Genomic DNA, 114,169 nt, shown 5'->3' on the forward strand with positions numbered 1-114,169 from the left:
ACTGCTCGCCGAGGGGCATTTCGACAATGCGGCGGCTGCCGAAGGGCGTGCGCATCACCACCATGCCGGGGTGCTCTTCGGTGACCTTGCCGATGACGGCGGCCTCGCGTCCATGCTCGTGCAAGCGCATGGCGGCGAGCGCCGCGTCGGCTTCGGCGGCGGGAACGACAACGAGCATTTTGCCTTCGTTGGCAACGGCGAGCGGGTCGATGCCGAGCAGTTCGGCGGCTCCGCGCACCTCTTCGCGCACGGGGATTGTGGCTTCGTCGAGTTCGATGCCGACCGATGACGATAAGGCGAGTTCGTTGAGCGTGGCCGCCACGCCGCCGCGAGTGGGGTCGCGCATGGCGTGGAGGTTTGGCGCGGCGGCGAGCAGGTCGGCGATCATGCCGTTCAGGGCGGCGGAGTCGCTCTGGATGCGGCTCTGGAAAGAGAGGCCCTCGCGGGTGGTGAGGATCGCCATGCCGTGGTCGCCGATGGTGCCGGAAAGCAGCACCGCATCGCCGGGGCGGAGGTTGCGGCACGACACGTCGCGGCCCGGCGGGATGAAGCCGACGCCGGAGGTGTTGATGAAAATCCGGTCGCACTGCCCTTTCTGCACCACTTTGGTGTCGCCGCACGCGATGACCACCCCGGCCTTCCGCGCGGCGTCGGCCATGCTTTTGACGATCCGTTCGAGCTCCGAGAGCGGCAGCCCCTCTTCGAGCACGAACCCGGCGCTGAGGTAGCGCGGCACGGCGCCGCCGACGGCGAGGTCGTTCACCGTGCCGTTAACCGCGAGGTCACCGATGTTCCCGCCGGGAAAAAAGATCGGCGAGACGACGTAGGTGTCGGTGGTAAAGGCGATGCGCCCCGGCTCGGCCTCGAACCGCGCCTGGTCGTCGAGCTGGTCGAGCACCGGATTGCCGAGATGCGGCATGAACACCCGCGCCGTCAGCTCCTGCGACAAACGCCCGCCCGCACCATGAGCCATCTGGACGGTTTCATGCCGAAGAATCGGCGAAGGGCAGCTCAGTTGCATGGTCATTGGTGAATTGGAATGAAAGGACATATCGAAAGTGTTAGTATCCCAGTTCATTCAGCCTTCGGTAATTATCGCACCCCTTTTGATTCCCATTATCGCAAGCTTTCCCATACCACTCTTTTGCTGTGCGCTTGTCCTGCCGAACGCCTAGGCCGAGTTCGTACATCAAGCCAAGCATGCACTGTGCTTGAGCATCACCCTGTTCGGCCGCTTTTTTCAATTCAGAAAACTCTTTCTGCGATGGGGGCTGGCAATAGCTTGTCGCTGGTGCAAGCAATGCAAATGCTGTCAGTACGCAGAGAATCAGTTTTTTCATCGTTGTAGGGGGTAAATGATTTCAAGTGTTACTGTTGCGGTGATACCGATAATACGCGGCGCAGGCGCCTTCGCTGGAAACCATGGTTGCGCCGAACGGGGTTTGCGGGGTGCATTCTTTGCCGAAGGCCGGGCAGTCGGAGGGTTTGAGGTGGCCTTGCAGCACCTCGCCGCTCCTGCACAGGGGCGACTCCTGCGGGGCGATGTGGCCCACATCGAAGCGCTTTTCGGCGTCGAAACGCTTGTACTCCGGGCGCAGCACAAGCCCGCTTGCCGGAATGACGCCGATGCCGCGCCACGGACGGTCGGCGACCTCGAACACCTCCTGCATCACCCGCCGCGCCTCTGGATTGCCCTCGCGGCTCACCACGCGCCCGTAAGCGTTCACCACGCCCGACCGGCCAGCTTCGAGGAGCTCGACCGTCTTCAGAATCGCGTCGAGCAGATCGACCGGCTCGAACCCGGCGGGCACGATCGGCACGCCGAACTCCGCCGCCACCGGCTCGTACTCCTCGTACCCCATGATGGCGCAGACGTGCCCTGCGGCAAGGAACCCCTGCACGCGGTTGCCGGGCGACGACAGCATTGCGCGCATCGCCGGCGGCACCATCACCTGGCTCACCAGCTCGCTGAAATTCGTAAGCCCTTCCCGTGCCGCCTGATGCACGGCCATCGCGTTGGCCGGAGCCGTGGTCTCAAAACCGACGCCGAGAAACACCACCTCTTTCGACGGATTGTCGCGCGCGATTTGCAACGCTTCGAGCGGCGAAAAAACGACCCGCACATCCGCTCCCTCGCTCCGCGCCATGAACAGGTCTTTCGAGTTGCCCGGCACGCGCAGCATGTCGCCGAAGCTCGTCAGAATCGTATTCGGCCTGGCCGCAATCGCCAGCGCCCGCTCGATAGTCTCCAGCGGCGTCACGCACACCGGACACCCCGGCCCATGCACAAGCTGCACGTTCGGCGGCAAAAGCTGGTCGATGCCGTTGCGCAAAATCGAATGCGTCTGCCCGCCGCAGATTTCCATGATCGTCCAGTCATGACGCGCCACCTGCCGGATGCGGTCAAGCAAAGCGCGAGCGCGAGCGGGGTCGCGGTATTCGTCGATGAATTTCATGCTTCCGGCTTCTGGATGGGCGACGGCGGAAGTTCGCCGTCAACGTCAAATGCGCCGCTTTTGATGAGCTCGTCCCAAAGCTTGAGGCTCTCGGCAGCCTCCTTTTCATCGATGATCTTCAGCGCGAAACCCGCGTGGACAATGGTGTACTGGCCAATGGCGATCTCCGGTACATACTCAAGGCACGCTTTCGTGAGCGCGCCGCTGATGTCCACCGTGCCCATTTTCAGGCCGTTCTCTTCGCGGATTTCTATGACTTGTCCGGGTATTGCGAGGCACATGGTATCAGTTGATAATTGATAGTTGACAGTTGATAGTGTTTTCTTGCTCAACCGTTATCACGACGATTTTTTGTGGATTTGATCGACTCATATCCTTTCTTTTCAATGAGTTGCGACTGGTAGAGCAAATCGATCCAATACTCGGTTTCATGAGCTTCCTTCAGTGCAATTGACAGTTTGTGAATAAAATCGGCCCTGCTTTCGGCCTGCTGAGCTTCACGAATCAGAGCGCCGATGGCAGTGCCAGATTTGAGCAATTGCCTACTGAGCACATACTCTTTCTTCTCCTTCTCAAGAAACCGGCAAAGCTTGACAACCCGAAGCGCAAACCCAAATGAAAGCTCCTTCACTCCGTTCCCATTTATCTCGGCTTTCTGCTTCACGCTCTTCATCTTTTTAACTATCAACTGTCAACTGTCAACTGTCAACTATCAATTATCAACTCCTCGGTAGCTACCGCGCAAAAACTCCCGCCCAATAACCGCCTGCCCCAAGCTTATGCCGCCATCGCTGGTTGGCACTTGTGCGTGCATCAGCACTTGGTAGCCGTTGCTTTCGAGTTCGCGAGCAAGCGTTTCAGTCAGAAGCTGGTTCTGGAATACGCCACCGCTTAACACAACAGTTTTGAGACCGGTTTCAAGATAGGCCATGCGCGTAATTTCTGAAAAAATACCAACCAGTGTTCGGTGAAAGTGGCGAGAAATCTCCGTGGAGCTCGCGCCAGCGCGGACGGCGGCAGCGATGTCGCGGAGCATGGGCGAAATGAGCATCAGCCACCGGTTAGGCTTCCGCTCGAAGCCGAAACGGTAGCCTGCTTCAGCGATTCGGCCGCCTGCCGCCTGCATCAGCTCGATGGCGGCCTGGCCTTCGTAGCGGGCTTCGTGCCGCAATCCGCAGATCGAGGCGACGGCGTCGAAAAGGCGCCCGCAGCTTGAGCTTTCCGAAGTGCCAACTTCTTTGCGAAGCAGTTCAAGCACCTGCGCCGACTGCGGCTGCCGGAAGCACTCAAGGCCCTCTGGCGACACGCCGCTGCGGTGGAGCCAGCCGAGGGCTGTTCGCCAGACTTGCCGCACAGCCACGTCGCCGCCGGGCAGGGGCATCGGTTCCAGCGAGGCGAAGCGCATCGCTCTGGCGGCGTCGCCAATCAGCACTTCGCCGCCCCACACCGTGCCGTCCGTGCCGTAGCCAGCGCCGTCGAGCGTGAGACCGATGGCGGGGCCGCTGTGCTGGTGCTCGGCAAGACACGAAGCGAGGTGCGCATGGTGGTGCTGCACGCCAAGCGTCGGTTTACCCTGCTCCAGCGCCCAGCGCGTGGTCATGTAGGCGGGGTGCTGGTCGTGCACCAGCAGCTCGGCTTCCGTCTGAAAAATGCGTTGCAGGTGCGCGGCTACGTCGTCAAAGTGGCGGTACGCTTCGTAGTTTTTCATGTCGCCGATATGCTGACTCATGAACGCTTCGCCGCCCTTCACGAGGCAGAGCGCGCTCTTCAGCTCGCCCCCCGTGCCGAGCACCGGCGGACCGCTCTCGGCGAGCCTGACCGGTGCGGGCGCGTAGCCACGGCTGCGGCGAATCAGGCGCACCGCTCCGGCCATCGACATCACCACCGAGTCGTCGCAGCGCCGGGCGATTGGCCGGTCGTGCATCAAGAACGCATCGGCGATGCCAGCCAGCCGTTCAAGCGCCTCGGCGTTATCGGCGACGAGCGGCTCCTCGCTGAAGTTCGCGCTGGTCATCACGAGTACCTTCGGACCTTCCCGCAAGAGCAGCCAGTGCAGCGGCGAGTAGGGCAGCATCACGCCGAGCCGGTCGTTGCCGGGCGCGATGGACGGGGCGAGCGACAAACCTTGACGCGCGCGCAGCAGCACAATGGGCGCTTGCGGCGAGGCGAGCGCGGCCTTCTCTTCCGGGCTGATGTCGCACAGCGCGCGAGCGGCGGCGAGGTCGCGCACCATCACGGCAAACGGCTTTTCCTCGCGCCCCTTGCGGCTTCGGAGACGCCGGACAGCCGCCTCGTTCGAGGCATCGACGGCGAGATGAAAGCCGCCGATCCCCTTGATTGCCAGAATCTTCCCGCCCGCCAAAAGCTCGCCCGCCGCCGTAATCTCGTCGCCAACCGCCAGCCGGACGCCCACCGCATCGCACAGTTCGAGCTTTGGGCCGCACGCCGGGCAGGCATTGGGTTGGGCGTGGAAGCGGCGGTCGCCGGGGTCATTGTACTCTCTTTGGCAGTCGGGACAAAGCTCGAAGCGCTTCATCGTAGTAAAGGGGCGGTCGTAGGGAATGCGCTCGACGATGGTGTAGCGCGGACCGCAGTCGGTGCAGTTGGTGAAGGCGTAACGGTAGCGCCGCCCGGCGGGGTCAGCGATGTCGGCAAGGCAGGCCGGGCAGGTGGCGATGTCGGGCGAAATGAGCGTCTGCATCGCTTCGCCGCCGGAGGATTCCGGGATGATGAATCCCGGTTCACCGCAGACGGACGGGGGGATACTGTGGCGATCAATCGAATCGATGCGGGCCAAAGGCGGAGCTTCGCTGCGCAGGGCGGTCTCGAAGCGGTCGAGTGCGTCCGGCTTGCCCTCGACCTCGATCACCACGCCGGAACTTGCATTGCGGACAAATCCAGCCAGATCGAGCTGATGAGCAAGCCGCCAGACGAAGGGACGGAAGCCCACCCCCTGCACGATGCCGCGAACCTCGATCCGGCGGCGCTCACGTTGAGACAAACCGCTCAGAGCGCCGCGAGCTTCGTTTTCAGCCATGCAATCCACTGGTCGAAGCCCTCGCCGGTCTTGGCAGAAACCTCGATCCATTCGAGATGGTGATTGACCTGCATGGCGTACTCGCGGCATTTGGCCACGTCGAAATCGACGTACGGCAACAGGTCGGTCTTGTTGAGCAGGCAGATGTCCGCCTCGTGGAACATGGTGGGATATTTGAGCGGCTTGTCGTCCCCCTCGGTCACGCTGATGACCACCACCTTGGCCGCTTCACCGAGGTCGAAAAGCGCCGGGCAGACCAGGTTGCCGACGTTCTCGATGCAGACGAGCGAGCGCTCCGGCGGATCGAGTTCACGCACGGCGCGCTGCACCATCTGCGCGTCGAGGTGGCAGCCGGTGCCGGTGTTGACCTGGATCACCGGCACGCCGAGCGCGTCGATCCGGTCGGCGTCGTTGGTGCTCTGCTGGTCGCCCTCGATCACCGTCACGGGGCACTGCTCCAGCAGCGCCGGGATGGTTTTTTCGAGAATCGAGGTCTTGCCTGAGCCGGGCGAACTGAGAAAGTTCAGCGCCAGCACCCGCCGCGCCTCGAACCAGCCACGGTTGCGCTCGGCAAGCATGTTGTTTTGCAACAGCACATCCTGCTCCATCTGCACCTTGCGAGCCTCGCCATGGTGGTGATCGTGATGGTGCTCATGCGCATGATCGTGGCTGTGTCCGTGGTCATGACTGTGTTGGTGGTCGTGGTGATGGTGATGGCCGTCATCGCCGACGTGGACATGATAATCTTTGACGCCCGGCTTGCGCAGCACCGCTCCGCCATCGCCTGAACAACCGCAAGTATCGCACATAGTTGATTACTCCCAGAATGGTATAATTACAAGTATGGTTGAGCAGCCGTTTTCACTCAATCGTGAATGAACGCACCGCAAGCTCCCGGCCAGATTCGATCTTCACCCGGAACTGCCCGCACGCTGAACACTTCGCGTAAAAACTCGTAACAGGAAACTCCGCGCCGCACGCTTCGCAGCGGCCACGGCCCTCCGGCTCTTCGATCACCAGTTCGGCTCCTTCGGCCAGCGTGCCGCGCGCCGCCGCACCGAAGCAGAATTTCAGCGACTCGACCTCCACGCCAGCCAGCCGTCCGACAACCAAATCGATACCGGTAATTTTGCCGCCGCCCTCCTCGCGGGCCTTGTCAACCACGGCCTCGACGACCGACATGGCAATGGACATTTCGTGCATGGGCCTTCCGTCATTTTCAGATAAACGAACTTTCGACACCACGTACCCGAATCGGGCGAAAACAGTTCCTCTGCAACGATTGGGGGCAGTGATGAATGATCGCCAAAATTTTCTTAATTTCGCAAAACAGAACAGGGGCATCTCTAAAAAGTGTCATGAGCGACCCGAGTACAAGGCGGATGGAGCGCAGAAACCGGAGCGTACATGGAGTACGTGAGGATTTCGAGCACCACCCAACGCAGCAATCGAGGCGCGCAATAACTTTTTAGCTGTGCCCGCCAACACTTAACCTTTTCTGCACTCTTGAACCACCTCACGGGACTTTTCGGATTACCGGCAAGCACGCTGGTCGAACTGCTCGACCTTGCCACCGGTTACAGGGAGGGGCTCAACCGAGAGCCTGAAACCTTCGCCCCGCTGCTCTCGAACCGTCGAATCGCCCTTGTTTTCTTCGAGAATTCCACCCGCACCCGCTTTTCGTTCGAGCTCGCCGCACGGCACCTCGGCGCGGGGACACTGAGCTTCACGGCGGCGTCGAGCAGCGTCAGCAAAGGCGAAACGCTCTCGGACACCATCCGGAACCTCGAAGCGATGAAGGTTGATGCCTTCGTTTTGCGCCACCCGTCGTCGGGCGCGGCGGAGTTCGTAGCCTCGATCACCAAGCGGCCCGTCATCAACGCCGGAGACGGCACGCACGAGCATCCGACGCAGGCCTTGCTCGACCTCCTCACCCTCCGCGAATATTTCGGAAAGATCGAGGGCCTGAAGATCATGATCCTCGGCGACATTCTGCACAGCCGCGTTGCGCGGTCGAACATCATCGGCCTGAAAACGCTTGGCGCGGAAATCGCCGTCTGCGCCCCCACGACGCTTCTGCCGGGCCGCATCGACCAGCTCGGCGTGCGGGTCTTCACCGGCATCGACGAGGCGCTCGCCTGGGCCGACGCGGCCATCGTGCTGCGGCTTCAGCTCGAACGCGCCACCGGAGGCTACATTCCGTCGCTCGAAGAGTATTCGGCCTCGTACGGCCTGACCGACGAAAAGCTCGACCGCCTGAAACGGCTGATGCCGGTGCTCCATCCGGGGCCGATCAACCGCGAAATCGAAATCTCGAACCTGGTGGCCGACCGCATCCAGCCACCTGGCTATTCAAGCAGTATGCTGATGGAGCAGGTGACCAACGGCGTGGCCGTGCGCATGGCCGTGCTGCACCGGCTGCTGGCCAAGTGACGCGGCGCATCGCTCCGGAGCGATTGACTTTACACACAACGTTCTACACACAACAACATCCGATCAAGGATCACACACCATGAATAAAAGCACTTCACTTGTGAGCGCCGCGATGCTTGGTGCGCTTTGCGCCACAGCGCCGCTCTCAACAGCCTCGGCTGAATCGGCCATCAAGCCAACCTTCGATACGCTCTTCGAGCCGCTCTTGGCCGACCCGATGGAGCCGCGAATCGCCGTCATGCCCAAGCTCAACAAGAAGCAGCTCCAGCTCGATATCGGCACCTCGGCCGACCTGTACCAGAACAGCAGCAAAACCTTTGCCGTCGGCATCGACTTCGCCACCTGGTCACTCCTGAACAGAACCAGCAACTTCAAGTTCCCGGTGGACTGCATCGACTACATGTTCGGTATCAACACCACCTTCCGCCACCAGTTCAAGGACAAATTACTCTCGTTCGATGAAGCGAGCGTGCGGGTGCGTCTGAGCCACATCTCGGCCCATTTCGAGGATGGCCACACCGACGACCACGGCAACTGGCTCAACCCCGGCGACTCCCCCTTCGGCATTCCCTTTACCTACAGCCGCGAGTTCGTCAACGTCACGGGCGCACTCTCCGCGCCAGGTCGCAGGGTTTACCTGGGCTACCAGTACCTGTACCACACGTTGCCGGACGAGATCAGCCCCAGCTCGTTCCAGGCGGGCGTGGAGATCGGCCTTCCGGCCAACGCCTACGTGGCCGCCGACTTCAAACTGCTTCCCAAATGGGATTGGAACGAGGGCAAAACCGATGGCTACCGCGGCACCTGGAACCTGCAAGCCGGAATGCGCCTCACCTCGATCGGCCTGAAAAATGTGAGAGTGGCCGCCAACTACTTCTCCGGCATGAGCCGTCAGGGCATGTACTTCTACAAGCCCGAAAGCTACACGACGCTGGGAATGATTGTCGATTTGTAAGGTAAAGGACTCAAAGGACAGCAAAGACAGGAAGCCTCTCGACCGGATCGGGAGGCTTCCTGCATTTTACAGCGTCGAGTCGAAAAACTCCGGACAGAGGGCCTCGAAACCACGACGGAGACCCGAGTCGATAAAATCATAAAGGAAAGGGGGATAGAGACGATATTCTGCCAGCTCTGACAGCGGCAGCCAGCGGCTCTGCAAAATCATCTGCCGGTCGTCGGGAAGCTCCGGATCGCGGCCCGTGACGAGCCGGCCGCCGGTCACTTCGCAATGAAAGCCGAGCGACACCGAGTGGTGCCGCTCCCCCTGCCCCGGCAAACCCGGATGAGGCCAGAGCAGCTCCTTGACAAACACCATTCCGCCAACCTCGCACTCCAGTCCGGTCTCCTCCCGCACCTCTCGTCTCAGCGCCTCTTCGAGAGTTTCACCACGCTCAACGACCCCGCCCGGCAGAATCCAGTAGCTTTCTGGCATAGCCGGATCATCCGGCGCAAAGCTCCGGTGCTCGACAAACAGCGCATGGCCATCCTGAACACACAAGGCGCTGACTCTCAGGTTGACCGGCTTTCTCGAAGGATGATTCATAAACAGTTCACATTACAGTGAGCGATACGTCAGTACAGAAGCGAACAAAATAATTCGTCAGAGCCGAACCTCGCAGCGGGGGCTCTGACTTTTATTGAGCAAAAGACTCTGTGACAGATTTACTCCGTTTACTTCAACAGGTTGAAAACGTTGCAGGACAGTTTTTTTCATGATTGTTAAACACCGTAAACATCGGCTTAACGCATTGAATGGCAAGGCTTTGCAAACTGCTTGACCATATAAACAAAGTCTGCAGAGAGCCGGGCAACGCATCTTTTTTTTGGACTAATCAATACTATTTCCTTAATTTAGCGCTAACCATAACCATACCTGTTCTTTTTTTTCTGTGGTTGCCTTGCCTACTAAAAGGGCAACCGACCGTATCAGGCGGTCAAATTTTTGTCTTCAATACGCATCACACAACCTAACGGAGAACACACGATGAAAAAAATGCTATCTCTTGCTGCGATGTTCGCAGTACTGGCATACGCATCACCCGCTTCGGCCGAGCTGAAACTCAGCGGCGACGCCAGCGTCCGGCTGAGAGACGTATCCTATTTCGGCGACGCCGATCAGTTTTCTTTCACTGGTTCCGCCGACGATGACGTTGTCTACCAGTACAGAGTTCGCCTGAACGCTGCTGCCGATCTGGGCAACGGCTACTTCTTCAAGGCTCTCGTCATGAACGAGGACAGGAACTATGCCGGTGGCTGGCAGAGCGTCAGACATGGCAACACCGAAACGATCAGCCTTGACATATCAAACTTCTACTTCGGCCGCATGCTTGAGAACTCCCACTGGATGGTTGGCCGCCTGCCGTTGAACTCTTTCGACAACCCGATCTTCGACCTGACACTCTACCCGGCACAGCCGCTTGCCAACCCTGTATATAACATTAACTTCGACCGTGTCTTTGGCGGCAACTACGGCGTCAAGCTTGGTAACGGTATGCTGAATGCAACCCTCTGCGTGCTTGACAACGACTCTCACAACAACACCTCTGCCGACGGCGACGGCCTTTTCAACGACGGCTATGCACTGCACCTCGACTACAAGGTCAACGTTGGCAATGTCACCCTCGAGCCTCAGTTCCTGTCCGTGCTGACCAACTCGGATATTTGGTATCAGGATATCACAGGTCGTGTAACTACTCTCGCTTATAAAGTCACCCCATACACCTTCGGCGCTCTTGTTGGTGTTCCCGCTGGTAATGCAAAGCTGAGCTTTGGCGGCTTCTACACCACCTGTGACGACACCACTCCGAACGGAGGCCCTCATGTCAAATACGATGGCTACCTTCTCAGAGTGAAAGGCGAAATCGGTAACTTCATGGCCTGGTACGACTACAACCACACCACGGTCAAGCCTGGTGGCAACGACATCAAGCTCAACAACCACTTCGTGTGGGCGCAGTACAAGATTCCGGTGTACTCTTCGGCAATGGGCAGCGTTACGCTTCAGCCGACCCTCCGCTACCTTGCTTCGAAGCGCGACGATGGCTTTAATAACTACAGTGGCGAGCGTCTCCGCAGCGAGCTTTGGGCAACCGTTACCTTCTAAGGTTGTTCGGCAGCATTTCAAAAAAGCCGCAGGAAACTGCGGCTTTTTTATTGGCCTCTCTGACAGGTATGGACTGTGCGCCCGGTATCAATGAATAGTTGTCAATTCGGCACTATATTATGTATATTGCATCGTTTAATAATTGTGAAGCGGGCCAGGATATGCCACACCCTGGCCTGCTTCACCAGAGTAAAACCTGGCATCTAATCCCGGCGACCATCCGGGCGGAAATATTGGCATAGCGCATTGTCGCATTGTACAATACCATCGGTGCCGCCAGACAGGAATGACCACATCTCCGTCAAAGCTGCCCGACAGAACAGATTCAAAACACTCACGATTCAACTACTGTCTTTCAGGGATTTCATTTCCACCCTTGTTCTTCTGTCTGCAAGTAGTTCTCTAAAAGCACAAACCCACCAATACCATGGAAAAAGCAAAACTCCAGGAGTACTGGAAAATCAACCTCGGCTACCTCGTCGGCCTGCTGGTTGTATGGTTCGTCGTCTCCTACGGATTCGGCATTCTCCTTGCTGAACCACTGAACGCGATCCGGCTCGGCGGATTCAAGCTCGGCTTCTGGTTCGCCCAGCAAGGCTCCATCTATGTCTTCGTGGTGCTGATTTTCGTCTATGTCGCCCTGATGAACAGGCTCGACAAAAAATTCGACGTCCACGAAGACTGACCTGACCGTCAGGAAATCCAGAAAGTATTTTCCAAACCCTCAACTCTACCATCATGAGTGTTCAAGTATGRACCTACCTCATTGTTGGCCTGACCTTCGCGATCTACATCGGTATCGCGATCTGGGCAAAAGCAGGTTCAACGAAAGAATTTTACGTCGCCGGCGCAGGTGTGCATCCGATGATAAACGGCATGGCGACCGCCGCGGACTGGATGTCGGCAGCATCGTTTATTTCGATGGCCGGTCTGATCTCCTTCATGGGCTATGACGGCTCGGTTTATCTGATGGGCTGGACGGGCGGCTACGTGCTGCTGGCGCTCCTGCTCGCCCCCTACCTCCGGAAGTTCGGCAAGTTCACCGTTCCCGATTTCGTGGGCGACCGCTACTACTCCAACGCCGCACGTACCGTGGCCGTGATCTGCGCGATCTTCGTCTCCTTCACCTACGTCGCCGGCCAGATGCGCGGCGTCGGCGTGGTCTTCTCGCGCTTCCTCGAAGTCGATATCAACACCGGCATCATCATCGGCATGGCCATCGTTTTTTTCTACGCCGTGCTCGGCGGCATGAAGGGCATCACCTACACGCAGGTTGCCCAGTACTGGGTGCTGATCTTCGCCTACATGGTTCCGGCCATCTTCCTGTCGATCATGATTACCAACAACGCCATTCCGCAGCTTGGCCTCGGCGGCACCACTTCGGACGGCGTCTATTTGCTTGACAAGCTCGACAACCTTTCCAAAGAGCTCGGTTTCGGGGCCTACACAACCGGCTCCAAGCCGATGATCGACGTCTTCGCCATCACGCTCGCCCTGATGGTTGGCACCGCAGGTCTGCCCCACGTCATCGTGCGCTTCTTCACGGTGCCGAAGGTTCGTGACGCCCGCATCTCGGCTGGCTGGGCGCTCATCTTCATCGCGCTGCTCTACACCACGGCTCCGGCTATTGCCGCTTTCGCCCGCGTGAACCTCATCGACACGGTCAGCAACAAGGCTTACGCTGAATTGCCGGGCTGGTTCAAAAAGTGGGAAAAAACCGGTCTGCTTGCCTGGATGGACAAAAACGGCGACGGCAAAATCCAGTACCTCGGCAAAAAAGCCAACGGCGGCGATCCGTTCGAAGGCAAAAAACCTGAATTCACCAAAGAGATCGGCAAGAGCGGCGAACTCCTGATGTCGAACAAACCGACCGACAACGCCAACGAGCTTTACATCGACAAGGATATTATGGTGCTGGCCAACCCGGAGATCGGCCGTCTGCCGAACTGGGTGATCGCTCTCGTGGCGGCTGGCGGTCTTGCCGCCGCACTCTCAACGGCTGCTGGTCTTCTGCTGGTCATCTCGACCTCGATTTCGCATGACCTGATCAAAAAGCAGATCAACCCCAACATCAGCGAAAGCGCCGAGCTGATGTACGCCCGTATCGCGGTGGCCATCGCCATTCTTGTGGCGGGCTACTTCGGCATCAACCCGCCCGGCTTCGTGGCGGAGGTTGTGGCGTTCGCCTTCGGTCTGGCCGCCGCATCATTCTTCCCGATCATCATTCTCGGCATTTTCTCGAAGCGGATGAACAAAGAGGGCGCCATCGGCGGCATGATTACCGGCCTTGTCTTCACCGCGGCTTACATCGTGTACTTCAAGTTCATGAACCCGGCAATGAACAAGCCCGAGTTCTGGTTCCTCGGTATTTCGCCCGAAGGTATCGGTACCATCGGCATGCTGATCAACTTCGCGGTCAGCTTCGTGGTTTCGCGAATCACCCCTGCTCCTCCGGAACAGATTCAGGAGCTGGTGGACAGCCTTCGCTACCCGAAAGGCGCTGGCGAAGCTTCTGCTCACTAAGTCCGGAAACGGCACACAGCACAAAAAGGCGTGGAACAATCCACGCCTTTTTGCATTCCTCCCCCTTTGCAATAAAAAATGGCCTTGCAAAACAGACGGAGGCTGCCAGTTCGGTTAAAGCAAAAAACCTCTGACTTGCACTGTTTGTGTTTTTTGTCGCCGGAAACTATCATAGAAAAACCGCAACGCAGATTCTCCGATTTCTTCATGAGCGACACCGCAGCAGCACCAGACAAAACTGCAAAATCGGCTCTGGCCGAAAAACTCGCCACGCTGCCGACTTCGCCCGGCGTTTACCGCTTCAGCAACGCAGCGGGAACGGTGATCTACGTCGGCAAGGCGCGGAACCTGCGCAACCGGGTGCGTTCGTATTTCAACAGCCAGGGGCGCCAGCCGGGCAAGACCGCCGTGATGGTAAGCCACATCGCTGACCTGAACGTCATCATCACCAGCTCGGAAGTCGAAGCGCTGATCCTCGAAAACAACCTTATCAAGGAGCTGAAGCCACGCTACAACGTCAACCTCAAGGACGACAAGAGCTACCCGTGGCTGGTCATCACCAACGAGCGTTTTCCGCGAATTTTTCTCACCCGCCAGGTCAGGCGCGATGGTTCGCTCTATTTCGGCCCCTACACCGAAGCCTCGCAGCTCCGGCTCATTCTCGACCTGATCGGCTCGATTTTTCCGGTCAGGAGCTGCAAATACAAGCTCACCGAGGAGGCTGTCGCATCCGGCAGGTATCGGGTCTGCCTCGATTATCATATCCACAAGTGCAAAGGACCATGCGAAGGGTTGCAATCTGAGGAAGAGTACCAGGCGATGATCCGCGAAATCGTCACGTTGCTCAAGGGCAAAACTTCAGCTCTCTTGCGCGACCTCAGCGCCGAGATGCAGAAGAAGGCAAAGGAGCTGAAGTTCGAGGAGGCCGCAGCCCTGAAAGCGCAGATCGAGGGGCTGAAACGCTACGCGGAGCGCCAGAAGATCGTGAGCACCGAAGCGATCGACCGCGATGTCTTCGCCGTTGCTGCGGGCGAAGATGATGCGTGTGGTGTGGTCTTCCGCATCCGCGAAGGAAAGCTGATCGGCTCGCGCCACACCTACCTCTCCAACACGGGCAACACGCCGCTGCCGAACCTGCTGGCCTCTTTCGTGGAGCACTACTACCTCGAAACCCCCGACCTGATTCCACAGGAACTCATGCTCCAGGCGGAGCTGCCTGAAGAGGAACTCGAAGCCCTCCGGCAACTGCTCTCGTCGCGGCAGACCGAGCGGCGGCAGGTGCGTTTCACGGTGCCCCGCATCGGCGAAAAGGCTCATCTCATCGCCATGTGCCTCGACAACGCCAAGCACCACCTGCACGAGTTCATGGTGCAGAAAAAACTGCGCGGCGAAATCGCGCGCAAATCCCCGGCCCTCGAATCGCTCAAGCAGGTGCTCCATCTTGGCAAACTGCCCGAGCGGATCGAGTGCTTCGACAACTCGCATTTCCAGGGCACCGATTACGTCAGCTCGATGGTCACTTTCGTATCGGGAAAACCGAAAAAATCGGACTACCGCAAGTTCAGGCTCAAAAGTTTCGAAGGCTCGGACGACTACGCGGCCATGCGCGAAGCGGTCACCAGGCGCTACGGAGGCTCACTGGCGGGAGAGCTGCCCCTGCCCGACCTGGTGCTGATCGACGGCGGCAAGGGGCAAGTGAACGTCGCCTGGCAAGTCTTGCAGGAGCTTGGCCTTGACCTGCCTGTGGCGGGGCTGGCGAAACGGCTCGAAGAGATTTACGTGCCCAACGAGCCAGACCCGTACAACCTTCCGAAAACCTCACCAGCCCTCAAGCTTTTGCAACAATTGCGTGACGAAGCACACCGCTTCGCCATCACCTACCACCGCAAGCTCCGGAGCGACCGGACGATCCGAACGGAACTGACCGGCATCAAGGGAGTCGGCGAAAAAAGCGCCGAAAAGCTGCTGAAGCACTTCGGCTCGGTAGAAAGCGTCTCGAAAGCTTCTATTGACGAGCTTTCCGCCGTAGCCGGAAGAAAAACCGCAGAAAGCATTTACCGCTACTTCAACGCCGGAGACGCCCCCTGAAGCCTGAAAGAATGGCCCGGCCGGGCACTTTTTTTGAAAAAATCTGCTATATTGGTTTTGTTATTATGATCGTGAAATTTGCACGAAAGAGAGTGTATGAGTTTGCTTGATTTTTTTGATGACAACCTGAACCCATCGGAAGGTTTCTTCCCGGACAGGCCGGAAGGAGCTTCTGACCCTGATTCCATTCACGATCCAGAAGAACTTCTCGACCTTATCATCCAGCTCAACGAGGAAGGACTTCACGAAACATCGCTCGTTGCAGCCCGACGGCTCGAAGAGCTCGCCCCCTACAACGCGGAAACCTGGTTTCACCTCGGCAACAGCCTGACGTTGAACGGCCTTTTTGACGAGGCGCTCGAAGCGTTTCAGCGCGCCGTTCTGCTCAGCCCTGCCGATAATGAAATGGCCCTGAATCTCGCTTTGGCCTATTTCAATACCGGACGACTCGATGAAGCGCTCGAAGAGATCGAGCGTGTTGTCAGCGACTCCACCATAGCAAGAGATATCTGCTTCTACCGGGGACTCATTCTGCAACGACTCGAACGTTTCGAAGAGGCTGAAAAAAATTTCGAACAGACGCTGCAGCTCGATCCGGAGTTCGGAGAAGCCTGGTACGAGCTGGCCTACTCGCAGGACATTCTCGGCAAACTTGATAACAGTCTTGTCGCCTACGAGAAGGCCATCGACCTCGACCCGTACAATATCAACGCCTGGTACAACAAGGGACTCGTCCTGAGCAAGCTCAAGCGTTACCCGGAAGCGCTCGAAGCCTACGACATGGCGCTCGTCATTTCCGAGGATTTCAGCTCGGCCTGGTACAACCGTGCCAATGTGCTTGCCATCACCGGAAGAATCGAGGATGCTGCCGAAAGCTACACGAAAACGCTTGAAATCGAGCCCGACGACATCAATGCGCTCTACAACCTCGGCATAGCCAGGGAGGAACTCGAGCAGTACAGCGAAGCGATCGCCTGCTACAAACGCTGCATCGAACTGAATCCGGAGTTCGCCGACGCCTGGTTTGCGCTCGCCTGCTGCTTCGAGGCGCTCGAAAACTACGAGGCTTCGCTCGACGCCATCGGCCATGCCCTTGTTGAAATGCCGGAGTGCATCGAATACCTCCTGCTCAAGGCGGAGATCGAATACAATCTCGGCCGGCTCGACCAGTCGCTCAAAACCTACGAGAAAATTATCCCCCTGGATCCGGACAGCCCTCAAATCTGGCTGGACTATGCAATGGTGCTGCGCGAGGCCGGAGCAATGGATGCATCGATCCGGGCGCTCGAAGAGTCGATCTCGCTTCAGCCGCTCTCGGCAGAGGCGCACTTCGAGATCGCGGCAACCTATTTCGCCATGGGCGACAACCAGAGCACCCTCAAGGCGCTCAGCAAGGCATTCAAGATCGACCCCGACAAAAAGCAGCTGTTTCAGAGCGTCTTCCCCGAGCTGTACCAGCAAGATGCGGTACGCCGGCTGCTGGAAATTTCCTGAACCACCAGCGAAACAAACATCGTGTCAAACTCTCAGTCCAAAAAGATTTTCGGACTCATCGGCAAACACGTCGATTACTCCTGGTCGCCACTGATTCACAATACCGGATTCGAGGCACTCGGGCTTCCCTGCGTCTACACCATTTTCAACATCCCTTCGCCCGAAATGATCGGCGATGCACTCAAAGGAAGCCGTGCTCTCGGCATTGCGGGATTCAGCGTAACCATTCCGTACAAGAAAACCGTCGTGCCATTCCTTGACGAACTCTCACCTGAAGCGCTCTCCATCGGGGCGGTCAACACCATCGTCAACGACAACGGACGGCTGCTCGGCTACAATACGGACATCGACGGTTTCGCTGCTCCGCTCCTTCCGATGGCGGAGTCGATCCGGAACAGGCCGGTCTGCATCTTCGGCAACGGCGGAGCCGCGCTGGCCGCCGTCGAAGCTTTCAGGCTCCGCTTCAACCCTTCATCGGTGCTCCTCGTGGTGCGGGATACGCAGAAAGCCGAAGATATGCTCGAAGAGTACGCATACCGCGACCTCGTCACCATCCATGCGGGCCGGGAGATCGACCAGCCCGCGTGCAGCAAACTGATCCGCGATTGCCGCGTACTGGTCAACGCAACGCCGGTCGGCACTGCCGGAAGAAACGATCACATCCACAGCATCCTGCCGACCGGACACGGGCTCCTGCACGATGGCCAGATCGTTTACGACATGGTCTACAATCCGCCCGAAACACCCCTGCTCGCCGAAGCCCGCGCCGCAGGAGCAACTGTCATTGCGGGCATCGAGATGCTCATCGCCCAGGCCGCCCGTGCCTTCTCCATCTGGACAGGACAGGAACTTCCGGTCGATCTGGTCAGAAAAACCGTACTCGCTGCAATCGAAAAGAGCGAAGGCTGAGGCGGCGGTTTGAAAGAGGCCTGAATGGTATTACATTCTCTTCGACCTCTTTTGACCTCCTGACAACAACACTACTCTATGGCCCTTTTTTATCTGCTCGCGATAGCTGCTGCCCTGCTCGACCGGGTGACCAAACTTCTCGCCATCCACTACCTGCGCGACGGCGCGCAAAGCATCGTCATCATCCCTGACTGGCTCAAGCTGACCTACGCCGAAAACCTCGGCATCGCATTCAGCGTCCGGTTCCTCCCGCCGACGGGCCTGCTTTTTCTGACCCTCGCTATTTCTGCGGGCGTTGTCTGGTATGTCCACAAATCGAACAACCGGAGTCCGCTCTTCCTCACGGCTTTTGGACTCATTCTGGGCGGCGGGATCGGCAACCTGATCGACCGCGTCATGCTCGGCCATGTGGTGGATTTCATCTATTTCGATCTCTATCACGGCGCACTCTTTGGCATCCCGCTCGATCTGTGGCCGATTTTCAACGTCGCCGACTCCTGCATCACCATCGGCGCGTGCATGATCGTGCTGTTTCACGAAAAAATTTTCACCAGGAAACACGCATGAACACCCCGGGTTTCTGCGACATCCACTGCCATCTCTCCTTTCCCGATTTCGACGATGACCGTGACCGGGTGATCGGCGATCTCCGCGCGGCTGGCTTGCAGTGTGTCATCGATCCGGGCACCGGCGTCGAGACGAACCGCCGCTCCATCGAACTGGCAAACGGGTATGACTTCATCTATTCGAATGTCGGCCTGCACCCTCACGAAACAAACGTACCACTCTCGCCAGAGCTGTTCGACAAACTCGCTGGACAGGCTCGATCGGCAAAGGTGGTTGGCATCGGCGAGATCGGCCTCGATTACCACTGGCCCGATCACGATCCGGCGCATCAGCAGGCGGCGTTCCGCGAGATGCTGCGCATAGCGGTCGACCTCGACCTGCCGGTGGTGATCCACTGCCGCGACGCCTGGCCCGACATGCTGCGCATCCTCTCGGAGGAGCGCTCGTCGGCCCTGCGCGGCGCGATGCACTGCTTTTCAGGAGATCTCGACATGGCCTGCCGCTGCATCAGCCTCGGGCTGAAAATTTCGATTCCCGGCACCATCACCTACAAAAAGTCGCTGCTTCCGGAAGTGGCGGCCTCCGTCGGCCTCGGCGACCTGCTCTCCGAAACCGACGCGCCCTACCTTGCGCCAGTACCCAAACGCGGCAAACGCAACGAACCGGCCTTCGTCGTCCACACGGTGCGCAAGATCGCCGATCACCGCCAGGAACCGTTCGAAGAGGTAACGGAAGCGCTCGTGAGCAATGCAAGAACCCTGTTCGGCCTGCCGTAACCGGCGGCTGCCGCTGATTTTGAAATTCATGCGAACTTGCGTAGGTTGAGCCTCGGACTGACCGCCATCAGTGACGCGGAACGACTCAGGCGATCTCATTTCAAGAAACGACAGCACGAACCACATGAACACCACCCAGCCCCAGAAAATGCTTCCGGAAGCCACCTTCTCCGACCGGATGCTTGAAATCGGCATAAAGTATAAAAAGCAGCTCACCGCTCTTGTTGTCGTCATCTGCCTCGCTGCTGGCGGGACGCTTTTCTGGATGCAGAAAACCAAAGTCGACGAGGTTCAGGCCTCGCTCGCCCTTGCGAAGATCACTCCGTGGATCGAAATGGGAGACGTCAATAAAGCGGTCAATGGCGAAGGCTCGATAAAAGGGCTGAACAGTATCATTAAAACATGGGGCGGCACACCAAGCGGAAAAACTGCCAGGCTCTATATGGCCTATATCCTGCTGAACAGTGGAAAGCCGGACGATGCGCTTTCGATATACAAGGGATTCAGCAGTGATAACAAGGATCTTCAGGCATCGGCGCTCGCCGGAGCCGCCGCCTGCCATGTCCAGAAAAAGGCCTTCGCCGAAGCTGCGCCGGAGTACGAAAAGGCGTCCGAAACCGCCGAGAACGAGACGCTCAAATCGATGTACCTCACCAAAGCCGCCGAAAGCTACTCCGCCGCGGGACAGGCCGACAAGGCGGCAAAACTTTATGATCAGGTGATCAAAACCTGGCCAGCCACATCGTCAGCGGGAATGGCCCAGCGCGCGCTCTTGCGCCTTGCCGGCGCAGGCGTGCAGATACCGCAAATCTGACCGATTGTTTTTCGACACTCAACCACATTACCATGCCAGAAAAATTCATCATCAAGACCAGCATGGGTGATATTTCCATCGCCCTGTATGACGACACTCCCCGGCACCGCGATAACTTCGTCAAGCTCGTCGGCGAAGGCTACTACGACGGCATCCGTTTTCACAGGGTGATCGAAGGCTTCATGATCCAGTCCGGCGATCCGCTTTCGCGCTTCGACGAGAAGCGCATGATGCACGGCACCGGCGGCCCCGACTACCGTGTTCCGGCTGAAATCAAGCACCCGAACAAAAAGGGCACGATTGCCGCCGCGCGTGACAACAACCCGCAGAAGGCCTCGTCCGGCAGCCAGTTCTACATCAACCAGGCCGACAACGGCTTCCTCGACGGCGAATATACCGTGTTCGGCGTTGTCGAATCGGGCATCGACGTGGTTGACGCCATCGCCGCCGTCGAGACCGACATGCGCGACAACCCGCTCAAGCCGGTGACCATCGAAACCATCACTCCTGCAACCGCCTGATCGCCGAAAACATGGAAAGCATCTCATCGAACCTCACCGCCGTCAGGGAACAGATCGCCGAGGCCTGCCGCAAGGCGGGCCGCCGCGAGGATGAGGTAACGCTCATCGCTGTCTCTAAAACCAAAAGCGCCGCAGCCATACGCGAGGCGTGGGATGCGGGCCAGCGGGAGTTCGGCGAGAGTTACGTGCAGGAGTTTCTGGAAAAGGTTGAAGCACCCGAACTCTCGGGCCTGCCGGTTTCGTGGCACTTCATCGGCCACCTCCAGTCCAACAAGGTTCGTCAGATCGTCGACAAGGTGACGATGGTGCATGGCATCGACAAGGTTTCAACTGCCAAAGAGCTGTCGAAACGCGCCGGGCAGCACGATCTGACGGTCGATTACCTGCTTGAGGTGAACGTGTCGCGCGAAAGCACGAAGTACGGCTTCAGCCCCGACTCGGTGTTGCAGGCCGCCGAAGAGTGCTTCGCTCTGCCGAACGTGCGCCTGCGCGGACTGATGACCATCGCCTCGCCCGCCCCCTCCGAAGCCCGCCGCGAATTTGCGGAGCTTCGTCAGACACTCGACAAGCTCCGCCAGAACGCGCCTGAGCCGTCGCTTCTTACCGAGCTATCAATGGGCATGAGCGGCGATTTCGAGGAAGCCATCCTCGAAGGCGCCACCATGATCCGCATCGGCACCGCCATCTTCGGATGGCGATAAATGGATAATCTTGTTGCATTATCCACTGTCAACTGTCAATGATCAACGCCTCCCCGCCTTTCATCTCTCCCCGTCGCTACTTATATTTAATGTCTTTTTTTTGCATGCCGTTTTAAATCCATCAAAACCACAGGGAATATCATGACTGAACAAAGGCAGAAAATCCGGGAAGCCGTTGAATTCATCAGAAAAAAAACCACGGCTGAATATCCGGTAGGTATCGTGCTCGGAACCGGCCTTGGCGGACTGGTCAAGGAGATTGAAATCGATTTTTCGCTCGATTATGCCGATATTCCCTATTTTCCGATTTCGACGGTTGAAACCCATCACGGCAAGCTGATTTTCGGCACCCTCGCCGGCAAGAAAGTCGTTGCCATGCAGGGCCGTTTCCACTACTACGAAGGCTACTCGATGACGCAGATCGTCTTCCCGATCAGGGTCATGAAAGAGCTCGGCATGAAGACCCTCGGCATCACCAACGCCTGCGGCGGCATGAACCCCGGCTACAGCAAGGGCGACATCATGCTCATCGACGACCATATCAACCTGCTTGGCGCCAACCCGCTCATCGGCCCGAACGATCCTGAAATGGGCCCCCGCTTCCCCGATATGTGCGCCCCCTACTCGCCGAGGATTCTCGAGATCGCCGAAAAGGTCGCGCTCGAACACGGCATCAAGGTGCAGCGCGGCGTCTATGTCGCCGTCACCGGTCCGTGCCTCGAAACCCGCGCCGAGTACCGGATGCTGCGCGCCATCGGCGCTGACGTGGTCGGCATGTCCACCGTCCCGGAGGTGATCGCCGCCGTGCACCAGGGCACCGAAGTGTTCGGCATGTCCATCGTCACCGACGAGTGCTTCCCGGACTGCCTCGTGCCGGTCAGCATCGAAGAGATCATCGAAGTCTCCAGCCGCGCCGAGCCGAACATGACCACCATTTTCAGGAACGTCGTAGCCAATCTTTAATCCTTAACAAGGCAATACCTGTTCTCTCATGATAGACGCTATCTCATTTAAAAACGGAACGTTCCGTTACCTCGACCAGCGCTTTCTGCCCCTGCAGGAGATCCATGTTGAAACGAAGAATCACCAGGAAGCTATCGAGGCCATCAAAACCCTCGCCGTGCGCGGCGCTCCGCTTATCGGCGCTTCGGCGGGCTATACGGTCGTGCTCGGCATCAACGAATACACGGGCGACAAGGCAGGCTTCCCGGAATATTTCAAGAACCTGATCGCCGAGGTCAACGCTTCGCGCCCGACCGCCGTGAACCTGTTCTTCGCGACGAAGAAAATGCAGGAGGTTTATGACGCCAACTTCGAGAACGATTCGCTCGAAGCGCTCTTCGCGAAGATGACCGACATGGCCTACAAAATCCACAACGACGAAATCGACAACTGCGACAAGATCGCCCGCCACGGCGTCGAGCTCCTGAAACAGGATTTCGCCGACGTGCTCAAAACCCGCAAGCTCAATGTGCTGACTCACTGCAACACCGGCACGCTCGCCTGCTGCGGCATCGGCACGGCACTCGGCGTGATCCGCCTGGCGTATCAGGAGGGGCTGATCGAGCGCGTCATCACCTCCGAAAGCCGACCGCTCCTTCAGGGTCTGCGCCTCACTGCCTGGGAGCTGGAGCATGACGGGATTCCGTTCGCCTCGATCTCCGACTCTTCGTCGGCGATTCTGATGCAGCGCGGCATGATCGACTTCGCCATCACTGGCGCGGATCGCATCACGGCCAACGGCGACACGGCTAACAAAATCGGCACCTACGCCCACGCCATCAGCGCCAGGTATCACGGCCTGCCGTTCTACATCGCCGCACCGGTCTCGACTATCGACATCACAATGGCCGAAGGCTCGGAGATTCCGATCGAGGAGCGCAACCCCGACGAGCTGCGCAAAATCTTCGGCACGCAGGTCGCCACCCCGACCACGCCGGTGGTGAACTTCGCCTTCGACGTAACCCCAGGCACGCTCATCCGCGGCATCATCACCGAGAAAGGGGCCGTCGTTGGAAACTACAACGAAGGACTCGCCCGCGTAGTCAACGGCTGAACCGTTCACTTCTGACAGATCGATACACCAGAAAGGCTCCCTCGCCAGGGGGCCTTTCGCATTCCACCCGGCCCCGCAAAAACTACTCTTCGCCGATGCCACAGCGCTCGGTTTCTCTTTCCCGGCAATCGGCGGTTTCGTACATGTATCTCTAAACAATTGTGATTGACACTGTTCTTTGCATCGTTGCCGTTGCTCATCGACCAGGAGGGACACCCTGACCCCCGTCATTCGCGTTTCGTTCCACTGGAATCCAATGCTTCAGAACCCGGATCACGGTTGCTTCAGCGGTGCCCTTCCACACCATCTTTTTTATCAACCAGATTCAGGAGGAGGGCATGAACGATACCGGTTATGATTACTCCATTGTCAGGGGTTTCGCTTTTTCGGCGCTTTTCTGGCTTGTCGTAGGGCTCGTTATCGGCCTGTGGATCGCTTTCGAAATGTTCAACCCTGCGCTGAACCTGACCCACCAGCATATACACCCTTTACGCCTATAACAATTGTTAAAATAAAAGTTTACAGCTATTGGTGAATTTTTTGTGGGCGCACGCGGTTTTTTTCATCGTTGTCACAACCAACAACCATACATCAACCTTTCAACAATCGATAATGGATACCCTGTTTCTTGCGCGACTTCAATTCGCCCTGACGTCGGTGTTCCACTTTTTCTTTGTTCCCCTCACCCTCGGGCTCTCCATCTTCACGGCGATCATGGAAACTGCGTGGGTCAGGACGGGCAAGGAGAAGTACCGTCAGCTGGCCAAATTCTGGGGGCATCTGTTCCTCATCAACTTCGCCATCGGCGTCGTCACCGGCATCGTCATGGAGTTCCAGTTCGGCATGAACTGGTCGCAGTACTCCCGCTTCGTCGGCGACATCTTCGGCGTGCCGCTTGCCATCGAGGCGCTGCTCGCCTTCTTCCTTGAATCAACCTTCCTCGGCATCTGGGTCTTCGGCTGGGATCGTATCCCCAAAGGGCTGCACGCCGCCTCGATCTGGCTGGTGGCCATCGGCTCGAACCTCTCGGCACTCTGGATTCTGGTCGCCAACTCCTTCATGCAGTCGCCGGTGGGCTTCCACATGGCCGCCGACGGATCGCGCGCCGAGATGACCAGCTTCTCCGCGCTGCTCTTCAACCCCTACGTCTGGCTGCAATTCCCGCATGTCATCACCGCCGGCATCGCCACGGGTGGGTTCCTCGTCATCGCGGTCAGCGTGTGGCACCTTATGAAAAAAACCGCCGACGAGGAGCAGTTCCGAACCTCGCTCAAGTTCGGCGCGATCTACGCCTTCATCGGCTCGCTGCTCGTCACCCTCGCCGGTCACACCCAGATGCAGGAGATGGTGCACAACCAGCCGATGAAAGTCGCCGCCGCCGAAGCGCTCTGGCACAGCGAAAATCCGGCCAGCTTCTCGCTCTTCACCGTCGGTGACGAAGAGAATCTGAAGGATGTCTTCTCCATCCGCGTGCCCGGAATGCTCTCGTTCCTGGCCTACAACAAGTTCTCTGGCGAGGTGAAGGGCATCAGCGAATTGCAGCAGGAGGCGGTCGCCAAATACGGCCCAGGGAACTACATTCCGTCGGTCATCACCGCCTACTGGAGTTTCCGCTTCATGGTGGGCGCGGGCACGCTGATGCTCCTGGCCGCCGTGGTGGCGCTCTTCAAGGTGATCCGCGAAGATTACAATTTCGGCAAGCTCACGGGGGCGCTCCTGCTCTCGGCATTCATTCTGCCCTTCGTGGCCAACTCGGCGGGGTGGCTCCTGACCGAGACGGGCCGTCAGCCATGGATCGTGGTCGGGCTGCTCAAAACCGAACAGGCCGTCACGCCCGCATCGGTAGTAAGCAGCGCTGAATTGCTGACCTCGGTCGTGGTGTTCACCCTCATCTACAGCGTGCTGACGCTCGTCGATGTGTTCCTCTTGAAAAAATATGCAACGGCTGGCCTTCACGGCGCCGAATAAACCGAAAAGGAGACAACAATGGATTTGCAGACATTGCAGATAATCTGGTTCATCCTGGTCGCCGTGCTGTTTACCGGATACTTCATTCTCGAAGGATTCGATTTCGGCGTCGGCATTTTGCTGCCCTTCATGGGCAAGGATGACCTCGAACGCCGCGCGGTCATCAACACCATCGGCCCCTTCTGGGACGGCAACGAAGTGTGGCTCATCACGGCTGGCGGCGCGATTTTCGCCGCGTTCCCGCACTGGTACGCCACGCTCTTCAGCGGCTTCTACCTGGCACTGTTGCTCATGCTGGTGGCGCTGATCTTTCGCGGCATCGCGTTCGAGTACCGCAGCAAGCGCGACAGCGCGGCATGGCGCAGTTTCTGGGACTGGAGCATTTTCCTCGGCAGCGCGATTCCCGCCCTGCTCTGGGGCGTAGCGATGGCCAACTTCATCCGCGGCGTGCCAATCGACGCCTCGATGAACTACACCGGCGGCTTCTTCAACCTGCTCAACCCCTACGCGCTGGCCTGCGGCCTGGCGTCGCTCAGCGTCTTCACGCTGCACGGCGCGGTGTTCCTGACGCTCAAAACCACCGACGAGCTGCACGAACGTGCGATGGGAATGGCCAAAAAGCTCTGGATTCCGGCCACCGTGCTCTCGCTGGTTTTCGGAGTGTACACCTATTTCGAAACCGACATTTCAACCAGACTCGGCGTCAACCCCGGCGCAATCCCGATCTTCAGCGTGCTCTCGCTGCTCTCGGTGATCGTGCTGCTCAACAAGGACGCATCTGGCTGGGCGTTCGTCATGACCGCCATTTCGATCGCTTTCTCGACCATCACCATCTTTATGGGCCTCTTCCCGCGAGTGCTGGTATCGAGCACCAACCCCGACTGGAGCCTGACGATCTACAATGCCTCGTCGTCGCAGTACACGCTTGGCATCATGACCACGGTTGCCGCGATCTTCGTGCCGATCGTGCTTCTCTACCAGGGCTGGAGCTACTGGGTCTTCCGTCAGCGCATTTCGAAAGACTCGAAAATGGAGTATTGAACTGACAGCGCCGATTTGACGACGCATTCGGTAAGGGCGGGCCTCTGAGTGCCCGCCCTCTTTTTTCCCCCTCGCCAGTCAAAATCAATTTCTCCTTTCCATCCGGATAAACAGACCTCGCTCCCTGTTGCACGGTGTGGAGGAATTCTTTACCATTATGAGCGGGTTGATTTCACAAAAATCGCCCACATGACCGATTATCACTATCCTTCTCAGGCCTTACCGTTTGTACGATGAATATTGACCGGAACCTCATGCGGCTGCTTGCTGAACAGAAGCGGCCTTTCATATTCTCGGGCATTTCGGGCGCAGCAGGGGCGCTCATGCTTGTCGCGCAGGCGTGGGTTCTGAGCGGGATTATCGAGACAGTGTTCCGGCAAGCTCCAGCTTGGCAGACGATTCTGCCGCTGGTCGGGCTGTTCGCGCTCTTCAGCACCTTGCGAGTGCTCTTCGGCTGGGCGGGCCATCACGAGGCCAAAAAGGGCACGCTCGCCATCCGGAAAACGCTGACCGAACGTCTCTCCGGCACGGTAGCGGCGCTCGGCCCCTCCTACACCCGCTCAGGGCAAAGCGGACGCATCGTCACCACGCTGCTCAAGGGTGTTGAGTCGGTCGATGCGTGGTTCAGCCAGTACATCCCGCAACTGTTCCTGTCGCTCATCATTCCGGTGGTGATCCTCGCGGCGGTCTTCCCGGCGGACTGGCTCTCCGGCCTGATTCTCGTGCTGACCGCGCCGCTCATCCCGGTCTTCATGATTTTGATCGGCAAACGCGCCAGCGCGGCCACCGAAAAGCAGTGGAACACCATGAGCCGCATGAGCGGCCACTTCCTCGACATGTTGCAGGGTCTCTCGACGCTCAAGCTCTTCGCGCAGGCCAAAACGCGGCGCGACGGCATTGCCGAGGCGAGCGAAAACTTCCGCCATTCGACGATGCAGGTGCTCAAGATCGCCTTTCTCTCGTCGCTGACGCTCGAACTGGTCGGCACGCTCGGCACGGCGGTGGTGGCGGTGAGCATCGGCGTGCGGATGCTCGGCGGCCACCTCCCCTTCCGCCCCGGCTTTTTCGCGCTCCTGCTCGTGCCGGATTTTTATCTGACGCTCCGCCAGCTCGGCACAAAATTCCACGCAGGCATGGAGGGCGTGACCGCCTCGAAGGAGATGTACGAAATTCTCGACCGTTCGAAGGAGATTCCCAAAGCGGGTTCTCGTGAGCTGACCGCCACCGATATTTCGTCGCAACCGATTGTTTTTGAAGGAGTTGACTACCGCTTCCCCGGCAGCGACAAACCGGCGCTCGACAGCGTAAGCTTCGCCATCGAACCGGGCACCGTGACCGCCCTCACCGGCCCCAGCGGCGCGGGCAAGAGCACGCTGCTGAACCTGCTGCTGCGCTTCATCGAACCGGCGGACGGGACGATTTCGCTTGGCGACCGCAAAACACAGGAGTTCAACCTCGATTCGTGGTACCGCCAGATCGCCTGGGTGCCGCAGCATCCCTTTCTCTTCAACGCCACCATCCGCGAAAACCTGCTGATGGCTCGTCGCGACGCCACGCCGGATGAAATCGATAACGCTCTGAAACAGGCCGGATTGCTCGACATGGTACGCTCGCTGCCCGACGGACTGGAGACCATGATCGGCGAACAGGGCGCGCGACTCAGCGGCGGCGAGGCGCAACGGCTGTCGCTGGCTCGCGCGTTCCTGAAGGATGCGCCGGTGCTCCTGCTCGACGAGCCGACCTCGCACACCGACCCGATCCTTGAAGCGCAGCTCCGCAAGGCGATGGAAAAACTGATGCAGGGACGCACGGTGGTGATGATCGCCCACCGGCTCGAAAGCATCCGCAACGCCGACCGCATCGTGGTGCTCGACCGTGGGCGCCTCGTGCAGAGCGGCACGCACGACGAACTGATGGCGGATAAGGGATTCTACAGGCAGGCGATTTTTTCGTCGATAGAGGAGGCTGCCGCATGAAAACCTTTCTCAGGCTGACCGGCCTGACCCGCCCCTTTGCCTGGTGGATGCTCCTCGCCGCGCTGATCGGCTTCGCCACCATCGGCAGCGGCATCGGTTTGCTGATGGCCTCGGCGTGGCTCATCACCACCGCCGCCCTGATGCCCGCGCTTTCGGCGCTCCAGATCGGCATCACCGGCGTGCGCTTCTTCGGCATCTCGCGCGGCGTCATTCGCTACGCCGAACGGCTCATTTCACACAACACCACGTTCAGGATTCTCACCCGCCTGCGCGTCTGGTTCTACGACGCCGTCGAGCCGCTCGCCCCGGCCCGCCTCGCCGCATACCGCAGCGCCGATCTCTTGAAGCGGATCGTCGATGACATCCAGAGCCTCGAAAACATCTACGCCCGCGTGCTCGCCCCGCCCATCACCGCGGCGCTCATCACGCTGCTCATGTGGTTCGTCGTCGGCCACTGGTCAACCGCCGCCGCCGAAGGGGTGCTTACGAGCCAGCTCATCGCAGGTATCGCCGTGCCGCTGTTGACCGCACGGCTCGCCGCCGGAACGGCTCGCGGCATCACGGCGCTCCAGGGCGAACAGCAGGTGCTCGCGGTCGATATGGTACAGGGCATGAGCGAACTGCGCGTCTTTGGCATGGTGGGCGACTACACCGAAAAGCTGCGCGATGCCGAAGTAAAAAAGCTCGCGTTGCAGAAGTGCGCCGCATTCATCGAGGGGCTGCACGAATCGCTGACCGGACTGGCAATGAACGGCGCGGTGATCTGGATTCTCTACTCGATGCTGCCGATGGTGCGAACCGGCGCCGTCAGCACCATCACACTCGCCTCGGTGGTGTTCGGCGTCATGGCCTCGTTCGAGGCGTTCTTGCCGCTCACCGGCTCGGTGCAGAACATCGAGGCCGATGTCCGCGCGGGCGAACGCCTCTTTGAGATCATCGACGCAAAGCCGGAAGTGGTTCCGCCAGCCAAACCGGAACCTTTCCCGAAATCAACCGGCATCGAGGTCAAAAACCTCGCCTTCACCTACCCCGGCTCAGATCGTCCAGCGCTCGACGGCGTCTCGTTCAGCGTTCCGCAGGGCGGGCGGACCGCGATTGTCGGGCCGAGCGGCGCGGGCAAATCAACCATCACCTCGCTCATGGTGCGCTTCTGGAACCCCACGCAAGGAGAAATTTCGATTGGCGGGCAAACCATCGACAAGCTCGATCCCGAAGAGCTGCGCCGCAACATCGCCATGGTCTCGCAACGAACGTACCTCTTCGGCCAGACCATCCGCGAAAACCTCCTCCTCGCCGCACCTGACGCGACGGATGAGCGGCTCCGCCAAGCCCTCACGCTGGCGGGACTCGACAGCCTGCAAAGCCGCCTCGACGACTGGGTCGGCCAACACGGCATGAACCTCAGCGGCGGCGAACAGCAGCGCCTCGCCATCGCGCGGATGATCTTGCAGGACGCTCCAATCATCGTGCTCGACGAAGCAACCGCCAACCTCGACGCCATCACCGAACAGGCGCTGCTCGACACGCTCGACACCACCAGCCAAGGAAAAACCGTGCTCGCCATCACCCACCGCCTGCACCGCATGGAGCGCTACGACGAAATTGTGGTGCTCTACGAAGGCAGGACTATTGAGCGAGGAAGCCACGAAGAACTGCTGAAAAGCGATGGCTTTTACGCGGGGATGTGGAAGTTGCAACACCAGCGGAAAGCATGAGAAGAAGATGTTGTGGACATTATTGCAATGATTTCCACAACATCCATGCAACCCACCGAGTCAACTACTGCAGGGTACGCATAACCTTGGCCGTGTCGAAGCCCTGCGACTTTGCCTTTTCGAGGAGCTTTTCGTAGAGCGCGTCGTCGATCTGCGGGGTTCTGGCTAAAATCCAGAAGTAGTCGCGGCTGGAGGCTGTGACCATTGCCCACGAGTAGTTTTCGCGGTCAAGGGCGAAGACATTGTACGGACCGTAGAAGGGGCCGAAAAATGAAACCTTCAGCGCTCCAACGTTGGGACTTCCGGCGAATTTGGCTTTGCCTTTGGCGGTTTTCCACTTCTTTTTGTCGGGATAGTAGCCCTTGTTGAGCACCTGAACCTTGCCGTCGTCGCGCAGGGTGTAGGTGGCCGAAACATGGTCGGAGCCGCGCTCAAACCAGTTGTCGATTCGGGCAATTTCGTACCAAGTGCCAAGATAGCGGTCGAGCTTGAAGTTATCCACCGCCACAATCCCCTCCGGCGCACTCGCGCAACCGGCAAGCGCAGCCATCCAAAGCAGCATAGGCAAAAAGAGTTTTTTCATCGGTGTTCTCCCGTTTTTTTCAGGAACAACAAAATCCCCGCCTCAAAGTTCCGGATGTCCTCCCCCTACCCGTCTTTATGCGACTCGTTGCGGCACACTTCGCCGGGGTATTCGAGCTCTACGGTGGAGTGGTAAATACCGTGGCGGGCGACGAGCTTGCGAATCTCCTCTTTGATGCTGGCGTATTCGGCAGGGTTGACATCGCAGCCGATTTCGAGGTGAGCGGTGAAGACTGTGCGCTGGCCGTCGAGCGACCAGAGATGGGCGTGGTGAACGCCGGTGACGTGCTCGGTCTGCTGAATGTCGGCGACAACCTTGTCGAGGCTGAGCTCGCTTGGCACGGCTTGCAGGAAGACGGGAACCATTGCGCGGAGATTCTTCACCACGCCGGTGAGGATGTAGAGCGTGATGACGATGGCGAGCAGCGGGTCGAGTATCGGCAAAGAGGTGAAAAGCAACACCACAGAAACCAGCAAAACCGAGAGCCAGCCGAGCACGTCTTCGAGCAGGTGCAGCGCAATGACGCGGGCGTTCATGCCGGCCTGCCCCTTGAGGCGCAGCATAGCGAGCGCGTTGACGGCCACGCCAACCAGCGCGAAAGCAACCATACCTTTGGCATTCGGATGCTCTGGATGAAGCAGGCGCGGCACCGCCTCGACCAGCACGAGGAAGGAGCTGGCGAGCATCATGAGTGCGCTGACGAGCGCACCAAAGATCGAGAAGCGCTGGTAGCCATAGGAGTAGCGCTTGTCGCCCGTGCGGCCCGAAAGCTTTTCGAAATACCAAGCCTGACCGACGGCGATAGAGTCGCCAAAGTCGTGCACGGCGTTGGCGAGAATCGCCGTGCTGTTGGTCATGACGCCGCCGATGGCTTCGAGGATCGTGAAGCCGAAGTTCATGAAAAATGCGATCTGGATGCTCCCGACTGCGTGGTACTGATGCCCGGCGTGACCGTGATCGTGACTATGGTCGTGATGGTGCTCGCTCATTCGGATTCCGATCTGACAAACAATACTTCGTCTTACAGGAACTGTTCGAGCGGCCCGGGAAATTCCCGCCGGACGGATCAGCTCAGTCGAACACGACGGTTTTGCGCCCGTTGAGCAGTATCCGGTGGTCGCAGTGCAGCCGCAGGGCGCGCGCCAGCACGAGCCGTTCGAGGTCGCGCCCTTTCCGCACGAGGTCTTCAAGCGTGTCGCGGTGCGTGATGCGGATGATATCTTGCTCGATGATCGGCCCTTCGTCCAACTCGTCGGTGACGTAGTGGCTGGTCGCGCCGATCAGCTTCACGCCCCGCCGGTAGGCTTGCCGGTACGGGTTGCCGCCGACAAAGGCCGGAAGAAACGAGTGGTGAATGTTAATGATCCGGCCCACCCAGCGCCGTGTAAACTCCGGCGAGAGCACCTGCATGTACCGCGCCAGCACGATGGTGTCAATGCCATGCTCATCGCACAAAGCCATCTGCCGCTGCTCAGCTGCTGCTTTGGCTTCAGGCGTCACCGGAATGACGTGGAACGGTATGCCGTGCGCTTCGACGAGCGGCGCGAGATCGGGATGATTGGAGATGACGAGCGGGAGGTCGATATCGAACTCGCCGAGGCTGTGCCGCCAGAGAATCTCGCGCAGGCAGTGGTCGTATTTCGAGACGAAAACCGCCATCCGGCTCCGCTTGCCAGAGAGGCGAATCTGCCAGTTCGCCCTGAATTCTCGGCCCAGCGGCGCAAATGCCGATTCGAGGTCTTCAGCAGGAATCGAGAAGTGGTCAAGACTCCACGAAACGCGGAGAAAGAATTGCCGTTCATCCACATCGACATGCTCGTTGAGGTCGAGAATGTTTCCACCGCGCTCGTAGATAAAGTTGGCAATTCGCGCCACAAGACCCACGCGGTCGGGGCAGGAGAGCAGAAGTATGGCTTTAGAGGGAGCGGCGGCAGCGATCATGGATGAAAAATTGAACTTGACATTAGTGATTAAAATGCAGCAAGATAATGAAGTTATCCGCCTATTGGTTTCACCAAGGGGTTCTTCGCAGATTATCGTAGGTGGCATGAAGGATGCTCACATGACCACCCTGATAAACAAGTTTAACAGTTCAGTCAAAGACATGTATAACTCATCATATGACAAAGAGTTACGGTGATTTATCCTTTGGCCCGACACTCTTTGCAGAGTGCATTCGTTTTGGCCGTGCCTCAGTCGATTGACCTATATTCACCATTTACCCACGATATTCTGCGAAGAGCCATTTTATAGATAATTTTCGGTCAATCAATGAAGAACCCCGCCGCAAGCAGCGGGGTATCTTGAAGGCAATACTTGAATACTTTACGCCGTAAACGGCGGGGTATTTACCCTTAGGGAATAATGGCAGCCACTAACACTGTATAGACAAAATGGGCGAGATAGTAGTAACTTTAAAGGCGGTAGTAGCCCGCTTTAATTTTTCACGGTTTGATACGTTTGAAGCTCGCAATCGCCCACATTTGCATATACTTGTCTGAAAAAGCCGGGAACCCCCGGCTTTTTTCATATCCAAACAGCCAACCAACCCCCTCACGCCGACGGCATAAAATACTCCTTCATCCTTCCGTAAATTTCCCGCTTTTCGAGCAGCCCAGCAATCATACCGAGTACCGACGCCGCGCCGGAGGCAAAGAAGATCGGGCGGGCGGAGATGTTGTTGGTGTAGTAGATAGCCGGAATGCCGTGCTCCTTGGCGAAGCTGTCGAGCGAGGTGGTGCCGATCACCAGGTCGGGCTTGTGCTCCAGCACGGCCTCCATGTCCTCTTCGAGATATTTCCGGTAGCGCACCTCGGTGCCGAGCATCGTCAGCAGGCGGTGATCCTCCTCGCCGAGCGCGGTGCGGGCGATGGAGGTCGAGGCGTAGGGCACGTCGAGGCCCGCTTCGAGCAACAGGCGCACCAGCGGCAACTCGTTGCCCTCGTAGCCCGCGACGATCACCGAGCCGTGCATCCTTTCAGCGAATCCGGCCATCATACCCTTGGCCTTCTGCCGCTCCTCCTCGGCAACGGTTTTGACGGTCTCCGGATCAAGGTCGAGCGCCTCGCCGATCCGCTCGATCCACTGGCCGGTGGCGTTCGCGCCGATGGGATTGCCGCCCACGATCTTCACTCCCGCCGACTCGAAGAGCGCCGCCGTCCGCTCGTAAAAGGGGTGCAGCACCGCGCAGGCCGACGCGCGCCCCGCCTGCACGTAGTCGTCGAGGTCAGCGCCGGGCAGCGTGATGACCGACTCGACGCCGATCTTCTGCAACACGCCGCCGATCATCATCGCATCGACCGGGAAAATTTCGCCAAGCACCACGAGCGTCTTGCCCTTTTTCGGCTCACCAAACGCGCCGAACCGCTTCACCAGCGACGAGACGGCCACATCCTTCGCCTCGGGGTGCGTCCGAATCTGGAACGCCGGAAGCCGCACAAGCAGCACATCAGCGTTGCCGACCCGCTTCGGCAGCAACTCCTCGGCGATACCCGCCGTCTCGGCGACGCAGGTGCTCACCACCGGAATGAAGCGCACCGACGGGTCTTCAGCAATCTTTTCGATGGTGCAGCGCACGTCGTCGATCATCGTACCGCCGGAAATCTGTGCGTTCATCAGCTCCGGCGACACAATCGAGCGCCGCGCGGCGTAGAAGTGCGACACGAAGGTCAGTCCGTAAAGGCAGCCCTGGTCGGCGGCCATGCAGACCTGTGCGCCGTCGATGCGCATGAGCACGCGCAGACCGCCGAACGCGGGGCACATCGATTGAGGATGCAATTTGTTACAAGCCTTGTTCTCCATACAAAACAACATTTTTTGGTGCTTGCTGAATATAGCTGTGACTCGACAGCCCCTTCGGCATCGACTTCATGCTGTCGAGCGCCGCCTTCCGCGTCTCAAAATCACCGATCACGAGCCGGTAATAGCGGCTTCCCCCGGAAGTGACCGGCCAGCACCAGACCCGGTGACCCATCTCCGAAAGCCGCGCTATCTCCTGCCGGACGACCTTTCGGGTATTGAAGGTCGCGACAATCACTGTGTATCGCCCCTTCTGAAGGATGAGCGAATCCGGCGATGCCTGAACGCTTTCCGGTGCTTTCGAGGACAGCGGAGCGCTCAGCGCACTCGACGCCACGGGCGCTGCGACGCCGGACTCCGCGGAGCTACCGGCGGACGGCAACGCATCGACGCCGTCCGGCGCGAACTGCCGGTAGAGAAACCAGCCGCTGGCAAGCATCAAGACCGCCGCGACGAACAGCGCCGCCTTTTTCAATCCTCCCGGCTTCTCCGGAGCCGGTAACGTCTCTTTTTCAGCGGAGTGGTCGGCAATGACGACCTCCTTCAGGTCGCCGTAGCCGATGTTGAGCAGCGCTTCGAGCGAGCTTTCCGGCTGGAAGCGCAATGCGCCCGACACCAGCGTGAACGAACCGAATCCGCGCAATTCAAACCGGCCCGTCCCCTTTTTCATCGCCTCGAACAGCTCGCCGAGCGCCTTGGCCAGCCGCCGCGCCTCGCTCGCCTCCATGCCGAGCCGAACGCTCGCGATGCGTTCGGCGTCGCCCGTCAGCTCCTTCCGCGCTTCGAACGCCACCCGATCCCTCGGAGGCTGGTAGCGTGTCCCCGAAGCGGTCGTCTGCCTCGTCGCCTGTTCGTGCACGACCGAAAAAACGCCCAGCCCACCGACGGCGAGGCGCTTGCGGTCGAGCAGCTCCGCCGTCATGCCGCCCGCAAAACGGTCGAGCTGGTGCTGCGCCTCATCCGGCCCGATGCCGAGAAGCCTGGCAAGGATGTCGGCTGCGGTCTGAGCGGCCATTGCATTCTCCGATGATGAGTGAAACGTCAAGTTCGAATATAACACATCCCCACCAAAGGTCGGCCCTCCGCCCGACGCGGGAAACAGGTTGAAAAAGCGTAAGTTCCTGAAAAACCGTGACCGTATGATCAAAACCGCGCAAAGCGTTGGCGAGCTGACCCGCGCCATCAAGAACGAGCTGGAGAGCCTCTTCCCCTTCGTGCGGGTGAAGGGCGAGCTGTCGAACGTCAAGCAACACAGCTCCGGCCACGTCTATCTGACGCTCAAGGACAGCGAAGCGCAAATTCCGGCGGTGATCTGGAAGAGCGTTCGCGCCCGCTCTCCGCTGGAGCTGCGTGACGGGCTCGAAGTGATCGCCGAGGGGCGGCTGGAGGTCTGGCCGCCCGCTGGTCGCTACCAGCTCATCTGCACGGCGCTCTTCGAAACCGGCGAAGGCGAACAGCGCCTCGCGCTCGAACGGCTGATCGCCAAACTCGCCAAGGCGGGCTGGTTCGACGCCGAGCGCAAAAAGCCGATCCCGCGCATCCCGCGCCGCATCGGCATGATCACCTCACCCACCGGGGCGGTGATCCGTGACATGAGCGACGTTTTCGCGCGGCGCTTCCCCGCGGCGGAGCTGCTGCTCTACCCGGTGCAGGTGCAGGGCGAGCGAGCCGTCGAATCGATCGTGCGGGCGCTCCGCTACTTCAACGACCCGCCAAAGCCGGAGCACAAGCCCGACGTGCTCATCGTGGCGCGAGGCGGCGGCTCGTCGGAAGACCTGCAAGCCTTCAACGACGAAGCGGTGGCCGAAGCGATCTACCGCTCGGCAATTCCGGTGATCAGCGCCGTCGGCCACGAAACCGACCTCTCGGTGGCCGACATGGTAGCCGACCTCCGCGCAGGCACGCCCTCCATCGCCGCCGAACGCGCCGTGCCCGACCGCGAGGAACTGCTTCGCCTGATCGACAACCTCGTCAACCGGCAATCAATTCTGATGGAAGGCTTGATTTCCGGAGCACAACTCCAGGTGGACTCCATCACCAGCAGCTACGCCTTCAACCGCCCGGTGCAGATGCTCGGCCAGTTCGAGGAGCGGCTGGCGCTGATGGAAAAAGAGATGAAACGAGCCATCGCCGAAAAAGTGCGCGACCGCGAACAGCAACTCACCGCCGCTGCCGACAGGCTGGCAATGCTCGACATCAACCGAACCCTCAAACGCGGCTTCGCACTGGTAACGCAGGACGACCGCTACGTCACTTCAGCAAAATCACTCGAAGCTGACGCGAAGATAGGTCTCACCTTCCACGACGGGCAAAGAGAAGCTAGGGTGACGGAGTAAAAATTGCCGGCTACGCTTTGCAGGGAGTTATTTGTGCTTCCACACTTTAAGCGCTGAAATCAACAAAATTGCGGCAAGCATCGGCAGCAGATAACTGTCGGGGACAATGCCGAGCAACCGAGAGCCGAGCCAGGCACCAGCAATCGAGCCGATAGCCATAATCAGGACAAATGATTTGTTCGCACCAAGAACCACAAAGCTGCTATCCTTGCTGTAACGCGCAAAGCTGACCAGCATGGTTGGCAGGCTGACGGCGAGCGACAAACTTCCCGCAAGTTTGATGTCCGCCCCGAACAGGAAAACGATGACAGGTATAAGCAGCTCACCACCGGCCACGCCAAGAAGAGCTGCAACGATGCCGATGCCCAGGCCCGCAATAACACCTGTTGTCATCAGCAGGGCTGGCGAATCAAACAAAGGTGTTCCGGTTGTGGTTGTCTGGTGTCCGGTCAGCAACACAAGCGCAATGCCGAGCAGCAGTATTGCTATAACCCGGTAGAGCGTTTCACTTCGCAATTTTGTCGCCCAGCTGGCACCCGCCCAGGCCCCGGCCAAACTGCCAGCGAGAAGATTGACAACGATCGTCCAGTGCGCGAACAGAGTCTCCCAGGAGATGGTAGCGGCCCTGAACGGCAGGGCCGAGGCAACCACCAGAAGACTCATTGCCTTGTTGAGGATGACGGCTTCCAGCGGAGGAAAAGCAAACATGCCAAGTAAAAGCGGCAAACGAAATTCCGCTCCGCCAAGACCAATCAAACCTCCAAGGGCTCCAATGCCCGCACCGGCAAAAAAAGCTTTTATCTTTTTAATCATACGACTCGTCAAAGCAGGTTACGATGTTTCACCAATTCACGCTCCAAACCGCTCCCTGAACAGCCTGCGCACCTCTTCCAGCTCCTCCTCGGTGTTCACGCCCGGCGTATCCGTCGTTGTTTCGATGCAGCGAATGCGGTAGCCGTTTTCGAGGAGGCGGAGTTGTTCGAGGGATTCGGCGCGTTCGAGCATCGAGGGCGGGAGCGCAACGAAGGCTTTGAGCACGTCGGCGCGGAAGGCGTAGAGGCCGATGTGGCGGTAGTATTTCGTATCGGGCAGGGTTTCACGGCGGTACGGAATCGGGCTGCGCGAGAAGTAGAGCGCATTGCCGCGAGTGTCGAGCACGGCCTTGACCACGTGTGGATCGTCGATGATCTGCCGTTCATCAGGCTTGAGCGGGAAAACCAGGGTGGTGCAGTCGGGCAGCGGGCCCTCCCCGAAAAAGGGCGCGATGGCAAGGTCGATAGTCGCCGGGTCGATGAGTGGTTCGTCGCCCTGGAGATTGACGAATACGTCGCCACCCACCTGTTCAGCGGCCTCGGCGATGCGGTCGGTGCCGCAGGTGAGGTCAGGCGAGGTCATCACCACCTCCGCGCCGGCCTCGCGAAGCACCGCAAAGATGCGCTCGCTGTCGGTCGCCACCACCACGCGGCTCGCAAGGCGCGATTTCGTCGCTTGCTGCCAGGTGCGCACGATGAGCGGCTCGCCTTCGAGATCGGCAAGCATTTTCTCTTTCAGACGGCTGGAGCTAAGACGGGCGGGAATGACGATGACGGCGTTCATGGTTTTTTTGGTGATTCGAGAATGATGGTGACCGGGCCGTCGTTGACCAGCGACACCTGCATGTCTGCGCCGAACACGCCGGTCTCGACCGGGCACCCGGCCTCGTGGCGGATCGACTCGACGAAGCGGTCAAACAGCACTCTGGCAAGCTCCGGCGGCGCGGATTCGGAAAAGCCAGGGCGATTGCCGCGGCTGGCGTCGGCGTAAAGCGTAAATTGCGAGACCACGAGCAGTGCGCCGCCAATATCTTTGAGCGAGCGGTTCATCTTCCCCTTCTCATCCTCAAAAATGCGCAGATTCGGAATCTTGCGGCTCATCCAGGCGAGGTCGTCCGCCGTGTCGTCGCGCGAGATTCCGGCAAGCACCAGCAGCCCCGTACCGATGGAGCTGTGCAGCTCACCGCCGATGGAGACGCTCGCCTCGCGCACCTGCTGGACAACCGTTCTCATGCGCCAGCCTCCGCTTCATCGCCAAGCATCCCGACAAGCGCCTCGCGCACAGCGGCGGGCGTAACGCCTTCGACCTTCAACACCTTGCTGCGGGAGCTTGCGCCCTTCATCACCGACACGCTTGAACGCGGCACACCGAGCGCCTTGGCGAGCAGCTCGCAGCACTCCTTGTTGGCCGCGTTATCGACCGGCGCCGATTTGAGGCAAATTTTGAGCTGCTCGCCGTACATGCCCGCAACCCCGCTTTTCGAGGAGCGGGGCTGCACACGCACGGAGAGGCAGACGGCCTCGCCCTTCTGGCTGATCGGGGACATTGCGGATTGCTTCAGCCGATAACCTTCGGCACCTTGAAAAAGCGATCCTGACTGTCGGGAGCATTTTTCAGCGCCTCGTCATTCGAGAGCGGCGTATGCTCGACGTCAGCACGCAGCACATTGATCTGGTCGTGAATGGTGCTCAGCGGCTCGACGCCTTCGGTATCGATCCCGTTGAGCTTCTCGATGTAGTGCAGAATCATGTTCAGCTCGCTGGCCATCTTCTCCTGCTCGGCGTCGGTGAACTTCAGGCGGGCAAGTTCGGCGATGTAGGCAACATCCTTTGTGGTGACAGACATGGTGTAAATCGATTTAATTCAAACAAATACTTTGCATTTAGCAGACCGGAATCAGAGCCGGCAGATACCAAATTTCTGCTCGTCATCCCCTTTTCTCGGCCGCTCGTCGATCGGCACGTAATCGCGGCACTTCTCGCCGAGGTAAATCTGGCGCGGTCGGGCGATCTTCTGCTCCGGATCCTTGACGTGCTCGATCCACTGCGCGAGCCACCCCGGCGTGCGTCCGATGGCGAACAGCACCGGGAACATCTCGGTCGGAAAGCCCATCGCCTGGTAGATGAGACCGGAGTAGAAATCGACGTTCGGGTAGAGCTTGCGCTGGATGAAGTAATCGTCTTCGAGTGCGATCCGCTCCAGCTCGATGGCGATATCGAGCAGCGGATTGCGCCCGGTTTCCTCGAACACATCGAAGGCGATCTTCTTGATGATCCGCGCACGTGGATCGTAATTCTTGTAAACGCGGTGGCCGAAGCCCATCAGGCGTCCCTCGCCGCTCTTGACCAACTTGATGAACTCCGGGATTTTATCGACGGAACCGATCTGTTTGAGCATGTGGATCACCGCCTCGTTCGCTCCGCCGTGTAGCGGGCCGTAAAGCGCGGCACAACCGGCGGCGATGGCCGAGTAGGGATCGACCATCGAGCTGCTCACCGAGCGCACGGCGTTGGTCGAACAGTTCTGCTCGTGGTCGGCGTGCAGAATGAAAAGCACGTCGAGCGCATGTTCGAGCACAGGATTGGGCTTGTAGTTTTTTTCCGTCATGCGGAACATCATGGAGAGAAAGTTGCCTGCGTAGCTCAGATCGTTGTCGGGCAGCACGTAGGGGAAACCGAGGCTGTGCCGGAAGCTCATCGCCGCGAGCGTCGGCATCTTGCCGATCAGCCGCCGCACCTGGAGCTTGCGCGACTCCTCCTCGCCGACATTCTTGGCGTCGGGGTAGAAGGTTGAAAGCGCGCCCAGCGTGCCCACGAGGATGCCCATCGGATGGGCATCGTAGCGGAAGCCATCCATGAACTTGGTCAGGTTGGCGTGGGTCATGGTGTGGTGACGGATGTTGTAGGTCCAGACCGCGAGACGCTCCTTGTCTGGAAGCTCGCCCTTGATGAGCAGGTAGGCCGTTTCGAGGAACGAGCTTTTTTCGGCGAGCTGCTCGATCGGATAGCCGCGATAGCGCAGGATGCCCTTGTCACCATCGATGAAGGTGATCGTGCTCTTGCAGGAGCAGGTGTTCAGAAACGCGGGATCGTAGCCGAGAAGACCGAAATCATCCTCCGACTCCTTGATCTTGCGAAGATCCATGGTGCGGATGGTGCCGTTTTCAATCGGAAGCTCGTACGATTTGCCGGTACGGTTATCGATGATCGTCAGCGAATTGCGGTGGTCTGAATCACTCATGAGCGTGTGACCTTTTGCGTTTACAGAAATAAGAACGCCTCCGGAAGCAAAGCTTGCCGTCACTACGGCTTTGAATTTACGAAACTCCCGGTATTATCCTTATTCCCGTCACGCGTTCTGTCCTTCCAGCTCATGGCGATGGCAATTCGTGACAAAAAAGAAATTTTTTTTTGGAAACAACGATCCCGTTTTCTACATTTGTCAACCCAAAAGGAACGGAGCTGTAGCTCAGTCTGGTTAGAGCGCCTGCCTGTCACGCAGGAGGTCGCGGGTTCGAGCCCCGTCAGCTCCGCACCGTTTCCCCCCCCCCCCCGAAAAGCCTCTGGAAACCTAGGGGCTTTTTTTTATTTCAGGAATTGCGCCACTCGGCCTTCACGCAGTTACCCTGAATCCCTGCTCCTCGATCACCTTCTTGATCAATTCGAGATCAGCCTTTGACTCGTCGTACTCGACGTTGACAACGCCTGTCTGATGGGACGCACTGGCCTTTTGCACCCCTTCCATCTCTTCGAGCGCTTCGCTGACCAGCATTTCGCAACCGGAGCAGCGCATTCCGCTGACATGTATTTCAGTTTTCATGACTCTATTGTTTATTGTTGGATTCAAGCGTCAAGCGCTTTCAGAAAAGTGTGCAAAAAATTGGCCCCCGCCAACAGCGCGCTTCGCCCTACCTGGGGCGAAGGACGAAAACAGCAGGCGATTAAGGCGGGTTAGCAGAAAAATAAACCAGTCGCTATATTGAAGCCTATGACACGAAGCTCGAACCCATACCGCCTCGTCGCGGCTCTCTTCCGCCCGCTCCTCATTCTGCTTTGCCTTGCCGGACTTTCCGCCTGTAACACCAGGGAGGCCCGCATCAAGGAGTTGCAACAGACGGTCTGGCAGAACCCCGAAGATGCAAGAGGCTACCTGAACCTCGGCAAGGAGTACGCTCGCCAGCAGCGTTTTGACGACGCCATCCAGGCTTACCGCAGAGCCATCAAGCTCGAACCCGGTCTCGACGAGGCCTACTCGGCGCTCGGCGCGGCCTATTTCGACAAGAAAGAGTTTAACGCGGCGCTGCCGTGGATGCAGAAACGGGTTGACATCGCGCCGGACGACTCGCTCCGCCAGTTCGATCTCGGCAACGTCTATTTCCAGCTCAATCGTTATAACGATGCGGTAGCCTCATACCAGAAGGCGATCGATAACAGCTACTCCTTCCAGGAGGCCTGGTACTCGATGGCGGTCTGCTACATTAAAATGGGAAAAATCGATGAAGCCCGAAAAATCCATAAATGGCTTCAGACCAAAAACAATTATCTTGCCGTCTCCCTTGAGCGGCACCTGCAAAACGATGTGCCTGACAAGGCCGGAAAATGAACCTCGTAATCCCATGCAGGCGGACGACAGTATCCCTATGATGCAAAAGGCGCTTCAACTCCTCGAAGCATCGGTAAAAGCCGCGATGCGGCAACGAGACGGCTCACCTGCCGTTAGCGGGCAGCCGATGCTGGAGCGCTTCTCGGCGCCGCTCGGCGAGGTTGACGCCACGCGGTGGCTGTCGGCGCAGAGGCTTTTCCCGAGGCTGTTCTGGATGAACCGCGAGAAAAGCGAGTGGATTGCCGGTATCGGAGAAGCTGACCGTATCGAGATCACCGAAAGCGGCCCCAACGACCGCAGCTTCCTCGTGCTCGAAGAGGCCATGACGCGGAAAAATCCGCACGCCAGATACATCGGCGGTTTCTGCTTCAACAATCTCCAGAAGCAGAACAAACTCTGGAGCGCTTTCAGCCCCGGCCTTTTCATATTGCCGCTTGTCAGCATCGAATACCGCGACGGCCAGACACTGATGACCTGCTCGCTGTGGCTGGAGCCAGGCAACGACCGTCAGAAAGGGCTCGAACAGCTCTTGGCAGCCTTGTCGGCAGTCTCCGCCGGAGACGCGCCAGAGACTGCCGGGATTCCGGAAATGACGCAGGTCTCCTATTGCCCCGACAAGGCGCAATGGATCGAGAACTGCGAGACGATTCTGAGAAATTTCGATGAGGGAAAACTCGACAAGGTGATCCTCGCCCGGCAGACTGAACTTTCTTTCGCAGGCAAGGTTCCTGCCATCCGTTTCCTGCTCGACTATCCATTTCCCGAGAATACCGCGTACCGTTTCTACTTCGAGCCAGTCGAGGGACACGCCTTCATCAGCTTCACGCCTGAACGGCTCTACCGCCGCGACGGCGACATGCTCGAAACCGAAGCGCTCGCAGGCACGGTCACCAAAGAGGCGCTCAAGGCGGACGACAGCATTGCTTCCGAGTTGCTGCTGAACTCCGAAAAGGACATCCGTGAGCACCGCTTCGTCAAGGACACGATTTATCGCGAGTTGCAGCCGGTATGCAGCGACATCGACATGCAGGAGAAGGTCGGCGTGCTCCAGCTCAACCGCCTCGCCCATCTCCTGGCCAAATGCAAGGCCAGGCTTCTTCCGGAGTTCAGCAACGACAGCACCGTGCTGCGTCAGCTTCATCCAACTCCGGCGGTCGGCGGCGTGCCGAGGGAAAAGGCAATGTCGCTGATTCTGTCGATCGAGCCGTTCTGCCGTGGCTGGTACGCCGCGCCAGTGGGCTGGCTCAACCGCGACGCAGCGGAGTTTGCGGTCGGCATCCGCTCGGCACTCGTCAATGATGACCGCGTCTATCTCTACTCCGGTGCAGGACTGGTTCGTGGATCGAATCCGGAGTCAGAGTGGGAAGAGGTCGATCAGAAAATCGGGGACATTCTTGCCATAACGCAGCAGACCTCATGAACAGCAAGCAGATCACCACGCTCTGGTGCGCGGTCATCGTCGAGGAACTGATCCGGCAGGAGGCCGGATTTTTCTGTATCTCCCCCGGCTCACGCTCGACGCCGCTGACCCTTGCCGTAGCCTCGAATCCGAAAGCGCGATTCAGGATGTTCCCCGACGAGCGCTCGGCGGGATTCTACGCGCTTGGGTACGCAAGAGCGACCGGAATGCCCGCCGTGCTCGTCTGCACCTCCGGCACCGCTGTGGCCAACTACTTCCCCGCCGTCGTCGAAGCATCGGCGGACGCGCAGCCAATGCTCGTGCTCTCTGCTGACCGCCCCTTCGAGTTGCTCGAATGCGGCGCGAACCAGGCCATCCGCCAGCAGAATATTTTCGGAAGCTACACACGCTGGAGCTTCGAGCTGCCCGAACCCGGCATTGCGACGCCGCTCGCCTCGCTGCTTTCGACGGTGGATCACGCCGTCAGAAAAAGCCTCAGCCTCCCCGCAGGCCCGGTGCATCTGAACCTGCCGTTCCGCGAACCGCTCGAACCCGAAGCGCCCGATCCCGGTCATCCGTGGGCCGCGCCGCTCGAAACGTGGCAGGCCTCCGGCGAACCGTGGAGCCGCTTCGCGCGTCCGCTGCACGAACCAAGCGCAGAGAGTATCGTGACGCTGCGGGAGTTACTTGCACAGGCTGAACGGCCGCTGTTCGTGGCCGGAAGCATGTCGAACGCGGCGGATGGCGAGGCAGTAGCGGCGCTAGCCGAATCGCTCGGTGTGCCGCTCTTCGCTGATCTCACCTCCGGCATCCGGCTTTCATCGGACTGCACGCCCTGGCAGCTCGCCTTCCAGAATGAAGCCTTCGTCGAGCGCTTTCAGCCCGATGTAGTAATCCATTTCGGTGGCCATGTCATCGGCAAGCAGCCCGCCATGGCATTGCGGAAACAGCCGCCCCTGCATTACGTGGTTGTCCGTGAGCATCCCGGACGCTTCGACCCCGACCACAACGTCACGCTGACTCTCGAAGCTTCGCCCGCAGCCGTCGCTTCGGCGCTCGAAGGGTGCCGAGAGCCGGTGCCGGGCATCAGATGCCGCGACGCATTTTCAGCAGCCTCCGGTATAATCGATAAAATGGCCTGCGTGCCGGAGCTTGCAGTCAGCGAAATCTCCGCGCCGCGCATCGTTTCATCGCTCGCCGGAGACGGGCACGCGCTCTTCGTCGCAAACAGTATGCCCGCGCGAGACATGGATCTGTACGCCGCGCCAGTAGCGCAGAAACCATTGCAGGTGGCGCTCAACCGGGGGGTCAGCGGCATCGACGGCATCATCTCGACCGCCGCCGGATTCTCGGCGGGCCTCGGCAAACCGACGACGCTGCTCATCGGCGACATCTCCTTCCTGCACGACCTGAACGCCCTCTGCCTGCTCAACCACCCGTGGAACCCGCTCATCGTCATCGTGCTAAACAACCACGGCGGCAGCATTTTCTCCTTCCTGCCCATCGCTTCGCAGACCGACCGGCTCGACGAGTGCTTTGCCACACCGCAGAACTTCAGCATCGAATCCGCCGCCCGCACCTTCGGCATCGACTACGCCTGCCCGGAGACAAACGGCGATTTCACACAGCTCTACGCAGAAGCGCTCACAACAAAAAAAAGCCTCATCATCGAAATCAGAAGCGACCGGGAGAAAAACCTCCTTCTGCACCGCTCGCTCAAGGCGCGACTCGACCCGGTTTTTGAAAAAGCTGACTGCTCCCGGTAAAACGGTCATTCAGAGCATATCAGCGAAAAACACTTCAGCGTAGCGAAACCAGGCGACGGATCGCCCTCAAAGCCCATGCGGGCGAGGTAGGACGGGAGATGGAAATTGGCGGCTGTCTTTGGCAGCTCACAGTAATTCAAAGCAATAAGATCAAGCTGAACAGGGCCACGCCGCGTCCGGCTTGTGCCGCCATATCCAGGCGATGTAGTCGGTCATGGGTGGATCGACGCCAAGCTCGCGAAGCCGGGCGGCGATCTGGCCGCGATGGTAGGCGCTGTGCTCTGGAACCTGCACAAGCGCGTCAGCGAGAGAGTGTTCGGCCACCTCGAAGCCGAGCTTTTTGGTGGCCGTCTTCGACCACGGCAATTTGATGACGCGCTCCAGCTCCACCGGAGTCAGCGCGGCGAGCAAGCGCATCGACCCAACGTGAACATCCTGCGAGAAATTGGACAAAGCCTTGACATCGAGATCGTTCGTTTCCTGAGGATTGATCGGGCTGTTTCGCAGAACATCGAGAAAAATCTTCTGCACCACATGCAAGTGGCGCAGCTTGCCAAGGATGTAGCCATCCCGTTCAGCCTCAGGGCTGGCGATAATCGTAGTCAAAACCAGCGCATCCGCCCAGGCCATGTGGCGGAACTGATCGATGAGCAGAGATAGGGCGTCCATAACAAACCGCTTGATCCATGAAAAAAAATTTTTCTGAATGTATCGTCGAACTTTCGCGATACGGTCTCAGAGTAACACCTTCAATTTGCGGCCGCCTGTCAGCTCGAACCCCTCCTGTTCGTAGAAGGCAAGCGTCCGGTCGAACTCCGGCAGTGGTAGAGTGGTGACTTCAAGACGCTTCCAGCCACAAGACTTTCCGAACTCCCTGGCCGCCTTCAGCAGCCCTTGCCCAACCCCCAGACCGCGGCACTCCGGACGTACATACAGCTCGGGAATAGTACCGAAAACACCTCCGGCATAGAGGGCGCAACTTTCGTACAGCGCGATGAAACCAACCGGCTCATCACGTCCATCGACAGCCACGAACACCACATAACGTCCGGTTTCAAGAAAGTCCCGGAGACGCGCCGCCGTTTCATCGGAAGCGACGTCGAACACCGGAACGCCGATGGCCTGCATGATCTCCGACAGCAACTCGCCAACCATCGAAGCCACCGCTTCAACATCCACAACGGTTGCCTTGTTGATCGTGAATCGATTCTGCAACGCTGATATACTCTAGCTGACTTTAGGTGTTAAATGGCGCTCTGCGGTTTGATCGCCAACCCTCGACGGGGCGATTACCGAAACCTCTTTTTGCGCTCCTTCGGCTCAGGCAACTCCCGTTCCGTCACCCGGATGAGGTTCGAGAGCCACTCGCGATCCTCAAGCTCTTCCCCAACCAGCAGATACGGCTTCGCTCCCTGATAAGGCGGGATTCGGCAAGCGACCTGGCAACCTCCCGCCCGGCAACGGTCGCCTTCACAAAGAGCCGGTTATCGCACACCAGCGCCACCACCTTCCCCTCGCGGTAGATCGCGTACTCGCCGAACATCTTGCAGAACGTGATCGCGCCCGCCGCCCCATCTGCTCGCAGGCATATTCGACAAAAGGCAGATCGGAAGCCATTAGAAGAAGCGTTTCAAATCAGAGAGTCCCGAGACAAACCGAACCAATTGATCCCGGCTCGCTCAGCCTTGCAGAAAACGCAGTCCCTCGGCCAGGCCGCGTAGCGTTCGAGATATTTGCCGCTAACCATCGAGGCGATAAATACGGTGACGAGACTGCCGAGATGATCTCGACAGCTTCCGCTACCGTTACGACCTCCGCCTTTCCGGAACCAGCCATCGCCTCGGCAAGTTCATCGAGAAACACCGTCTGCGTCTCCGGCGACGCCGGATGCAACACCCGGCAAACCCAATCGCCAGCTGCAACCGCCACCCGGTTGTCGAGAACCATTTCAGCCTTTTTGATCCCCTCGACAATCTTGCCGGTACGGTAATCACTCTGTGTTGCCCATGAGACTGTGCAGTTTCCGGGTTCAAAAAAAACAGCTCTTTGTGGCGTTGTCATATATTAGCAAAAAAGCGAACGGCCTGAAATCACCACAGCAATGACCACCATTTCCCTCCACCTCACCACCGTCGGCGACCCGGCGCTACCGAAAATCGTGTTTCTGCACGGCTTCCTCGGCTCAGGAAGCGACTGGCTTTCATTTGCCCGAAAGCTTGAGAATCGCTTTTGCAGCATCCTCGTCGATCTGCCGGGTCATGGTGAGGCGGGAATTCCGGCGGATGGCGATCCGAAGCTGTTTTTCATGCAGACAGTCGAAGCGCTGAAGAGCAATATCCGGCGTTTGCGCGCGGAGCCGTGCGTGCTGGTGGGCTATTCGATGGGCGGCCGGATCGGACTGGCGCTGGCGTTGCTCTATCCGGAGCTGTTCTCGAAGGCGATAATCGTGTCGTCGTCGCCTGGACTACAGACGGACGAAAAGCGAGCATCGCGCCGAAAAAGCGACGAGGGAATCGCCCGCAAGATCGAGCGGAATTTCGAGGGGTTCATCGGGTTCTGGTACGACCAGCCGCTTTTTTCGACGCTGAAAAGCCACTCGCTGTTCCGCGAGGTCGAGGCGCAACGCAAGCAGGGTACACCGCAAAATCTCGCCCGCGCGCTGCGCCTGCTCGGCACGGGCAATCAGCCATCGTTCTGGGACAAACTCCCCGGCAACCGCCTGCCGATGCTTTTCTGCGTCGGCGAAAAGGATGCAAAGTACGTGGATATCGCAAAGCAGGTGGTTGAACTTTGCCCATCCTCAAGCCTCGAACTCTTCGAACACTGCGGCCACACGCTGCACATCGAAGAGCCGGAGCGTTTTCTTGCGAGCGTGGAGCGGTTTATCGAAACGCATCCCCACAACAGCATTTCCCACGATGACCTGTAAGTCCCATTCCGCCGTCACGCCTCTCTAATCAACGGGGATTGTTTATATTTCAGCTCTTTTGCCTGTAGAGCCGGGGCAACGCCGATTTTCATCAACTACCATCGAGATTTCAGATATGAGCACAGTCAACTGGATTACAGCCGGAGAGTACTCCGACATTCTCTACCACAAGACCGAAGAAGGGATCGCCAAAATCACCATCAACCGACCGGAGCGGCGCAATGCGTTCCGCCCGCAGACGGTGGATCAGATGATCGAGGCGCTTCAGGATGCGCGTAACGACAGCCAGATCGGCGTCATCATCCTGACCGGTGCGGGCGACCTCGCGTTCTGCTCCGGCGGTGACCAAAAGATTCGCGGCAACGCAGGATACGCCGACGAAAAAGGCGTGAACAAGCTCAACGTGCTCGATTTCCAGCGCGACATCCGCACCTGCCCGAAGCCGATCATCGCAATGGTGGCGGGCTACGCCATCGGCGGAGGCCACGTGCTGCACATGCTCTGCGACCTCACCATCGCGGCGGAAAACGCCCGTTTCGGCCAGACCGGCCCACGCGTCGGCTCATTCGACGGCGGCTGGGGCGCGAGCTACATGGCGCGTCTGGTCGGTCAAAAAAAGGCCCGCGAAATCTGGTACCTCTGCCGCCAGTACAACGCGCAAGAGGCGCTCGACATGGGCTTGGTCAACACCGTCGTGCCACTCGAAAAGCTTGAAGAAGAGACCATCCAGTGGTGCCGCGAAATTCTCGCCAACTCGCCGCTCGCCATCCGCTGCCTCAAGGCCGCGCTCAACGCCGACTGCGACGGTCAGGCTGGGTTGCAGGAGCTTGCGGGCAACGCCACCCTGCTCTATTACATGAGCGAGGAGGGACAGGAGGGCCGCAACGCCTTCGTCGAGAAGCGCAAACCCGATTTCAGCAAGTTCCCGAAACGCCCGTGAAGCCGCTTCATGCCGACATCTGCCGGTATGAAATGGATTTCACCGCGCCGGTCACCGTCCGAGGAGTGCTTCTCGCCAGACGCCAGGGGTTGCTCCTGCGCCTGAAAAGTGAGGGGGTGACAGCGTATGGCGAAGTCGCCCCCCTCATCGGTCTGCACACGGAGTCACTCGACGAGGCCTTGCAGGCTCTTGCCACATTCATTCCCGAACTTTCACGACTCGACTGGAACGCATCCGATGGTCGGCAACGCCTGCTCGACGAGGCAGCGCTGCCACCGTCGGTGACGACCGGTATCGAGATGGCGCTCATCAACCTCGAAGCGACTGAGCGCAGCTCGCTTCCGTCTTTCACTGACGAATTCCCTCCAGCATCGAAAATCCCTGTCAACGCGCTGCTAGCTGGGGATCCGCAAGCCGTGCTCAACCGCGCAGCGAAGCGCTACGCCGAGGGATTCCGCGCCTTCAAGCTGAAGGTGCGCAAAGGAGAGCTCGACGGAGCCGTCGCCTGCATCCGCGCCCTGCACGAGGCTTTCGGCGACAAGGCGGAGCTGCGGCTCGACGCCAACCAGTCGCTCGAATTCGACGAGGCGGTCGCGTTCGGCAAAGCCCTGCCGCCGGGTTGCGTCGCCTACATCGAGGAGCCGCTGACCGATGCGGCGCTGATTTCCGACTTCCACGCCGCTACCGGTCTGCCGTCGGCGCTTGACGAGTCGCTCTGGCAGCGCCCGGAGCTGCTCGACGAGATCGGCCCCGACCCACTCGGCGCGCTCGTGCTCAAGCCGAACTGCATCGGCGGCATCGCGAAATCGCTCGACCTTGCGGCCAAAGCGCACCGGATGGGGTTGCAGGCGGTTTACAGCTCAGCTTTCGAGAGCAGCGTCAGCCTCGGGCTCTACGCGCTCATGGCCGCCGTCTCGTCGCCAGCTCCGGCGGCATCAGGTCTCGACACGGCGAGCTTTCTCGCCCGCGACCTCACCGCCACACCCTTCGCCACGCCGGACGGATTCGCCGATCCCGCAGCCGCATGGCGCGACAGCTTGCGCGTGAGACCCGACATGATCGAAACCGTCAAGTCATGGAGCTTGTAACCCAGGCCGCACAAACCTTCGGCGACCAACCCGCGCTCATCACCGACGAACGGCGCTGGAGCTTCGCCGACCTCGATGGCGACACGGCTCGCATCGCCACTGCGTTCGAAGCGAGCAGCATCCGGCGCGGCGACATCGTTGCGCTTGTCGCGCCGAACAGCCCGGCGCTCGTGCTCTCGCTGATGGCGCTCATGCGCATGGGCGCCGTCGCCGCGCCGGTGAACCACCGGTTTCCGGCAAATCACATCGAGGGCGTGCTCGCGCGGCTGAATCCGGCGATGACGCTCGACGCGGCAAAGCTCGACGCCTTCGTCGCCGACGCGATCGCCCGGACGGGCGCGACCTTCACCGCCGCGACGGAGATGGAACGGCCCGTCTCGGTCATCCACACCTCGGCCAGCTCCGGCAAGCCGAAAGCCGCCGTGCACAGCCTCTCAAACCACTACCACAGCGCGATGGGTTCCGCGCAAAACCTGCCCTTCGGGCCGGGCGACTGCTGGCTGCTTTCGCTCCCGCTCTACCACGTCGGCGGCTACTCGATGCTTTTCAAATGCCTCCTCGGAGGCGGCGCGCTGGCCGTGCCGTCGCCTGATGCGGCGCTTGCTGAGTCTCTCACACACTTCCCCGTCACGCACCTCTCGCTCGTGCCGACGCAGCTCTACCGGATGCTCCGCGCCGACGGCGGCCCGGAGCGCCTGCGAAGCCTCAGGGCGTTATTGCTCGGAGGCAGCGCGGTCAGCGCCCCGCTTCTACGCGAGGCGATCTGCGAACGGGTACCGCTCTACCTCACCTACGGCTCGACCGAAATGAGCACGCAGGTCACAACCTCGCCCACGCCAGTCACCAAGGCGCGGGGCGACAGCGGTGTGGTGCTCCCTTACCGTGAGGTTGCAATTTCAGTGGACGGCGAAATTCTCGTCAAAGGCGAGTGCCTTTTCATGGGCTATCTCGATAATGGAGAATTGCGCGAGGCGCGAGACAAAAATGGATGGTTCCACACAGGCGACATGGGTGAACTGTCGGGGGACGCGCGGCTGACCGTACTCGGCAGGAAGGACAACATGTTCATCTCGGGCGGCGAGAACATCCACCCCGAAGAGATCGAAAAAGCGCTGACATCGATCGTAGGCATCGAAGAGGCCGTGGTGGTTCCAGCGCCCGACGCCGAGTACGGCATGAGACCGGTAGCGTGGATCAAAGCCCGGAGCGACTCGCCTGACGATGCCACAATCATCGCCAGCCTGAAAAGCACGATCGGCAAGCTCAAAACACCGGTGGCGTTTCATCGCATTCAGGAGTGGCAGACCATCCCCGGCTCAGCCAAGATCGACCGAAGCTGGTACCGCAAGCTGGCTGAAAAGTAAAAGGGCGACCAACCGGTCGCCCCTGCACATCACATGTCACCCGTCACCTCTTTCTTGCCTGCCGCTTCAGGAAAAACACCGTCACACGACCGCCAAGACCGGCGAAGGGAGCGTAGAACATACCGGTCAGGATCATGCTCACGAGCAGATCGGAGAGAGCAATGTCTTTCGGTGCAGTCACCATCGCCAGCATTTGCTGGAACGTTTCTGCGTTCTCGGGAGCCAGGCTGGTCGCCCATGCAACCAGAAGCCGGAGACTTTCGAGACCGGGGATGTAACCGAACCACTTCTCCAGCAGGTATGCAACAAGCACCGACAGCGCGCCGCCTATAAACCCGCTCATCGCGCCAAGCACGAAAGCCTCGCCAGGCTCTAGGCGGATCTGGTTACGCATGATGTAGTACCACGCCGCCACCGCGCCGGCAATTATGATACCGGCAAACAGAAATGCGTTGATCAGGGTCAGATAGGGCAGCGTCGTCGTCAGCACGAGCAGCACCGCGCCGCCGAGCAGCGCCGATACTTTCGATGGACGACCCGGCACAGTTTCGACGACCATTTCAGGCAGAAAAAAGATCGTTTAGAAAATCATCCATCGTGTAGAAGCCCGGCGACGTAGCGTGGCGCTGAACAAGCCACTCTGCGGCACGAACTGCCCCGGAAGCGAAACCGGTGCGGTTCTTGGCCGTGTGAGTCAGTTCGATGGTGTCCGATTCCGAATCGATAATCGCGGAATGCACCCCGAACACAGAGCCAAGGCGGATCGAGGCGACCTGCAATTCGTCGCTCTGCAATTTCCTGCCCTCCTGAAGCTCGCGAACGATAGTTCGCTTGCGGGGATTGGAGTTCAGAATCTCATCGGCAGCCTTGATCGCCGTGCCGCTCGGGAAGTCCGCCTTGCCGGTATGGTGCTGCTCCGAAAGCGCGATATCGAACTGCTCAAACGGCGCAATCAGGCGCGCGGCCTCGCGCAGCGTCCGGAAAAAGATGTTGACGCCAAGCGAGTAGTTCGCTGAATAGAGCATTGTGCTCCTAGCCTTTACGACCTCTTCGCGAACCTGCGGCATCACGTCGTCCCAGCCAGTGGTGCCCACCACGACCGGCACACCGGAGGCAATCAGCGCCGGATAGTTGGCGAGAAATGCACTCCTGACGGTAAAATCGATAATAACGTCCGACCCGCTGAACGCAGCGGCATCGATGGTGTCGTTGACATCGAGCACACGGTTGACGACATGTGCACCCGAGGCGGCAACGACGTCGGCTATCTGACGGCCCATGCGGCCATTGCCGACCAGTGTGATCTTCATAATCTCAGCTTGTTTTTGTACTTCTGGTAATTGCTCCAGGCACTCACTGACCGATCAGTTCGAGTATCCGGTCGAGATCTTCGCCTGAAAAATATTTGATGTGAATCTCGCCCTGTCCCCCCTTCTTTTCGACAAGGCTGACCTTGGTGGCAAGCCGCTCCCTGAGGCGGGCCTCGATCTGGTCGATCTGCACCGCCCGAGGTGCTGGAGCCGGACTCGCCGTTTTCGGTTTGTCCTTGAACATGTTGTTGACCAACGCCTCGGTCTGGCGCACCGAAAGCTGCCGTGCCATGATCTGACGCCACACCTTGAGCTGAAGGTGCTCGCTCGGCAGATTGATGAGCGCACGGGCGTGACCGGAGGAGATTTCGCGAGTGCGGATGCTGTCCTGAATCTGGCGCGGAAGCTTCAGGAGACGCAGGAAATTGGCAACCGTGGAGCGGTTCTTGCCAACCTTCTGGGCCACCTCGTCCTGCGTGAGGTTGCATTTGGTCACCAAGCTCCGGAGCGCAAGCGCGACCTCGATGGCGTTGAGGTCTTCCCGCTGGATGTTCTCGATGAGGGCGAGTTCGAGCTTGCTGGCGTCCTCGTGCGCTTCGATGACGTAGGCGGGAATAAACTTGAATCCGGCAGACTTGACCGCGCGCAGCCGGCGTTCACCGCTGATGAGCAGGTACCCCTCTCCATCGCGGCAGACCGTTACCGGCTGGATTACGCCGTTTTCGATGATCGAATTGCGCAACTCGTTGAGCGCCGTCTCCTCGAAGGCCTGGCGAGGCTGGAAAGGATTAACCTTGATTTTTTCAACTGGCAGGCTGCCGATGACGCCATCCTGCATCTTTTCAGTCTCTTCAGCTTTTTCGGCGACTGCAAAGCCCTCTTCGGAAATCAGTGCTTTCAGACCCCTGCCCAGTGCTTTTTTAGACATATCCTCACAATTAATAAACGGCCACCTACTGCTGCCGAACCTTGAATTTCCTGATGTTGCCGTCACGCTCGAAAATCTCCTGCGCAAGATCGAGGTAGTCCTTCGAGCCGATGCTCTGGGCGTCGTACAGAAGCGCCGGCATACCATGACTCGGAGCCTCTGAAAGCCTGACATTCCTGCGAATGTAGGTCTTGTAAACCTTCTCCTTGAAAAACTTCTTAACCTCTTCGGCGACCTGTGTCGCAAGCCTGAGCCGGGCATCGAACATGGTCACCAGAACCCCCTCGATTTCGAGCTTCGGATTCAAATGCTTCCGCACGATGCTGATGGTGTTCAGCAGCTTGCCCAAACCTTCAAGCGCGTAATACTCGGCCTGCACCGGAATGAGCACCGAATCGGCAGCGGTGAGCGAATTGAGCGTGATGAGACCAAGCGAGGGCGGACAGTCAATAATGATGTAATCGTACTGGTCGCGCACCTGCTTCAGGGCCTTCTGCATAACGTACTCCCGCTCGCGCATATTGACCAGCTCCACCTCCATGCCAACAAGGTTGACATTCGAGGGCAGAACATCGAGGTATTCGAGACCGGAAGGCTTGATCGCATCGCGAATCTCCCCGCCGTTCACCATCACATTGTAGAAGGTGTTTTCGATCTCATCCCCGGTTTCGAGACCAAAACCTGAGGTAGCGTTGGCCTGGGGATCGATGTCGATCAAGAGCGTTTTGAATTCGGATATCGCAATGGAAGCCGCAATATTCACCGAGGTGGTTGTTTTACCGACCCCGCCTTTCTGGTTTGCAATCGCAATTACTCTGCCCATGTACCCCGTAGCCAGCGAAATGAAAAATATTCAAGCGGTTAATCTTCTTCAGCGACACGTTGTATTAGTATAATACTTGCATAAACTTTTGCAAACAGGAATATCGACCCATGAAAAGGCTTGGCGCCGATTTTTACCAGATGCCAACAATCTTGCTTGCCGAGCGGCTACTCGGCAAGATTTTCGTCCATCACGAAGTATCGGGCCGGGTGACCAAAGGACGGATCGTCGAAACCGAAGCCTACCTCGGCGATGGCGACGAGGCCTGCCACGCATGGCGCGGCATGACAGAGCGCAATCATGTGATGTTCGGCCCACCCGGCCACCTGTACATCTACTTCTCCTACGGCTGCCACTATCTGGCGAACATCGTCTCGGAACAGAAGGGCATAGCTGGCGCAGTCCTGCTCCGGGCTATGGAACCAATCGAAGGCATCGAATGGATGCAGGAACGGCGCGGAACGACTGATGAGCGCGCCCTGATGAGCGGCCCCGGCAAGCTCACCCAGGCGCTCGGCCTCGGCCCGGCGCATTATGGCGAGAGCCTGCTCGGCGACATCTGCTGGCTCGAAGAGGCTCCGGACATACCGCCGGAGCTGATCGGCACAAGCCCGCGCATCGGCATTTCGCGCAGTACTGATCTCCTGTGGAGAAAGTTCATCGCCGGTTCGCCGTATATTTCGAAAACACAACCCGGCCCGCCGCCAAAAAAGAGGAAAAAAGGGTTGGAAAGTAGTTAAATTTTCCTTTTTTAGGCTCATACGGTTACACGAGGGAACATCCATCAAGTCAACCTCAAGCCAGCCATGATCGGCACTCCTATCCTTCCAGAAATTCGTGAGCTGATCGAACAGAGAAACTTCAGCGCCCTGCAACGCCTCTTCGACGACTGGCTCCCGGTTGACCTGGCCGAACTGATTTCCGATCTGCCTGAAAACGAGCAGGCAATTCTCTTCCGGCTGCTTCCCAAAGACGTGGCTACCGAAACCTTCGAGTACCTCGACTTCGATGCCCAGCAAAACCTGCTCAACGCCCTGACGCAAAAGGATGTCACCCACATCCTCAACAGCATGTCGGCTGACGACCGCACGGCGCTGCTCGAAGAGCTGCCCGGCCCGGTGGCGCAGGAGCTGATCAAGCTGCTTTCATTCAAAGAGTTCAAGATCGCCAAGACGCTGCTCGCCTACGCCGAGGATAGCGTCGGGCGCCTCATGTCGCCGGACTTCCTGAGCGTCAAAAAGGACTGGGAAATCGGCAAGGTGCTTGAATACATCCGCACCTACGGCCACGAAAGCGAAACGCTGAACGTCATCTACGTAGTGGACGAGCACGGCAAACTCGTCGGCGAAATGCTCGCCCGCGACCTCTTGCTTTCGGCGCTTGACAAAAAGGTCGAGGAGATCATCGACGAGGACAAGCTCATCACCCTCACGGCCACGCAGGATCAGAAAGACGCGCTCGAGACCTTCAAGCGCTACGACCGGGTCGCCTTGCCGGTCGTCGATTCCAACGGCTACCTAATCGGCATCGTCACGGTTGACGACATGCTCGACGTGGCCGAAGAGGAGGAAACTGAAAACATCCAGAAGTTCGGCGGTATCGAGGCCCTCGAAGAGCCGTACATCGACGTGCCGCTACTGGAACTGATAAAAAAACGGGCCGGATGGCTGGTGATTCTGTTTCTCAGTGAAATGCTGACGGCCTCGGCCATGTCCTATTTCGAGGGTGAACTGGCCAAGGCAATCGTGCTGGCCACCTTCATTCCGCTCGTGATATCGAGCGGCGGCAACTCCGGTTCGCAAGCCGCCACGCTCATCATCCGCTCGCTCTCGCTCGGCGAGATCAGTATACACGACTGGTGGAAAGTCATGCGGCGAGAAATTCTTTCAGGACTTATGCTTGGCAGCATCCTCGGCACGATTGGCATCATCAGGGTCGTGCTTTGGGCCACCATTCTCGGGCATCTGACAAAGGTCTGGGTACTCATTGGGATTACCGTCGGCTGCTCACTGGTGGGTATCGTGCTCTGGGGCACCCTGACCGGATCGATGCTGCCCCTGCTGCTCAAACGCCTCGGCTTCGATCCGGCCACCTCGTCGGCCCCGTTCGTCGCTACGCTGGTAGACGTCACCGGCATCGTCATCTACTTCACAGTCGCCTCGCTGGTGCTCAAAGGCGTGCTGCTGTGAGCTGGTGAGCTGCCTCCTACCCCCGTAAATCAGGTTGACACTTCGGAAGAATGACAGCAAGTGGCCAAATGAAGGCCATGAGCTTCTAAAAGAGCCTCAGCCCAGACAGACATTGGATCATCTGTTTGCGGAATTTGCAGTTCCGCGCATAATCCCGAAAAAGCTGTAAGTTATCCCCAAAACGACAGCGTATGAGCTCACCACAACACGTCATTATCGGCCTTTCGGGCGGCGTCGATTCAGCGGTAGCGGCTTGCCTGCTCATCAAGCAAGGCTACCACGTGACCGGGCTGAACATCCGCGTGCTCGATACGCCGGAGGATACTCCCACGCTGGCGCCGTCGGCAATGCGGATCAGTGACTCGGAGGAGTTCGATTTTCCCGTGTTCACGCTGAACCTGAGCGCGAAGTTCGCCCGCGACGTCGTCGGTTACTTTCATGATGACTATCTCGCCGGACGGACGCCGAATCCTTGCATGGTGTGCAACAAGGCGATCAAGTGGTTCGGGCTGTTCGAGGCGATGCGGCTGCTCAGAGCCGATCTGGTGGCGACCGGCCACTACGCCCGCACGGAACTGCGTGACGCCGTGACGCGCCTTCTCAAGGGCGTCGATCCGGAGAAGGATCAAAGCTATTTTCTCTGGATGCTGACTCAGGCGGAGCTTGCCAAAACGCTGTTTCCGCTTGGCGGTTATACGAAAGCTGAGGTGCGAGAGCTAGCCCGGTCGTTCGGCGTGCATGCGGCGGAAAAAAAGGAGAGTCAGGAGATCTGCTTCGTGCCGCACGACGATTATTGCGCGTATCTGGCGAACGCGATTCCCGGCCTCGAAGCGCGGGTGGCAGGCGGGGAGATTGTCGATCAGGCGGGTAAGGTGATCGGCCATCACCGCGGCTATCCGTTCTACACCATCGGCCAGCGCCGCGGCCTCGGCGTCTCGACCGGCGAGCCGGTGTATGTGACGGAGATCGACGCCGAACACAACCGCATTCATGTTGGCAGTAAAGCTGATCTCGAATGCCGCAGCCTCATCGCCTCCGGCATGAACTGGATCGGCATCGCCACGCCAGACAAGTCTTTCGAAGCCGAAGCGCGAATCCGCTACCGCGACCGGCAGAGCGCCTGCATGATCGAGCCAATGGACGATAACCGGGCATGGGTGAGCTTCCGCGAGCCGAAGCAGGGCGTTGCCTGCGGGCAGGCGGTGGTCTTCTACGACGGCGACGAAGTGCTCGGCGGCGGGATTATCGCCAAGGTGAATCCTGAAGCGCCGCCTCAGAAGATCTTGGGCTAAAACCCCATTATTTTTTGTGCTAAATAACCCAGCTTAAAAGCCGGTACAATATTGAATGTAAGCGTGATGAATGTCCGTCGGGATAAATCCCGACTGAATATGATAGAGTCTATCACTCTCTTCAAGTGATTCAAACGCTTAAACAATTGCCCCGGACTTTAGTCCGGGGTTAAAGGACAACCAAAAAATCAGGGCTTCAGCCCAATTTCTTTTTCCAGAGACCTTTTCGACAGGTTATCAACAAACCACTACTATATCAGGGCAGAGAAGCAGGTCTGCCCCTACAGGTTAATCATGTACCGGATTCACAACACCAACCCATTCCCTATGTTCACACGCAATAACGACGCTTTTACCTGGCTCGATTACAACCGCAATCCCGATAAAAAGAGTCCGCTGCTCGTGATGCTTCACGGCTACGGGAGCAATGAACGGGACCTCATCATGCTGGCCCCCACGCTCGACCCCCGGCTTCGCGTCGTGAGCGTGCGCGCGCCGCTCGTGCTCGCTCCGGAGATGTACGGCTGGTTCCCGATCGAGTTCACGCCGGGCGGCATTACAGTGGATCGCGAGGCGGCGCGGCAGGTGGCCGAAAAACTGGTGACGTTTCTCGAACATCTCATCGAAAAGCTCCAGCCAACCGGCGAAAAAACCTTCCTCATGGGCTTCAGCCAGGGGTCGGTGATGAGCTACCTGACTGCGTTCCGAAATCCGGAGTTGCTGCATGGCGTGGTCGCCCTCAGCGGGCAGCTTCCCGATGCGCGTCCCGAGGCTGGGGCCTTACCCGAAGCTCTCGGTGATGTGCCGTTCCTCGTGCAGCACGGGCTGTTCGACGACGTGCTGCCCATCGACCGGGGCCGTCAGGCCAATGCGTGGCTCCGCGACAGAATCGCCGACCTCACCTACCGCGAATATCCGATGGCGCACCAGATCAACCAGGCGTCGCTCGATTTCCTTGCTTCGTGGCTTTCGGAGCGCATCGACCGGGTCGTTTCGTGACCCGGTTACCCTTCCGGCGGATGGGGGGATTTGAGCGCTTTTTTGCTTACCTTGTAGATCATTTTTTCCAATTTCCAACCGCCGCTGCATGAACGACAATCTGTACAGCCTGATCGAGCAACGGATTCTTGTGCTCGACGGGGCCATGGGCACCATGATCCAGAGGCATGGCCTCGACGAACAGGACTACCGGGGCGAGCGTTTCGCTTCGCATGACCATCCGCTGAAGGGCAACAACGACCTTCTTGTCATCACCCGGCCCGACATCATCCGTTCGATCCACTGCGACTTCCTCGACGCGGGTGCGGACATCATCGAGACCTGCACCTTCAACGCCAACCCGATCTCGCAGTCGGACTACCAGTTGCAGGACTTGACCCGCGAGCTGAACGTGGCGGCGGCAAAGATAGCCCGCTCGGCAGCGGACGAGTTCACCGCAAAGACTCCCGACAAGCCGCGTTTCGTGGCCGGTTCCATCGGACCGACCAACAAGACGCTCTCGCTCTCGCCGGACGTGAACAACCCCGGCTTCCGCGCCGTCACCTTCCAGGAGATGGTCGATAACTACACTGCCCAGCTCGAAGGCTTGCACGAGGGCGGTGTCGATCTCTTGCTCGTCGAGACGGTGTTCGACACACTGAACTGCAAGGCGGCGCTCTACGCTATCGAGGAGTACGCGGTGAAAACCGGCTGGCAGGTGCCCGTGATGGTCTCCGGCACGGTGGTGGACGCGAGCGGCCGCACCCTCTCCGGCCAAACCACCGAGGCGTTCTGGATTTCGATTTCGCACATGCCGAGTCTGCTCTCGGTCGGCCTGAACTGCGCACTCGGCTCCAAGCAGATGCGCCCCTTCATCGAGGCGCTCTCGAACATCGCCGAAAGCTACGTCAGCGTCTATCCCAACGCGGGCCTGCCGAATGAGTTCGGCGAGTACGACGACTCCCCCGAGTACATGGCCGCGCAGATCGCGGGCTTCGCCGAATCAGGCTTCGTGAACATCGTCGGCGGCTGCTGCGGCACCACGCCGACGCACATCCGCGCCATTGCCGAAGCGGTCAAGACTCTCCCGCCGAGAAAGCGCCCCGCCAACAAGCACGTGCTGAGGCTCTCCGGCCTCGAACCGCTCGTGGTTGACGAAACCACCGGCTTCATCAACGTCGGCGAGCGCACCAACGTCACCGGTTCGCGCAAGTTCGCCCGCCTCATCAAGGAGGCCAATTACGACGAAGCGCTCTCCATTGCCCGCCAGCAGGTCGAGAACGGCGCGCAGGTGATCGACGTGAACCTCGACGAAGGAATGCTCGACTCCGAAAAGGTGATCGTCGAATTCCTGAACCTCATCGCCTCCGAGCCTGAGATCGCCAAGGTGCCGGTGATGATCGACTCGTCGAAATGGTCGGTCATCGAAAACGGCCTGCGCTGCACCCAGGGCAAGAGCATCGTCAACTCGATCAGCCTCAAGGAGGGCGAGGAGCTGTTCAAGGAGCGCGCTCGCAAGATCATGCAATACGGCGCGGCGGCGGTGGTCATGGCCTTCGACGAGCAGGGCCAGGCCGACAGCCTGCACCGCCGCATCGAGATTTGCAGCCGCGCCTACAAAATTCTCACCGAAGAGGTGGGCTTCCCGCCGGAGGACATCATCTTTGACCCGAACGTGCTGACCGTGGCCACCGGCATCGACGAGCACAACAACTACGCGCTCGACTTCATCGAAAGCGTGCGCTGGATCAAGCAGAACCTGCCGCACGCGAAGGTCTCCGGCGGCATCAGCAACGTTTCGTTCTCCTTCCGCGGCAACGAGCCGGTGCGCGAGGCGATGCACACCGCGTTCCTCTACCACGCCATCCACGCCGGTCTCGACATGGGCATCGTCAACGCCGCCCAGCTTGGCATCTACGAAGAGATCGACCCGGAGCTTCTTGTCTATGTCGAGGACGTGCTGCTGAACCGCCGCGACGACGCCACCGAGCGGCTCGTGGCGTTCGCTGAAACGATCCGCGACGGCGGCGAAAAGGCCGAGGCCAAGAACGCCGAATGGCGCAACGCCCCGGTCGAGGAGCGGCTGAAACACGCGCTCGTCAAGGGCATCGTTGACTACATCGACGAGGACACCGAAGAGGCCCGCCAGCTCTACCCGAGTCCGCTGGAGGTGATCGAGGGGCCGCTCATGAACGGCATGAACCACGTCGGCGACCTCTTCGCCGAAGGCAAGATGTTCCTGCCACAGGTGGTCAAAAGCGCCCGCGTCATGAAGCGCTCGGTAGCTGCGCTGATTCCCTATATCGAGGAGGAGAAGTCGAAAAACTGCGACACGAGCGCCAAAGCCAAGGTGCTGCTCGCCACGGTGAAGGGCGACGTGCACGACATCGGCAAGAACATCGTGTCGGTGGTGCTTGCCTGCAACAACTTCGACGTGATCGACATCGGCGTCATGATGCCATGCGACAAGATTCTCGAAGCGCTGGCAGAACACAAGCCCGACGTGCTCGGCCTCTCCGGCCTCATCACCCCGTCGCTCGAAGAGATGGCGCACGTGGCCAAAGAGATGGAGCGGCTCGGCATGAACATTCCGCTCATCATCGGCGGCGCGACCACCTCGAAGGTGCACACGGCGGTGAAACTCGCGCCCTGCTACCCCAGCGGCGCGGTAGTACACGTGCTCGACGCCTCGCGCAGCGTGCCGGTGGTCAGCAACCTCTGCAACCCCGCCCAGCGCGACAGCTATATCGCGGCGCTGAAGGATGAGCAGGAGGCGATGCGCAAGAGCCACGCCGAGCGCATGGCGGCAAAAAAGTACGTCTCGCTCGACGCCGCCCGCGACAACCGCCTCACCATTGACTGGGAGGCCGAAACCATCGACAAGCCCGCCCAGACTGGCGTCACCGTGCTGGAGGATGTCACCGTCGGCGCGCTCCGCCCGTATATCGACTGGGCACCCTTCTTCTGGAGCTGGGAGCTGCACGGCGTCTATCCGCAGATTCTGGAGGATGAAAAGGTCGGCGAGGAGGCAACCAAACTCTTCAACGACGCCACCGCTCTGCTCGACCGGATCGACAGCGAAAAGCTGCTCGGCATCAAAGGCGTGGCGGGCATCTTCCCGGCCAACAGCATCGGCGACGACATCTTCGTCTATGCGGATGACGAGCGCTCGATAATCCGCACCGTGCTGCACACCCTGCGCCAGCAAGGCGAAAAGCACGGCGAAGCGAACCTCGCGCTGGCGGACTTCGTGGCCCCGCGCGAAAGCGGCGTCAACGACTGGATCGGCTGCTTCACCGTAACCGCCGGACTCGGCATCCAGAATTTGCTCGACGAGTTCACAGCAGAGAACGACGACTACCACCGCATCATGACACAGGCGCTCGCCGACCGACTGGCCGAAGCGTTCGCAGAGATGCTGCACGAAAAGGTGCGCCGCGAACTCTGGGGCTACGCGCCCGGCGAAATCCTCGGCAACGAAGAGCTGATCGCCGAAAAGTACCGAGGCATCCGCCCCGCCCCCGGCTACCCCGCCTGCCCGGATCACACCGAAAAGGCAATCATCTTCGACCTGCTCAACGCTGAAGCGGCCACCGGCGTCACGCTGACGGAAACTTTCGCGATGAACCCCGCAGCCTCAGTCTGCGGCCTCTACTTCGCCAACCCGGCCTCGAAATACTTCGTACTCGGCAAGATTGGTAAGGATCAGGTCGAAGACTACGCCAACCGCAAAGGGCTGGAAGTAGCAGAAGCCGAGAAGTGGCTCGCGCCCTCGCTGAACTACGATCCAGCGTAAGGGATTGCCGAAAAAACAGAACAGCCGCACGTTTACGATTTATCAAAAAGCGTGCGGCTGTTTTCGTTTACCAGAGAGTGCCATGCTCCAGCTTGGCATGAGCTGAAGGTCAATATGAGTTGCCTCGAAGAGCTATCGATGAAGGCGATTTCTTAGTGTGTCCAACACGCGATACACCAAGTAAATAGAGCCTGTTCAGCCAAGTATGTCAACAGTCGTTTTCATAGAGGCACCAGGGGCACCCTTCCCTCGAATGTAATGGAAAACTGATTGATGACCGCCCCCCACCGGTTGCGTAGCGGCATCGTCCATTTTTTGGCAATATTCTGCATGGCAAGATAGATCAAGCTTGATAATCGATTCGTCAGTCGGAAACGAGCCTTTGGTTTTCAGCACGTTGCGCCTCGAGCGAGCGGCTCTGCCAGGCGCGCACGTTGTCGAGCACTGCGTCGGTCACGCCGCTGCTGATGAGCGATTCGGAGACTTCGACCTGATAGAGTTCCAACAACATGGCCTGCATGTCGCGGACGCTCATGCCGTGTCCGTTGCGGCTGTTGCCGGTGTTAAGCACGATGGGCAGATGCTTGGGATAGCCGAGCTGCCCGATCAGCTCGCCCTGAATGTCCGGGGGCTTGTCTTTCTTTCTGGTCATAGTTTTGCTCCTTGTTACATGAGAGGACACGATGACCCTTTACACACTGCATCTTACAGACCCCGGAAATCCTGTTTTCAGAAAATGGCCCGAGGTTCTTCAACGACCTGTACACCGGCAACACCAAACCGTTCCGTGACATCGTCGACGAGCCGCTCGGCAAGGAGTATACTACTAGTATAACCTTCACACCCGTTCATAAAAACGGTTACGACCTTGTGCTGATCTCGTTCCCGGAACCGCGTTTCGAGGCGCTCAGCATTCAGGCTGCTCTGGTAAAAATGGGAGGGAAGTACCGCTTCATCACTCTCGAAAATTTCAGCGATACAGCAACAAGCAGCTCGAAAACCGTCATGGGTAAACTGACAGCGGATAACGGGCACATGAATCTTGGGTCGAAAAACTACGACGACCTCAATTCATTCCAGAACGACCCTGACAAGCTCCTGAGCCTGTAAAGCAAGCGGGCGCTTGTGTGTCACAGTCTATCCTGCAGAAAAATCGATTTCGATCCGGACACAATTCATCCCTCCGTTTCGTTCGATAAAAAGGATTTACTTCGCGAAAGTCTCCTTGAGGTTCGAGATGTAGCGATCGATCTTCTGGATGAAGGCGAATTCGATCTGCCAGTTACCTTCGACCCGCGCATTGCCCTCGCCCTCGACAGGCACCCAGGCCACGCTCATCGTCACGCGATCGCTACGATAGGTGCAAGCGTAGATGGTCTGTTTGAGAGTGTGGCCACCGATGGCATTTTTTTCCATGATCCAGCGGAAGGCATTGCTGCCAAGCGGTTCAAGCTTTTCGACATCGGGAAAATATGAAGCGGAGCGGGGCACATCGGAAAGAAGAGCGAAAACCTTCTCTGGCAAGGTTGAAGTCTCGAACTGCTTCGAGACTTCAATGGTAACGGTAAATGGCATGGGGGCGATGGCTTGAGGTTCCGGGCAAACAGGCTATCGCGTGGCCTCCTCTACACTACGGCCCCATTGGTTGCTGTTAAGGGCATCGAGCAACTTTTTGTCTCTGTCATAGATGTCATTCCTGAAGCCAATTTTGTTTCCATCGGCAAAAGCGGTCTGGTAAAAGAAATAGACCGGGACCTTGACTGTAAGAGGTATCGTGCGCGTCTTACCAGTATTGATAGCGGCCTCGATCTTCGATAGGCTCCAATTTTTGGAATCACGCATCAGCTGCTCGGCAAGTTCGTAAGGCCGGTCAACCCTGACGCATCCGTGGCTGTAAGCCCGCATGCTGCGTTCAAACAACGGCTTGGTCGGCGTGTCGTGCATGTAGACCATGAAACGGTTGGGCATGTTGAACTTGATTCTGCCCAGCGAGCCGTCATCACCCGAAGCCTGAACCAGCCGGTACGGGAATCCACCATCACTGTACCAGTTGACCCGGGACGGATCAACCGGTTTGCCATTGCTGTCCACAACAGTCAACTGGTGCTTTGCGAGGTAGCCGATATCCTTCCTGATCGCCGGAATGGCCTCCTTCGACAGAATACCCGGAGGAATCACCCAGTGGGGATTGAAAGTGACAGATTGTATTTGGGCGGCAAAAATCGGTGTCTGTGTATCGGGCTTTCCGACGATAACCCGCGACTTCCAGCGAACCTCGTTATCCTTGACATATTTGAGCGAAAATGCCGGGATGTTCACCATCACATACGTGCCGCCCAGAATACCGCCATACCAGCGCTCCCGTTCGAGATTCACACGAATCTGATCGGCCCGCAATTCGGCAGGATAGTTCATGGCATTAAGAGTTTCAAGGCCTATGATGCCGTCAGCTGACAGTCCGTGACTTTGCTGAAAGGCCAGCACGGCATCGAACAGCTCCTGGGTGTAAACCTGATCGGAAGGCACAGGAGCAGCGGAGGATAGGGAACTGTCTGCCGGGGCGACAAGCTTATCGGCCGCAAGGTCACCCGACAGGATGAGACGCTGGCGGATAAGCGGCATACGCTTATCGACCTGGCCGACTTTTTCAATATTGGGCCCCTGGTATACCGGCTGCCATCCGCCGTTTTCAGCGATCTTCCGGTAGCGTAAAAGATTTTTGCGCAGAAGCACATACTCGGGCGACGGGTTCCTCAACACCGAGATCATCTCGGGAAACTTGCTCCCCATGACCGCTGTCATCAGCATCTGGTCATAGTTCGCGGCTGGCTTTGGGACCGGGAGGTTCCAGTTCGAATCGAGCGCCCTGGGCATAACCTTGCCCGAGCGCAGGTGCGACATCAGCGAAAACAGGGCGTCGGTCATCAAAAGATCGGCCTTCGCTTTCAATGCCGGCGATCCGGGAGGATTTGCCGCAAATTCCTTGATCTGGTCGTAATGGTAATCGGAGGGATTGAGCCCGTCACTTTCACACTCGCCGACAAGCTCAACAAGGCGGGCAATAGCCTTGCGATTGGTCCATGCGACACGATAATCCAGTGCTTTGTAAAACCGCTGCAACTGACCATCAATTTCAATGCGGCCAGAAGAGGAAGAGGCATCCAGACGGTCGAGACGGTCGAGATAACTCTTCAGATACGTCTTGACCGCCTGGTCAGGAAGTTCACGAGAGGCAGTGTTTTCAGCGGCGTAGGCCTGAAGCGGCAATACCATGCTGATGACCGGCATCAGCGCGAACCAGAGCAATACAAAAGGAACCATCAATAAATTTTAAGCTTATGCAGGATTTTTACTCTTCCCGCTGCCAAGCGCAAGTTTGGGATTGAGTACAACAGAACGGGAAGCATAGTCCTCCCCTTGGTGATAAATGAAGAGGCAGGTGCCGTCCTTGATCAGATCGATCACCTCCCGACACTGATCCATCGACAATGCAGGGCACCCCAGGCTGCGGCCAAGACGACCTTTTTGCCGTATATACTCTTCTGAAACATAATCCGCACCGTGGATCACGATGCCTCTCTGTTCGGCTTTGTCGTTGATTCCCTGATCGAGACCTTTCAGCACAAGGGAGTAACCGTTATTGCCGATGTAGGTATTTTCGGTCAGATAGAATCCGAGACTGCTCTTGTTCGAACCGGGTTGATTAGAGAAACTGGTCGCCATGATATCACCGCTCCCTCTGCCGTGGGCAACAAGCGCAGTCTGAATGACGGTTCCGCTATTGATATCGATGATGAAAAGACGTTTACAGTCAGAAGGTTTGTCGAAATCGATGAGCGTGATGAGGCCTTCACGGCGGATAAGCCCCTGGCGTTTCAGATTGAAATAGCCCTGCAGGGCAAGTCGAAGGGCTTGTGGATCAATGTCGCTGTTCTGTTCGATGGAGTTGATGGCCAAAGACATTCGCCGGGCTATCGGCTGGTCATCAAGGGTAACTGAGCGGCTGGTCGCAGGCAAAGCCATGAACAGCATCAGCGTCAATGCGATTCCTCTTTTTTTCATACACATGTTCCTCATAGCGCAGGAAATGAGCCCGCGTCATAGTGATCGTTGAGTCGTTTCATAAAGCCGGCGACAAACAGACAGGAAAGGAAGGAATAGATCATGCTTCTGCGCTGTGGCCGTGCATGAGAAGTCCGCTGGCTTTTTTATAATAATCAGCAAAGATAAAGCTTTTTTCGTTGCGACAAAAAAGTCAGCCCGCATAAAGCCGTCCGGCGCGCCATTCAGCGCCGGATGCCCGGATGGCTCTGAAACTGCACTTCAGCATCAGCAATGCGGGAGTTCAGCCTGATCCGCAGCCTTGCAGGCCACCAGTTGAACATGAGAATGCTCAGTGACTCCCAGATCGACACCCAGGACGCAATGGTCACGCCCTCGACCAGCACCCGTTCGTAAACGAGCTGCCGCACCTCCGGAATCATGCTCCCGCCAAACCATAACGAAAAAAAAAGCAGCGCCATGCCGGAAAGAAAAAAGAGCAGGGATTTCCTCAGCAGCTGCTGCATCGAGGCCGACTCCAGTCCGCGCTGGTAGATAAAGAATTTTTTCAAACTCGTCCTGATACGCTCCTGAAGCTCGGCGGACGGAACAGCATCGAGCGTAATGCGGATGATGAAATCGACCCGACCTATTTCACGCACGCAGTCAAACAGGTAAGCGGCGAGTTCCTCGTCGAGGTCTTTGCGGTGAAACGGCGCCTGCTTGTCGAAATCCTCGTACAGCTCCTCCACCTTCGACGCATAGACGTCGATGACGACGCGGCCGTCATCCAGACGGTCGTAGCGCTCAAGGATGTCCTTTTTCATAGCCATCGCGCATCATGGTGGTGAAAACCGTTGCCGCGCTTTGTATCGAATGGAAAGAGCGGATCTCCGCCGCCCCCTCCCCTTCTTGCCTTACTTCCCGCTTCCCGAAACGAACTGCCAGCGGGAGCTGACCGACACCGTGAGTTTCTGCTCGCCCGGCTCGACGTCGGTAGGCGCCGGAGCCGCCTTGAACCCTTCGGCCATCGCAAAGCGCATCACAGGATAGTCGGATTGCGGCTGACCGTACTGAAGCTCCAGAGGCTGGCCAAGACGCCCGCCAGCGGCGCGAGCCATCACCTCGGCATCATGCTTTGCACTCTTCACGGCATTTTCCAGCGCCTGTGTGCGGAGGCTCTCGAATCTGGAGGAGGAGTAGCTGAGTCCATCGACCGTACCAGATCCCGCGCCGACCACCGCGTCGATCGCGCCGCCAAGCTTGCCGAGATCACGCACCACAACCCTGACGACATGCCGGGCCTTGTATCCCTTGAACTCCCTTTTACCATTCGCACTGTTCCATTCCCACTCGGGGCTCACCGTGTAACTTGTCGAAGAGGCGTCAGCAGAAGAAATCCCGACCTTGCGCAACGCTTGCTGGAGCGAACTCCAGAGCGTTGCGACCTTTGCCGCGGCTTTGGCCGCATCCTTGTCGGTCGATTCAACTGTCGTCGTGAATTCAGCCGTATCAGGATTGTAAGTCACCGTGCTCGATGCCGAAACCGAAATACCGGTCTCACCTGCCTGAAGCGAAGCAGCGGGAAGGCTGCTCCCCAGCAACGCCAACGTCATGATCGTCACTCTCCGGAAACCAGAATATCCGTTCATATCAATCTCCTTTCTGATCGTTGAAAAACAAGGTTCGGGAAAAGATAACACCGCCACCGGGAAAGCTCAAGCGCACACTTCATCAACGCAGAACCGCTGGGTGCTGAACTTGCTGAGAAATGCCGCCACTGATGCGTCCGGTCGCTCGACCATTACCGCACCATCTTGCCACGGGCCGTTCTCCGCTGCCCACCGGCTGCCAGGCGGGTCGCCCTGGTTCTGATGGATATTGTGTACCCCCTTGCCGTTGCGAAACGGCTCGCCGAAGACAAAGATTCTGCGCCCGCACCGCAGCAGCGGTTCGAGGTCGCGAAACGCATCGTGCCCGTTACCATACTTCCAGCAATACTTGCCCGCCGACGCTTCGCGCCCGGCGCGGACACACTCCTTCGATGGGCCGAGCCATTCGCTCCGGTAGTAATCGAGAGCTCCCGAAGCTTCGTCCATGGCAAGGCTGTGCCACCCGTCCTCGCACGCTTTCAGTGCTTGCGACTGCATCTGTGGCAAATCGACGACCTTCCACTGAATGCCGTCGCGGTGATGCTTGCTGTCCAGATCCACCACACAGCGATAGACGGCAGCCCGCGCCCGCACCAGAAGCGAACAGTGATAGTAGTGCGATTCATCCTGACGGTTATCGCAGCTATACCGGAGCAGCGACCCCGCAAGAACACCATAACCGTCAAACAGTGGCATGAGCGAAAAAATCCAATTAAGAAAAGAGATACAGCAGCCAAACGCGACGCACTGTTATCAAATTAGGCTTCCTGCCTTTACCGCCCAAACCGGAGCGCATGTCAAATGTTTCCGATTTTTGTGATAACCATCGGCAGTTGATACTTTGACTGTCAGAGTCCGTCCGATTTCTCTCAATCTCAGAAACAATCCGATTATGACACGCACCCGTTCCATCGATGAAGAGGCCGTCGCCACCATCAGGCTTCTGGCGGTCGATATGGTAGAAAAGGCCAAATCGGGCCACCCTGGACTGCCGCTTGGTGCGGCTCCGATGGCGTACACGCTCTTTACCAAAATCATGCGGTTTAACCCCGCCAATCCGGAGTGGCCGAATCGCGACCGCTTCGTGCTCTCGGCGGGCCACGGCTCCGCGCTGCTCTACTCCATGTTGCACCTCTGCGGCTACGGCCTCGGCATGGATGAGCTGAAGCAGTTCCGGCAGCTCGGCAGCCGCACGCCTGGCCACCCCGAATACGGTCACACGCCGGGCGTCGAAACGACCACTGGCCCGCTCGGCCAGGGCATTGCCACTGCCGTCGGAATGGCTGCCGCCGAACGCTTCCTCGCCACGAAACTCAACACGGCAGAGCGGGCACTCATCGACCACTTCACCTACGTCATCTGCGGCGACGGTGACCTCATGGAGGGCATCAGTTCGGAAGCCTCGTCGCTTGCCGGACACCTCAGGCTCGGGCGCCTCATCTGCCTCTACGACAGCAACCACATCAGCATCGAAGGCTCGACCGGTCTGGCCTTCACGGAGGATGTTGCCCGCCGCTACGAGGCGTACGGCTGGCACGTCCTGTCGCACATCGACGGCAACGACCTTGCGGCCATCGAGCAAGCAGTGCGCAATGCACAGGAGATCGACGACCGCCCGTCGCTCATCATCGTCAACACCACCATCGGCTACGGTAGCCCGCACAAGCAGGGCACCGCGTCAGCACACGGCGAGCCGCTTGGCCCGGAAGAAACGAAGCTGGTCAAGCAGGCTTTCGGGTTTGATGAAAATGAATCGTTCGTCGTGTCGGATCGTGTGTACGACCATTTTCACGCGATAGCCGAACGCGGCGCGGCGCTCGAAGCCGAATGGCAAACGCAGTGGCAGTCGTTCAGGCAGGAAGAACCCGGCCTCGCCTCGGCGCTGACCGACCTGCTCGCGGGCCGCTTCCCTGAATCGTGGCTGCCCGAAATGCCGAAATTCACGACTGGCGAAAAGCTCGCCACGCGGCAGGCATCGAAAAGCGTGCTTGCCAAAATCGCAGAAAAGGCGCCGCTGCTGGCGGGCGGCTCGGCTGACCTCGCCCCGTCGAACGGCACGCTCATCGGAGCCGCTTTCGAGGCTGGAAGCTACGGCGGCTCGACCTTCCACTTCGGCGTTCGGGAACACGCAATGGGCGCACTTGTCAACGGCATGGCACTCTCAAAAATGATGATCCCCTATGGCGCGACCTTCCTCGTCTTTGCCGATTACATGAAACCCGCGCTGCGCATCGCCGCAATGATGCAATCCCCCTCGATCTTCATCTTCACGCACGACAGCATCGGCCTTGGCGAGGACGGCCCAACCCACCAGCCCATCGAGCAGCTCGCCATGCTCCGCGCCATGCCGGGCTTCGACGTCTATCGCCCGGCGGACGCGAATGAAACGGCAGCGGCGTGGCTGCTCGCGCTGAAACGCCGCAAACCGGCAGCGCTCGTGCTCACACGCCAGGGTTTGCCAGTGCTCGACGACGCCGATGGACGCCTCCGCAACGGCGTGACAAAAGGCGGCTATGTGCTCGCGGAATGGGCAGATACGGACGACGACGACGACCGCCGGATCATTATCGTGGCGACGGGATCGGAGGTGCATCCCGCGCTCGAAGCAAAAACGCTGATCGAACAGGAGGGATTCGCGGCACGGGTGGTCTCGATGCCGTCGCGGGAGCTGTTCGCCGAGCAACCGGCGGAGTATCGCGCCGCCGTGCTGCCTCCGACGGTGCGGGCACGAGCCGTGGTCGAAGCCGCCGCGACCTTCGGCTGGCACGACATTGCGGGCGACGGCGGAATCGTGATCGGCATCGACCGCTTCGGCATGTCAGCCCCCAGCTCGCAGGTGATGGAGCACTTCGGCTTCACGGCGGAAAACATCGCCGCCCGCGCCCTCGAACTCCTGAACCGGAAATGACCGCCATGACGCACTGGATCAGCGAACCGCTCGACGCGCTTCTCGAAAAAGCGGTCGCCTTCATCACCGACACGGCCTACCGCGCGGTCGCCGAGCGTGGCCGCTTCACCTTGGTGCTGTCGGGCGGCAACACCCCGCGAGCGCTACACCAGAAACTTGCGAGAGGCATCCGCGAAGAGCGCTACCTCGAACTCGGCTACAAACTGCCTGAAGAGGCGCGCCGCTGCACCCGCAATCCGGATGTGATCGTGCCGCCCTGGACGCACACGCTGCTCTTCCAGGGCGACGAGCGCTACCTGCCGCCGAGCCACCCCGACAGCAACTACGGCATGGCCCGCCAGACGCTCATCCGCAACGTCTGCCTCAAACCGTCGAACATCCACCGGATGCCGACCGAATCGGGCGACCCGGAAGCAGACGCCCAGCGCTACGAAATGCTGTTGAAAGGATTGTTCCACAAACGCAACAGTAACAACGCCCCACCATCGTTCGACCTCATCCTCCTCGGCCTCGGCGACGACGGCCACACCGCCTCGCTGATGCCTGATGATAAAGGAGCGCTCGAAGAAAAAGAGCGCTGGGTCATCGCCGTCAACGCCCCCAACGGCAAACCACCGGGGATAAGACTGACGCTGACGCTACCGGTCATCAACGAAGCAAGAGCGGTGCTCTTCCTCGTCCCGCCATCGCGCCACGAGCTTGCCCGCTCAATCAGCAACGGAGAAAGGCCGGAGCTGCCTGCGGGAATGGTGAAGCCGAGAAGTGGAGATGTGTGGTGGTTTGTGGAAGGGGTTGTTTGATTGATGACGAATGCATTGAATCAGAAAAAAACCCTTTACTGATGAGCAGGAAATCGGCTATTACTGACTCAAATGAAACATTTTAGCCCTTATGAAAGCCACTCCATCGGATAAGCAAAATAACGATCCAAAGGAAAGACTGGAAAGAAAGATCTTTCAGCAGATTGCACTATTCGGAAGCGCATTTTTATTAAAAAAATGGTTCTTCGCAGAATTTCGTGGGTGGCATTAAGGATGCTCACATGACCATCCCTGATGAACAAGTTTAACAGTTCGGTCAAAGGCATTTATAAGTCATCATATGATAAAGCGTTAAGGTGATTTATCCTTTGACCGGACACTCTTTGCAGAGTGCATTCGTTTTGGCCGTGCCTCAGTCGATTGACCCATATTCACCATTTACCCACGATATTCTGCGAAGAACCCATTTTCAGATGAGGAGTTGGAGGGTGCCTTAAGGAAAAGCGCCATTAATCTATGGAAATCTGGCCTTGACAGCTACTATAAACGAGTTACAGTAGCAACACGTAGAGGTTACCGAGGATTGGGATACCAAGTTGATCAAAAAGATTCTTCTTTGTAATGTTTTACTCTGAGCCTCTTGTCATCTATCCCCGACACAGAAAGTGCGGACACGCAGACCAGCCTCTACAGAATTTTCACCCCCTCCACCAATCTCACCCGTAAATCCTCGACGATTCCGGCCCCCAGCTATGAACTGGATATTGCTCCGGAACCTGGCCGTCGATTGAATTTTTCAGGCTGTCGATAATTTCCCACGAGTACTCCACGCTGTCTTTGCGGATGAAGTTCATCTGGTTGCCCTCGATGGCATCGAGCAGGAGGCGGTGGTACGGCGTAAGACCTTCGCCCTGAAAAGTATCGCGGTAGTCGAACTTCATGAACACCGGATCGGTAATCATCTGCTCGCCGGGGCGCTTGGCGCCAAAGCGGATGGCAACCGTTTCGTCGGGCTGGATGCCGAGTACCACCTGGTTCGGCGTACAGCACGCCGCCCCGCCGGATGGGCCGTAATAATTCTGCGGCGGGCAGCGGAAGGTGATGACGATTTCGGTCACGCGCTTGGCGAGATTCTTGCCCGCTTTCATGTAGAACGGCACACCCGACCAACGCCAGTTATCCACGTGAAACTTCACGGCAGCGAAGGTCTCGACTTTCGAGTCCGGCGCGACATTTTTCTCGTTGCGGTACCCCTCGTATTGGCCGATCACCACCGACTCCCGAACCGAATCAGGAGTGAAGTGCCGCACCGAACGCAGAACTTTCGCTTTCTCGTCGCGGATCGAATCGGCGCTGAGATCGACCGGCGGCTCCATCGCGATGGCCGTGAGCAACTGCAAGCCGTGGTTCTGGATGATGTCACGCAAAAGTCCCGACTCCTCGTAGTACGCGCCGCGATCCCGGATGCCGAAATCCTCGGCGATGGTGATCTGCACCTGCGCGATATACTGCCGGTTCCAGAGCGGCTCGAAAATACCGTTCGAGAAGCGGAACACCATGATGTTCTGCACCGGCTCCTTGCCGAGGTAGTGGTCGATGCGATAGACCTGGTTCTCCTCGAACACCTCGTTGATAACGCGGTTCAGCTCGCGGGCGCTTTCGAGATCGTGGCCGTAGGGCTTTTCGGCGATGAGCTTGCGCCACCCGGTGCACGACTGTTCACGTCCACCCAGCCCGGCCTTGCCGAGATTGCGCACCACGGCAGGCGCAAGGCTCGGCGGTATCGACAGATAGAACATCAGGTTGCGGCAAGTGCTCCCTCCCACTTTTTCCTCGCGCATGATCTCGTCGCGCAGCACTTCGTAGCTCGCCGGATCGTCCAGATCGACGCGGGCATAAAAGAGGCGGAGGCAGAAGGCGTCGAGCCGCGCGGCGTCACCGGCGGCTTCGGGCGAGTGCTCCAGCAGGCGACTGCGGACGAACGCGCGGAACTCCTCGTGGCTTTGCTCCTGCCGCCCGACGCCAATCAGCCGGAAGCTCTCAGGCATGTGCCCCCACCGCGCGAGCTGGAAAATCGACGGAAAAAGCTTGCGCGAAGCCAGGTCGCTGCTCGCGCCGAAGATGACGATGGTGAAGTTGTCGAGAGTGCCGCTCATGCTTTGCCCTCCCCTTCGCCAGGTTTCTCGTAGGCGTGCCCGCCGAACTCGTGGCGAAGCGCAGCAACCACCTTGTCAGAAAAGTGTTCTTCGTTCTGCGACTGGAAGCGCCGGAACAGCGAACCAGAGATGATCGGTACCGCCACGCCGAGTTCGATGGCCGCCTCGACCGTCCAGCGCCCCTCGCCAGAATCGGCCACCTTGCCGCCAAGCCAGCCGAGATCGTTACCCTGAGCGAACGCCTTGCCCGCCAGATCCATGAGCCAGCCACGGATGACCGAACCGTTCGACCAGACCCGCGCCACATTCTGGTTATCGAGGTCGTAGCCGCTGGCCCGGAGCAGCTCGAACCCTTCGCCGATCGCCTGCATCATGCCGTATTCGATGCCGTTGTGCACCATCTTCACGAAGTGCCCGGAGCCAGACGCGCCCATATAGCCGTAGCCGTTCTCGACGCAGAGGTCGCGCAGCACCGGCTCGACGTGCTCATAGGCCTCGCGGTCGCCCCCGGCCATCATGCACGCCCCGTGCCGGGCGCCGTCCAGCCCGCCGCTGGTACCGATGTCGAGCATCCGGATGCCCTGCTTGCGAAGCTTTTCCGCTCGGGCGACCGAGTCGGTGTAGCGCGAGTTGCCGCCGTCGATAACGATGTCACCCGCTCTGAGAAACGGCGTGAGACCGTCGATCACCGCATCGACCGGACGACCGGCAGGCACCATCATCCACACGACGCGCGGCGCGGCAAGTTCACCGACCAGATGCTGCAACGAACTGGCCGCCGTCGCCCCTTTGGCCGCAATCGCTTTGACCGCTTCCGCCGAGAGATCGAATGCAACTACTTCGTGACCAAGTTCAAGCAGATGCTCGACCATATTGGAGCCCATCTTGCCGAGGCCTACAAAGCCTATCTTCATATGAAATCTCCGTTTTTAGGAGTTGTTACCCCCTTCGTTGATTATTGGTTCCGCCCTCCTGTTAACAACCCGAAAACCAGCGCGACAGAAACATCGAATCAAACGTTGCATCTGGTGTGTCATGTCATTTTGAACGAAGTGAAGAATCCGGTACCCGGAAAATAACAATAACCGAATGACCACAATATCTTGCACACTCCCTCCGGATTTTTCGTCCGACTTTGTCGGGCAAAGAAGCAAAGGCCACGACAAATCATTTGCAACTGACAAACCGGTTGTTCAAATTCATGCAATTCACTAATGATTCATCAATGAGCAGCAACATCGCAAAAACAGAGTTCAGCGAACAGGATTTCCGGCAGTTTCAGCAGAATCTCAGAAAAGAGACGCTGATGCTGATGGAGTGGTTTTCCGAAGACGTGTTCGAGAACCGCCAGGTAATGTGCGGCTTCGAACTCGAAGGATGGCTTGTCGATCAGAATTGCAATCCGGCGGCGCGAAACGAAGAGCTCCTCGCAAGGGTCAACAACCCGCTCGTGATGGCAGGGCTGTCGAAATACAACTTCGAACTCAACGTCGCACCCCATCCCCTCAATCACTGCCTTCCGGAGTTCCTGCGCGGCGAGCTTCAGACGCTCTGGGACTCCTGTTCCCGCCACGCCCGCGAAATGGGTTGCCAGACCCTGATGGTCGGCATTCTGCCCACCTTGCAAGACAGGATGCTGACCCTCCAGAACATGTCGTCGATGCAGCGCTTTCACGCCCTGAACCGTGAAATCCTGCGCACCAGATCATGCCATCCGCTCAAAATAAACATCGAAGGGCCGAATGACCGGCTGGAGGTGGTGCATAATGACGTCATGGCAGAGGCGGCGGCCACGTCGCTGCAGATTCACTTTCAGGTTCCGCTCAGCAAAACCGCTGCATTTTACAACGTCGCGCATGTGCTCTCGGCGCCAATGGCCGCCCTCTCGGCAAACTCGCCGTTCCTGTTCGGCAGGGAGCTGTGGGACGAGACCCGCATTCCGCTCCTCGAGCAGGCCGCGCACACCCCGTCGTTCGTCGATCCTACCGGCAGGCCGGTGTCGCGCGTCACCTTCGGGCGCGATTACGTACGCGATTCGCTGAAGGAGGTATTCCTCGAAAACCTCGATGGCTACCCGGTGCTCCTGCCGGTCACTTTCAACCACGATCCCGGCATGATGAACCATCTGCGGCTGCACAACGGCACCATCTGGCGCTGGAACCGTCCACTGATCGGCTTCGGTGAGAATGGCCGTCCACACCTGCGCATCGAACACCGGGTTCCAGCGGCGGGGCCGTCGATCCCCGACATCATCGCCAACATCCTCTTTTTCTACGGCGCGATGCTGCACCTGCAACCGGAGGTTCCGCAGGCCAGCATTTCGTTCGAAGAGGCCCGGACGAATTTCTACGCCGCCGCCCGCTCCGGCCTCGACGCGCAAGTCAGATGGACGTCGGGGAACTCGATGCCGGTCGAGACGCTCATTTTGCAGCACCTGATCCCCGGCGCGATTCTGGCGCTTGCCGCGGCGGGATTCAGAAGCAGCGACCTGCGCTATTACCTCGTCGATATTCTGGCGCAACGGGTGGCTTCGCACCGCAACGGCGCATGGTGGCAGAAGGCCTTCGTCAAAAAGCACGGCCCCGACTTCAGGATGCTGACGCAGGCATACCTCGAAAACCAGAACCTCGGAACTCCCGTCCACGAATGGAGCATCTGAACCAACTCCCCGTTCCGGCGCTCCACCGCTTCGAGCGCGTGCCTGAAGGTACGACGCTTGGAAGTTATCGCGACACCGAGACACCTCTTTTGGTGATCGACAATGAGGAGCGTGACGTCACCAGCCGCTCCCTCGATTTCAGCGGGCAACGCATCATTACGAAGCTGCCGGTCGTCCCCTCGATGTTCATCCGCAACGTGCGCGTCGTCATGCAGGACTGCCTCGGCTACATCATGGAGCCGTACAAAGTGAAGGAGAAAGTTTAAGCGGAGCGGACAGACAGTACCGGATCAGACGGTTCGGTAGAACGTTCAAGCTCACCGGCAGCAATGGAGCGCAGCGGAATTGCCTTTTTAAACCTGCCCACCCACACCTTTGAACTTCTCAACAAAAGCCGCGATTTTCTGGAACACGCTTTGTTTTTTCGTCAGGTACTGCGGGTTGAGCGGGCTCATCCTGGGCAAGACGGCGTTGAGATCGGTACCGGTGTCGCTGGCAAATTCGCGCTTGAGTGAGGTGGCGATGTAGCGCCGGGCGGCTTCGGCGTTGAGCTTCTCGGCCTCGATCAGTTCCTGCGCCTCGCGCTGCAGCTCGGCGCGGGCAAAGGTGAAAAAGGCTTCGATCACGCTGGCCTTGTCGGCAAGCTGCTCTAAATCGGTCTGGTTGATGAAGTCCACCACCAGACTCTCCTTGGCGCGGTGTCCCAGGCTCGCGCGAATGACGCGGCGCACCTCCTCCACCAGCTCGGCCTTGCTCCGGGTCTCTTTGTTGCGCTCGAAGATCAGCTCCAGGATGTAGTCCAGGTTGATTTCCTGCGACTTGAGCAAATCCACCTCGAACACCACGTCATCCCAGTCGATGGTGGACTTCTCTTTCTCGACCCCCGCCTGTTCTCGGCGCAGCCAGTCGCGGATGTCGTTGTAGGTCGAGCGGTAATCCTGCATCGTGCGCTCAGGGGGCAGCTTGATCGCCTGCAGTGCGGCCAGATCCTCATCGCTCAAATAGTGTTGGGCCTTGAACGCCTCCACCGCCGCCGGGTCGCCTGTGTTCACGCTTTGCAGCGCCTTGAGCGCGGCGAACTCGTCGAAGTTCTGCAACACGTTCTCGGCGCGCAGATACTCGCCAAACAGCCTCACAAAGGCTTTCTTGTCGGCTTCCTTCTCGAGAGCCGCAGGATCGGGGAAGCGCGCTTGCAGCTCCTGCACCACCTCCACAAAGCCGCGCCGCGCCTGGCCGGTGAGCGCATCGGTGTAGCCCTCCATGTACTCGCGGTAGCTCTTTTCCAGCACCACGTTGCGGGTGTTCTTGTCGCCGAACAGGGTGATGGCGTCGATCGTTGCCTGCTCCAGGTCGCGGAAGGTGACGATGTTGCCGAAGGTCTTGGTGGCGTCAAAAATGCGGTTGGTGCGCGAATAGGCTTGCAGCAGGCCGTGGTAGCGCAGGTTCTTGTCCACGAACAGGGTGTTGAGCGTGGGCGCGTCAAAGCCGGTAAGGAACATGCCCACCACGATCAACAGGTCCACTTGCTCATCCGCGGGCAGTCTCTTGCCGCTGTCGTCTGTACCCTTCACGCGCTTGGCCAGGTCGCGGTAGTAGTTCTGAAAGCCCTGGCTGTCCACGCTGAAGTTCGTTTTGAAGAGCGCGTTGTAGTCGGCAATGGCCGCGTTCAGAAATTCCTTGGCGCTGCTGTTCAAGGCCGACACCTCAAAACCCTCGTCGGCAATGTCGCCCACCGCGTCCTGCGCCTCGTTGGCGGCATAGGAGAAGATGGTGGCCACCTTCAAGGGCTTGGCACTGTCTTTTTGCTGGGTCTTGAAGGCTTCGTAATACAGCTTGGCCGCCTCCACGCTGCTGACGGCAAACAGGGCATTGAACCCCTTGGCACCGGGCTGCAGGCGGTGGGTTTTTTGCCGGTAGTGGGTGAGGATGTACTGGGTGATCTCGCGGATGCGCTCGGGGTGCAACAGCGCCTGCCGGTTCTCGGCGGCGCTGAGCTTCTTTTCATCCCGCTCGGTCTCGATGGCCTTGAAGCGCGGGCGCACATCGTTGTAATCGACCTTGAATTTGAGCACCTTCTCGTCGCGGATGGCGTCGGTAATCACATAGGAATGCAGCTCGCGGCCAAAGACGCTGGCCGTAGTCTCCGCGCCCAGCGCGTTCTCGGGGAAGATGGGCGTGCCGGTGAAGCCAAACTGAAGGTAGCGCTTGAACTTTTTTCGCAGATTCTTCTGCGCCTCCCCAAACTGGCTGCGGTGGCACTCATCGAAGATGAACACCACCTGCTTGTGATAGATCGGCAGGTCGGGCTCGCTCTTCATCAGGTTGTTGAGCTTCTGGATGGTGGTGACGATGATGCGGTTGTCGTCTTTCTCCAGGTTGCGCTTCAAGCCCGCCGTGCTGTCTGAGCCGTTGACGCTGTCGGGCGAGAAGCGCTGGTATTCCTTCATGGTCTGGTAATCCAGATCCTTGCGGTCCACCACGAAAAACACCTTGTCGATGAAGTCCAGCTCGGTGCCCAGCCGCGCTGCCTTGAAGCTGGTGAGCGTCTTGCCGCTGCCGGTGGTGTGCCAGATGTAGCCACCGCCCTCTGGGGTGCTCCAGGTCTTGGCCTGGTGGCTGCTCTTGATCTTCCACAAAATCCGCTCGGTGGCGGCGATCTGGTAGGGGCGCATCACCAGCAGCGTGTTGCTGACGTCGAACACCGAGTAATGCAGCAGCACGGAAAGCAGGGTGTGCTTCTGGAAAAAGGTGGCGGCAAAGTCCTTCAGATCGCGGATGGGCGTGTTGTCCGCCTTCGCCCAGTGCATGGTGAAGTCGAAACTGTTTTTGTCGCGCCGGGTGGTGTTGGCAAAGTAGCGGGTGTCGGTGCCGTTGGAGATGACAAACAGTTGCAGGTACTTGAACAGCGAATGCGCGCTGTTGAAGCTCTCTTTGCTGTAGCGGTGCACCTGGTTGAAGGCCTCGCGAATGGCCACGCCCCGCCGCTTCAATTCCACCTGCACCAGCGGCAGGCCGTTGACCAGAATGGTGACGTCGTAGCGGTTATAACCACCCCGCCCTACGGGCACCCCTCCAAAGGAGGGGAATTGATCCCACAATTGCTCACCACCTGAAAAATTCCCCTCCCGTGGAGGGGTGGCGCAAAGCGCCGGGGTGGTCACAAACTGCCGAATCACCTGCACCTTGTTGCGGACCAGGGTCTTCTTATCCACCAGATGGATGTTCTGGATGCGGCCATCATCAAACACAAAGTCGTGGATGTAGTCGTCGTGAATCTTGCGGGTTTTTTCGACGATGCCGTCGCTGGGCTTGTCCAGCCAGGTTTCCACGAAACGCGCCCACTCGCCGTCGGAAAACTGCACGTCGTTGAGCGCCTGCAACTGCACCCGGACATTTGCGAGCATTGCCTCGGGCGTTTTGATAGCGGGCAGAAACTCATAGCCTTGGCGGCGCAAGTCGTCGATTAGCTCGCGCTCCAGATCGGCCTCGCTCTGGTAGCCCTCCGCCACCCTCCAATCGGGCATGTAGCGGTCGAGGACAATGAAGTTGTTCGATTCGGCGATGGTTTTGTAGTCAGTCATACGAGACACCATTCCTTCATTATTCCCTTGCTTCTGTGAGAGTGGTTTTATTCCCCTCCTCTGGAGGGGTGCCCGTCAGGGCAGTTTTATTCCCCTCCTCTGGAGGGGTGCCCGTCAGGGCAGTTTTATTCCCCTCCTCTGGAGGGGTGCCCGTCAGGGCAGTTTTATTCCCCTCCTCTGGAGGGGTGCCCGTCAGGGCAGTTTTATTCCCCTCCTCTGGAGGGGTGCCCGTCAGGGCGGGGTGGTCCTTCAAAAACTCAACAACCCCTTCCAAATTCCGCAAAACATCTTTTGCCAATACCCGAATCACCGTTAGCCCCAGACCATTTAAATACGCATCCCTCTCCCTATCCTCAATCTGTTTACTGTCGTGCGAACTACCATCCACTTCGATGACAACGGATCTTTCAGCACAGTAAAAATCTACGATGTAGTTGCCGATGATTTTTTGTCGGTCAAAATCCAGTCCATTGAGCTTATTACTTTTCAACTCAAACCAAAGTAAGGCTTCGTGCAATATACCCGCTTTACGTAAGGCTTTTGCCCTATCCCTTAAAGCAGGGTTATAGGGTAAGGATTTGTAGGTTTGGGTTTTACGCATTGAGACCACCCCGCCCTTCGGGCACCCCTCCAAAGGAGGGGAATTGATCCCGCCCTTCGGGCACCCCTCCAAAAGATGCTTTGGGGAAGCTGAACAGCAGATCGCGGTAGTAGGCGTATTGCTTCTGCCGCAGTTCGATCTCGCGCGGCAGCCCCTCGGTAAGGGAGTTGGTGAGGGCGTCGAATTGGTCGAGGATTGCAACGATGCGCTCTTGCTCGGCGAGTGGTGGGATGGGGATTAGGATTTTTGCCAGATTGTCGCCAGATATGCGACGTACCTTTGTTCCGGTGATGTAAGGCTTCTTTTGCTCCTGAAACATATCCGTTTGAAAAAAATAGGACATGTATTTGGGGTTTGCCGTATGCCGAAAAATATAAGCGTCGGTGCTGACGGCGACATCCTCAGTTCCTATCCATGCGACAGCTTTGGCAACCGCATCATCGTCTTCGCTCGTTGTGGCAATGACCAGATCGCCGGGTTTTGCCTTTTTTAGCCGATTTGCAAACTCTGGATCAATGAACGACTTGGTTTCGGTGGTCCATGTGCCGTAATGCGTATGAATCTGCCCGTAGTGAATGCATCCAACGCCGGAGGCTTTGAAGTCAGATTTCTGAATTCCAGAACCACGAATAAAATGACCAACCTCCCCCAACGTCTTCCACTCCACAGGAACTACCCCGTCAGGCTGCGCCTGCCACCCCTTCAGAGAAGGGGAATTTAATTCTCTTTCCTCAACAGAGTGCCCGTAGGGCGTGAACAATTCCCCTCCCTCGGAGGGGTGCCCGAAGAGCGAGAACAGTTCCCCTCCTTTGGAGGGGTGCCCGTAGGGCGGGGTGGTAAAAGTCAACAACCGATCCCGGTAGTAAGCATATTGTTTTTTGCGGGCGGTCAGCTCGGCGGTCAGCTCGGCGGTCAGCTCGGTGAAGGCGTCCAGAATGCGGACGATTTCAGCCTGGATGGCCAGCGATTTTTTAGGATTGTCGGGGCAGGGGATGGGGATTTTGAGACTAGTTATTTCGCTCGCTCGTAACGCTGGTATTCCTGCACCATGCTGGCAGCTGGTTAGTCTTTCCTCATTCAGTTTTAGGAAATGGTAGATGTAGCGATTGTCGACTACTTCGGTATCGGGCAGCACCACATAGCAGTGCGCATTTGCGTAGAACTTCGTGGTAACGAAGTTCACAAAACCTGCGGAGGCGCCACCCTGGCTAATAATTGTTTTATTTTCGCTATAGTTATAACTGTCGGTAAAGCCAGAGTAAGACATTCCACCGTTATATGCTGGGTAGCGACCGCTAGAAGAGAGCAGATCCTTATTTAACTGCCTGCCTTTTTCCAGTTGAATAATCTCCCCCAGCGCCTTCCACTCCACTCGCTCCCCATCCAGCAGCTTCTGCAAAAACTCCCTGCCGCTCATGCTGCACCTCCTTGCAATTCGCGCTCGATCTGCTCGATGCTGGGCAGGCTGGTCTTGAGCGGGCCAGGAAGCGCCGCGGCCAGTTTGTAGAACAAAGGCAATTGGGCAACGACCTGTTGCACAAATTTGGCAACGCACCAGCAGACCCCTATCACAACTTGCCCGCTCATGCCTCATCCTCCTCGCCCTCGATTTCGGCCACGATGGCGTCGATCTGTTTGCGCAACTCATCGATGCGCGCCACGGTGGTCTTCAGCTCGGCGTTGAGCTGGGCAATGTCCACCACCTCGCGGGTGTCTCGGGCTTCGACGTAGCTGCTGACGGACAGGTTGTAGTTGTTGGCGGCAATGCGTTCCAGCGGCACGGACTGGGCAACGTGCGGCACCTCCTCCTTGCTGGCAAAGACGGCCATGATCTGCTCGATGTGCTCGTCCAGCAGCACGTTGTTGTTGGTTTCTTTCTTGAACAGGGCGCTGGCGTCGATGAACTGGGTGGTGGTGTCGGGCTTGTGTTTGGAGAGCACCAGAATGTTGACGGCGATGGTGGTACCAAAAAAGAGATTGGGGGCAAGCGCAATCACCGTCTCGACGTAGTTGTTGTCCACCAGGTACTGGCGGATTTTGGCTTCCGCCCCGCCCCGGTAGAAGATGCCCGGAAAGCAAACGATGGCCGCTCTGCCTTTTGCTGAGAGGTAATGCAGCGCGTGCAGCACAAAGGCAAAGTCGGCCTTGGATTTGGGGGCCAGCACGCCCGCCGGGGCAAAGCGTTCGTCGTTGATGAGGGTGGGGTCGTCGCTGCCGATCCACTTCACCGAATACGGCGGGTTGGAGACGATGGCATCAAAGGGCTTTTCGTCGGCGAAGTGCGGCTCCAGCAAGGTGTTGCCGAGCTGGATGTTGAACTTGTCGTAGTTGATGTTGTGCAGGAACATGTTCATCCGCGCCAGGTTGTAGGTGGTGTGGTTGCTTTCCTGCCCAAAAAAACCGTCTTCGATGAGGCGTTCATCGAACGGTTTTTTGGCTTGCAAGAGCAGCGAGCCGGAGCCGCAGGCCGGGTCATAAATCTTGTTGACGCTCTTTTGCCCGTGCAGGGCGAGCCGTGCGATCAGCCGCGAGACGTGCTGCGGCGTGAAGAACTCGCCGCCCGATTTACCCGCGTTGGCGGCGTAGTTGGAGATGAGGAATTCGTAGGCGTCGCCGAACAGGTCGATGTGGGCATCGTCGAAGGGGCCGAAATCCAGCTCGGCCACGCCCTTGAGCACAGCGGCGAGACGTTGGTTTTTGTCTTTGACCGTATTGCCCAGGCGGTTGCTGGTGGTGTCGAAGTCGGCAAACAGCCCCTTGATGTCCTGCTCCGACGGATAACCGTTGGCCGAGCTTTCAATGGCGGTAAAGATGGCGGCGAGGTCGGTGTTGAGGCTGTCGTTGGTGTTGGCCCTGGCCACGACGTTTGCGAACAACTGGCTGGGGTAGATGAAGTAGCCCTTGGTCTTGATGGCGTCATCCTTGAGTTCGGGGGTGATGACGCTGTCGGGCAGCTCGGCGTAGCGGATGCCGTCGTCCCCGGCTTCCATGTGGGCGGCAAAGTTCTCGCTGATGAAGCGGTAGAACAGCGCCCCGAGCACATATTGCTTGAAATCCCAGCCATCGACGGTGCCACGCACATCGTTGGCGATCTGCCAGATGCGGCGTTGCAGTTCGGCGCGTTGTTGGATGCTGGTCATTTATTTCCTCCCCGGGTACGGTCGAATATGCGATTGATGTAATGCATAACAATAGTTACAGCTCACCGTCTGGCTTTGGCGGCGATCAGCTCAAGATAACGGTCGATGAGCTTGCCGTTGACTGCCGCCCATGACTTGTCTTTGGCAAAGGCGAGGCCCCGTTCACGCATGGAGCGGAAAAGTTCGCCATCCTGCATGAGCTTTGTACAGCAGGCATAGAAATCCCCGACATCTCCCGCTTTGGCGACGAAGCCACCGCCGGAGCGTTCGACCAGCTCCTGACAGCCGCCAACGTCCGACACCACGGCGGGCAGACCGGTAGCAAGCGCTTCGAGCGTCACGTTGCAAAACGCCTCGGTGGTCGAGGGAAAGAGAAAAAGGTCGCCGCTGGCGTAGGCCTCGGGCAGCGTTGTACCGGTGAGGTAACCGGTGAACACCGCCTCCGGCATCCGCGCCCGCATCTGCGCCTCCTCGGGGCCGGAGCCGATCATCACAAAGCGCACTCTGTCACCCAGTCCTTCGTCTGCAAAGCGCTGGTAAAGGCTCATCACCACCTCGATGTCCTTGTAGAGCACGAAGCGCCCGGCGTAGATGATGACCGTCCGCCCCTCCGCGTCCCACGCTCGGCGCAGTTTTGCGGAGCGGCGCGACGGGTCGAACAGCTCTTTGTCGATGCCGCGCGACCAGAGCTCCACCCGCTCGATCCCCTTGCCGGTGAGCCGCTCGCGAACGCTCTCGTTCGGCGCGAGCGTCACGTCGCAGGCGTTGTAGAATTTCCGCAGGAAACGCCACACCGCCGGTTCGGCAAAACCGAGGCGGTAATAGCTCAGGTAGGAGGGAAAATCGGTGTGGTAGGCCGAGCCGACCGGAAGGCCCTTGCGTTTGGCATAGTGGAGGAATTTGCGGCCAACGATGTCGGGGGTCGAGATGTGAACGATGTCCGGCGCGAACTCGTCAAGCTGCCGTTCGGTGACGGCGTTATAGAACCCAAGCTTGTAGTCGGGATAGAGGGGAATGGGCACCGACGGCGTCAGGTTGACCGGCACCGAGGCGTTCGCTTCGGGCGTGAAATCGGGCGTCCAGACCACGACCTGGTGGCCATTTTTGATCATGGACGAGACAAGCTGGTAGATCGACCGGACAGCGCCATCCTTGTCCTTCACATAGGTCCCGGCATACAAGGCTACCTTCATATCGTGGCGGCAAAAAGCTGAAAATCATTGCGTCTGACATATGGAACATCGAACCGCACAGGCAAAAACCGGCAGACCGTTCCACTCCCATACAGGATGAGCCAAGGTAATATTTCCCTCATAAAAAGCCGCGTTGCCACCGAAGTTTGCACGATCCGCCGACAGGAAGCATTACCGGATCGAGGCGATCCTGCCCATCACCGGGTTGACCAGTCTTTTGTAATCGAACCAGGAGAGCCGGAGCAGCTCGCGGTGGGTTCCTGCGTTGAAAACAATATCCATGCTCTCGTCAAGCTCTTCGTCCGCATAGACCTTCATGCCGTACAGGTTGCCAAACGGCGGCATCGCTCCGATTTCACACTCGGGAAAAAGTCCACTGAACGCTATCTCTTCAGCAAGAGTGACATCGCGCGAACCACAAAGTTCGCGAAGCAGATCGAAATCGAGATGTCGCGGAGCGTGCAAAAGCGCCATCGCCATTTTGCCATCGATGGAAACCATGACCGTCTTGACCAGCTCGTTGCCCGATACATGCGCGGCGGCAGCGATGTCCTGAGCCGTGTAAGCCGGAGAGTGGCTGATAACGAAGTACTTGACCTGATGACTGTCGAGGAACTCCCGTAACCTGCGGATAGGCATTGCGTCCTCCCTGGTTTTGTGTTGAACCGCTGATGTTTACAGAGCACAAATTCCAGTCTGTCGAACCGGCAAGGAATGAAAAAAAACCGGCCCGTCATGTCATGGATACCGGAAGGAACCGGCCATGAATAAGTCGAAAGGAAACAATTATCATTGTACAAAAAAGAGCAGACCGACGCAAACCGCATGGGCGAACAGGCCCGGAGGCTCACCGGTGCGCGTCTCGCCAGGATTCGAGCAAGGGCAGTGCCTCCCTGTATCCCGTGTCGAGAATCTCCGGCACGGCTGACATATCGACCAGGCTGAAGCGGGAGAGATCGGGAGCGATGACCAGATCGGCTTTGCTGATCTGAATCTGCGAAATGGCGCGCATGGCGCTGTAAAAAGCGTTAAGCAACAAATCGGACAGATGCTCTGGCCGGCGGAAGGAGTGGCGGCCAAAAAGGTCGATGCACGCGATCCGGCTCGCGCCCATCTCCTTGAGCGGAGAAACCGGCACATTCTCGGTCAGCACGCCATCGACCAGCAGCATCTCTCCCTGCTCCACCGGCTTGAAAATGCCCGGAATCGACGAGCTGGCCATCACCGCCGTGGCCACGTCGCCCTCGCGCAGCACCACCTCGTTTCCGGTGCAGATGTCGGTGGCGACGATGGCGAGAGGAAGCGGCGCATCCTCGATGCGGCGGGAACCGAGCTGGGCGCGGACGATCTTGCCAAACTTGCGGATCGAGAGCAGTCCGTAGCCGGAGAGGGTGAGGCCCGACAGATCAGACCAGTCCAGCTCGAGGGCGACTGCTTCGATCTCCCGCCAGCTCTTGCCGAAAGCGTACATCGCCGCGATGAACGAACCGATGCTGGTGCCCGACACGCACTCTGCCCTGAAGCCGGTCTCCTCCATCGCCTTGAGCACGCCGATGTGCGCCGCGCCAAGCACCACGCCGCCGCCGAAGGCCAGGCCGGTTCGTTCCGATACGTTCTCTGTTGTACTCATAAGCCTATGAAAAGAGGGTGACAATTTTTTTGAGCAGGTCAAAACGGCCTGAACTGTAGGGTGGATAACGCAGATCCGGGTCGGGAAAACCGCCCCGGTCGAGCACGCTCCGCTCCGTGGTAAAGGTATCAAATCCTGCCTTGCCGTGATAGCGCCCCATGCCGCTCATGCCGCGCCCGCCGAACGGCAGGCCGGGGATCGATGCCTGAAAAAGCAGGTCATTGCAACAGACACCGCCGCTCCGGGTCTGCTCGATCAGGTAACGGAGTTCGGAACGGTCGCGGGAAAAAAGATAGACGGCGAGAGGAGCGTCGAGCGCCCGGACCATGCTGACAGCCTCCTCAAGCGTCGTAAACGAACGCACCGGCAGCACCGGGCCAAAAATCTCCTCCTTCATGAGATCGGAATCTTCGGGAACGTCATGAAGAATCGTCGGCGCGATATAGCGCGACGCTTTGTTCGAGCCCCCCCCTTCGACGAGCGATCCCTCGCACAGCAACGCTTCGAGCCGTCGGAAGTTTCGGTCATCGACGATGCGGCCATAGTCAGCACTCGCCTCGGGATCACTTCCATAATAGAGCCGGAGCGCCTCTTTCATCAGCCCTTGCAACGGCTCCTTGACCCCTTCCTGCACCAGCAGGTAGTCAGGCGCCACACAGGTCTGACCAGCATTGAGGAATTTGGCCCACGCGATCCGCCGGGCAGCCAGGCGCAGGTCGGCCTTTTCGGTTACGATGACCGGGCTTTTGCCACCGAGTTCGAGCGTTACCGGCGTGAGGTGGCGCGCCGCCGACTGCATCACGGCCTGACCGGTCCGGCGACTGCCTGTAAAGAAAATATGGTCGAAGCAGTGCTCCAGAAGCCGGGCCGAAGCCTCGCCATCCCCCTCGACAATCCTGACCGCCTGCGGATCGACATAGCGGCCCAGCTCCGAGGCCAGGAGAGCCGAAGTAGCCGGAGCCATCTCCGAAGGCTTCACAACCGAAACGTTACCCCCAGCCAGAGCGCCGATGAGCGGAGCGAGGCAAAGCTGCAACGGATAGTTCCATGCGCCGATGATGAGCACAACGCCAAGGGGATCGCGTTCGACGAATGCACGCGCAGGCTGGTAGTGCAGCGGCACACCGACCTTTTTCGGGCGCATCCAGCGGTGGAGGCGTTTCAGCACGAACCGGATTTCGCTCCTGAGCCACGCAGTTTCGGTTAGCCAGGTCTCGGCAACCGGCTTGCGAAGATCGGCATGAACTGCGGCGGCGATTTCATGTTCCCGTTCACGAAGAAACGCATCGAGCCCGCGAAGCTGCGCACGACGCCATTCGAACGGGCGGGTTTGCCCGCTGTCGAAATAGCACCGGAGTCCGGCATGGGTTGAGGCGTCGTAGGTCATGGATTGGGTTCGATTGATGAACATCCCGCCTCATCGGGAACGGCATTGCTCAATAATGTGTTCAATCTCCATCATTATGAACCGTAATTTTGCCGATCCGGTTCTGCGGAGGTAACTTCCGGAAAATCAAACGATAACTCTCGACAATATGGAATGGATTTTCAGCCCGGAGGCGTGGATCGCGCTCTTGACGCTGACGACGCTTGAAATCGTCCTCGGCATCGACAATATCATTTTTCTGACGATCATTGTGAGCCGGATGCCCGCCAAGCAGCAGAAACCGGGACGCATACTCGGCCTCGGGCTGGCCATGCTTAGCCGCATCGCGCTCCTGCTCTCGATCACTTGGGTCATGCGCCTCACCAACGAGCTGTTCACCGCTTTCGGCCACGCCGTCACGGGCCGCGACCTCATCCTGCTCGGCGGCGGCCTGTTCCTGCTCGCAAAAAGCACCCACGAAATTCACCAAAGCCTCGAAGGCACCGAAGAGGTCGTCAAGGAGCGCTCCGCTTCGAACTTCGTCATGACGCTCATCCAGATCGCCCTCATCGACATCGTCTTCTCGCTCGACTCGGTCATTACCGCTGTCGGCCTTGCCAAAGATATTCCGGTCATGATTCTGGCCATCATGATAGCCGTGGGCATCATGATGGTGGCCGCGCAAACCATCGGCGAGTTCGTCGAGCGACACCCGACCATCAAGATGCTCGCCCTGAGCTTTTTGATTCTGGTCGGCGCGACGCTGGTGGCCGAGGGGGCCGGATTCGAGTTTCCGCGCGGCTACATCTACTTCGCTATGGCCTTCTCGGTCTCGGTGGAGATGCTCAACCTCCGCCTGCGCAAGAAAGAGGCCGAGCCGCCGGTGCATCTGCGCAAGGCGCTGGAGGAGGAAGAGACGCTCTGAGCGCGGCTTGAGGGCACCATTTCCGAGCAGTTGAAAGTTCTCTAAAAAAGAGACAACCAGACGCTAACCGTGCGTCCAGACAGGCGGCTTTCCGATTCCGGCGAATGGCCGCTTCCGGTTGAGACCTTTTCGCCATCCGGAAAAAGGAGCGCACACCATGCCGGTTCCTGCAACACTCCTCCCCGCGCAGCACCCCGGGAGCACCGAGCTCCAGCCCGGCAAGAACAACAGGGCGGACATACCGGTGCGCCCTGACAGAATTCATCAATTATCCATGTATCGTCGCCATCAGAATTCCCGCTGACACCGAGGCGTTGAGGGATTCTACGGCAGGTCTTGCTCCGGCGGGGGGAATGAGCAGCCGGCGGTCGGCGAGGGCGAGAATTTCGGCGCTGATGCCGTTGGCTTCGTTGCCGATGACGAGGACGCGGCGGGCGGGCCACTCAGCAAAGAAGCGGTAGTCCTGCCCGTCGAGCGCTGACGCCGCGACCGTGAAGCCATCGGCTTGCAGGCGGCGTAGCGTTTTGGCGAGGTCAGGCGTGGTGTCAATTGCGAGCGCGAAGATGCTGCCCGCACTCGACCGGACCGATTTGGCGTTGTACGGATCGGCGGTGCCGCGCCCGCAAATGACCGCCTCCGCGCCGAACCAGGCCGCCGTGCGGATGATCGTGCCGACGTTGCCCGGATCCTGCACGTCGTCGAGCGCCACGACGAACGAACGGGCGGATGCGGGCCGAAACTCGCCACTCTCCGGTTTCCGGAACGCCGCAACCACGCCCTGCGGCGAGGTGGTCTGTGCGAGACGTTTGAACTCATTCGGCCCGGCGAGCCACGCCTTTCCGGCGAAACGCTCCAGGCCATCGAGCTGGCCCGCCGCCTTTTCGTCGAACACAAGCGCGTGCAGCATCGACGGATCGGAAAGACTCTGAAGCAACTCACTGACCGTGCGCAACCCCTCGGCAAGAAACAGGCCTTCGCTGTCGCGATGCTTCTTTTGCCCGAGTCGCGCCAGACGACCCAGCATTGCCTTGCTCAGCGGCGGAAAGGATTCACGCCTCATCGTTTCTCCGTCGAGCGTTTGAAGCGCTCCATGACCGCTTTCGGATCATGGGAAAATTCGGTTGGCGGCGTACCCGGCCTCGACGACAGGTCGCTCGCGTCGAGCCCCACCGAAAAGCCTTCGCTGTCGGTTGCATCATCGTCGATGCAGACCTCTGGTTCAGTCATGCAGCGCTTGATGTAGTCGTCGAACGACTCCTTGTCGATGGAGAGCGACAGGGCTGGCGATTCATCGCTTTTGGTCGGCCCTTGCGCTGAAACCATTTCAACCACGAGAGCCAGCACTCGTTCGCGCGTTACGCCACCCATACCGGCCTTGCGTGCCATCGACAAAAAAGCGGAGTCGTCCATCGACTCGATGGTTTCACGCAGAGTGACAATGCCGCCGACCATGCCAGCATAGGCCGTGACGGCAGCCTTCAGCTCCTCGTCATCAGGAATCCGTTCCTTCGAAGCACCCGATGAAGAAGAAGGTGATGGTTTTTTGGATCTTGGTTTACGCACACCGCGCCCGAGAAACTCCTCGTCGATCTCGTAGTCATCGAGCAGATTGCCCACAAGCCCGTCGCGCCGAGCCCGCGCACGACGCTCCGAGACGCTCTCGACCTCCTCGCGACGCCCCTCCAACAAGGTGGACAAACCGAACAGCAGACCGACAAATCCGGCATAGAGAGAAAGGAACAGCACCATCCAGCCCTGATCGAAACTGCCAAACACGGCAACCAGAATTTCGGCGGCGATAAATGCTACGGAAATGCCGACAAGCAGAGCGGCTGTGAGGCGTTGGTTCATATCGTCAAATGAGTTGTTATATTTTGACCACTAAAGTAACGAATAATTCGCTTTTCGCCCCGACATGCCCGCCAAGCCTCAACTGATCTCGCCCGCCGGCGACTGGACTTCGATGCGCGCCGCACTCGATGCCGGAGCGGACGCAGTCTATTTCGGGGCCGAGGGATTCAACATGCGCGCCGCGAGCAAAGGCTTTTCACCAGGCGACTTCGGCGGCATCGCGCGGCTCTGCCGCAGCCATGGCGCAAAGGCGTACCTCGCGCTGAACTCGGTGATCTACGACGCCGAGCTCGACGAGGTTGACCGCACCGCCGCCGCCGCAAAAGCCGCCGGGCTCGACGCCGTGATCTGCTGGGACTTGGCGGTCATCGAGGCGTGCCGCCGCCACGAGATGCCGATCCACCTCTCGACACAGGCCTCGGTGAGCAACATCAATGCGCTCCGCTTTTACGCCTCACTCGGCGCGAGGATGATCGTGCTGGCCCGCGAACTGACGCTGGAGCAGACGGCGGCCATCACAAAATGCATCGCCGCCGAAAAGCTGCCGGTGACAGTCGAGAGCTTCGTGCACGGCGCGATGTGCGTGGCGATCTCCGGGCGCTGCTTCCTCTCACAGGAACTGTTCGGGCGCTCGGCCAATCGCGGCGAGTGCGTGCAGCCCTGCCGCCGTTCATACCGGATCGCCGACGTCGAGGAGGGCTTCGAACTGGAACTCGGTTCCAACTATGTGATGAGTCCGAAAGACCTCTGCGCACTGCCGTTCCTCGACAAGCTCTTCGACGCAGGCATCGGCGCGTTCAAAATCGAAGGCCGCAACCGCAGCCCCGAATACGTCGCCACCACCACCGCCGCTTACCGCAAGGCCATCGACTTCATCGCGGCGCACCGGAATGACAAGGATTTCGACGAGGCGTACCGCTCGCTGACCGACAGACTTCAGAACGATCTCGTGCGGGTTTACAACCGCGGCTTCTCCGAAGGCTTCTTCTTCGGCAAACCGGCGGATGCGTGGACAAAACACTCCGGATCGGCGGCGACCGAAACCAAGAGTTATGTCGGTGTCGTGCGCAAATACTTCCCTAAAGCAGGCGTGGCGGAAATCCTCGTCCACGCGCCCAGCGTTGATTCCGGCGTGAGGCTCTCGATTCAGGGCCCGGCGACCGGCCTCGTCACCGTGCCGGACGCGGAGTTGCACCTCGACGGCCAGCTCGCGAACCGAATCGAACAGGGCCAGATTTTCACCGTCCGGTGCGACCGTGTGCGCAAAAACGACAAAGTGTATGTTTTGTTAAAAAATTAACAACTCGTCTGTTTCCGGTCTCCCCCTTTTGTGTACTTTTACAGAAACGGCCCCAGCTTCACCGCAGATGCGTCGATAGCGGGCCACGCCAAAACGGGAGACAGCGAATGATCTACAAAGTCATCTCCAAAGACGAGTTCCGCAATTTCGTCGATGCCCTCGTCAGGGCGAACACCTCTTATGGGCCGCGCCAGGTTGATACCGACCGCAACGGCGAGCCGATCTACCAGTTCATGCCGGTCTCGTCGGCAAGCGAGATCGCCTTCGACTACACCGTCACCACCTCCTCGGCCAAACATTTCCTGATGCCCTTTCGCGAAGAGCTGTCGAAGTTCAGCTTCCGCGATGGCGACTGGGATCAGGAGGTGAAGTACGACGCGCCGCCCATCGTGCTCGTCGGCCTGCGTCCGTGCGACATCAACGCCATCAACATCCTCGACGAGGTGATGCTGAAAGGGCCGTATCCGTCGCCCTACTACCTGGCGCGGCGCAAGAATACCTTCATCATCGGCATGGATCACCTGCCGCTGCCGGACTGCTTCTGCCGCTCGATGAACCGGCACACGACCGACCACGGCTTCAACCTCTTCGCCTCGGACATCGGCGAGAGCTACTTCCTGTCGATCAACTCCTCGAAAGCCTTCAACTTCCTCAAGGAGTTCGAGACCACCGAGCCGACCGAAGAGGACGACTGCAAGCTCATCGAACGGCGCAAGCTGATCAAGCAGAGCTTCAAGACCAACGTCGAGGTGACCGGCCTGCCGGTGTTCCTCGACTTGGAGTTCGACTCGCCGATCTGGAAAAAGTGGGGAGACAAGTGCCTGAACTGCGGCTCCTGCGCGATGGTCTGCCCGACCTGCTACTGCTACAACGTCGAGGAACACTTCGAAACGAATCTCGAAAGCTCCAGCCGACAGAGGCGGCTCTATTCGTGCAACCTGATCGATTTCGCCGAAGTAACCGGCGGGCACAACTTCCGCCCGAAAAATGGCGACCGGCTCAAGTACCGTTACTACCACCACTACCGGGGGTTTGCGGTCAACGACAACCAGCAGATTTGCGTTGGCTGCAACCGCTGCGGACGCGCCTGCCTGGCCGGCATCAATCCGAAGGACGTCATCAACGACCTCAGACTGGAAAAAGAATCATGCGTGACCTGCGTTTCACCATCACCGGCGAAGACCTGAACCGCGAGCCGTTCGCCCGCACGAGCCCCGATTTCGGCAAGAAGTCGGAGGTAATGGTGACCGACCACGGCTACAAGTGCCGCATCACCAACATCGTGCCGCTATCGGAGCACGAAAAGCTCTTTCAGCTCCGCATCGTCGATCCGCGCGAGCGCGAGCTGTTCACCTTCAGGCCGGGCCAGTTCCTGATGCTCGAAGTGCCGGGCTACGGCGAAGCGCCGATCTCGATTTCGAGTGCCACGAGCAACCGCGAATTCATCGAGCTGTGCATCCGCAAGGCGGGCCACGTCACCTCGGCGCTGTTCGAGGCAAAGCAAGGCGCGTTTGTCGCCGTTCGCGGGCCGTTCGGCACCTCGTTTCCGATGGAGGCAATGCAGGATCACGACGTGCTGCTCATCGCGGGCGGCCTCGGCATCGCCCCGTTGCGCGCGCCGCTCTTCTGGATCAACGACCACCGCGACCACTACCGCAACGTGAGCTTTCTGTACGGCGCAAAGGAGCCGTCGCAGATGCTCTTCACCTACCAGTTTGAGGAGTGGAAGACCGTCAGCCACATCGACCTGCACACCATCGTCGAAAAACCGGATGACCAGTGGACGGGACGCACGGGAATGATTACCTTGCTCTTCGACGAGATCACGATCGACCCGAAGAACACCTGGGCGATTGTCTGCGGCCCGCCGGTGATGTTCAAATTCGTCTGCACGCACCTCGACAAACTCGGCATTCCGATGAACCGGATGTTCGTGTCGCTGGAGCGCCACATGAATTGCGGCATGGGCAAGTGCTGCCGCTGCATGGTCGGCTCGACCTTCACCTGCCTCGACGGCCCGGTATTCGACTACTGGAGCGTCATGAATCTCAAGGAAGCGATTTAAGGATTGACCACCATGAACCACCTCGGATTCGATAGAGAGAAAATCAGGATCGGCTCCTTCGACTTCACCTGCTGCGAAGGGTGCCAGCTCCAGCTCGCCAACAAGGAATCGACCCTGCCGGAGTTCCTCGCCCTGCTCGACATCAGGAACTTCCGCGAAATCTCCTCGGAGCGGCTGGACGATTACGACATCGCGCTGGTCGAAGGAAGCATCACGCGCCAGGATGAGGTCGAGCGACTGAAGGCGATCCGCGCCCAGGCCAAGACGCTCGTCGCCTACGGAACCTGCGCCTGCTTCGGCGGCATGAACGCGCAGAAAAACAAGTTCGACAAGGAGGAGTGCATCCGCACGGTCTATGGCGATAAAGAGATCGACACCATGCAAGAGTCGCACAAGATCAGCGACTTCGTGCAGGTCGATTACTCGATTCCCGGCTGCCCGGTGAACAAGGAGGAGGTCGAGCGCATCGTGGTGAGCATCGCCACCCGCTCGCCCATCTCGCTGCCGAAGTACCCGGTATGCGTCGAGTGCAAGCAGCGGCTCAACACCTGCCTGTTCGACCTCGGCGAGGTGTGCCTCGGCCCGATTTCACGCGCCGGATGCAACGCGGTCTGCCCAACCGGCAAGACAGTCTGCCTCGGCTGCCGAGGCCCGGCGGACGGCATCAACTACGACTCGTTCGTGCAGCTCGTTAAAGAGCACGGACTGAGCGAGAACGAAATGAACGAAAAGCTCGCATTTTACAACGGTTTCGCAGAGTATCTGAGCCATGAAGGTTGACTTCAACATAGACATCCACCACCTGCCGAGGGTCGAAGGCCACGGCGATATTCGCATTTCAGTCAGGGACGGCAAGCTCGTTGACGCCAAATGGGCGGTGGTCGAAACGCCGCGCTTTTTCGAGGTGATGGTGAAGGGACTCTCCGCCGAGCGGGTGCCGTTCCTCACCTCGCGCATCTGCGGCATCTGCTCGATCAGCCACTCGCTGGCCAGCATCCGCTCGCTCGAACGCGCCATGCAGATCACGCCGCCCGAAACGGCGCGAATCATCCGCCTGCTCGCCATGCACGGCGAGACGCTGCAAAGCCACGCGTTGCACCTCTTCTTCCTCGCCGCGCCGGACTTCATGGGCACGCCGAGCGTCGTGCCGCTCATGCAATCGCACCCGGAGGTGGTCGAGGCGGGCCTCTTGCTCAAGGAGCTGGGCAACGAACTGAGCATCGCCACCACGGGCCGCGCAACGCATCCGGTCAGCCTCGTGCTCGGCGGCGTCAGCAAAGCCCCCGCGAAGCAGCGTTTGGCGGAGATCAAACAGATGATCGCCGACCGCAAGCCGATGCTCGACCGGGCCACCGACTTTTTCATGACGCTCCGCGTGCCGGAGTTCGTGCGTGAAACCGAGTTCATCTCACTGCACGACGGCAAAAGCTACCCCTACATCGGCGGCAACCTTGTTTCGACCGACGGCGTGAAGCGCGACGAGAACGACTATCTGGCGATGACCAACGAGTACACGGTGGATTTTTCGACCTCGAAGTTCACAAGGCTCAGCCGCGAGTCCTCAGCCGCCGGAGCGCTGGCGCGGTTCAACAACAACTACGCCCAGCTCCATCCGCGAGCCAAAGAGGCAGCGGCGGCGTTCGGCCTCGAACCGGTCTGTCACAACCCGTTCATGAACAACATCGCCCAGCTCGTCGAGTGTCACCACCTCGTGGCCGACGCCGAAGAGCTCATCGACCGCCTGCTCGACGACGACCTGCGCAACATCAAGGCCGACTACAAGCCGCGAGCCGGAGCCGCCACCGGAGCCGTCGAAGCGCCGCGCGGCGTGCTCTACCACTACATGGAGACCGACGAGAGCGGCAAGGTGGTCAAAGGCGACTGCATCATCCCCACAACGCAGAACAACGCCAACATCCACTACGACCTCCACGCCCTCGCCGAGCAATCGCTGGCGCAAGGCATGGGCGAAAAAGAGGTTGAAAAGCTCTGCGAAATGCTGGTGCGCTCCTACGACCCCTGCATTTCATGCTCGGTGCACTGAGCATCTTTAAGCCACGTTCTCAATGACAAAAGACCCGAAAAATCGGGGCTTTTGCTTTGGTATTTCATTCTCCTGCCGGGCAGCAGGGGCTCTGGCAACTGATGAGCAGATTGCGGGCCGGGCGTTCTCGAAGTACTCGCCGTTATAGCCGTGCCTTGCAATCTCTATCACCGTCTCGAAAACATCGTCGCCGCCGACCGAAACCTCGTCACCGGCGAGAGACCATCCGGCGTGCAGCAGCTTGGTGGTGATCACGCCGGGATCGAGCGAATTGGAACGAACGGCATTGTCGCCGCTCGACAAGTCGAGGGTGAACATGATGTTGAAGAGCTTGCTCCGTGCATAGGCCTCGTAGCCCGACCAGCTTCGCTCGCCCTGCATGTTGCCGGGGTCGAACACGGAGCTGTTATGATCCATTGAACTCACATGCAGCACCGATCCGCCGTTGGCAATCAGTGCCGGTTTGACGACGCTCGTCAGCAGCACAGGAGCGAAGGCATCAAAAACGCCGTTCCGCCCGGGGAATTTGCGGAACGGAACGGCGCCCGGGATGAAATCAGAGGATTTCGACCAGTTCAAGTTCGAAGTTCAGGTCGAGACCAGCCATCGGGTGGTTGGCGTCGAGCGTGACGGTGGTGTCGGTCAGATCGACGATCATCACGATCACTTCGCCGCCGTCGGCGAGGCTGAGTTGCAACTGCTGGCCGATTTCAAGCGGAATTTCGGCAGGAATCCGCTCACGCGGAACTTCGGCGATAAGCTCTTCGGCTCTCGGGCCATACGCGTCGTCAACGGGAATGTTGACCGTCTTCTTCTGGCCCGGCTCCATGTCGAGCAGCGCGCGGTCGAAGCCGGGAATCACCATGCCGGTGCCGATGGTAACCTCCAGCGGCCCGCGCTCCACGGAGCTGTCGAAAACCGTGCCGTCATCATAGGTGCCGGTGTAGTGAACCAGAACCTTGTCGCCTTTTTTGGCCTGTGCCATAACTCGTTCTCCTTCTATCATTTAAAATCGGGACATCCGCCAGAAAGACCATCAACTCTCCAAAGAACCGAAAGCCAACGACTGCCCACACAAAAAAATTAACGTCCCAAGATAACACTTTTTGCCGGAGGTGACGGAAATAATGGGAAAAAGCGCTGCTATGATTGACCGAGCGACGTGCCCCCCGGCTCACTCCACCGGCAGCACCACGGCGTCTTCCTCGCCTTCGAGGGTTTGTGGGGGGAAAATAAAGGCGATCAGTTTTTCGCGGACGTGGCAGCGAAGGTTCCAGAGGTCAGTGGCGTTGGCGGCGCTGACAAGGGCGCGGAGTTCCATGGTGGCGTCGCCCGAATCGGTGACGTCGAGCCGGGCGATGCGTTTGTCCCAGAGCGGGCTTTTGGCGATGATCCGCTCGAACTCGCGGCGCACCTCAGCGACCGGAACATGGTAGCCAACCCGGAGCGTCACCGCGCCGGTCAGCTCCAGAGAGGTGCGCGTCCAGTTCTGGAACGGTTTGTCGATGAACCAGGTGATCGGCACAATGATGCGCCGCTCGTCCCAGAGGCGTACGACGACGTAGGTGAGCGTGATCTCCTCGACGCGCCCGTTCTCATTTTCGACCACCACGATGTCGCCAAGGCGCACCGGCTGCGTGATGGCGATCTGGATGCCCGCAATGAGCGTCTGAAGGCTGCGCTGGGCGGCGAAACCGATCACGATGCCCGCCAGCCCTGCCGAGGCGAGAATGCTCAGGCCGATCTGCCGCACGGTCTGGAAGGTCATGAGCACGCCGGCGATGGCCAAAATAACGACCAGCACGTTGACGATCTTCCGGAGCAGGCTGACGTTGGTGGTGATGCGCCGCGCCTCGATATCGCCCTTTCCGGCATCGCGGTAACGCTGCTGGATCACCCCTTCGACGACGGCAAACCCCCTGAGCGCGAACCACGAAACGCCGACAATCGAGCTGATGGAGAGGATGTGAGTCAGAAGCTCCTTGATCTCACCCGGCATCCGGACATAGTACACGATTCCGGCGAGGGCGATCAGAACAAAAAGCAGCCGGATTGGCATGAGAAGCCGGACAAGTACCGGAGCGCTTCCCGCTACGGTTTGCCTGATGCGTTCAAGAATCCGTTTCAGAACAGCATTGCCAAACAGATACAGCAGTACCGCCAGCACGGTAGCGGCCACCGGCATCATCCACGATTCGATCAGAGTCTCTGCGTTCATCATCGTCCGTTGATTGGTTCCTGGCGTTCGGCCCGATTCATAGCAAAAAGGTAGTGATGAACTCTAATGCCTGCAAACGCAAACGTCCCGAAGGGGGCTGCCTTCGGGACGTTCGGAAAGGGGTGGGGCGAGATGCCTTCAGCGCGAAATTTTCATGCGGTCGAACTCTTCGCGGGATCGGCTGACGCAGTCCTCGATGGCCATGCCGCCATAATAATTGCCAGTCATATAGAGGTTACGCACGTTGCCGAGCATCTGGTCGGTCTTCGAGGCCCAATCCTTGTGGCCAACGCGCAATGAAGGCACCACATTCTTTTTGGTGATCGTGTGCTCAATCTTCGACAGGCTGACGCCGAGCACCTCGGTGATTCGCTTGAATTTGGCGTTGTCGTCAAGGCCCGGGCGAAAGTGGAATGCAAAACCGCGGAAATTGTCGTCGGGCACGGTGTCGCGAGACACCATCGAGAAGAAGATGTCGTTCGGCGAAATGATCGCCGCCACAGGCTTGAGCGACACGTTGCTCTTGCGGATCACCACGCCAACCGAGTCAACATCAGCGTACCTGAGTTTGGTAAAGTGATCGGCAAGTCCCGGATTGATGTCGTGCACCAGCCTCGCTGCCGGAGCCGAGGGCAGCGCAATGACGAGTGCGTCACCGGCATACTCCTGACCGTCAGCGGTTTTGACGACATACTTGCCGCCGGAGGTCGAAACCGACTGCGCTGGCGAGCCGGTGTGCACTTCGATCCCCTTCTGGGCAGCGATGGTGAGGGCCACGCTCTGCAGGCCATTCTTGAAAGTATAGTTCTTGAGCACATCCTTCCGTTTCTCGCGGCTCTTGAACATCATGTCGGCCGGAAAATCGTCGGTCGGCTGCGACGGCACGGCGTTGAAGAAGTGGCTCACCGTGTTGCGGTAGTTGTTCTCTCCAACGATTTTGGAGTAATAGGCGCGCACCGACATGTTCTCCTTTTTGAGGAAAAAGAGGTTCGGAGCGGAACGGAGCAACTCGAAAATATTGAGCCCCGACATGATCGACGACACCTTCCCGTTCTTGAGCAGCGTGAAGGGTACCTTTGCGCGAGGAATAATGGTATCGGCGATACCGCAGCCTTCGACAATGCCGAGCAGGTTCTGGTAGGAGCTGTAGCAGGTGTGCGCACCCATCTCCAGCCAGAACTTGTCGCTGTTGCTCGAAAACTGGGGAGAAAAGAACGAACCGCCGACGGCGTTCTCTTTTTCGATCAGTGTGGTTTTCATGCCGGCCTGCGAACAGTAAAATGCCATGCTGAGTCCGCTGATGCCGCCGCCGATAATGACTACCTCTTTTTGCGCCATGAGAAAGCTGGTGATGGTTCGTAGAAAAAAATGATGTGTAATGTAGTGAAATCATGACAGAAGATCATGGCAAAACGTAACGGGCTTTACCGGCCCTCATAGCCCTCTTCACGATAGTGCGCCACGTAACGCACGTAATTTTCCGGCGACTCGGCGATATTGGCACGCTCCTCCTCGGTGATCGGACGGATCACCTTGGCCGGAACTCCGGCGACCAGCATTCCCGAAGGCACCCGAAAGCCCTGCTTGACCAGTGACCCGGCAGCCACGATCGACCAGGGTTCGACGACGCAATGATCAAGCAGGGTAGCGCTCATGCCAATCAGCACGTTATCCTCCACCGTGCAGGCGTGCAGCGTGGCCGCATGGCCGATCGTGACGTTGCTGCCGATCTTCAGCGGGCCGGTATCGTGCGTCACGTGTAGCGTCGCATTATCCTGCACGCTGGTTTTTTCGCCGATGGTGATCGGGCAGACATCACCCCTAACCACCGCGTTGAACCAGATACTCGAATGCGCGCCAATCTTGACGTCGCCGATGACGTAGGAGCCTTCTGCCAGAAAAACAGAATCGTGAATCTCCGGGTGCATCCCCCGATATGACATGACCTTTCTCATGAGACGGATAATTGAAATTTTGGACGATTACAAACTCAAGTTTCAGGTTACCGTTTTTTCACCCAACTTGAAAGGGCGCCACGTAAAATAGAGGATACATCGATGCACCCTCTTCGGCCCGGGTTCATTTTTCGTTGTAAACTGGCGTTTCCGGTGCTTACATTTCAAGGCAAGCATCACCATCAGTAACACAAGCGGAAGCACATGAAAAAGATTTTGCTCTCTCTGGCGCTTCTTTCAGCGGCCATGCTTTCAACGCGGCCATCGTTCGCTTTCGGGCATGAACTTCTGGATGAACCTCTGGCAATAATTGCCGACCAGCAGGCAAGTCTGGAGCAGACCGCAAAAAACAGCACTTACGAACTCCTGGTGGCCAAAAGGAGCATCACTCTGAAAAACGGAGTCTTCAAGGCTGGCGACAATCCGGACAATTTCATCGAGGCCAGACTGGTGCGTTCTGTGATCTGCGACCTGAACAAAGACAACAAACCCGACATCGCGGTCATCATCGAGCACCACGGTATGGGCAGCGCCGGATTTTTCGAACTGTCCGCCCTGCTTTCCGGAGCAAAGGGTTTCACGCAGACCAGGCCGGTGCTGCTTGGTGAAAACATCGAAATCAAAGAGTTCAGCGTTTCCTCAAACATGTGGCGACCGGAAGAGCTGGACATTGTGTATCTCGGTCACCAGGAGTCCGACTCCCACGCAAACCCGACCGAACAGAAACGCGCACGCTATTTCCTCGACGACGACGGCCAGCTCAGCAACGATTTTTCGCACATCCAGATCGTCAAAAAACCGGCGCTCTATCTCTATCCCGTCAGAACCACAAAGATCGAGGTGCGCCTGTCGCCGAAAGGCAAAGTCATCCGGACGATTCCCGACTACAATAACCGCTGGCGCGTTACGGTACAGAAGGACGGAATGATCGATGGCCAGTACCATTATCTCTTCTACGAAGCCGCGCTCGACAAAAAGATCGAATTGCCCCGCCGCGGCTGGTCGGTCCGGTATGGTGATCTCGCCGGCTGGTTCGACAGCCATCTGCATGAGATGGGGCTCAACCGGGCGGAAGCTGAAGACCTGAAAGAGTACTGGCTCAAGAACCTTCCGGATAGCCCGTATTACACCATCAGGCTGATTGAGCCTGATGTCGTGAACAAGCGTCTCGGCCTGAAGATACACCCGAAACCGGACAGCGAGCTCAGGGTGCTGCTCAATTTCACCCCAACCGAAAAACCCGAGAAAATCAAGGCGCCAAAGCTCACCAGCTTCCGGAGAAAAGGGTTCACTGCGGTCGAATGGGGCGGCATCCTCGATGATGGCCGCATGGCTGAGAACGTTCACTGACCGGTAATTTCCCGGACTCTGAGCTTGCGGCGACGGGTTCGGGGATGTTTCAGCGTCATGACAGCAGAAGGATCGCTCTCTCTATTAAAAAAAGAATGAACAGGCAAAGCCAACTGGCCGCGCCGACACTGACAGGCAATTTTTGAGTTGAATGTTATGGGTTCGATACTGAGCTGTACCAATCTCAAGAAAGTTTACAACAAGCGCGAGGTGGTCAAAAGCTCGACCCTCGAAGTAAAACAGGGCGAGATCGTTGGCCTGCTCGGCCCCAACGGCGCGGGCAAAACCACCACGTTTTACATGATCGTCGGGCTGGTCAAGCCCGATGCGGGCCAGGTGCTGCTCGACCAGGAGGAGATCACCAAGCTGCCAATGTACAAGCGCGCACGCAAAGGCATCGGCTACCTGCCGCAGGAGGCCTCGGTATTCCGCAAGCTGACCGTTGAGCAGAATATTCTCGGCGTGCTCGAATTCACCACGCTCTCCAAAGCCGAGCGGCAGGAAAAAACCGAGCAGATGCTCGAAGACCTGAACATCGCCCACATCCGCAACAGCATGGGTTACGCGCTGTCGGGAGGCGAGCGCCGACGCACGGAGATCGCCCGCGCACTGGCGCTCGACCCGCGCTTCATTCTGCTCGACGAGCCGTTCGCGGGCGTCGATCCGATTGCCGTCGAGGACATCCAGCAGATCGTCGAGGACCTGGTGAAGCGTAACATCGGTGTGCTCATCACCGACCACAACGTGCACGAAACGCTCTCGATCACCGATCACGCCTACCTGCTCTTCGACGGCAGCATCTTCATGCACGGCACGCCTGAAGAGATCGCCGAAAACACCGAAGCCCGCAAGCTCTATCTCGGTGAAAAGTTCTCGCTCAACCGGTATTGAAAAAGGCTGAACGCAAGAGTTTTCTTCTTTTTGACAAACCTGTTTCTGAACTTGACCTGACGTTGAACCGGTGGCTCTCACGCCCGGCACCGGACGCTTTGCCCCGGCTCGAATGACCAATCCGCAACGCTATCGGAAAGAGAAGCCTATGAACATTCTGCTGCTCTATCCGGAATTTCCGGACACCTTCTGGAGTTTCAAGCACGCCCTCAAGTTCGTCAGAAAAAAGGCATCGCTGCCGCCGCTCGGCCTCCTGACCGTGGCTTCAATGCTTCCGCCCGCCTGGCAGCGGCGGCTGGTCGATCTCAACGTCCGCAAGCTCCGCAGTGAGGATATTGCCTGGGCTGACCTTGCATTCGTCAGCGCGATGGCCGTGCAGCAGGATTCCGCTCGCGAGGCAATCGCACGCTGCAAGGCTGCCGGATTGCCGGTGGTCGCCGGAGGCCCGCTTTTCACCACCGGTTATGCCGAATTTCCCGAGGTTGACTATTTCGTGCTGAACGAGGCTGAAATCACCCTTCCACGCTTCATCGCGGATCTCGAAAACGGAGTTCCGGAGCGCTACTATACCGCCGATGAATTCCCGGCGCTTGGTTGCACACCGGTACCGGAGTGGAAGCTGCTCGACATGAAACAGTACGCCTCAATGGCCATACAGTTTTCGCGCGGCTGCCCATACCGCTGCGATTTCTGCAACGTCACGGCCCTGTTCGGCCACAAAATCCGCACCAAAACCAGCTCACAGATCATCGCCGAGCTGGAGGAACTTCGACGGCACGGATGGCAGGATAGCGTCTTTTTCGTGGACGACAACTTCATCGCCCACCGCGCCTACCTCAAAAAAGAGCTGCTTCCGGCGCTGATCGAATGGCGAAAAACGAAAGGCGCAACCAACGAGTTCTACACGGAGTGCTCAATCAATCTGGCCGATGATGCCGAACTGATGAAGCTGATGGTAGACGCGGGTTTCAACCGGGTGTTCATCGGCATCGAAACGCCGGAAGTCACCGCTTTGCAAGCATGCGGCAAACAGCACAACACCTCGCGCGACATGCTCGACAACATCCGCAAAATCCAGAATGCAGGCCTCGAGGTGCAAGGAGGCTTTATCGTGGGCTTCGACAGCGACACACCGTCGATCTTCCAGAAACAGATCGAGTTCATCCAGAAGAGCGGCATCGTCACCGCGATGGTTGGCATTTTACAGGCCCTGCCTGGCACGAAGCTTTATGAGCGACTGAAAAACGAGGGACGCCTGTTGCCCCATTCAAGCGGCGACAATGCAGACGGCAACACCAACATCGTGCCGATGATGGATCCCGAAATCCTGCGCAGGGGGTACAGGGAGATGATGAAGCACCTCTATGCTCCGAAATACTACTACCAGCGCATCCGCACGCTGCTGGAGGCGTACCGGGCCCCACAACTGAAAAGCCGTTTCAGGATGAGCCAGTTCATGGCTTTCATGCGCTCGACAGTGATGCTTGGCGTCATTGGCAGGGAACGTTTCCAGTACTGGAAAATGCTCGCCTGGACGGCCGTAAACCGTCGGCAGGCACTGCCGCTGGCGGTAACGCTTGCCATCTACGGCCACCATTTCCGGAAGGTCTGCTCCCTGCATCTGAAAGAACGGCAACATGGAAGTATATGAACTTCAGATCATCACGGATTTGTATGTTCACATAATAAAGATTATTATAAACTTTCTGGACAACGGTTGGGCCAGAGGCTTTCAAGTGATTTGTGCTTTTGATTATTTGGCAGCTTTTCTCTTTCTATCAAAGCACCAAGACCTTTAAAAAGCATGAACATCTACATCGGCAATCTCGACTATAACGTCACTGAAGCAGACCTGAGCGGCGCATTTGGCGAATTCGGCACGGTTTCCAAAGCAAACGTCATCATCGACAAGTTCACTGGCCGTTCAAAAGGATTCGGATTCGTTGAAATGCCTGACGACGCAGAGGCAAACGAAGCGATTTCCCAGCTGAACGAAAGCAGCCTCAACGGAAGAAAAATCAGGGTGAACGAAGCAAAGCCTCGTGAAGAGCGCCCGGCTGCCCGCCCCAGGTACTGAGCACTGACCGGAATACAAGCCAAAAGCTGCTGTCGAAAACGGCAGCTTTTTTATTGCCCTGCCATTCCCGACCCATCATGTCTTGCCGAGAGAAGGGCTCGTGCGTATCTTGCGCGAGACACTGTCAATCATCCCCTGCATCATGATCGCCGAGCCGTTTCTTTTCCGCTCCGAAGGCGGGTTTATCCGCATTCCCATCTGGGGCCACATCCCGCTGAGCGCGCCGCTCAAGAAAATTCTCGCCCATCCGTCGTTCCTGCGGCTCAAGGGCATCCGGCAGCTTTCATTCGCCCAGCAGGTCTACCCCGGCGCGAACCACACGCGCTTCGAACACTCCATCGGCGTCTATCACCTGATGAAGATGATTTTGCAGCGCATGGTGAGCAATCCTCTGGCGCTTGAATTGCAGGATGAACGATTGCAGTTCGACGACGAGACCTGCCGCACGCTGCTGGCCACCTGTCTGTTGCACGACATCGGACACTATCCCCACGCGCATGTACTTGAGGAGATCACCCCGGCAGGCGACAGCTCCGCCGTGTTCGCGCACCACGAATCGCTGACCGGCCAGTTTCTGAACGAGGAGCATCGCGACACTCCCTCCATCGCGGCCATCCTGCACGACGACTGGCAGGTCAATCCCGACACCGTCACCGAAATCATCGCCGGAAAAACAGCGCACCGGCTCGGCAAGCTGGTGAGCGGCACGCTCGATCCCGACAAGATGGACTACCTCATGCGTGACGCACACCACTGCAACATTCCGTACGGCAGCATCGACATCGAGCGGCTCATCGAATCGTTCGTGCCCGACCCGGAACGCCAGCGCCTCGCGATCACCGAAAAAGGGATCGCGCCGCTCGAAAGCCTGCTGTTTGCCAAGTACATGATGATGCGCAATGTTTACTGGCACCACACGAGCCGCACCTTCTCGACCATGCTCCGGCGGCTGTTGCAGGACGTCGCCGACGAGAGCGCCCTGCCAATGGAAACCTTGCGCGAACTCTTCTATTTCAACTCCGACGACCGGGTGCTTTTCGAACTTGAGCGGGCGATTCGCGGGCTTGGCTTGCCAGCGGCAGAGCTGCTCGATGCAATTCTGGAGCGTCGCGTCTACAAACGCGCCATGACCATCCGGCCCTATCACGAACCATCAATGGAGATCGATCCGGTCTGGTTCGCCTACAACACCAGCCACCGACGCCGCAAAGAGAAAGAGCTGGAAATCTGCGCCATGCTCGCCGGAAAAACCGGTAAAAGACTTGCAGGCCACGAAGTGCTGATCGATGCGCCGCCATCGAAGGATGTGTTCGACTACAGCGACTTCCGCGAGCTGCGCATCTGGCCGACCAAAAGCGAGCACCGGCACCTGGTGCAGCCCACGGACTCGAACGGATACGTCCGGTTCGACGATTTCCGGGAATCGGTGTTTGGCTCCGACTTCATCCTTTCGTTTGAACAGTACACCAAGAAGTTCAGGCTACTGTGCCGTCACGACCTCGTCGATACGCTCTCCGGCCTCGAAGAGGCGGTGGTGGAAATCCTGCGGCGCTGATTTTTGTTATATTTCTTTTTTACAACAAAATCCCGAGATCATGGAAAATCAGGACAAATACTACAAGGGACTCTTTTTCGGAGCCATACTCGGCGCCGCAGTCGGCACCATCATGGGTCTTTTGTTCGCTCCGCGCAAAGGCGAAGACACCCAGATGATCATCAGCGGCAAGGTCAAGCGCGCCATTGACCGTGCAACGGAATTGTACGAGGGTTCGGAACACGAAGCGGCATACAGCAACGAGGCCAAGCACCGCTCGCAAGAGATCATCGACAGCGCCCGTGACGAGGCCCGCAAGATTCTCGATGAGGCCAACAACATCATCCGCGACATTCGCGGCAGCCAGGCCAAAGCGCAGGAGAACTAAGTCATGCTGACGTTCAATGGAGCAGCGGGCGGTGACGCCGGTAATGTTTTGCTATTGCACGCCTTCCCGGTCTCGTCGCAGATGTGGGAGCCGCAGCTCGCGCCGCTGGCCGAGTCGGGCTACCGGGTGATCGCCCCCGCCGTGTACGGATTCGAGTCAACGCCGTCACGCCCCGGCTGGAGCATGGATGATTACGCGCACGACCTCGCCCGCCTCATGGAAGCGCTCGGCTGGAAGAGCGCGACCATCGTTGGCCTCTCGATGGGCGGCTATCAGGCGATGGCCTTCTACCGGCTCTACCCGGAGCTGACAAAATCGCTGGTGCTCTGCGACACGCGCGCCAACGCCGACACGCCGCAGGCTTTCTCCGTACGGCAGGAGTTTCGGAAAGCGGTGATGGAGAAAGGAGCCGAAGAGGCGGCGGCGAGGATGGTGCCGAACTTCTTCGCCAAGGAGACCTACGAATCGAACCCATCGCTCGTCGAGAAAACGCGGGAGAGCATCGTCCGCCAGGCGCCGGAGGAGATCAGCGAAGCGATGCGGGCGATCGCCGAACGCGAAGACTCGACAGAAATGCTGACCGAAATCACCTGCCCGACGCTTATCGTCAACGGCATGGAAGACATCGTCACCACGCCGGAAATCGCCGCCACCATGCACGCCCTGATTCCCGGCTCGAAGCTCGAACTGATTCCCGACGCGGGCCACCTCTCAAACCTCGACCAACCCGCGATCTTCAACGGAATTCTGCTGGAGCATTTGCGGAGTTTGTAAAAAAGGAAACCCTCAACCGGTGCGAACTTGTTGGGGGGGGGGTTGATTTTCATCTCCTGTACAGCGAACATTCTAACGCTAAAAATACTTATTTATTATAACGGCTGAGGCTAAGTGCAGTAAGGGATTGCGGGCGATTTCCTGTCAAGTTACACGAAAAGTTTAAGCGGGCTACAAACCTTGATTTTACTACTGTTTCGGCTTATTATTTTTATACATTGTCATGGGCTTTAATTCTTTGTCAAAACTAATAATGAAAATCCTCCTAATATTTTTGCTGCAATATCTTCATTTGCTTTAAACATTAATTTTCTTGGTAAAACTGCAATTTTTGATTTCAGTGTCTTTCTTGGTAAATCCAATGAACCTGCAGTATAAAAGAAATCTACAATATCATAACCAGAATCAACTAATGTCGCAATTGCTGTTTCCTTCATAAAATAATGCAAATGACCAACAGAATTTCGTCCAGACATTAGTGTCACGTCACCACAAAACTGTCTCATCAAAAATTACAAAAACTGATTAATCTCTTTATTTTTATAGGCTTATGAGCAGGCCCGCATCCTCTCTCCGCAAGTTTATCCGTCAATATAGCGGAGACGTGACATTAGTTTATTTCTCAATATCGCCTGAACCGAAATATCCAATGGAATATGAAATATTGTATTTTTCGCTTTGCTTTTGCTCAATTTCAAGAACCCCAAATAATCATCAACATGTTCAAAAACATCAATCATTAGTAATAAATCGAACCTTGCACTTGTCTCCAAAAAATTTTCATGCTTAAATTCTAACCTTTCTTTTTCCCGTGTCTTAGCAAGCCTTATTGCATCACTCGAAATATCATATCCCGTAAAGCTTACATAATTTGGCATTGATAAATGCAACTGATTTAATATTTCACCGGCACCACAGCCTATTTCTGCAATAGATTTTGGATTTATCGGATTGCTGTTTAACATCTTTAAAATTTGTTTTGCTTTCCAAGGCGAATCTTCAACATGCCAAGTTGGATTGTTTTTTAAATATTCGCCATTTTCTTCTGTGTAAATTTTTTCTGTCATAGTTTTTGTTTTTTATTATTGCCCATAACGTTTTGCGGCTTGGCGAAGGTGGCGATTTTCACCACAAATGTTGATGCGGAGAACCAATGTTTGATTAACCACAAATGTGTCTGCGGAGCAATGAACCGCCACTTTTGCCAAACCGCTGTTACCAGCAGTATTTCTATTTGTCAATGTCAAAATATTTTTTAGTTGCAAAACCCGATTTTGGTTCTCCAGTTTCCTTGTCAATGTATGAAATTAGAAGGTGTTTGTGTCTTATTTCAATAACAGTAACTTGCTGTCCGAGTTTGACAAGACCAATTATTTTTGAATTTTTCTTGTCTGAGTACCTTAAATTAACATTAGTCCTTGCGGTTCTTGTCTTGTTAAGTTTGTTCAGTTCCGATTCAATTTTTGATGAAAATTCTTTACTTATTTTTTCAATTTCTCTTTTGGTTTCTATGATAACTTCAGAATTGCTTTTATCTGTCGGTATAACAAAAGGATTATAGAATATTAAAAGAAAGCTAATTGTTGAAATTAATTCAAAGATAAACTGTCGAGCCTTATCTGTTTTGGTTTTCCCAAGTAGTCCCAGAAGTTCTGTAACAATTGACTGTCTTAAATTGTCAAGGTCTTGAACGGTAACTTGCGCTGTATTATTTAGTAATTCGTCCGCAATGTTTGCAATTGTTTCGTTCGCTTCTTCTGCAACTGATATGTCTTCCCAGTTACGAGTCAAGGCAATATTCTTCAAATAAGTTTTAGAAATGCCTTGCAAAGCAATATCTATAGTATTGAACTTATTTAAGTGAGATTGGCTTAATGTCTTTGCAATCTCTGTCAAGTTTTTTGAAAGTAATAGCTGACTTGTTGCAAACCCTGAAAGTCTGTCTGAGGCAATTTGATTTGTTTTTGCAAGTTCTGCAAGTGTGGAAGTCAATCCGAATAACGCTGAATGATTTTTCGGATATTGAATTGCAGCCAATTGTGCTTGAATACTATTTCCTAAAACTAATGATGTAGCGTTTAATGGCTTCATCTGTTGGGAAATTGTCCTAGCAATATCTGTCAAACCACTTAGTCCCGAAAAATTGAACTGTGCTTTGTTTTGTTTTTCTATTGCCGCTGCTATTCCTTGTAGCGAATTCAGTCCGAATGCGCTTTGCATAGTCTGATTTTGCTTTTGAATTCCTTTGATTATGTCTTGTAGGTTTGTTGTCATACTAATATTGCTGGTAACGGTTGATGGTATGGTGTCGTGCGGGATTACGAGGCGATTTCCTTTCAGTTTACATAGACTTTTTTTACGAGCCACAAACGCTCGAAAACCACTGAAACCCGCATGCACTATACCATGTGCTGTGCGTTCGGTGTTCTTGTTTTGTCTTGATTGTCTGCCAGTTGTGCGCAGGAACAGACACACTCTTTGCCAAGTTTTGGCTTGTGGGTTGGCTTGTGCGACTTGGCAATGTGTGTGGCTGTTGAGTTGGCTCATTTTCTCGACATTATTATATCAACTTCTCCTGGCTTCATTGTCTTGTCCCCGAAGAGTTTTGTTTGAGTTTTTGTGTCCTTTGTCAAAGGTTTTTCGACAATCTTAACTGAATGATTTGGGAAATGCCTTTTCAGTATTTCAAGTGTAGAGTTGAAAGTAAATTCTCTCTTGTCTGTCCGAACATAAACAGTGCTTTCTCTTTTCATCATTTTGGCACAAAGTCCAAAAACGTTGTCCAGTAAGTCATAATATTCTTGTTTATTTACAAATCGCCCTTTATGCTTATCTTTTAGTGATTGAGGATTTTCTGAACCACCTAAAAGCCACAGTCGCAACCACTGGTCCGCGTGATAGTCAGTAATCGAGTAATAGGGTGGTGAAGTAAACAGCAAAGAAAATTTTATATCATTGTTTATTGCTCTTTCTGCAATGCTTATTAATTTATTTGAACTATCACCGAACACAACGGCACTCTCAGAAACTTTTGGTTTACCTTTCTCGTAACGCCATTCGATTTTTTTGAGAATGAAATCGCAGGGGTTTATTTCAGGCGGTGTGGTCATATTGTTTTTCTTCCACCATTGCACAGAGTAATTCATCCCCATTGATTTAGTCATTCTCATTTGATTGGAAAGTCCTTCGCCAATTTTTGCGTGTAGGTAAATCAGAAGTATTGACATCAAAGTCGCATCAACTTTATTGTTTCTCCAATCTAAATGAGTTCGGGCGGCTAACAGGAATTTAAGAACTTCGTCACAGTAACAAATGCGATAAAATTCGGGCATTTTTTGGATTGCTCGGTTATAATAGTTTCTCTTACTGTAAATTTCAAGTAGTCGGTCAATGACTTCTTCTTTTTCTGCTGGATGCAGTTTTACAGTTCCATACAACCAACCAACAGGGTTAATTTCTAATCCTAAACTATTTCTTCCTAAAACGCCACCAGCATATATACTACTGCATCTACCCGCAAAAGGGTCAATTATATAATCACCGTTCTTTGAGTATTTCTCAACTACATCAAATGCAAATTCTAAAGGAAACATTGCATAGTATGGTCCAAACCTTGCCCAACGTGCTTCGGCAGTTTCAAAACCTTTCAATATTTTTTCCTTTGCTATCATTCTTTTGATTTCTCTCTTATTTCTCTTGCAATGTCTTCAAAAATTCGCTTGCCTAAGTTCAAAGGAATTGCTGCTTCTGCGTGTGCTGAAACTAACGGAGAAACAGAATTCGGGTATCTGCTTGAAACAAGTAGGTCTAGCAAATTCATAACATCTGCTAATCTTGTAAATTGGTCAGGATTTGCTGTATTAAGATTTCTTTGATACTCGTTGAAACAAGCTACGACAGGAACAATTTTTTGACCTGATGCCGCTTTGTAGAAAAGTTTTCTTCCAAAATAAGTGTCTTGACCGTAAGGTTTGATACTCTCAGAAAAAATGATATTTCGTTTTATGTAGCCGTCATTTAAGAGTAAGGCAGATTGTTTTGGAAATTTATCAGTTACGCCATCTTTGGTAGTGTCTATCTCAATGAAGTGATTGAAGAATGTTCCTGATTTTTCAATTCCAATGATTAAAAGGTCTTGACCATTTATTTTCCGTTGAAGGTCATTCAGCCGAGTTAATTCGTGACTTATAACTTTTGTTAACCAAGATGAAGTGCTAAATACGGCTAAAGGTCCATCCATTATAAAAGCAACTCTGCGAAGTGTTGCTAACCAACCTTTGCGTTCAAATGCTCTTAGAATGTGAACAAGCCAAAGTTTTTCAAGAGTGGACATTATTTGCCCAAACATTTCACCATTGCTCCCGCCTGGGTTCATAAGTTCGTGTAAACGCAAAGCATCAGTTGAGAAAAGCGGCTCGCCTGAATGAGGACAAGTATATTCCCCAAAGTCATAAGTCATTTCTTCTTCAACTCCCTCAATTGGGCTTCTTGGTAAATTTCTTTCTTGAAAATGTTCACGTTTTATTCTAAAAAGATGCTCGTAGGTATCAAGCAAACTTTCTCCATCTGAAAAAATGGTGTTGCTGCGTAACTCTTCAAATAAAGCTCTCCGTAAGGAAGACTTAGCATTTTTTTCTGTATCGAGAATTACATTACAACCGGGAAAAACGCTTTCAATGGTTGATGCTTTTTCGGTTTCACGAAATTTCTTTGGTTCAACAAATTCCTTTTTTTCTAACTCTCCAATTAATTTCAAGTCAATTAATACGGAAGCAATGGTAATGTAACCAAATTCAGCACCAGGAAATCCGTTTTCTGCTTTAGCAGCTAAATTGCTTCCATCAATTGCAAGAACTAAATCAGGTTGTAAGGTACTTTCGGTCAAATCAGATTTTTTGACTATTGAACCTTCAAAGTCTTCTGTTTCTTCTTCCTGTTGCCTTATTTTAAGTCGGTTTTGAAGTGATTTAACTTTTTCACTATCAAGTAACCGTCTTAAAGGCTCGTAACTGGCAAATTCTCCTTCAAAACTCATATGATAGTGTGTTAAACTTCAAACCTGTCCACTTGAACTGGAATGACAAATAGGTTACTTAAAGTCTTTACTCTTAAAAACCCTTTATCTTGGGCTCGTCTTATGGATGGTTCAAAGTCTGCAAAGTCGTAATACTTGCAAAGTTCTTTTGTCTCATCGGTATTGTTCAAATGGCTAATAAACCAATTGGCAGTGTTTTTAAGAATGTTCTTTTGAATGCTGCTTACTTCTTGCGTGGCGTAAACCATTCCGATGCGATACTTAGAACCTTCTTTTGCAGTCCTTACCCAAATGTCTGATAAATCTAAATCATTACCTGCAGGCAAAATATTGTGGGCTTCTTCAACATAAACTAAAATTTCAGGAATGTTTGTTTCGCCTTGAACAAATTTTCTTTGATTTTCTTTGAAAATCTTTGTCATTATTCTGGTCGCAGAAGATTTGTTGAGTTCGGGTTCTCCACTTGATTGGTCAATTATTACCAATTTACCTTGAACAAGGTGGTTGTAAATATCTTCTGCATAATCACTTGTTGTGTCGGCACTATGTTGTTCTGCCGCTTTGCCGATTTTTCTAGTTCCGTTGGAATATTGAAAAATGCCAATAATTTTTTTCAAATCTTCATCAGCCCATCTGTCGCCTGAACCATTAGGACGACTTACATAAGCATTTTCAAATGCGGTGTAATTACTACTGCTGTCTCGAATGAATTTATCTAATGCTTCAAAAGCGTTAGCAAGTTGACCCCAAGCAGGATTTGGGTTTGAGAATACTTGTGCTGCTGAAACATATTCAGGGGTTGGCGGATTATTATTTCTTCCCGTTTGAAGGGCGGTAATCAAGTCTTGATTAAATAGACCCCTTGTGCTTGCCCTTAAACTTGGTGGAACTTGAAAACCTGCTCTGGCTAATACTGAACGATAGGCTAATAATCGTCTGTTATAACGTGTAGTTGCACTTCG

Annotated in this window: 111 protein-coding genes, 1 tRNA gene and 1 pseudogene (2 of these 113 cut by a window edge); 53 read left to right on the plus strand and 60 right to left on the minus strand. The window is 57.5% G+C overall.

Annotation, left to right across the window (positions count from 1 at the left end):
• The 8 genes from hypE to hypA form a co-directional block, all read right to left on the minus strand.
• Positions 1-1,027, minus strand: partial view of a hydrogenase expression/formation protein HypE gene (gene hypE / locus AYT24_RS08095; protein WP_010933452.1) — the 5' portion only. The gene continues 17 nt to the left of window position 1, outside the view; 1,027 of the gene's 1,044 nt are visible here — the first part of the coding sequence; it begins with the start codon at positions 1,025-1,027; its stop codon lies off the left edge, out of view.
• Positions 1,028-1,061: 34 nt separating this feature from the next.
• The gene (locus tag AYT24_RS10690; RefSeq protein ID WP_010933453.1) at positions 1,062-1,340 is read right to left on the minus strand and encodes a tetratricopeptide repeat protein; all 279 of its coding nucleotides are present in this window, start codon (positions 1,338-1,340) and stop codon (positions 1,062-1,064) included.
• Positions 1,341-1,361: 21 nt separating this feature from the next.
• A complete protein-coding gene (gene hypD / locus AYT24_RS08105) occupies positions 1,362-2,456 on the minus strand; it encodes a hydrogenase formation protein HypD (RefSeq protein ID WP_010933454.1) in 1,095 nt (364 codons plus the stop codon).
• Complete coding sequence (locus AYT24_RS08110; protein WP_164927089.1) at positions 2,453-2,737, minus strand: HypC/HybG/HupF family hydrogenase formation chaperone; 285 nt, start codon at positions 2,735-2,737, stop codon at positions 2,453-2,455. Before AYT24_RS08110 ends, hypD begins: the two co-directional genes overlap by 4 nt.
• A gap of 47 nt (positions 2,738-2,784) precedes the next feature.
• Positions 2,785-3,102 (minus strand): four helix bundle protein, encoded by a 318-nt coding sequence (locus AYT24_RS08115; RefSeq protein WP_164927280.1) that lies wholly within the window; start codon positions 3,100-3,102, stop codon positions 2,785-2,787.
• Positions 3,103-3,168: 66 nt separating this feature from the next.
• Positions 3,169-5,493, minus strand: a complete 2,325-nt coding sequence (hypF, locus tag AYT24_RS08120; RefSeq protein WP_010933457.1) for a carbamoyltransferase HypF — start codon at positions 5,491-5,493, stop codon at positions 3,169-3,171.
• Positions 5,463-6,302, minus strand: a complete 840-nt coding sequence (gene hypB, locus AYT24_RS08125) for a hydrogenase nickel incorporation protein HypB (RefSeq protein WP_010933458.1) — start codon at positions 6,300-6,302, stop codon at positions 5,463-5,465. The genes hypF and hypB overlap by 31 nt, the downstream gene beginning before the upstream one ends.
• Before the next feature lie 52 nt (positions 6,303-6,354).
• The gene (gene hypA / locus AYT24_RS08130) at positions 6,355-6,696 is read right to left on the minus strand and encodes a hydrogenase maturation nickel metallochaperone HypA (protein ID WP_010933459.1); all 342 of its coding nucleotides are present in this window, start codon (positions 6,694-6,696) and stop codon (positions 6,355-6,357) included.
• 303 nt (positions 6,697-6,999) lie between these two features.
• On the opposite strand from hypA, the gene AYT24_RS08135 reads away from it, so the two are divergent.
• Both AYT24_RS08135 and AYT24_RS08140 read left to right on the plus strand, forming a co-directional pair.
• Positions 7,000-7,926 (plus strand): aspartate carbamoyltransferase catalytic subunit, encoded by a 927-nt coding sequence (locus AYT24_RS08135; RefSeq protein WP_010933460.1) that lies wholly within the window; start codon positions 7,000-7,002, stop codon positions 7,924-7,926.
• A gap of 79 nt (positions 7,927-8,005) precedes the next feature.
• A complete protein-coding gene (locus tag AYT24_RS08140; protein WP_010933461.1) occupies positions 8,006-8,881 on the plus strand; it encodes a DUF1207 domain-containing protein in 876 nt (291 codons plus the stop codon).
• 66 nt (positions 8,882-8,947) lie between these two features.
• Here AYT24_RS08140 and AYT24_RS08145 read toward each other — a convergent pair whose 3' ends face one another.
• A complete protein-coding gene (locus AYT24_RS08145) occupies positions 8,948-9,469 on the minus strand; it encodes an NUDIX domain-containing protein (RefSeq protein WP_164927090.1) in 522 nt (173 codons plus the stop codon).
• 441 nt (positions 9,470-9,910) lie between these two features.
• On the opposite strand from AYT24_RS08145, the gene AYT24_RS08150 reads away from it, so the two are divergent.
• The 13 genes from AYT24_RS08150 to mtnA all read left to right on the plus strand — a co-directional run bounded on the left by AYT24_RS08150 (position 9,911) and on the right by mtnA (position 23,478).
• Positions 9,911-11,029 carry a porin gene (locus AYT24_RS08150; protein WP_164927091.1) on the plus strand — a complete coding sequence of 373 codons (1,119 nt, stop codon included), beginning with the start codon at positions 9,911-9,913 and terminating at the stop codon, positions 11,027-11,029.
• A 427-nt stretch (positions 11,030-11,456) separates the two neighbouring features.
• Positions 11,457-11,714: a DUF4212 domain-containing protein gene (locus AYT24_RS08155; RefSeq protein ID WP_010933465.1), complete on the plus strand. Its 258-nt coding sequence runs from the start codon at positions 11,457-11,459 to the stop codon at positions 11,712-11,714.
• A 53-nt stretch (positions 11,715-11,767) separates the two neighbouring features.
• On the plus strand, positions 11,768-13,552 hold the full coding sequence (locus AYT24_RS08160; protein WP_010933466.1) for a sodium:solute symporter family protein: 1,785 nt from the start codon (positions 11,768-11,770) through the stop codon (positions 13,550-13,552).
• Between the two features lie 207 nt (positions 13,553-13,759).
• Entirely contained in the window at positions 13,760-15,640 is a 1,881-nt protein-coding gene (gene uvrC, locus AYT24_RS08165) for an excinuclease ABC subunit UvrC (RefSeq protein WP_010933467.1), read from the plus strand.
• A gap of 96 nt (positions 15,641-15,736) precedes the next feature.
• Complete coding sequence (locus tag AYT24_RS08170) at positions 15,737-17,134, plus strand: tetratricopeptide repeat protein (protein ID WP_010933468.1); 1,398 nt, start codon at positions 15,737-15,739, stop codon at positions 17,132-17,134.
• Positions 17,135-17,155: 21 nt separating this feature from the next.
• Complete coding sequence (gene aroE / locus AYT24_RS08175; RefSeq protein ID WP_010933469.1) at positions 17,156-18,043, plus strand: shikimate dehydrogenase; 888 nt, start codon at positions 17,156-17,158, stop codon at positions 18,041-18,043.
• A gap of 78 nt (positions 18,044-18,121) precedes the next feature.
• A complete protein-coding gene (gene lspA / locus AYT24_RS08180; RefSeq protein ID WP_010933470.1) occupies positions 18,122-18,610 on the plus strand; it encodes a signal peptidase II in 489 nt (162 codons plus the stop codon).
• Positions 18,607-19,386: a TatD family hydrolase gene (locus AYT24_RS08185; RefSeq protein ID WP_010933471.1), complete on the plus strand. Its 780-nt coding sequence runs from the start codon at positions 18,607-18,609 to the stop codon at positions 19,384-19,386. The genes lspA and AYT24_RS08185 overlap by 4 nt, the downstream gene beginning before the upstream one ends.
• A 124-nt stretch (positions 19,387-19,510) precedes the next feature.
• On the plus strand, positions 19,511-20,200 hold the full coding sequence (locus tag AYT24_RS08190) for a tetratricopeptide repeat protein (RefSeq protein WP_164927092.1): 690 nt from the start codon (positions 19,511-19,513) through the stop codon (positions 20,198-20,200).
• Positions 20,201-20,232: 32 nt separating this feature from the next.
• Positions 20,233-20,721: a peptidylprolyl isomerase gene (locus AYT24_RS08195; RefSeq protein WP_010933473.1), complete on the plus strand. Its 489-nt coding sequence runs from the start codon at positions 20,233-20,235 to the stop codon at positions 20,719-20,721.
• 11 nt (positions 20,722-20,732) lie between these two features.
• Positions 20,733-21,422 (plus strand): YggS family pyridoxal phosphate-dependent enzyme, encoded by a 690-nt coding sequence (locus AYT24_RS08200; protein ID WP_010933474.1) that lies wholly within the window; start codon positions 20,733-20,735, stop codon positions 21,420-21,422.
• Positions 21,423-21,563: 141 nt separating this feature from the next.
• Positions 21,564-22,385, plus strand: a complete 822-nt coding sequence (locus tag AYT24_RS08205) for a purine-nucleoside phosphorylase (protein ID WP_010933475.1) — start codon at positions 21,564-21,566, stop codon at positions 22,383-22,385.
• Positions 22,386-22,413: 28 nt separating this feature from the next.
• Positions 22,414-23,478 carry an S-methyl-5-thioribose-1-phosphate isomerase gene (mtnA, locus tag AYT24_RS08210; protein ID WP_010933476.1) on the plus strand — a complete coding sequence of 355 codons (1,065 nt, stop codon included), beginning with the start codon at positions 22,414-22,416 and terminating at the stop codon, positions 23,476-23,478.
• A 284-nt stretch (positions 23,479-23,762) separates the two neighbouring features.
• On the opposite strand, the gene AYT24_RS08215 is transcribed toward mtnA, so the two are convergent.
• Positions 23,763-23,957 (minus strand): hypothetical protein, encoded by a 195-nt coding sequence (locus tag AYT24_RS08215; RefSeq protein ID WP_164927093.1) that lies wholly within the window; start codon positions 23,955-23,957, stop codon positions 23,763-23,765.
• Between the two features lie 133 nt (positions 23,958-24,090).
• Here AYT24_RS08215 and AYT24_RS08220 point away from each other — a divergent pair, with 133 nt between their 5' ends.
• The 4 genes from AYT24_RS08220 to cydC all read left to right on the plus strand — a co-directional run bounded on the left by AYT24_RS08220 (position 24,091) and on the right by cydC (position 30,178).
• The gene (locus tag AYT24_RS08220) at positions 24,091-25,446 is read left to right on the plus strand and encodes a cytochrome ubiquinol oxidase subunit I (protein ID WP_010933478.1); all 1,356 of its coding nucleotides are present in this window, start codon (positions 24,091-24,093) and stop codon (positions 25,444-25,446) included.
• An 18-nt stretch (positions 25,447-25,464) separates the two neighbouring features.
• Entirely contained in the window at positions 25,465-26,487 is a 1,023-nt protein-coding gene (cydB, locus tag AYT24_RS08225) for a cytochrome d ubiquinol oxidase subunit II (RefSeq protein ID WP_010933479.1), read from the plus strand.
• Positions 26,488-26,720: 233 nt separating this feature from the next.
• A complete protein-coding gene (gene cydD, locus AYT24_RS08230) occupies positions 26,721-28,463 on the plus strand; it encodes a thiol reductant ABC exporter subunit CydD (RefSeq protein ID WP_010933481.1) in 1,743 nt (580 codons plus the stop codon).
• Entirely contained in the window at positions 28,460-30,178 is a 1,719-nt protein-coding gene (gene cydC / locus AYT24_RS08235) for a thiol reductant ABC exporter subunit CydC (protein ID WP_010933482.1), read from the plus strand. The genes cydD and cydC overlap by 4 nt, the downstream gene beginning before the upstream one ends.
• A 64-nt stretch (positions 30,179-30,242) precedes the next feature.
• Here the strand turns inward: cydC and AYT24_RS08240 are convergent, their stop codons facing one another.
• From AYT24_RS08240 to purU, 3 genes are all read right to left on the minus strand, one after another.
• Positions 30,243-30,761: a lipocalin family protein gene (locus tag AYT24_RS08240; RefSeq protein WP_010933483.1), complete on the minus strand. Its 519-nt coding sequence runs from the start codon at positions 30,759-30,761 to the stop codon at positions 30,243-30,245.
• 65 nt (positions 30,762-30,826) lie between these two features.
• Entirely contained in the window at positions 30,827-31,750 is a 924-nt protein-coding gene (locus tag AYT24_RS08245) for a cation diffusion facilitator family transporter (RefSeq protein ID WP_010933484.1), read from the minus strand.
• 82 nt (positions 31,751-31,832) lie between these two features.
• Positions 31,833-32,702, minus strand: a complete 870-nt coding sequence (gene purU / locus AYT24_RS08250) for a formyltetrahydrofolate deformylase (RefSeq protein WP_010933485.1) — start codon at positions 32,700-32,702, stop codon at positions 31,833-31,835.
• Between purU and AYT24_RS08255 the strand changes: the two genes are divergently transcribed.
• Positions 32,671-32,901: a hypothetical protein gene (locus tag AYT24_RS08255; protein ID WP_164927094.1), complete on the plus strand. Its 231-nt coding sequence runs from the start codon at positions 32,671-32,673 to the stop codon at positions 32,899-32,901. The two genes, purU and AYT24_RS08255, sit on opposite strands and share 32 nt — an antisense overlap.
• Positions 32,902-33,314: 413 nt before the next feature.
• On the opposite strand, the gene bchY is transcribed toward AYT24_RS08255, so the two are convergent.
• Both bchY and AYT24_RS08265 read right to left on the minus strand, forming a co-directional pair.
• Complete coding sequence (gene bchY / locus AYT24_RS08260) at positions 33,315-34,562, minus strand: chlorophyllide a reductase subunit Y (protein ID WP_164927095.1); 1,248 nt, start codon at positions 34,560-34,562, stop codon at positions 33,315-33,317.
• Positions 34,543-35,574 (minus strand): SPOR domain-containing protein, encoded by a 1,032-nt coding sequence (locus AYT24_RS08265; RefSeq protein ID WP_164927096.1) that lies wholly within the window; start codon positions 35,572-35,574, stop codon positions 34,543-34,545. The genes bchY and AYT24_RS08265 overlap by 20 nt, the downstream gene beginning before the upstream one ends.
• 124 nt (positions 35,575-35,698) lie before the next feature.
• Between AYT24_RS08265 and xseA the strand changes: the two genes are divergently transcribed.
• Complete coding sequence (gene xseA, locus AYT24_RS08270; RefSeq protein WP_010933488.1) at positions 35,699-36,895, plus strand: exodeoxyribonuclease VII large subunit; 1,197 nt, start codon at positions 35,699-35,701, stop codon at positions 36,893-36,895.
• 27 nt (positions 36,896-36,922) lie between these two features.
• On the opposite strand, the gene AYT24_RS08275 is transcribed toward xseA, so the two are convergent.
• The 6 genes from AYT24_RS08275 to AYT24_RS08300 are packed head-to-tail and all read right to left on the minus strand — an operon-like array spanning position 36,923 to position 40,948.
• Positions 36,923-37,708, minus strand: a complete 786-nt coding sequence (locus AYT24_RS08275) for a sulfite exporter TauE/SafE family protein (RefSeq protein WP_164927097.1) — start codon at positions 37,706-37,708, stop codon at positions 36,923-36,925.
• A 36-nt stretch (positions 37,709-37,744) separates the two neighbouring features.
• Entirely contained in the window at positions 37,745-38,491 is a 747-nt protein-coding gene (gene kdsB, locus AYT24_RS08280) for a 3-deoxy-manno-octulosonate cytidylyltransferase (protein ID WP_010933490.1), read from the minus strand.
• Positions 38,488-38,940: a D-aminoacyl-tRNA deacylase gene (gene dtd / locus AYT24_RS08285; RefSeq protein ID WP_010933491.1), complete on the minus strand. Its 453-nt coding sequence runs from the start codon at positions 38,938-38,940 to the stop codon at positions 38,488-38,490. The genes kdsB and dtd overlap by 4 nt, the downstream gene beginning before the upstream one ends.
• Positions 38,937-39,254, minus strand: coding sequence for a DUF167 domain-containing protein (locus tag AYT24_RS08290; RefSeq protein WP_010933492.1), 318 nt, complete (start codon positions 39,252-39,254; stop codon positions 38,937-38,939). The genes dtd and AYT24_RS08290 overlap by 4 nt, the downstream gene beginning before the upstream one ends.
• A gap of 11 nt (positions 39,255-39,265) precedes the next feature.
• Positions 39,266-39,553, minus strand: a complete 288-nt coding sequence (gene gatC, locus AYT24_RS08295; protein WP_010933493.1) for an Asp-tRNA(Asn)/Glu-tRNA(Gln) amidotransferase subunit GatC — start codon at positions 39,551-39,553, stop codon at positions 39,266-39,268.
• A 51-nt stretch (positions 39,554-39,604) separates the two neighbouring features.
• A complete protein-coding gene (locus AYT24_RS08300) occupies positions 39,605-40,948 on the minus strand; it encodes a citrate synthase (protein WP_010933494.1) in 1,344 nt (447 codons plus the stop codon).
• A gap of 217 nt (positions 40,949-41,165) precedes the next feature.
• Between AYT24_RS08300 and AYT24_RS08305 the strand changes: the two genes are divergently transcribed.
• Positions 41,166-41,240 (plus strand) — tRNA-Asp (locus AYT24_RS08305).
• Between the two features lie 80 nt (positions 41,241-41,320).
• Here the strand turns inward: AYT24_RS08305 and AYT24_RS08310 are convergent.
• A complete protein-coding gene (locus AYT24_RS08310; protein WP_010933495.1) occupies positions 41,321-41,527 on the minus strand; it encodes a heavy-metal-associated domain-containing protein in 207 nt (68 codons plus the stop codon).
• A gap of 168 nt (positions 41,528-41,695) precedes the next feature.
• On the opposite strand from AYT24_RS08310, the gene AYT24_RS08315 reads away from it, so the two are divergent.
• The 3 genes from AYT24_RS08315 to menD are packed head-to-tail and all read left to right on the plus strand — an operon-like array spanning position 41,696 to position 45,475.
• The gene (locus tag AYT24_RS08315) at positions 41,696-42,310 is read left to right on the plus strand and encodes a tetratricopeptide repeat protein (RefSeq protein WP_164927098.1); all 615 of its coding nucleotides are present in this window, start codon (positions 41,696-41,698) and stop codon (positions 42,308-42,310) included.
• Positions 42,311-42,323: 13 nt separating this feature from the next.
• A complete protein-coding gene (locus tag AYT24_RS08320; protein ID WP_164927099.1) occupies positions 42,324-43,730 on the plus strand; it encodes an isochorismate synthase in 1,407 nt (468 codons plus the stop codon).
• Positions 43,727-45,475 carry a 2-succinyl-5-enolpyruvyl-6-hydroxy-3-cyclohexene-1-carboxylic-acid synthase gene (gene menD / locus AYT24_RS08325; protein WP_164927100.1) on the plus strand — a complete coding sequence of 583 codons (1,749 nt, stop codon included), beginning with the start codon at positions 43,727-43,729 and terminating at the stop codon, positions 45,473-45,475. Before AYT24_RS08320 ends, menD begins: the two co-directional genes overlap by 4 nt.
• Positions 45,476-45,625: 150 nt before the next feature.
• On the opposite strand, the gene AYT24_RS08330 is transcribed toward menD, so the two are convergent.
• The 3 genes and pseudogenes from AYT24_RS08330 to AYT24_RS08340 form a co-directional block, all read right to left on the minus strand.
• Entirely contained in the window at positions 45,626-46,144 is a 519-nt protein-coding gene (locus tag AYT24_RS08330; protein WP_010933500.1) for a DinB family protein, read from the minus strand.
• Positions 46,145-46,210: 66 nt separating this feature from the next.
• The gene (locus AYT24_RS08335) at positions 46,211-46,654 is read right to left on the minus strand and encodes a GNAT family N-acetyltransferase (protein ID WP_010933501.1); all 444 of its coding nucleotides are present in this window, start codon (positions 46,652-46,654) and stop codon (positions 46,211-46,213) included.
• A 110-nt stretch (positions 46,655-46,764) separates the two neighbouring features.
• Positions 46,765-47,092 (minus strand): annotated as a pseudogene (locus AYT24_RS08340) (TfoX/Sxy family protein).
• Positions 47,093-47,255: 163 nt separating this feature from the next.
• On the opposite strand from AYT24_RS08340, the gene AYT24_RS10565 reads away from it, so the two are divergent.
• The 5 genes from AYT24_RS10565 (at position 47,256) to menE (ending at position 51,796) form a co-directional block, all read left to right on the plus strand.
• A complete protein-coding gene (locus AYT24_RS10565; RefSeq protein ID WP_226986801.1) occupies positions 47,256-47,465 on the plus strand; it encodes a hypothetical protein in 210 nt (69 codons plus the stop codon).
• Positions 47,466-47,576: 111 nt separating this feature from the next.
• Positions 47,577-48,404, plus strand: coding sequence for a 2-succinyl-6-hydroxy-2,4-cyclohexadiene-1-carboxylate synthase (gene menH / locus AYT24_RS08345; protein WP_010933504.1), 828 nt, complete (start codon positions 47,577-47,579; stop codon positions 48,402-48,404).
• A gap of 115 nt (positions 48,405-48,519) precedes the next feature.
• The gene (gene menB, locus AYT24_RS08350) at positions 48,520-49,344 is read left to right on the plus strand and encodes a 1,4-dihydroxy-2-naphthoyl-CoA synthase (RefSeq protein ID WP_164927101.1); all 825 of its coding nucleotides are present in this window, start codon (positions 48,520-48,522) and stop codon (positions 49,342-49,344) included.
• A complete protein-coding gene (gene menC / locus AYT24_RS08355; RefSeq protein ID WP_010933506.1) occupies positions 49,341-50,432 on the plus strand; it encodes an o-succinylbenzoate synthase in 1,092 nt (363 codons plus the stop codon). The genes menB and menC overlap by 4 nt, the downstream gene beginning before the upstream one ends.
• On the plus strand, positions 50,420-51,796 hold the full coding sequence (gene menE, locus AYT24_RS08360; protein WP_010933507.1) for an o-succinylbenzoate--CoA ligase: 1,377 nt from the start codon (positions 50,420-50,422) through the stop codon (positions 51,794-51,796). Before menC ends, menE begins: the two co-directional genes overlap by 13 nt.
• A 43-nt stretch (positions 51,797-51,839) precedes the next feature.
• Here the strand turns inward: menE and AYT24_RS08365 are convergent, their stop codons facing one another.
• Genes AYT24_RS08365 through AYT24_RS08380 form a run of 4 tightly spaced genes read right to left on the minus strand, consistent with a single transcriptional unit; the run spans position 51,840 to position 54,857 of the window.
• Positions 51,840-52,355: a hypothetical protein gene (locus AYT24_RS08365; protein ID WP_010933508.1), complete on the minus strand. Its 516-nt coding sequence runs from the start codon at positions 52,353-52,355 to the stop codon at positions 51,840-51,842.
• 1 nt (position 52,356) lies between these two features.
• Positions 52,357-53,106: a 4-hydroxy-tetrahydrodipicolinate reductase gene (gene dapB / locus AYT24_RS08370; protein ID WP_010933509.1), complete on the minus strand. Its 750-nt coding sequence runs from the start codon at positions 53,104-53,106 to the stop codon at positions 52,357-52,359.
• Between the two features lie 43 nt (positions 53,107-53,149).
• Entirely contained in the window at positions 53,150-54,034 is an 885-nt protein-coding gene (locus AYT24_RS08375; protein WP_010933510.1) for a ParB/RepB/Spo0J family partition protein, read from the minus strand.
• Positions 54,035-54,059: 25 nt separating this feature from the next.
• Positions 54,060-54,857, minus strand: a complete 798-nt coding sequence (locus AYT24_RS08380; RefSeq protein ID WP_010933511.1) for a ParA family protein — start codon at positions 54,855-54,857, stop codon at positions 54,060-54,062.
• Positions 54,858-54,967: 110 nt separating this feature from the next.
• Between AYT24_RS08380 and AYT24_RS08385 the strand changes: the two genes are divergently transcribed.
• From AYT24_RS08385 to metH, 5 genes are all read left to right on the plus strand, one after another.
• A complete protein-coding gene (locus tag AYT24_RS08385; RefSeq protein ID WP_010933512.1) occupies positions 54,968-55,597 on the plus strand; it encodes a DNA-3-methyladenine glycosylase in 630 nt (209 codons plus the stop codon).
• Between the two features lie 66 nt (positions 55,598-55,663).
• Entirely contained in the window at positions 55,664-57,046 is a 1,383-nt protein-coding gene (mgtE, locus tag AYT24_RS08390; protein ID WP_010933513.1) for a magnesium transporter, read from the plus strand.
• 191 nt (positions 57,047-57,237) lie between these two features.
• The gene (gene mnmA / locus AYT24_RS08395; protein ID WP_010933514.1) at positions 57,238-58,338 is read left to right on the plus strand and encodes a tRNA 2-thiouridine(34) synthase MnmA; all 1,101 of its coding nucleotides are present in this window, start codon (positions 57,238-57,240) and stop codon (positions 58,336-58,338) included.
• 327 nt (positions 58,339-58,665) lie between these two features.
• Complete coding sequence (locus AYT24_RS08400) at positions 58,666-59,337, plus strand: alpha/beta hydrolase (protein WP_164927102.1); 672 nt, start codon at positions 58,666-58,668, stop codon at positions 59,335-59,337.
• Positions 59,338-59,425: 88 nt separating this feature from the next.
• Entirely contained in the window at positions 59,426-63,112 is a 3,687-nt protein-coding gene (gene metH / locus AYT24_RS08405) for a methionine synthase (RefSeq protein WP_010933516.1), read from the plus strand.
• A 364-nt stretch (positions 63,113-63,476) separates the two neighbouring features.
• Here the strand turns inward: metH and AYT24_RS10770 are convergent, their stop codons facing one another.
• Positions 63,477-63,764, minus strand: a complete 288-nt coding sequence (locus AYT24_RS10770; protein ID WP_164927103.1) for a transposase — start codon at positions 63,762-63,764, stop codon at positions 63,477-63,479.
• 218 nt (positions 63,765-63,982) lie between these two features.
• Here AYT24_RS10770 and AYT24_RS08415 point away from each other — a divergent pair, with 218 nt between their 5' ends.
• Entirely contained in the window at positions 63,983-64,222 is a 240-nt protein-coding gene (locus AYT24_RS08415) for a hypothetical protein (RefSeq protein ID WP_010933518.1), read from the plus strand.
• A gap of 96 nt (positions 64,223-64,318) precedes the next feature.
• Here AYT24_RS08415 and AYT24_RS08420 read toward each other — a convergent pair whose 3' ends face one another.
• From AYT24_RS08420 to AYT24_RS08445, 6 genes are all read right to left on the minus strand, one after another.
• The gene (locus AYT24_RS08420) at positions 64,319-64,687 is read right to left on the minus strand and encodes a hypothetical protein (protein WP_010933519.1); all 369 of its coding nucleotides are present in this window, start codon (positions 64,685-64,687) and stop codon (positions 64,319-64,321) included.
• A gap of 33 nt (positions 64,688-64,720) precedes the next feature.
• Positions 64,721-66,418, minus strand: a complete 1,698-nt coding sequence (locus tag AYT24_RS08425; RefSeq protein ID WP_226986802.1) for a L,D-transpeptidase family protein — start codon at positions 66,416-66,418, stop codon at positions 64,721-64,723.
• 30 nt (positions 66,419-66,448) lie between these two features.
• Positions 66,449-67,174, minus strand: coding sequence for a murein L,D-transpeptidase catalytic domain family protein (locus AYT24_RS08430; protein WP_164927104.1), 726 nt, complete (start codon positions 67,172-67,174; stop codon positions 66,449-66,451).
• Positions 67,175-67,398: 224 nt separating this feature from the next.
• Entirely contained in the window at positions 67,399-67,980 is a 582-nt protein-coding gene (locus AYT24_RS08435; RefSeq protein ID WP_164927105.1) for a hypothetical protein, read from the minus strand.
• Between the two features lie 90 nt (positions 67,981-68,070).
• Positions 68,071-68,805, minus strand: a complete 735-nt coding sequence (locus AYT24_RS08440; RefSeq protein WP_164927106.1) for an SIMPL domain-containing protein — start codon at positions 68,803-68,805, stop codon at positions 68,071-68,073.
• A 66-nt stretch (positions 68,806-68,871) separates the two neighbouring features.
• Positions 68,872-69,501 (minus strand): DUF2278 family protein, encoded by a 630-nt coding sequence (locus tag AYT24_RS08445; protein WP_164927107.1) that lies wholly within the window; start codon positions 69,499-69,501, stop codon positions 68,872-68,874.
• Between the two features lie 196 nt (positions 69,502-69,697).
• Here AYT24_RS08445 and tkt point away from each other — a divergent pair, with 196 nt between their 5' ends.
• Together tkt and pgl are read left to right on the plus strand one after the other, a co-directional pair.
• A complete protein-coding gene (gene tkt, locus AYT24_RS08450) occupies positions 69,698-71,713 on the plus strand; it encodes a transketolase (RefSeq protein ID WP_164927108.1) in 2,016 nt (671 codons plus the stop codon).
• Entirely contained in the window at positions 71,710-72,513 is an 804-nt protein-coding gene (pgl, locus tag AYT24_RS08455) for a 6-phosphogluconolactonase (protein WP_010933529.1), read from the plus strand. The genes tkt and pgl overlap by 4 nt, the downstream gene beginning before the upstream one ends.
• 677 nt (positions 72,514-73,190) lie before the next feature.
• Here pgl and zwf read toward each other — a convergent pair.
• On the minus strand, positions 73,191-74,630 hold the full coding sequence (gene zwf, locus AYT24_RS08460) for a glucose-6-phosphate dehydrogenase (protein WP_010933531.1): 1,440 nt from the start codon (positions 74,628-74,630) through the stop codon (positions 73,191-73,193).
• Positions 74,627-75,544, minus strand: a complete 918-nt coding sequence (gene gnd, locus AYT24_RS08465; protein ID WP_010933532.1) for a phosphogluconate dehydrogenase (NAD(+)-dependent, decarboxylating) — start codon at positions 75,542-75,544, stop codon at positions 74,627-74,629. Before gnd ends, zwf begins: the two co-directional genes overlap by 4 nt.
• A gap of 311 nt (positions 75,545-75,855) precedes the next feature.
• Between gnd and AYT24_RS08470 the strand changes: the two genes are divergently transcribed.
• Together AYT24_RS08470 and AYT24_RS08475 are read left to right on the plus strand one after the other, a co-directional pair.
• Positions 75,856-77,289 carry a glutamate-cysteine ligase family protein gene (locus AYT24_RS08470; protein WP_164927109.1) on the plus strand — a complete coding sequence of 478 codons (1,434 nt, stop codon included), beginning with the start codon at positions 75,856-75,858 and terminating at the stop codon, positions 77,287-77,289.
• The gene (locus AYT24_RS08475) at positions 77,277-77,555 is read left to right on the plus strand and encodes a hypothetical protein (protein ID WP_010933535.1); all 279 of its coding nucleotides are present in this window, start codon (positions 77,277-77,279) and stop codon (positions 77,553-77,555) included. The genes AYT24_RS08470 and AYT24_RS08475 overlap by 13 nt, the downstream gene beginning before the upstream one ends.
• Before the next feature lie 87 nt (positions 77,556-77,642).
• Here the strand turns inward: AYT24_RS08475 and AYT24_RS08480 are convergent, their stop codons facing one another.
• From AYT24_RS08480 to AYT24_RS08525, 9 genes are all read right to left on the minus strand, one after another.
• Positions 77,643-80,870: a type I restriction endonuclease subunit R gene (locus AYT24_RS08480; protein ID WP_164927110.1), complete on the minus strand. Its 3,228-nt coding sequence runs from the start codon at positions 80,868-80,870 to the stop codon at positions 77,643-77,645.
• Between the two features lie 19 nt (positions 80,871-80,889).
• Positions 80,890-81,471, minus strand: a complete 582-nt coding sequence (locus AYT24_RS08485) for an endonuclease domain-containing protein (protein ID WP_010933537.1) — start codon at positions 81,469-81,471, stop codon at positions 80,890-80,892.
• Positions 81,464-82,888, minus strand: coding sequence for a restriction endonuclease subunit S (locus tag AYT24_RS10575; RefSeq protein WP_010933538.1), 1,425 nt, complete (start codon positions 82,886-82,888; stop codon positions 81,464-81,466). The genes AYT24_RS08485 and AYT24_RS10575 overlap by 8 nt, the downstream gene beginning before the upstream one ends.
• On the minus strand, positions 82,885-83,058 hold the full coding sequence (locus AYT24_RS08500; protein ID WP_164927111.1) for a hypothetical protein: 174 nt from the start codon (positions 83,056-83,058) through the stop codon (positions 82,885-82,887). Before AYT24_RS08500 ends, AYT24_RS10575 begins: the two co-directional genes overlap by 4 nt.
• A complete protein-coding gene (locus AYT24_RS08505; protein WP_010933539.1) occupies positions 83,055-84,611 on the minus strand; it encodes a type I restriction-modification system subunit M in 1,557 nt (518 codons plus the stop codon). The genes AYT24_RS08500 and AYT24_RS08505 overlap by 4 nt, the downstream gene beginning before the upstream one ends.
• Positions 84,612-84,673: 62 nt before the next feature.
• Entirely contained in the window at positions 84,674-85,804 is a 1,131-nt protein-coding gene (locus AYT24_RS08510) for a glycosyltransferase family 4 protein (protein WP_010933540.1), read from the minus strand.
• A gap of 171 nt (positions 85,805-85,975) precedes the next feature.
• The gene (locus tag AYT24_RS08515; RefSeq protein ID WP_010933541.1) at positions 85,976-86,443 is read right to left on the minus strand and encodes an aminoacyl-tRNA deacylase; all 468 of its coding nucleotides are present in this window, start codon (positions 86,441-86,443) and stop codon (positions 85,976-85,978) included.
• Between the two features lie 208 nt (positions 86,444-86,651).
• Positions 86,652-87,434 (minus strand): patatin-like phospholipase family protein, encoded by a 783-nt coding sequence (locus AYT24_RS08520; RefSeq protein ID WP_010933543.1) that lies wholly within the window; start codon positions 87,432-87,434, stop codon positions 86,652-86,654.
• 4 nt (positions 87,435-87,438) lie between these two features.
• Positions 87,439-88,821 carry an aldehyde dehydrogenase family protein gene (locus tag AYT24_RS08525; RefSeq protein WP_010933544.1) on the minus strand — a complete coding sequence of 461 codons (1,383 nt, stop codon included), beginning with the start codon at positions 88,819-88,821 and terminating at the stop codon, positions 87,439-87,441.
• 148 nt (positions 88,822-88,969) lie between these two features.
• On the opposite strand from AYT24_RS08525, the gene AYT24_RS08530 reads away from it, so the two are divergent.
• A complete protein-coding gene (locus AYT24_RS08530; RefSeq protein ID WP_010933545.1) occupies positions 88,970-89,725 on the plus strand; it encodes a TerC family protein in 756 nt (251 codons plus the stop codon).
• Between the two features lie 268 nt (positions 89,726-89,993).
• Here AYT24_RS08530 and AYT24_RS08535 read toward each other — a convergent pair whose 3' ends face one another.
• Positions 89,994-90,785 (minus strand): TrmH family RNA methyltransferase, encoded by a 792-nt coding sequence (locus AYT24_RS08535; protein ID WP_010933546.1) that lies wholly within the window; start codon positions 90,783-90,785, stop codon positions 89,994-89,996.
• Positions 90,782-91,576: a hypothetical protein gene (locus AYT24_RS08540; protein ID WP_010933547.1), complete on the minus strand. Its 795-nt coding sequence runs from the start codon at positions 91,574-91,576 to the stop codon at positions 90,782-90,784. The genes AYT24_RS08535 and AYT24_RS08540 overlap by 4 nt, the downstream gene beginning before the upstream one ends.
• A 64-nt stretch (positions 91,577-91,640) precedes the next feature.
• Here AYT24_RS08540 and AYT24_RS08545 point away from each other — a divergent pair, with 64 nt between their 5' ends.
• From AYT24_RS08545 to AYT24_RS08565, 5 genes are all read left to right on the plus strand, one after another.
• Entirely contained in the window at positions 91,641-92,876 is a 1,236-nt protein-coding gene (locus AYT24_RS08545; protein WP_010933548.1) for a peptidase U32 family protein, read from the plus strand.
• A 107-nt stretch (positions 92,877-92,983) separates the two neighbouring features.
• Entirely contained in the window at positions 92,984-94,063 is a 1,080-nt protein-coding gene (locus AYT24_RS08550) for a 4Fe-4S dicluster domain-containing protein (protein ID WP_010933549.1), read from the plus strand.
• A gap of 53 nt (positions 94,064-94,116) precedes the next feature.
• Positions 94,117-94,941 (plus strand): FAD/NAD(P)-binding protein, encoded by an 825-nt coding sequence (locus AYT24_RS08555; RefSeq protein ID WP_010933550.1) that lies wholly within the window; start codon positions 94,117-94,119, stop codon positions 94,939-94,941.
• 12 nt (positions 94,942-94,953) lie between these two features.
• Positions 94,954-95,721, plus strand: a complete 768-nt coding sequence (locus tag AYT24_RS08560; RefSeq protein WP_010933551.1) for an NADH ubiquinone oxidoreductase — start codon at positions 94,954-94,956, stop codon at positions 95,719-95,721.
• The gene (locus tag AYT24_RS08565; RefSeq protein WP_010933552.1) at positions 95,711-96,985 is read left to right on the plus strand and encodes a Ni/Fe hydrogenase subunit alpha; all 1,275 of its coding nucleotides are present in this window, start codon (positions 95,711-95,713) and stop codon (positions 96,983-96,985) included. The genes AYT24_RS08560 and AYT24_RS08565 overlap by 11 nt, the downstream gene beginning before the upstream one ends.
• Before the next feature lie 6 nt (positions 96,986-96,991).
• On the opposite strand, the gene AYT24_RS08570 is transcribed toward AYT24_RS08565, so the two are convergent.
• The 5 genes from AYT24_RS08570 to AYT24_RS08590 all read right to left on the minus strand — a co-directional run bounded on the left by AYT24_RS08570 (position 96,992) and on the right by AYT24_RS08590 (position 101,158).
• Positions 96,992-97,564, minus strand: a complete 573-nt coding sequence (locus AYT24_RS08570) for a hypothetical protein (protein WP_226986804.1) — start codon at positions 97,562-97,564, stop codon at positions 96,992-96,994.
• On the minus strand, positions 97,542-97,970 hold the full coding sequence (locus tag AYT24_RS08575) for an FKBP-type peptidyl-prolyl cis-trans isomerase (protein ID WP_010933554.1): 429 nt from the start codon (positions 97,968-97,970) through the stop codon (positions 97,542-97,544). The genes AYT24_RS08570 and AYT24_RS08575 overlap by 23 nt, the downstream gene beginning before the upstream one ends.
• 189 nt (positions 97,971-98,159) lie before the next feature.
• The gene (locus AYT24_RS08580) at positions 98,160-99,206 is read right to left on the minus strand and encodes a mechanosensitive ion channel family protein (RefSeq protein WP_164927112.1); all 1,047 of its coding nucleotides are present in this window, start codon (positions 99,204-99,206) and stop codon (positions 98,160-98,162) included.
• A gap of 135 nt (positions 99,207-99,341) precedes the next feature.
• Positions 99,342-100,541, minus strand: a complete 1,200-nt coding sequence (locus AYT24_RS08585; RefSeq protein ID WP_010933556.1) for a protoporphyrinogen/coproporphyrinogen oxidase — start codon at positions 100,539-100,541, stop codon at positions 99,342-99,344.
• 86 nt (positions 100,542-100,627) lie between these two features.
• Positions 100,628-101,158, minus strand: coding sequence for a gamma carbonic anhydrase family protein (locus tag AYT24_RS08590; protein ID WP_164927113.1), 531 nt, complete (start codon positions 101,156-101,158; stop codon positions 100,628-100,630).
• A gap of 204 nt (positions 101,159-101,362) precedes the next feature.
• Here AYT24_RS08590 and AYT24_RS08595 point away from each other — a divergent pair, with 204 nt between their 5' ends.
• From AYT24_RS08595 to AYT24_RS08625, 7 genes are all read left to right on the plus strand, one after another.
• Positions 101,363-102,508 (plus strand): hypothetical protein, encoded by a 1,146-nt coding sequence (locus AYT24_RS08595; protein WP_010933558.1) that lies wholly within the window; start codon positions 101,363-101,365, stop codon positions 102,506-102,508.
• Positions 102,509-102,664: 156 nt separating this feature from the next.
• Entirely contained in the window at positions 102,665-103,399 is a 735-nt protein-coding gene (gene lptB / locus AYT24_RS08600) for an LPS export ABC transporter ATP-binding protein (protein ID WP_164927114.1), read from the plus strand.
• Between the two features lie 148 nt (positions 103,400-103,547).
• Positions 103,548-105,050, plus strand: coding sequence for a B12-binding domain-containing radical SAM protein (locus AYT24_RS08605; RefSeq protein WP_010933561.1), 1,503 nt, complete (start codon positions 103,548-103,550; stop codon positions 105,048-105,050).
• A gap of 153 nt (positions 105,051-105,203) precedes the next feature.
• Complete coding sequence (locus AYT24_RS08610; protein ID WP_164927115.1) at positions 105,204-105,476, plus strand: RNA recognition motif domain-containing protein; 273 nt, start codon at positions 105,204-105,206, stop codon at positions 105,474-105,476.
• A 142-nt stretch (positions 105,477-105,618) separates the two neighbouring features.
• Positions 105,619-107,031: an HD domain-containing protein gene (locus AYT24_RS08615; RefSeq protein ID WP_010933564.1), complete on the plus strand. Its 1,413-nt coding sequence runs from the start codon at positions 105,619-105,621 to the stop codon at positions 107,029-107,031.
• 40 nt (positions 107,032-107,071) lie between these two features.
• Entirely contained in the window at positions 107,072-107,398 is a 327-nt protein-coding gene (locus AYT24_RS08620; protein ID WP_010933565.1) for a YtxH domain-containing protein, read from the plus strand.
• A gap of 3 nt (positions 107,399-107,401) precedes the next feature.
• The gene (locus tag AYT24_RS08625) at positions 107,402-108,172 is read left to right on the plus strand and encodes an alpha/beta fold hydrolase (RefSeq protein ID WP_010933566.1); all 771 of its coding nucleotides are present in this window, start codon (positions 107,402-107,404) and stop codon (positions 108,170-108,172) included.
• 230 nt (positions 108,173-108,402) lie between these two features.
• Here the strand turns inward: AYT24_RS08625 and AYT24_RS08630 are convergent, their stop codons facing one another.
• The 6 genes from AYT24_RS08630 to AYT24_RS08655 all read right to left on the minus strand — a co-directional run.
• On the minus strand, positions 108,403-108,681 hold the full coding sequence (locus AYT24_RS08630) for a hypothetical protein (protein WP_164927116.1): 279 nt from the start codon (positions 108,679-108,681) through the stop codon (positions 108,403-108,405).
• Positions 108,682-108,753: 72 nt separating this feature from the next.
• Entirely contained in the window at positions 108,754-109,239 is a 486-nt protein-coding gene (locus AYT24_RS08635; protein WP_010933567.1) for a class I SAM-dependent methyltransferase, read from the minus strand.
• 163 nt (positions 109,240-109,402) lie between these two features.
• On the minus strand, positions 109,403-110,719 hold the full coding sequence (locus AYT24_RS08640) for a hypothetical protein (RefSeq protein WP_164927117.1): 1,317 nt from the start codon (positions 110,717-110,719) through the stop codon (positions 109,403-109,405).
• Positions 110,716-111,843, minus strand: a complete 1,128-nt coding sequence (locus AYT24_RS08645; protein ID WP_010933571.1) for a DNA methyltransferase — start codon at positions 111,841-111,843, stop codon at positions 110,716-110,718. The genes AYT24_RS08640 and AYT24_RS08645 overlap by 4 nt, the downstream gene beginning before the upstream one ends.
• On the minus strand, positions 111,840-113,207 hold the full coding sequence (locus tag AYT24_RS08650; protein WP_010933572.1) for a DNA double-strand break repair nuclease NurA: 1,368 nt from the start codon (positions 113,205-113,207) through the stop codon (positions 111,840-111,842). Before AYT24_RS08650 ends, AYT24_RS08645 begins: the two co-directional genes overlap by 4 nt.
• A gap of 11 nt (positions 113,208-113,218) precedes the next feature.
• On the minus strand, positions 113,219-114,169 hold the 3' portion of the coding sequence (locus AYT24_RS08655) for a helicase HerA domain-containing protein (RefSeq protein ID WP_010933573.1). Its footprint extends 1,155 nt past the window's final position; only the last 951 of its 2,106 coding nucleotides appear in the window; its start codon lies beyond the right edge, outside the window; its stop codon occupies positions 113,219-113,221.

This window comes from Chlorobaculum tepidum TLS, from assembly GCF_000006985.1.
Classification (GTDB): Bacteria; Bacteroidota; Chlorobiia; order Chlorobiales; family Chlorobiaceae; genus Chlorobaculum; species Chlorobaculum tepidum.

Excerpts from the sequence above, each read along its gene's own strand:
- AYT24_RS08565 (WP_010933552.1), top strand. The coding sequence starts at position 95,711 with ATGAAGGTTGACTTCAACATAGACATCCACCACCTGCCGAGGGTCGAA.
- AYT24_RS08430 (WP_164927104.1), bottom strand. The coding sequence starts at position 67,174 with ATGAAAAAAAGAGGAATCGCATTGACGCTGATGCTGTTCATGGCTTTG.
- AYT24_RS08440 (WP_164927106.1), bottom strand. The coding sequence starts at position 68,805 with ATGAACGGATATTCTGGTTTCCGGAGAGTGACGATCATGACGTTGGCG.
- AYT24_RS08435 (WP_164927105.1), bottom strand. The coding sequence starts at position 67,980 with ATGAAAAAGGACATCCTTGAGCGCTACGACCGTCTGGATGACGGCCGC.
- kdsB (WP_010933490.1), bottom strand. The coding sequence starts at position 38,491 with ATGAACGCCGTCATCGTCATTCCCGCCCGTCTTAGCTCCAGCCGTCTG.
- AYT24_RS08480 (WP_164927110.1), bottom strand. The coding sequence starts at position 80,870 with ATGACTGACTACAAAACCATCGCCGAATCGAACAACTTCATTGTCCTC.
- AYT24_RS08510 (WP_010933540.1), bottom strand. The coding sequence starts at position 85,804 with ATGAAGGTAGCCTTGTATGCCGGGACCTATGTGAAGGACAAGGATGGC.
- AYT24_RS08605 (WP_010933561.1), top strand. The coding sequence starts at position 103,548 with ATGAACATTCTGCTGCTCTATCCGGAATTTCCGGACACCTTCTGGAGT.
- AYT24_RS08400 (WP_164927102.1), top strand. The coding sequence starts at position 58,666 with ATGTTCACACGCAATAACGACGCTTTTACCTGGCTCGATTACAACCGC.
- AYT24_RS08610 (WP_164927115.1), top strand. The coding sequence starts at position 105,204 with ATGAACATCTACATCGGCAATCTCGACTATAACGTCACTGAAGCAGAC.
- AYT24_RS08615 (WP_010933564.1), top strand. The coding sequence starts at position 105,619 with ATGATCGCCGAGCCGTTTCTTTTCCGCTCCGAAGGCGGGTTTATCCGC.
- AYT24_RS10690 (WP_010933453.1), bottom strand. The coding sequence starts at position 1,340 with ATGAAAAAACTGATTCTCTGCGTACTGACAGCATTTGCATTGCTTGCA.
- AYT24_RS08555 (WP_010933550.1), top strand. The coding sequence starts at position 94,117 with ATGGTGACCGACCACGGCTACAAGTGCCGCATCACCAACATCGTGCCG.
- AYT24_RS08320 (WP_164927099.1), top strand. The coding sequence starts at position 42,324 with ATGCAGGCGGACGACAGTATCCCTATGATGCAAAAGGCGCTTCAACTC.
- cydC (WP_010933482.1), top strand. The coding sequence starts at position 28,460 with ATGAAAACCTTTCTCAGGCTGACCGGCCTGACCCGCCCCTTTGCCTGG.
- AYT24_RS08215 (WP_164927093.1), bottom strand. The coding sequence starts at position 23,957 with ATGCTGGTGGGTCAGGTTCAGCGCAGGGTTGAACATTTCGAAAGCGAT.
- AYT24_RS08635 (WP_010933567.1), bottom strand. The coding sequence starts at position 109,239 with ATGACAGAAAAAATTTACACAGAAGAAAATGGCGAATATTTAAAAAAC.
- AYT24_RS08265 (WP_164927096.1), bottom strand. The coding sequence starts at position 35,574 with ATGGCCGCTCAGACCGCAGCCGACATCCTTGCCAGGCTTCTCGGCATC.
- tkt (WP_164927108.1), top strand. The coding sequence starts at position 69,698 with ATGACACGCACCCGTTCCATCGATGAAGAGGCCGTCGCCACCATCAGG.
- AYT24_RS08530 (WP_010933545.1), top strand. The coding sequence starts at position 88,970 with ATGGAATGGATTTTCAGCCCGGAGGCGTGGATCGCGCTCTTGACGCTG.
- AYT24_RS08575 (WP_010933554.1), bottom strand. The coding sequence starts at position 97,970 with ATGGCACAGGCCAAAAAAGGCGACAAGGTTCTGGTTCACTACACCGGC.
- AYT24_RS08505 (WP_010933539.1), bottom strand. The coding sequence starts at position 84,611 with ATGACCAGCATCCAACAACGCGCCGAACTGCAACGCCGCATCTGGCAG.
- hypD (WP_010933454.1), bottom strand. The coding sequence starts at position 2,456 with ATGAAATTCATCGACGAATACCGCGACCCCGCTCGCGCTCGCGCTTTG.
- gatC (WP_010933493.1), bottom strand. The coding sequence starts at position 39,553 with ATGTCTGTCACCACAAAGGATGTTGCCTACATCGCCGAACTTGCCCGC.
- AYT24_RS08560 (WP_010933551.1), top strand. The coding sequence starts at position 94,954 with ATGAACCACCTCGGATTCGATAGAGAGAAAATCAGGATCGGCTCCTTC.
- AYT24_RS08190 (WP_164927092.1), top strand. The coding sequence starts at position 19,511 with ATGAACACCACCCAGCCCCAGAAAATGCTTCCGGAAGCCACCTTCTCC.
- hypB (WP_010933458.1), bottom strand. The coding sequence starts at position 6,302 with ATGTGCGATACTTGCGGTTGTTCAGGCGATGGCGGAGCGGTGCTGCGC.
- uvrC (WP_010933467.1), top strand. The coding sequence starts at position 13,760 with ATGAGCGACACCGCAGCAGCACCAGACAAAACTGCAAAATCGGCTCTG.
- AYT24_RS08645 (WP_010933571.1), bottom strand. The coding sequence starts at position 111,843 with ATGATAGCAAAGGAAAAAATATTGAAAGGTTTTGAAACTGCCGAAGCA.
- AYT24_RS08290 (WP_010933492.1), bottom strand. The coding sequence starts at position 39,254 with ATGTCCCCGATCAGCCAGAAGGGCGAGGCCGTCTGCCTCTCCGTGCGT.
- AYT24_RS08475 (WP_010933535.1), top strand. The coding sequence starts at position 77,277 with ATGGAGCATCTGAACCAACTCCCCGTTCCGGCGCTCCACCGCTTCGAG.
- AYT24_RS08275 (WP_164927097.1), bottom strand. The coding sequence starts at position 37,708 with ATGATTAAAAAGATAAAAGCTTTTTTTGCCGGTGCGGGCATTGGAGCC.
- hypF (WP_010933457.1), bottom strand. The coding sequence starts at position 5,493 with ATGGCTGAAAACGAAGCTCGCGGCGCTCTGAGCGGTTTGTCTCAACGT.
- AYT24_RS08170 (WP_010933468.1), top strand. The coding sequence starts at position 15,737 with ATGAGTTTGCTTGATTTTTTTGATGACAACCTGAACCCATCGGAAGGT.
- mtnA (WP_010933476.1), top strand. The coding sequence starts at position 22,414 with ATGATAGACGCTATCTCATTTAAAAACGGAACGTTCCGTTACCTCGAC.
- pgl (WP_010933529.1), top strand. The coding sequence starts at position 71,710 with ATGACCGCCATGACGCACTGGATCAGCGAACCGCTCGACGCGCTTCTC.
- AYT24_RS08330 (WP_010933500.1), bottom strand. The coding sequence starts at position 46,144 with ATGGACGCCCTATCTCTGCTCATCGATCAGTTCCGCCACATGGCCTGG.
- AYT24_RS08195 (WP_010933473.1), top strand. The coding sequence starts at position 20,233 with ATGCCAGAAAAATTCATCATCAAGACCAGCATGGGTGATATTTCCATC.
- AYT24_RS08525 (WP_010933544.1), bottom strand. The coding sequence starts at position 88,821 with ATGACCTACGACGCCTCAACCCATGCCGGACTCCGGTGCTATTTCGAC.
- AYT24_RS08300 (WP_010933494.1), bottom strand. The coding sequence starts at position 40,948 with ATGAGTGATTCAGACCACCGCAATTCGCTGACGATCATCGATAACCGT.
- AYT24_RS08240 (WP_010933483.1), bottom strand. The coding sequence starts at position 30,761 with ATGAAAAAACTCTTTTTGCCTATGCTGCTTTGGATGGCTGCGCTTGCC.
- AYT24_RS08220 (WP_010933478.1), top strand. The coding sequence starts at position 24,091 with ATGGATACCCTGTTTCTTGCGCGACTTCAATTCGCCCTGACGTCGGTG.
- cydD (WP_010933481.1), top strand. The coding sequence starts at position 26,721 with ATGAATATTGACCGGAACCTCATGCGGCTGCTTGCTGAACAGAAGCGG.
- purU (WP_010933485.1), bottom strand. The coding sequence starts at position 32,702 with ATGATCGCTGCCGCCGCTCCCTCTAAAGCCATACTTCTGCTCTCCTGC.
- lptB (WP_164927114.1), top strand. The coding sequence starts at position 102,665 with ATGGGTTCGATACTGAGCTGTACCAATCTCAAGAAAGTTTACAACAAG.
- AYT24_RS08620 (WP_010933565.1), top strand. The coding sequence starts at position 107,072 with ATGGAAAATCAGGACAAATACTACAAGGGACTCTTTTTCGGAGCCATA.
- lspA (WP_010933470.1), top strand. The coding sequence starts at position 18,122 with ATGGCCCTTTTTTATCTGCTCGCGATAGCTGCTGCCCTGCTCGACCGG.
- hypA (WP_010933459.1), bottom strand. The coding sequence starts at position 6,696 with ATGCACGAAATGTCCATTGCCATGTCGGTCGTCGAGGCCGTGGTTGAC.
- AYT24_RS08535 (WP_010933546.1), bottom strand. The coding sequence starts at position 90,785 with ATGAGGCGTGAATCCTTTCCGCCGCTGAGCAAGGCAATGCTGGGTCGT.
- AYT24_RS08385 (WP_010933512.1), top strand. The coding sequence starts at position 54,968 with ATGAAAAGGCTTGGCGCCGATTTTTACCAGATGCCAACAATCTTGCTT.
- AYT24_RS08650 (WP_010933572.1), bottom strand. The coding sequence starts at position 113,207 with ATGAGTTTTGAAGGAGAATTTGCCAGTTACGAGCCTTTAAGACGGTTA.
- AYT24_RS08200 (WP_010933474.1), top strand. The coding sequence starts at position 20,733 with ATGGAAAGCATCTCATCGAACCTCACCGCCGTCAGGGAACAGATCGCC.
- menD (WP_164927100.1), top strand. The coding sequence starts at position 43,727 with ATGAACAGCAAGCAGATCACCACGCTCTGGTGCGCGGTCATCGTCGAG.
- AYT24_RS08640 (WP_164927117.1), bottom strand. The coding sequence starts at position 110,719 with ATGAGCCAACTCAACAGCCACACACATTGCCAAGTCGCACAAGCCAAC.
- AYT24_RS08245 (WP_010933484.1), bottom strand. The coding sequence starts at position 31,750 with ATGAGCGAGCACCATCACGACCATAGTCACGATCACGGTCACGCCGGG.
- AYT24_RS08145 (WP_164927090.1), bottom strand. The coding sequence starts at position 9,469 with ATGAATCATCCTTCGAGAAAGCCGGTCAACCTGAGAGTCAGCGCCTTG.
- AYT24_RS08110 (WP_164927089.1), bottom strand. The coding sequence starts at position 2,737 with ATGTGCCTCGCAATACCCGGACAAGTCATAGAAATCCGCGAAGAGAAC.
- AYT24_RS08140 (WP_010933461.1), top strand. The coding sequence starts at position 8,006 with ATGAATAAAAGCACTTCACTTGTGAGCGCCGCGATGCTTGGTGCGCTT.
- xseA (WP_010933488.1), top strand. The coding sequence starts at position 35,699 with ATGATCAAAACCGCGCAAAGCGTTGGCGAGCTGACCCGCGCCATCAAG.
- AYT24_RS08445 (WP_164927107.1), bottom strand. The coding sequence starts at position 69,501 with ATGCCACTGTTTGACGGTTATGGTGTTCTTGCGGGGTCGCTGCTCCGG.
- AYT24_RS10565 (WP_226986801.1), top strand. The coding sequence starts at position 47,256 with ATGATCTCGACAGCTTCCGCTACCGTTACGACCTCCGCCTTTCCGGAA.
- AYT24_RS10575 (WP_010933538.1), bottom strand. The coding sequence starts at position 82,888 with ATGAGCGGCAGGGAGTTTTTGCAGAAGCTGCTGGATGGGGAGCGAGTG.
- AYT24_RS08185 (WP_010933471.1), top strand. The coding sequence starts at position 18,607 with ATGAACACCCCGGGTTTCTGCGACATCCACTGCCATCTCTCCTTTCCC.
- menH (WP_010933504.1), top strand. The coding sequence starts at position 47,577 with ATGACCACCATTTCCCTCCACCTCACCACCGTCGGCGACCCGGCGCTA.
- AYT24_RS08205 (WP_010933475.1), top strand. The coding sequence starts at position 21,564 with ATGACTGAACAAAGGCAGAAAATCCGGGAAGCCGTTGAATTCATCAGA.
- gnd (WP_010933532.1), bottom strand. The coding sequence starts at position 75,544 with ATGAAGATAGGCTTTGTAGGCCTCGGCAAGATGGGCTCCAATATGGTC.
- AYT24_RS08155 (WP_010933465.1), top strand. The coding sequence starts at position 11,457 with ATGGAAAAAGCAAAACTCCAGGAGTACTGGAAAATCAACCTCGGCTAC.
- AYT24_RS08310 (WP_010933495.1), bottom strand. The coding sequence starts at position 41,527 with ATGAAAACTGAAATACATGTCAGCGGAATGCGCTGCTCCGGTTGCGAA.
- mnmA (WP_010933514.1), top strand. The coding sequence starts at position 57,238 with ATGAGCTCACCACAACACGTCATTATCGGCCTTTCGGGCGGCGTCGAT.
- AYT24_RS08595 (WP_010933558.1), top strand. The coding sequence starts at position 101,363 with ATGAAAAAGATTTTGCTCTCTCTGGCGCTTCTTTCAGCGGCCATGCTT.
- AYT24_RS08365 (WP_010933508.1), bottom strand. The coding sequence starts at position 52,355 with ATGGTCGTCGAAACTGTGCCGGGTCGTCCATCGAAAGTATCGGCGCTG.
- AYT24_RS08380 (WP_010933511.1), bottom strand. The coding sequence starts at position 54,857 with ATGGGCAGAGTAATTGCGATTGCAAACCAGAAAGGCGGGGTCGGTAAA.
- AYT24_RS08500 (WP_164927111.1), bottom strand. The coding sequence starts at position 83,058 with ATGAGCGGGCAAGTTGTGATAGGGGTCTGCTGGTGCGTTGCCAAATTT.
- AYT24_RS10770 (WP_164927103.1), bottom strand. The coding sequence starts at position 63,764 with ATGACCAGAAAGAAAGACAAGCCCCCGGACATTCAGGGCGAGCTGATC.
- AYT24_RS08540 (WP_010933547.1), bottom strand. The coding sequence starts at position 91,576 with ATGAACCAACGCCTCACAGCCGCTCTGCTTGTCGGCATTTCCGTAGCA.
- cydB (WP_010933479.1), top strand. The coding sequence starts at position 25,465 with ATGGATTTGCAGACATTGCAGATAATCTGGTTCATCCTGGTCGCCGTG.
- AYT24_RS08585 (WP_010933556.1), bottom strand. The coding sequence starts at position 100,541 with ATGGCGCAAAAAGAGGTAGTCATTATCGGCGGCGGCATCAGCGGACTC.
- mgtE (WP_010933513.1), top strand. The coding sequence starts at position 55,664 with ATGATCGGCACTCCTATCCTTCCAGAAATTCGTGAGCTGATCGAACAG.
- AYT24_RS08470 (WP_164927109.1), top strand. The coding sequence starts at position 75,856 with ATGAGCAGCAACATCGCAAAAACAGAGTTCAGCGAACAGGATTTCCGG.
- AYT24_RS08255 (WP_164927094.1), top strand. The coding sequence starts at position 32,671 with ATGGCTTTAGAGGGAGCGGCGGCAGCGATCATGGATGAAAAATTGAAC.
- zwf (WP_010933531.1), bottom strand. The coding sequence starts at position 74,630 with ATGAGCGGCACTCTCGACAACTTCACCATCGTCATCTTCGGCGCGAGC.
- dtd (WP_010933491.1), bottom strand. The coding sequence starts at position 38,940 with ATGAGAACGGTTGTCCAGCAGGTGCGCGAGGCGAGCGTCTCCATCGGC.
- AYT24_RS08315 (WP_164927098.1), top strand. The coding sequence starts at position 41,696 with ATGACACGAAGCTCGAACCCATACCGCCTCGTCGCGGCTCTCTTCCGC.
- menB (WP_164927101.1), top strand. The coding sequence starts at position 48,520 with ATGAGCACAGTCAACTGGATTACAGCCGGAGAGTACTCCGACATTCTC.
- AYT24_RS08580 (WP_164927112.1), bottom strand. The coding sequence starts at position 99,206 with ATGATGAACGCAGAGACTCTGATCGAATCGTGGATGATGCCGGTGGCC.
- menE (WP_010933507.1), top strand. The coding sequence starts at position 50,420 with ATGGAGCTTGTAACCCAGGCCGCACAAACCTTCGGCGACCAACCCGCG.
- AYT24_RS08375 (WP_010933510.1), bottom strand. The coding sequence starts at position 54,034 with ATGTCTAAAAAAGCACTGGGCAGGGGTCTGAAAGCACTGATTTCCGAA.
- AYT24_RS08550 (WP_010933549.1), top strand. The coding sequence starts at position 92,984 with ATGATCTACAAAGTCATCTCCAAAGACGAGTTCCGCAATTTCGTCGAT.
- AYT24_RS08545 (WP_010933548.1), top strand. The coding sequence starts at position 91,641 with ATGCCCGCCAAGCCTCAACTGATCTCGCCCGCCGGCGACTGGACTTCG.
- dapB (WP_010933509.1), bottom strand. The coding sequence starts at position 53,106 with ATGAAGATCACACTGGTCGGCAATGGCCGCATGGGCCGTCAGATAGCC.
- AYT24_RS08515 (WP_010933541.1), bottom strand. The coding sequence starts at position 86,443 with ATGCCTATCCGCAGGTTACGGGAGTTCCTCGACAGTCATCAGGTCAAG.
- AYT24_RS08520 (WP_010933543.1), bottom strand. The coding sequence starts at position 87,434 with ATGAGTACAACAGAGAACGTATCGGAACGAACCGGCCTGGCCTTCGGC.
- AYT24_RS08150 (WP_164927091.1), top strand. The coding sequence starts at position 9,911 with ATGAAAAAAATGCTATCTCTTGCTGCGATGTTCGCAGTACTGGCATAC.
- AYT24_RS08625 (WP_010933566.1), top strand. The coding sequence starts at position 107,402 with ATGCTGACGTTCAATGGAGCAGCGGGCGGTGACGCCGGTAATGTTTTG.
- AYT24_RS08485 (WP_010933537.1), bottom strand. The coding sequence starts at position 81,471 with ATGCGTAAAACCCAAACCTACAAATCCTTACCCTATAACCCTGCTTTA.
- AYT24_RS08420 (WP_010933519.1), bottom strand. The coding sequence starts at position 64,687 with ATGCCATTTACCGTTACCATTGAAGTCTCGAAGCAGTTCGAGACTTCA.
- bchY (WP_164927095.1), bottom strand. The coding sequence starts at position 34,562 with ATGGAGAACAAGGCTTGTAACAAATTGCATCCTCAATCGATGTGCCCC.
- metH (WP_010933516.1), top strand. The coding sequence starts at position 59,426 with ATGAACGACAATCTGTACAGCCTGATCGAGCAACGGATTCTTGTGCTC.
- AYT24_RS08590 (WP_164927113.1), bottom strand. The coding sequence starts at position 101,158 with ATGAGAAAGGTCATGTCATATCGGGGGATGCACCCGGAGATTCACGAT.